The organism is Janthinobacterium paucivorans, from assembly GCF_051380805.1.
Classification (GTDB): domain Bacteria; phylum Pseudomonadota; class Gammaproteobacteria; order Burkholderiales; family Burkholderiaceae_D; genus Janthinobacterium; species Janthinobacterium lividum_D.
Map to the genome: position 1 here is coordinate 56,373 of NZ_JBNYXR010000005.1, position 111,798 is coordinate 168,170.

Sequence of the window (111,798 nt, forward strand, 5' to 3'; positions counted from 1 at the left end):
TATAATCGAACGCAGAATCAGCACTTGATCCGTCATTTTTATATTTTCCCAAAGGCATAGCTATGAAAGTCTTGGTACCCGTCAAACGCGTGGTCGACTATAACGTCAAAGTCCGCGTCAAGAGCGACGGCACTGGCGTCGATACCGCCAACGTCAAAATGTCGATGAACCCTTTCGATGAGATCGCGCTGGAAGAAGCGATGCGCTTGAAAGAAGCCGGCAAGGTCACTGAAGTGGTCGCCATCTCCTGCGGCGTGACGCAGTGCCAGGAAACCTTGCGTACCGCCATGGCCATCGGCGCCGACCGCGGCATCCTGGTAGAAACGACGACCGAACTGGAACCGCTGGCAGTGGCCAAGCTGGTCAAGGCTCTGGCCGACAAAGAACAGCCGCAACTGATCATCCTGGGCAAGCAAGCCATCGACGACGACAGCAACCAGACTGGCCAGATGCTGGCAGCCTTGCTGGGTTGGCCGCAAGCCACGTTCGCCTCGAAAGTCGTGCTGGAAGATGGCAAAGTGACCGTCACGCGCGAAGTCGACGGCGGCCTGGAAACGCTGGCATTGACCTTGCCAGCGATCATCACCACCGATTTGCGCCTGAACGAGCCACGCTATGTGACTTTGCCGAACATCATGAAGGCGAAGAAAAAGCCGCTCGAGACCGTCAAGCCGGAAGACCTGGGCGTCGACGTTGCGCCGCGCCTGAAAACCCTGAAAGTCGTCGAGCCAGCCAAGCGCTCGGCCGGCATCAAGGTAGCGGACGTGGCCACCTTGGTCGCCAAGCTGCGTACCGAAGCCAAAGTCATCTGAGCGGTTTGCCGCCAAAACATAAAATCCGGGGTCAGACCCGCCGGGGGTACCAGTTCCAATGGAACTGATACCGATCTCGAAGAGACTGACCCCGGCACTTGCTAACTATTAGGAATAATCATGGTCGCATTAGTTATTGCTGAACACGACAACGCTACCTTAAAGGGTAGCACCCACCACACCGTGACAGCCGCTGCCCAGTGCGGCGGCGACGTGCACGTGCTCGTTGCTGGCTCGAATGCATCGGCCGCTGCCGCTGCCGCCGCGCAGATCGCCGGCGTGACGAAAGTCATCGTGGCCGACGCGCCTTACTTTGCCGACGGCCTGGCCGAAAACGTGGCCGAGCAAGTGCTGGCCATCGCCGGCAACTACAGCCACATCCTGGCGCCAGCCACCGCCTACGGCAAGAATATCTTGCCGCGCGTGGCCGCCAAGCTGGACGTGGCGCAAATCTCGGAAATCACCAAGGTCGATACGCCTGACACCTTCGAGCGGCCGATCTACGCCGGTAATGCCATTGCCACCGTGCAATCTGGCGACAAGGTCAAGGTCATCACCGTGCGCACCACCGGCTTCGACGCCGCTGCCGCCACCGGCGGTTCGGCTGCCACCGAAACCATCGCCGCCGTGGCCGACGCGGGCAAATCGGCCTTCGTGGGCCGCGAACTGGCCAAGTCCGACCGCCCTGAACTGACCGCCGCGAAAGTCATCGTGTCGGGTGGACGTGGCATGGGTTCGGCCGAGAACTTTCATATCCTGGAACCGCTGGCCGACAAGCTGGGCGCCGCCATGGGTGCGTCGCGCGCTGCCGTCGACGCCGGCTTCGTGCCGAACGACTGGCAAGTGGGCCAGACGGGCAAGATCGTTGCGCCATCGCTGTACATCGCCGTCGGTATCTCGGGCGCGATCCAGCATCTGGCCGGCATGAAAGACTCGAAAACCATCGTTGCCATCAACAAAGATCCGGAAGCGCCAATCTTTTCCGTGGCCGACTACGGCATCGTGGGCGATCTGTTCGAGATCGTGCCGCAACTGGTCAACGAACTGGGTTAATTCAGCCCGATCCGGTTTTGTGTAGAGCGTATCGCGGCAGATGTAGTCATTTGCCGCGATACGCTCCGACTACAAAGCCACGCCGGCCCGCCCCACACGGCGGGCCGCGCGTGGCTTTTTTCTTGGAGAAAAGAAGATGAGCTATCAAGCCCCGCTGAAAGACATGTTGTTCGTCATGAACGAATTGGCCGGCCTGGCCGAAATCCACACCTTGCCGGGCTGCGAAGACGCCACGCCCGACACGGCCGAGGCCGTGCTGGAAGAGAATGCCAAATTCTGCGGCGGCGTGGTGGCCCCCCTGAACTGGCCCAGTGACAAGGAACCGAGTTTTTGGCACGACGGTCAAGTCACTACCTCGAAAGGCTTCAAGGAAGCCTTCAAGGCCTATGGCGAAGCAGGCTGGCAGGGTGTGCAGCACCCGACGCAATTTGGTGGCCAGGGCTTGCCCAAGCTGCTGGCGACGCCCTGCATCGAAATGCTCAACTCGGCCAGCATCTCGTTTGCCCTGGTCGCCCTGCTGTCCGATGGTGCCATCGAAGCACTGTTGACGGCCGGCAGCGACGAGCAGAAGGCTGTCTACCTGGAAAAGCTGGTGTCGGGCAAGTGGACCGGCACCATGAACCTGACGGAGCCGCAAGCGGGGTCCGACCTGGCCGCCGTGCGCACGCGTGCCGTGCCGCAGGGCGATGGCAGCTATAAAGTCTTCGGTACCAAGATTTACATCACCTATGGTGAGCACGACATGGCGGAAAACATCGTTCACCTGGTGCTGGCCCGCACGCCGGACGCGCCCGCTGGCGTGAAAGGCATTTCGCTGTTCATCGTGCCGAAGTTCCTCGTCAATGCCGACGGCAGCCTGGGCGCGCGCAACGACGCCCATTGCGTGTCCATCGAACACAAGCTGGGCATCAAGGCCAGCCCGACAGCGGTGTTGCAGTTCGGCGACCATGGCGGTGCCATCGGCACTCTGGTAGGTGAGGAAAACCGCGGCCTCGAATACATGTTCATCATGATGAACGCCGCCCGTTTCGGCGTCGGCGTGCAGGGCATCGGCCTGGCCGAGCGTGCCTACCAGCAGGCCGTGGCATTTGCCAAGGACCGCGTGCAGTCGCGTGACCTGACGGGCTCGCCTGGCCCCGTTTCCATCATCCACCACCCGGACGTGCGCCGCATGCTGATGTCCATGCGCTCGCAAACCGAGGCGGCGCGCGCGCTGGCCTACGTGGGCGCGGCCATTAGCGACGTGGCGCACCATCATCCGCAGGCGGACGTGCGCGCGGAAAGCCTGGCGACCTATGAATATATGGTGCCCATCATCAAGGGCTGGGCCACGGAAATGGCGCAGGATGTGACGCGCGACGGCGTGCAAGTGCATGGCGGCATGGGCTTCATTGAGGAAACAGGCGCCGCCCAGCATTACCGCGACGCCAAGATTCTCACCATTTACGAAGGCACGACGGCGATCCAGGCAAATGACCTCGTGGGCCGCAAGACGGTGCGCGATGGCGGCGCTGTTGCCAAGGCGATCATCGCCCAGGTGCGCGCCACGCAAGCCCAGCTGGGCGAGCTCTCCGGCGCCGACTTCCAGGCCATGCAGCGCCACCTGGCTGAAGGCAGCGCCGCGCTCGAAGCGGTGGTGGAATACGTGGTGGCGAACATGAAGACGGACATCAAGGCCGTGTTTGCGGGCAGCGTGCCCTATTTGAAACTGGCCGGCATCGTGCTCGGTGGCTGGCAAATGGCGCGCGCGGCCATCGTGGCGCAACAAAGGCTGGAAGAGGGCAGTGGCGACGTCTCGTTTTACAAGGCAAAAATCGCCACGGCGCGCTTCTTTGCCGACCACATCCTGTCACAAGCGCCGGGCTTGCGCGCCAGCATCATCGACGGCAGCGCGGGCGTGCTGGCCATGTCGGAAGAGCAGTTTTAATCTTAGCCAACCCAACTGCAAATGCCGGGGTCGGACCCTGAGGGTCCGACCCCAGTCCTTGCTTTTGGGTTCGGCTTATCTTCTGACAATGCCATTGCCCGAGTTGCGTACCAGGTCGCCAGCAGCCAGGCCAGGGTCTTGGTCAAACGCGAAATCGGCCTTGGCCCCTGTTTCATACTGTACCGTGACGGTCCAGGTCTTGGCATTCTTCATATGGCCTTCGACTTGCTTGCCGGCGTAAGCACCGCCAGCGGCGCCTGCCAGGGTGGCCAGGTCCTTGCCTAGCCCGCCACCGACCTGGCGGCCCAGCAGGGCGCCCGCCACGCCGCCGCCTATCATGCCCAGCGCCCCGCCTTCGCCCGCTTTGTCAGCGACGTTGACCGCCAGCACCTTGGCGCAATCGGCGCAGATTTGCTGCGGCTTCTTGGAGGGCTGGCTGGCGTAGGAATTGCCTGCTTTCTGCGCAGCCTTGGCGTCGCTGATAGCCTGCTCGTGTTCGCTCTTCGCGTCGCGCAGGCATTGCATGCGCGCTTTCGAGCTGCTTTCTTCTGCGCACAATTTCTTGTCATCAGCATAGCGCGTGCTCGCTTGCTGCGTGTCGTAGGCGTATTGCGCCTTCGGCGAGAGATTTTGCGCGAAGGCGGAAGTGCTGAACAGGGCCGTGATGGCCACTGCGATGATGTATGGGCGACGCAGCATGATTTTCTCCTGAAGGGGTGTGGCAGTAATGTTGGTATTCTGAGTGCAGTATAGAAGTAAATCATGATTGCTTACCAATACTTACATGTGCGTGCCGGGCGCCGAAAATGTCGCTATTCCTATGTAAAAATTAGCCGTAGGCGCCGCCTGTGTACAGCAAGTCGAACAGCCGCGCCATGGTGGCGATCAGCACGCCTGCGCCTAGCATCAAGGTAGCGACCAGCACCACGGCCAGGGGCCAGCCCGTGTCCGACAGGCGGCCAGAGGCGGCGTTGTAGCGCGCATCCCACTTGTCATCCGGCATCAATCCCAGTACCAGTGCTTCGAGGAAGCCGATCAGGGCGGACAGGACAAGGGGCAATATCTGGTAAAACCAGTCGGCTTGGGGAAGCAGCTGGTGCAGCAGCAGGCTGGCGGGCAGGGCGGTCATGTGTAGCCATCCCCAGCGGTCCTTGGCGCCATGCAGATAGAAGCGGTGCGCACCCAGCATGCCCAGCAGGAAGGCGAGCAAGGTGGTGCCTGCCTTGTTCTTGTGCGACTGTTGCAAAATGCTTGCGGTGGTCATAAGATTTTAGAGTTGCTCATCGGTAAAGATTGCCAGTATCGGTCATTGCCTGTCGCAACGATAGCACTTTCATGTGCCGTCCAGGCGGTGCTGTCGCGCAATGGCACCGGCTTGGCGCACCGGCGTGGCGTTGTCGGCACGATACACGCACGCGGCTATTGCGTCTTCGGTCATGACTGGTCATAATGTTTGATTAGCCCAAATTACACGCCCGTCATCATAACGCTTGCTGCCTGGCGGTAAAGCGCGCTATAATTTGCGGCTTTTTCCGCCTCAGCACACTTTTTGGAAATATTATGGTCGTTATTCGTTTAGCTCGTGGAGGCGCCAAGAAGCGCCCGTTCTTCAACATCGTCGCTACTGACTCGCGCAATCGCCGCGATGGTCGCTTCATTGAGCGTATCGGTTTTTACAACCCGATGGCGCAAGGTGGCGAAGTTCCACTGCGTATCACCGCAGACCGTCTGGCCTACTGGCAAGGCGTTGGCGCACAATTGTCGCCAACCGTTGCTCGCTTGGTAGCCAGCAACAACAAAGCAGCAGCTTAATTAGATCACTGGTTTGACGGTCAAGACTGCATCCGGGGTGAAAGTCCCCGATGACCTGGTACAGGTAGGCTATGTCTCCGGTGCCTATGGCATTGCTGGCGGCGTAAGGATCACTCCTTTCTCCGACGACGCGGATGCATTATTAAGCGTCAAAACCTGGTGGTTTGATAAACCGACCTTGCATGATGTTCAAGTCAGGCAAGCGAAGTTACACGGCGGCGACGTCGTGGCCCAGCTGGTGGGTGTGGTCGGGCGGGATGCCGCAGAAGCGCTGAAAGGTGTTTCTGTGCAAATTCCGCGTAGCCATTTCCCGACGCTGACGGCCGATGAATTCTATTGGTCCGATCTGATCGGGCTGACAGTCGAGAATTTGCAAGGCGAGTGCCTTGGCACAGTGCACGACATGATGAGCAATGGTCCGCAGTCGATCTTGCGCGTTACGCCCGTTGCAGATGCTGATGCCGATGAGACCGTTGAAAAGGCGCCTGAGCGCCTGATCCCGTTTGTTGGTCAGTTTGTCATTAACGTTGACAAGGCTGCCAGCAAGATCACGGTCGACTGGGGCCTCGATTATTAAACCGCCTGCGCATCATTTTGCGCCGGGCAAACTTTGCCGGATGGTGAGCGATGCAATTTGATGTCGTGACCCTGTTCCCGGAAATGTTTGCCGCGCTGACGCAGTCGGGTGTGACCCGGCGTGCCTTCGAGCAGGGTAAATGCGGCTTGTCGCTGTGGAATCCCCGTGATTTCACGACCGACAATCACCGTACCGTGGATGACCGCCCTTACGGCGGCGGCCCCGGCATGGTGATGATGGCGCGCCCCCTCGAAGCGACAATCAATGCCGCGAAGCAACGTCAGGCCGATCTCGGACTGGCGTTACCCCGCGTGGTGTTTATGTCGCCGCAGGGTCGCGCGCTGACGCACGAGCGCGTCACGCAGTTGAAAGCCGAACCTGGCTTGGTGATCCTGTGTGGCCGTTATGAAGCCGTAGACCAGCGTTTGCTTGAGCGCTGTGTCGACGAGGAAATCAGTGTTGGCGACTTTGTCCTGTCGGGCGGTGAATTGCCCGCCATGGCGCTGATGGATGCGGTGATACGCCTGTTACCCGGTGTGTTGAACACCGAGGCATCGGCCGTCGAGGATAGCTTCGTCAATGGCTTGCTCGATTCGCCGCACTACACGCGGCCGGAAACCTATGAAGGCATGGCCGTGCCGCCCGTCTTGATGGGGGGTAATCATGCCGAGATCGTCAAGTGGCGCCGCCAGCGCATGCTGGAAGCGACCGCGACAAAGCGGCCTGACCTGCTGGTCAGTGCGCGTGCCGCCGGCTTGCTCAGCAAGACCGACGAAAAATTCTTGGCCAGCCTGTAAGTTGTCTCCGGACGGCCTGCAGGGTGGCCAGTAGTGCCGGGCATGTTGCCCATATTGTGTTACCCATCCTCTACCGGGCGGATACTTGCTATCCACAGTGCGCCGGCATGATGGTTTTCGGAGTTATAAAATGGACTTGATTCAACAATTAGAGCAGGAAGAAATTGCTCGTCTGGGTAAAACCATTCCTGAATTCGCACCAGGCGATACCGTTATCGTCAGCGTCAACGTAGTCGAAGGTACGCGCAAGCGCGCCCAGGCTTACGAAGGCGTCGTTATCTCCCGTCGTAACCGTGGCCTGAACTCGAACTTCATCGTTCGTAAGATCTCGTCCGGCGAAGGCGTTGAGCGTACGTTCCAACTGTACTCGCCGCTGATCGCTTCGATCGAAGTGAAACGCCGTGGTGATGTTCGCCGCGCCAAGCTGTACTATCTGCGTGAGCGTTCGGGTAAATCGGCGCGTATCAAAGAAAAATTGCCAAATCGCCGCGTTGTGGCGAAAGCAAGCGCGTAATATCAGCGTCTGCGTTGGGAAAAGGGGTGCCTCGCGGCGCCCCTTTTTTTATTGATGGCGTTGTGATGAGAGAGATAGCAATGGCGATAGCATTTGATCCGCAGCAATTAGCCATCGATTCGATCGCCGGCGAGGCGGCGCTGGACGCCATGCGCCTGACGCCGGACTGGTTGCGCCAGCGTCTGGCCTATCCGCCTCACTGGCAGCCCGAGATGACTCAGGATTTCCTCTCCGTGCGCGCCATCCCGGTGCGCGCCGCTGTGCTCATTGCCATGGTGCAACGGCCGCAGGGTTTGACCATCTTGCTGACCTTGCGCACGCAGCACCTGAGCAGCCATGCGGGCCAGGTCAGCTTTCCCGGTGGGCGCCGCGAGGCGTTCGATGGCTCGTCCGTGGCCACGGCGCTGCGCGAAACGCAGGAAGAGGTGGGGCTGGCGAGTGAGCATATCGAAGTGCTGGGCTGCCTGCCCGACTATCTGACGGGCACCGGCTACCAGGTCACGCCCGTGGTAGGCTTGGTCATGCCGCCGTTCGAACTGCGCGCCGACCCATCCGAAGTGGCGGAAATCTTTGAAGTGCCGCTGGCCTTCCTGATGGATGGTCTCAACCATCAGCGCCTGTCGGTGGAATTGCCCGGCGGACGGCGTTCGTTCTACGCCATGCCGTACGAGCGTTTCTATATTTGGGGTGCTACGGCGGGCATGCTGCGTAATCTGTTTCACCTCTTGCGCGCGTAAAATGGTGTCCCGCACGTAATAAGTTTGATTCCAGCACTGCACTGCGCTATCGTAGCGGGCATTGCGGCATTGCTGAAAAAGACAAAAAGGACGTTTGATGACATTTCTCTCCATACTTTGTGCATTGCTGATCGAGCAGCTCAAACCTTTGCGCGCGGACAATCCGATCTACGCCGAAATCAAGAGCCTGGCAATGCGCATGGAGACCTGGTTCAATGCCGGCCATGCCAGCCATGGCCGCATGGGCTGGTTCCTCATGATCGGCGCGCTGATGCTGCCGACGGCTGGCGTGTATTGGCTCTTGCAGCATTATCAGTTGTCCCTGCTGGCCTTTACCTGGAACGTGCTCATCGTCTACCTGACGCTGGGTTTCCGTCATTACAGCCACTACTTCACCTCCATCCAACTGGCCCTGAGCGCCGGTGACGAAGCGACTGCGCGCACCTTGCTGGCAGACTGGACCAAGCTCGACACGGTGGGCATGGAAGCGAGTGAGATCGCCCGCATCGCCGTGGAAAAAGCCCTGATCACGACGCATCGCAACGTGTTTGGCGTATTCTTCTGGTTCCTCATGCCGCTCGGCCCTGCTTGCGCGGTCATGTACCGCGTGGCCGAATACCTGGCGCGTGCCTGGAATGAACCTGAGCACATGCGCAATGAAGCATTCGGCCAGTTCGCCGCGCGCGCCTTTTACTGGATCGACTGGATCCCCGTGCGTCTGACGGCCGTGGCGTTTGCCGTGGTCGGCAATTTCGAGGATGCCATCTATGCCTGGCGCAATTTCGCCCAGCGCTGGCAGGACGAAGCTATCGGCATCATCCTGACGGCCGGCGGCGGTGCCATGGGTGTACGCCTGGGCACGCCAGCGGAAACGGCAGCGCGCGTGCTGGTGACGCCGGACTTGGCCGTCGATGACAGTGACAGCGAAAGCGATATCCTGCCCGGCGAAGAGCCGGGCGCGCGCGCCTTGCAGAGCACGGTGGGCCTGGTATGGCGCGCCTTGCTGCTGTGGATGCTGCTGCTGCTGTTGATGTCGGGTGCTGTTTTCCTCGGCTGACAAGGGCGCTAAACGCGTGCATACGCGCTATCCATGCGCCTTGCGCGTGGAACGGGGTTACAATAGGGGCTGGCGCACGACGCCTGCCGGCCCCTGTTGGCAAGGGCAGGGTAGATCGAGGTAGAACCCAAGTCTTCTATAAGATATAATACTGGCTTACCGCAGCAAATGTAGTTGAATTACCAGCCCGGCATACCCACCGGGGCCATTCACGCAATCCAGTCCCGACAAGCCACATGGCCGAGTTATCTCAAAAAACAGGGGAACTCTCAGACGAGTTCTTCATCCTTGGTCTCACCAGCAATGGCAAGCAATTCCGACCCAGCGATTGGGCCGAGCGCCTTTGTGGAGTGATGTCCTGTTTTAATCCCGAAGGTGGCGGGCGCAATGCGCACCTCCAGTATTCGCCCTACGTGCGCCCGACTGTCGTCAATGGCGTCAAGTCGGTGGTGGTCAACACCAAGCTGCGCGAGATCGAGCCGATGGCGTTTCACTTCGTGCGCGAGTTCGCCAAGGATAACGACCTGCAGATCGTCGAAGCCTGCTTCCTGCCGCCCCCCGAAGAAAAGTAAGACCCGTTTATTTGATCTCGTGTGTGGCCTGCCATGGCGACGTCTGCATCCTGCATCCTGCATCCTGCAAAGTGCCCATCGCCAGCGTGACATGAGCATGCCACTAGCGGCACTGCTGCTGCGCCAGCATCATCTGGGCCACCTGAGCGTGGCTATCCCTCAAATAACGAGCGCGTGCCCGTCGGCATCCTCACCGACCGCGATACGGTCATTTCAGCGTCATTTAATCATCATTGCCGTGATGGCCCTGGCCCTTGATCCCGCCAGCGTGCTGCTGTCTGTGCGTGGCGCTCGCCGACTCTTGCTGTAGGTGGACGACCGCACCGCGCCCGCTGCCGAATGAATAATATTGGATTTTGCTGCGATGCGCAAAACTGCATTGCGCCGCCCTCTATATATTTTTTCGGGGCCCGCCATATAATCGCCGCCGACGAGCTCCCCATTGCCGTGCTAATAACAGTCGTGTTGCGGGCATATATATTGCACTGCAATAAGTGCTGCTATCTGGTATTGGGAAATGCGCGCCGCTGGTATTAATTGGTACTTAATTCGGCCACGAAGTCATACATATCGCCGCGGAAGTAGGAGCGGCAAAATTCCACGGCGCGGCCATCGCGCAAAAAACCCAGCCTTTCCACCGACAAGCCCGCGTCGCCTTCTTGCGCCTGCAGCAGGCTGGCTTGCTCTCCCGTCAGTAACAGCGCGCTGAGGCGCTGCAAGGCGCGCACCGGCCGGTTGCCCGCCTGTTCCAGCGCGTCATACATGGAGATGTCGACGGCGTCGAGTGACGGCAGGCAACTGGCGACGATGGTGGCGTATTCCAGGCACATCGGCACCTCGTCGGCATAGCGGATGCGGTGGAAGCGGTACACGGGCGCGCCCGGCGACAGCCGCAGGCGCAAGGCCTCTTCAGGCGTGACCGTGCCTTCTGCGCGCTTGAGCCAGACACTGCGCGGCGTGCGTCCGCGCGCGCGCATATCCTCGGAAAACGAGGTCAGCTTGGCGAAATTTTTCTCGATGCGCGTATTGATGAAATTGCCCGAGCCGGGGCGGCGCACCAGCAAGCCCTCGCTGACCAAGCCATCGATGGCCTTGCGCACGGTGATGCGCGAGACGGCCAGGTCGCTGGCCAACTGGCGTTCTGCCGGCAGGGCTTCTTCTGGGCCGAGGATGCGCTTGTCGATCGCTTCACGCAAAGCGCGCTGCAGTTGCTGGTACAGGGGCAGGCTACTCGTCTGCCCCAGGCCTTGCATGATGTGAGCCAGGGTTGTCATACGCTGAGGGTCTCCGTTACGGCGCGTTGCAGACGCGCTCTGTATCTGTTTTGTGTCGCTGGATAATACCAAAAAAGACCGTTATAAAACCAATTTGAATTGTCCTTCCGGCAATTTGAGCGCGCCTCACTGGTATTTATTCGCGCTTGCAAGGGCTACACAGCGATTGAGCTGAAGTGGTGTGTGTGATTCAAACAACGTTATAAAAAATAAGTTGTAACTGGTAGTGTTCTGGTATTGGATAGTAGTATATTGGCGTTGAATTGGTTTTGTAAGTGGTTGTACAGAAGGGTCTGCAGCGTACCGGCGAAAGTGGGCGGGCTGGAAAGAAGACCTACGTTAAAAATGAAAAGGATCCAATCCTGGAGCCTAAATCAAGGGGGAGTACATGAAACGCAATTTGACAGCTAGCTCTGCAGCACGCAATTTGACGCCTATCGCCGCTGCTGTGGCTATGTTGATGGCAGGCGCGAGTTTTTCGGCGCATGCGCAGGACGCCGTTGCAAAAGAGACCAAGCCTGCAGCAACGGCTGATGCTGATGCCGGCCAGACCGTCGTCGTGACGGGTATCCGTGCATCGCTGGAACAATCCTTGAACCAAAAACGTAATTCCGACAGCCTGGTTGAAGTGATTACGGCGGAAGACGTGGGCAAGATGCCAGATAAGAACGTTGCTGATTCCCTGCAACGCTTGCCAGGCGTCAGCGTGGCCGCTGCCGGCGGCGGCGAAGGCAGTTTTGGCGAGAACGACCGTGTCGCCCTGCGCGGCACACCGTTCGGCCTGACCCTGACCACCTTCAATGGCCATTCGGTTGGCAGCGGTGACTGGTTTGCCGACAACATCATCGGTGGCGGCCGCAGCGTCAGCTTCTCGCTATTTCCTTCGGAGCTGATCGGCCGCGTGACTGTGCATAAAGGTTCGCAAGCCAATCTGCTGGAAGGCGGCGCCGAAGGCGTGGTTGATATCGAGAGCCGCAAGCCGCTCGACTTCAAAAAATCCCTGACGGGCCAGGTCAGCCTGGGCACCGTGTACTCCTCCAACTCGGGCAAGAAAGATCCTCAGTTCAGCGGCATGATCAACTGGAAGAATGAAGCCAGCACGCTCGGTGTATTGGTGCAGGGTTTCCATCAGAAACGTACGCTGAGCCGCGTCGGCCAGGAAAATCAGATTTGGTACGACAAAGTCGAGCCGGGTTCCGCGATGGCCCAGGGCATCCCTGGTGCAGCTGGCGCCATGACCAACTATCTGGGTGGCACCGCCTGGTTTGAACAGCAGCGTACCCGCGATGGGGGCCTCATCGATATCCAGCTTAAGCCATCGAAGGACCTGATGCTGGACCTGACCCTGTTCCATTCGCAGCTCGACGCGCCCAACATCAACCACAACTTCATGCAATCGCTGGGCCGTGCAATTGGCAATACCTGGGCTTCGCCTGGCTATCCTGGCGCGAATGTCACCGGTACCGTCAGCAATGGCGTCGTGACAAGCGTCAATGCCACGATTCCGGCCAATTGCACGACTTGCAGCACAATGTCCGGTTCAGTGCAGGAAATTTTTAGCCGTCCTGTCGCTAAGAGCAAGTCCAACTTCATCAATCTGGACGGTAAATACCGCGTCAACGATCGCCTGATGCTGACCAGTAAGCTCGGCACCACCAAAGGCGTCGGCGAAACCGTGAGCGGCGCGCTCGGTGTTTGGATGCCTTGGACTGGCGGCGGCTACACCATGAACGGTGCAAACAATCCGATCAAATACAACATTCCTGGCGCTGACAAGTTTTCGATCGGCGGCAACAGCGGTGATCCGTACACCTACGGCTCGCATGTGAAGGCTGTGGACAAGGAAACGTATGGCCAAGTCGACGCCACGCTGAAACTCGATTTGCCTGCCATTTCGTCCCTGCAGTTTGGCGCGCGCGTAGCGCAGCACGAGCGTAAACTGGATGCGATCGGCATCAATTCGAATGTCGCAGGCAATACGGCTGCTGACGCCCTGGGCAACCGAGCCAACCTGCCGTTAGGCGGCCTGACCTCGTTCCCCAATGGTTTTAACGATCTGGGCACGAATGGTGCGGGCTATTGGACGTTCTCGCAAGCTGCCGTCAATGGCTGGCTGAGCAAGTATGCCAACTACTCCGGCCACCTGCGCCAGAATGAATTCAACATCAAGGAGCCGACCCAATCGGCCTATGCAATGTTGAATTTCGGTGCCGACAGCTTCTCCGGTAACATCGGCGTACGTTTTGTGCACACCAAGGAAGATGTCGACCGCTACGAATTGAATCCATCGGCGCAGTATGTCATCAAGAACTATACGAATACGTATAACGACTTCTTGCCTAGCGCCAACTTCCGTCTGGATGTGACGAAAGATATCGTTGGCCGTTTCGGTATCAGCCGCACCATGGCGCGTCCTGAACTGGGCATGATGGCTGGCTTGGACTTGCGCGATCAGCAATTGTTTGGCATCGTCGGCAATCCGAACTTGCGTCCGATCCGTGCCAACAATGCTGAAATCGGCGTGGAATGGTATTTTGCTCCGAAGTCGATGTTGTCGGCTGGCGCTTTCTACTCGGCACTCGATGGCTACGTGACGTATGGCAGCGGCAAGGCAACGTTCTTCAATCAGTTGCAAGGTAAAAACACCGAGTATGTGGTCGGCACCCCGATCAACACGACGGCTGAAGTCAAAGGTATTGAACTGGCCTACGTACAAGCTCTGCCAGCTGGTTTTGGGATCAACGCCAACTACACCTTTACGGATGGCAAGGAAACCGGTAAAGCAGCAGGTTCGGCTTGCGGCGCCTTGGTTAGCCCGGATTGCACGCTGATCGGCACGTCGAAGAATGCGTACAACATTGGCGGCTTCTTTGAAAACGAGAAGCTCAGCGCGCGTTTGACGTACAACTTCCGTTCTGGTTACCTGAACGGTACCAGCCGAAATAGTGCGGCCTTCCAGTCGTCGATCGGCAGCCTGTCGGCATCTATTGCCTATCAGTTGACCGAAAACCTGGCGATCACGCTAGATGGCAAGGACTTGAACAATCCGACTGTGCGTTCCGTCATCCATACTCCTGGTGTCGCCGATATGCCAGGCGCGTTGTACAAGAACGGCCGTCAGATCTATTTGTCACTGCAAGGCAAGATGTAAAATTTTTTATGTAGTTGATGCTTGCCGGCGGATACCCGGGATGGCATGACAATGGCGGAGCGCGACTGGCTCCGCCATTTTTTATTGCAAGATGGTTTCTTTACATGGTGGGATACCTCCGATGACATTACACGCAATGCTGGCTTGCTGCGCCTGCGCGCTGCCTCTGGCGGCTACGGCCGTCCCCGCCGCACCGATCTTCGCGCCGGAAGTGGTGGCTTATTATCCGGGCTGGAAATCGGCCGATTTTCCTGTGAACGAGCACAATATTGGCGCTGGCAATGTCAGCCTGATCCAGTATGCGTTCGCCGACATCTGCTGGGATGGCGAACATGGCAATCGCGCGCCCGAGGGCGGTGGCGTGGGCGCCTGCCTGGATGCGGACGGCCAGCCGTCACGGCCGGCAAATGGCAGCATCGTACTGGCGGCACCGCAAGTCGATGCCGACAACTTGCGCAAGCTCAACGCGCTCAAGCAAAGTAATCCGCGCCTGCGCGTACTGCTGTCGGTAGGTGGCTGGATCTGGTCGAACCGTTTTTCGGACGTCGCCGCTACGCCAGCTGCGCGCCAGGCGTTTATCGCGTCCGCGCTGGAACTGGTGCGCCGGCACGGCCTCGATGGTATCGATATCGACTGGGAGCATCCGGCCACGGGAGGGATTGCCTGCATCGAAGGCAGGGTCTGCCACCGCAGCGACGACAAGGAAAACTATGTGCGTCTGGCTAGCGAGTTGCGCAGCGCATTCGAGCAAGCCGGCAAGCACGATGGGGGCCGTCATTACCTGATCACCATTGCCGCTGGCGCGCATGCCAGCCTGAGCGACGACGGCGATGCCGCATCCGGCTGGATGGCTCGCCTTGCGGCGCAGCTCGATTGGATCAACCTGATGACGTATGACTACCGTGGCGTGTGGGATGCCGAGAATGGCCAGCTGGCGCCCCTGTATGCCGACCCGGCCGACCCGCAGCGCGCAAAGCATCCGTATGCAGACGCCACCGTGACGCGCTTCCTACGCGCGGGCGTGCCTGCCGCCAAGCTGGTGCTGGGCGTGCCCTTCTATGGCTATGGCTGGAAGCAGTGCGCCGCAGGTCCCCGCGGTGACGGCCTGTATCAGCCTTGCCAGGGCGCGGCTAGCGGCAATGACGGTACACCGACCTTTACTTACCGGCATCTGATCGAGCAGGGCTATCTGGTCGATGGTCAGGGCGCGCGGGGCTTTCGGCGCTACTGGAATGCTGCGTCGCAAGTGCCGTATCTGTACAACCGCGATAGCGGCGTCTTCATCAGCTATGAGGATGCGCAATCGGTAGCCGGAAAAGTGCGCTATATCCGCCATAAGGGTTTGCGTGGTGGCATGTTCTGGGAGTTGAGCGGCGATGCGCAGCAGGTGCTGGGCACGGCCCTGGCGCCCATCCTGAAGGTAGCGCAGCCATGAACCAGCGCTACCTCGCCCTCGACGTCCTGCGCGGCCTGACCGTGGCGCTGATGATCGTCGTCAATACGCCCGGCGACTGGGGCAGCGTGTATGCGCCGTTCCTGCATGCCGAATGGCATGGTTTTACCCTGACGGATCTGGTCTTTCCCAGTTTTTTGTTTGTCGTCGGCAATGCGCTGGCCTTTGCGCTGGGGAAATATGAAAATTTGGGCCATGGCGCCGTGTTGGCCAAGCTGTGCAAGCGCAGCGCGCTGATCTTTTTACTCGGCTTCTTGCTGTACTGGTTCCCCTTCTTCAAGATTGACGATGCGGGCCAGTTCGCCTGGTCGTCCCTGTCGCAGACGCGTATCCCCGGCGTACTACAGCGCATCGCCGTGTGCTACCTGGCCGCCGCCCTGATTTTGCATTACTGGAAGACACGCGGCGCGCTGCTCTTCAGCGCCGCTGCCTTGCTCGGCTACTGGGCCATTCTGGCGACCTGGGGCGATTACAGCTTGCACGGCAATGCGCCGGCCAAGCTCGATTTGATCCTGCTGGGGGATAGCCACTTGTACCACGGCGAAGGCATCGCCTTCGACCCGGAAGGTATACTCGGCACCTTGCCGGCGATCGTCAATGTGATTGCCGGTTACCTGGTGGGCAGTTTTTTACGCCAGACGGCGCCGGCGCAGCTGCGCTTCAGCTTGCTTCAACTGGCGGTGGCTGGCGTCATCTGCGTGGTGGTGGCACTGTGCTGGAATGAAGTGTTGCCGATCAACAAAAAATTGTGGACTAGCTCTTATGTGATGCTGGGCATAGGCCTCGATTTGCTGCTGCTCGCTTCGCTGATGTTGATCATCGACGTGCGTCAAATGACGGGCTGGACCTATTTCTTTGAAGTCTACGGCAAGAACACCCTGTTCATTTACCTGGTCTCGGAAGTGCTGGTGATCATCGCGTTTACCGTGCGTGTCGGTGGCGTCAATCTGTACCAGTGGCTGTACCAGCAGTGGTTCACGGGCTGGGCTCCGGCGCGCGTGGGTTCGCTGCTGTTTGCCGTCAGCTTCATGCTGCTGTGCTGGCTGATCGCCTACGCGATGGACAAGCGCAAGATCTACATCAAGGTCTAGCGCTAAAACTTCAGCTTCAAGCCGTAGCGCGTGGCCAGGGCGGTGAAGAGCAGCATCAGGGCGGTAACGGCGGCGGCATTCCACAGGCCGGCTGCACCGCCCGTTTCCAGGTAGGGCCACCAGAAACGCGGCAAGTGCAGCACGGTCGCCAGTTGTTGCCACAGGTCGGGCACGATGTAGGCGAACAGGGCATTGGTGCCGGCGGGCAATAGCAGCACCGCCCAGGCACGCCAGCGCCACACGTCGATGACGATATAAAACACCAGGAACAGGGCCAGGATGATGGCGCTGCACACCAGGGTATACGATTCCGTCGCCGCGATCTTGTTGATGTGGTGATACGGCCGCAGCAGCAGGCCGGCCGCCAGCAGGCCCAGCGCGAACCAGGCCATGAAACGTATCCTCTGGGTATGCTTCAGGGCCGCGTCGCGCAGGAACAGCTGACCCACCAGGGTGCCGGCCAGCACATTGGCCGCCGTCGACCCTAGTACTTGCGGCACGTTGACGATGGCGTTTACGCCAGCGGGCAAGAAATCCAGGCTGCCAGCCGTACCGCCCATGTAGAGCGCGATTAGCAGGGCAAATACGCCCATCAGCGCCGTGCTGCTACCCTGGCACGCCAGATATAGCAAGCTGCACAGCAAGTAGGACCAGCCTATCATGCCGAGGATGCCCCACCACGACGGTTGTAGCCAGGTGCTGGAAAACTCGCTGTTCAGTTCACCACGGAACGTTGCCAGCAGGAACAGCATCAGCACGCCCCCAGCGGCCAGCTCAAGCTTACCTGCGCCCTGGCGCCACAGCAGAATCATGGCCGCATAAAACAGCAGGAAATAGACGCAGTGCGAGACGGCGTGCGGCAGCAGCACCGCCTGGGCATCGTAGCGGTAGGCATTCGCCAGCATCACGCCGGCCAGCATCAGGCTGGCGGAGCGCCACAGCAGACGCCCCAGCAACGCTGGCGTGACGTGGCCGCAATGGCGCTGCATGGCCAGCGGAATGGCCATGCCGAGCATGAACAGAAAACCGGGAAAGACCAGGTCGGGCAGGCTGATGCCGTCGGCGCTTGGACCCGTATGTTCGAGCCAGTAGGCGATGCCGGGCATGCCGGCCAGGTAGTTGACCCAGATCATGGTCACGATCACGCAGCCGCGAAAGGCGTCCAGGCTGATTAAGCGTTCGGTGGCGGTGGCGGTGGCTGGCGGCATGGCAAGATGAAAAAAAGTCGAAAAAAAAGCAGCCCCGGCCTGAGCCGGGGACTGCCTTGCGCTTACGCTAGGGAGCAGGAATTACTGTGCCGCTGCCGGTGTCGCCGCTGCCGTGGCAGGACGGTTCAGCCACAGGATCCAGTAGCGCGCCAGGTCACCCACGCCGTCGCCGCCCTTGACTGTTTCCAGGACTTTGATGGCGTCGTCTGTCTTGCCGGCCATGGCGTAGGAGTAGCCGAGGCGCAGCTTGGCGTCTTCCGGGCGCTTCAGGCCGCCCTTGGCGATGCCTTTCTGGATCAGGTCGATACCTTTGTCGAACTGGTCCATCGTCACGAAGGCGTAGCCCAGGTTGATCAAGCCCGTGCCATCTTTGCTCTTCATGGCCGAGGCTTCGCCGCTGGCGATACTTTTCGCATCATCGGCGGCCGCCTTGTTGGCCTGGTCGCGCAGTTTCTTGTGCTTGGCAGCATTCGCACCCGTGCCCAGCACGCTTTTTGCAAAGCCCGCGTCGAGGACTTTTTTCGCTTCCGTCGGGAAGGCGTTCAGCAGTGCAATTTCAGCCATGTCGCTGTAATCTTGCGGCGGCATGGTGGCCACGGCCTTGAATTGCAGGCGCAGCACGTCCAGCGCGAAGCGGTCCGAATAGCCAGCCTTGCCCTGCAGCCGGCCCAGCAGGTCGCTCCAGTAATCGTCCGACGGGAAGTAGCGCACCAGGTTTTCCATGGCGATCAGGTAGGTGGCCGGATCCTTGCTCTTCGAGCCCGTATTGGCCAGTAATTGCAATTCTTCGATGGCCGGCGTCTTGCCTGCTTGCTGCTTGGCGCTCAGGTCGGCCATCAGTTCCTGTTTCGCGCGCGCGAAATCATTGCTGAAGTAATAGGCGCGGATAATGTAGGGGCGCACGGTGGTCAAGTCACCTGTTTCCGTCTGGTAACGGGTGAACCATTTGATAGCGTTCGGGTAATCCTTGGCGTTGTAGTGGTAGTTCGCCAGCGCCTGGATGAAGTCGCCCTGGGCTTTCTTCTCCAGCTTGCCCGATTCGATCACCGCTTCGAGTGCCGTCATAGCCATCGTCTTATTGTTGGTGGTGGAGGCCAGCGCTACGCGCAGGCGGTTCAGCACGAACAATTCATAGGGCGTCAGGGCGGGAATGGCTGCTGTCTGGTCGATGCGGCTTTGCACATCGTCGTAGTTTTTTGCATCCATCGAGGCCTTCACGGCGGTCGGATCGAGCAGTTTGAATACTTCAGGGCGCACCGTGTCTGCGGGCACGGCAGCGGGCGCACCGGCTGCAGCGGCTGGCTTGGTGTCCTGTGCGTGCGACAGGGCTGGCAGGATGTTCATGCCGATGGCAGCGAGGATCAGGCTGAGACGGGCAAGACGGAATTGGGACATGGCTTATCCTTCAATCAATAACAAAAATACGCACCGGCACTGTCTGCCGCAGCATCGCGCAGCAGCATCGTAAAGGGGCAGGGAATCTTAAAAAATATATTTCCGCCATTGCGCCCGCTGAAGTCCAAGGGCGATGGCATCGTAAACAGCGGCTATTGTCACATAAACTGCTGGGCTGGTGCGGCAAACGTGTGCGCCAGTGCTTGCCCTTTGGCATCAAACAGCAGGCAGCGTTGCGGCGGCAGATACAGGCGCAGCGTCTCGCCCGTGCGGCGCAAGCCATCCTCGGCCGGCAGCTTGACGGCCAGCATCTCGGCCAGCATCCCGGCCACACTTGGCATGCTGGCGTAGACGATGGCCACGTCGCCCAGGTATTCGACATGGCTGACGGCGGCGTCGAGCACGTTGTTTTCTGCATGACTGCCCACATCAGCATGCTCGCGCAGGCTGATATGTTCGGCGCGCACGCCCAGCGTCAGCCGCTCGCCTGGCACCACGGCGTCACCTTGCGCCTCGACCTCGATGACGCCGCCGCCGGGCACGCGCACGGCCACCGTGCGGCGGCTACAGGCAACGACCTCGCAAGCGATGAAGTTCATTTTCGGCGCGCCCAGGAAGCCGGCCACGAAGAGGTTGCCGGGATGGTTGTACAGTGCGTGCGGACTACCCACCTGCTCGATGCGCCCGCCATTGAACACCACAATGCGCTCGCCCAGTGTCATCGCTTCGACCTGGTCGTGCGTGACGTAGATCATGGTGGTTTTTAATTCCTGGTGCAGGCGCGAAATCTCCACGCGCATCTGCACGCGCAGCGAGGCATCGAGGTTCGACAGCGGTTCGTCGAACAGGAACACCTTGGGCTTGCGCACGATGGCGCGGCCGATGGCCACGCGCTGGCGCTGGCCGCCCGACAGGTCCTTGGGTTTGCGCTTGAGCAAAGGCGTGATCTGCAGGATCTCGGCCGCGCGCTCGACGGCGGCGCGCACCTCCGCCTTCTTGTGTCCGGCCAGGTTCAGGGCAAAAGCCATGTTCTCGAACACCGTCATGTGCGGATACAGGGCGTAGCTCTGGAAGACCATCGCCAAGCCCCGCTCGGCCGGCGCGATATCGTTGGCCAGCCGGCCGTCGATATGCAGCTCGCCGTCGCTGATGTCTTCCAGCCCGGCGATCATGCGCAGCAGGGTTGATTTGCCGCAGCCTGACGGCCCCACGAAGACGACGAATTCGCCGTCACCGATAGCGAGGTCGATACCGTGGATGACGGCCTGCTTATCGTCGTAGCGCTTGACGATATTGTTTAAAACGATGTGTGCCATGTAATGGTTCTATCCTAGCTGGCGCTGGCGGGCGTCTGGGGGGTATCGGCCTTGCAGGGGGCAGTTTCGCCGGCATCTGCCTTGGCGCCGATACGCATGAAGCGCGACAGGATCAAGACGGGCAGGGCCGACACCAGCACCCACAGGAAAAAGGTCTTGTAGCCGAGCGCCGTCTGGATGTCGCCGCTGATCATCTTGAACAGCACGAAACCGAGCTGCATCACGCCAGTGGCAAACGCATAGTGGGCCGTCTGGTACTTGCCGACCGAGACCACTTGCATCATGAACAGGATCAGGCCCACGAAGCCAAAGCCATAACCGAACATTTCCACGCTGAGCGCGGCCGTGATCAGGGTCAGATCGGTCGGCATGCTGTGGCTCAGGTAATAGAACACCAGGTTCGGCAAATTCATGGCCAGGATCAGGAAGAACATGGCGCGTTTCAAGCCTAGCCAGGAAGTGAAATAGCCGCCGCCTATGCTGCCCAGCAAAAAGGCCACGGTGCCGGCCGTGCCGTACACGGCGCCCACTTCCGTCGTCGACAAGCCCAGGCCGCCCAGCTCGCGCGCTTCGCGCAGGAACAGCGGGCCGATGGTCTGCACTTGCGCCTCGCCGGCGCGGAACAGGATGATGAAGGCGATCATGCCCCAGATGCCGGGCTTGTTCAAGAAGTCCACCAGCACGTCCCACAAGGTGCGGCTGATGCCTGCCACGCTCTTGTCGGCCACGGCCGCGTTGCGCACTTGCGGCAGCGCCCACAGGTGGTACGCGGCCAGCGACAGCATCATCGCGCCGATGATCAGGAAGATCACCGACCATGCAGGCTTGATGCCGATTTCTTTCTCCAGGTAGCCGGCCAGGATCACCAGGCCGCCCAGCGAGATGAATTTGCCGGCATTGAAGAAGGCGCCCTGCCAGCCCGCGTAGGCCGCCTGCTGCTTGTCCGACAGGCTGGCGATGTACAGGCCGTCGCAGACGATGTCGTGCGTCGACGAGGCCAGCGCGGCGACGAACAGCACGGCGATGCAGGCGGCAAACCACAGCGGCGTTTGCAGCGCCAGCGCGATCAGGCCCAGGCTCAGGCCACCGGCGAACTGGAACAGCACCACCATGCTCTTCTTGCTCGACGCCAGCTCCAGGAAGGGGCTCCACAGCGACTTGAAGACCCAGGCAAAGCCGATCAGGCCGGTCCAGCGGGCGATCTGGTCGTTTGGCACGCCCATGCTCTTGAACATCAGGCCGGCCACCAGGGCGACCGCGTAAAACGGCAGGCCCTGGGCGAAGTATAAGGTGGGCACCCAGGAAATCGGGCTGCGTATGCCGCCCTTGCTACTGCTATTGCTATTGGTCTTGTGGTTCATGGATGCTTCCTCGGGTCGTCTTGAAAGTCGGGTATTGCGGTCGGTAAAAAAGCGCGCTTACTGGCAGCGCCGCCTGGCCTCGGCCATGATGATGCAGTCAGCCGCCTCCTGCGCGTATACGTCGCTGCCAGCCGGATAGCGTGCGGCCAGTGCCGCCAGGCGCTGCAGCCGCGCACCCACGCCTTGCAGCGGCAAGGTGCCAGACGCCAGTGCGGCGCTGACGGCGGCCAGCGCTGCCGGTAGCTGCGCCGCATCTGCCAGCAGGACCATGTCGGCGCCGGCGGCCAGGGCGCGCGCGCCGACATGCTCGCCGTGCGCGGCTATGCCGGGCGTCAGCAGCACGCCGTCATAGCCCCACTGCTGGCGCAGCAAGCCATGCATTACCGCAGGCGACAGGCTGGCGGGTTGGCGTGCATCGAGTGCCGTATAAGTTACGTGCGCGCTCATCATCGAGGCCGTCTGCGCGGCGGCCTGGCGAAACGGTACGAAATCGTGTTCTTCCAGCTGCGAGCGGATCTTGGCGACGCTGGGCACGATGGCGCTGGCGCCAGGTTGCGGCAGGTACAGCCGGGCGCAGCACGCCACGCCTTCGGCCTGGCAGCCCGCCGTCCAGGCTTGCGTCATGGCGGTCGCTTGTGCAGGATCGCCGCCAAACGCCTGCGCAGCGTCAGGTGCCTGTGCTGCGCCGGTGTCGAGATTGATCAGGGGGGCCAGCAGCCAGTTGATGCCCAATGAGCGCAAGCCGCGTGCCGTCGCCGCGCCCATGCCGTTGGCCAGTTCTGCGTCACCCAAGGCACACAGTTGCATGGCGCTCGGTGGCTGTGGCAGCCAGGCCGGATAGGCTGAGGGCATGCCGGCCGTATCGATGGCGATCAGCGCCTGCGGGCCCAGGGCGAGCCGCAAGTGCGCGCTCAGGCGCGTCAGTTGCGCCGCATCGCGCAGATTGCCCGCGCGCAGGCACACGGCGCGCACGCCGTTCGCCTGCAGCCATTGGAGCGTGGCTGCATCGAGCTCGGTGCCGACGACGCCCGTCATCAGCAACTGCCCGGCAAGCCGGCGCAGGTCGGTGGCGATGGTGGCGCTCATTTGACGGCGCCGTCCATGCCGCGCATGAAGAAGCGCTGGGTGAACAGGAACGCCAGCAGGGTAGGCACAATGGTGATCAGGGTGCCGGCGGCGATCACGCGCGTGCTGCTGCCGAAGGTGCCGCGCAAATACAGCACGCCCACCGAGAGGGGAAATTCATCGGGTTTGCTCATGACGATGGAGGGCCAGATGTATTCATTCCACGATTCCACAGCCGTCAGAATACCGACGGTGGCCAGCCAGGGTGTGATCAGGGGCAGCATGATGCGGCTGAAGATCACCCATTCGGAGGCGCCGTCGACTCTGGCCGCATCGATCAGGTCTTGCGGCACTTCCTCGAACGCCTGCTTGAGCAGCAAAATGGCCACGGCCGTCACCACGTTGGGCAGGATGACGCCCGTGTAGGTGTCGACCAGGCTCATTTGCGTGATGGTGATGAAGTTGACGAGGAAATTGACTTCCGATGGCAGCACCAGGGTGGCCAGGATCAGGCCGAACACCAGCTTGCGGCCACGGAATTTCAGGCGCGCCAGCGGGTACGCGGCGAGTGAACATAGCAGCAGTTTCCAGAACACGGTGAACACGGCGATCAGCACCGAGTTCTTGAAAAATGACCAGATGGGAATCGCCTTGAACACTTCGACGAAGTTTTCCAGCGACGGCGCCTTCGGCCAGAAGGTAGGTGGAAAGGCGAAGATATTGCCCTGCGTGGAAATGGCTGTCACCAGCGTCCACCAGAACGGGAAGACGCAGACGACGGCGATCGCGCACAGCACGGCATAGTGGCCCGTGTATTGGACTAGGTGCTGCAAACGTGTTTGCATGGGGCGGGAACGGGTTTTCATGGTCATTCCGCTGTCAGCGATGCTTGGGTTTGAGATAGCGCAGGCATAGCAGGGCGATGCCGATGCAAAAGAGGGACACGACGAAGCTGGCGGCCAGCGCGCGCGGCAGTTTCAAATGTTTGAGGCCCTGATCGTAGGCATAGTACAGCGCCGTGAAGGTGGAATTCATCGGGCCGCCCTGGGTCAGCACGTCGACTTCCTGGTAAGCCTTCAATGCCGCCAGCACGGACAGGATGGTGCACAGCATGATGGTCGGGCGCAGCATCGGCACGGTGATCTTCCAGAAGCGCTGCCAGCGGTTGGCGCCATCGAGCATGGCCGCTTCCTGCATGTCCGACGGGATCGACTGCAGCGCCGCCAGGTACATCACCATGTACCAGCCCAGGCCGCGCCACAGGGTGACGAACATGACGGCAAACAGGGCCAGGCTGTCGTTCGTCAGCCAGCCCACGGGCGCGTTGACGAGTTTCAGGGTCAGCATCACGTAATTGAGCGCACCCTGTTCATGGAACATGAAGCCCCACATGATGCCGACCACGGAAACGGTGGTCACGACGGGCACGTAGAAGGCGGCACGGAACAAACGGATGCCGGGCAGGCGGTTGTTGACCAGCACGGCCAGCACGATGGCGCCCACCTGCACGAAAGGCACCATCAGCAAAAACACCAGCGAATTCTTTAAACCCGAGACGAACATCTCGTTGTTGAAGATGTAGCGAAAGTTATCGAGGCCGACGAAGCGCGTCTCGCGTATCAGGCTGTAGTCGGTGAAGGCCAGCACGGAGCCGTAGCCGACGGGCCAGAAGGAAAAGGCGGCCAGCAGCAGCAGGGCCGGGGCGAGGAACAGCCAGGCTTGCACGCTGTGGCGGTGAGCGAGTTTCATGGTGTCCTTAGTGGCGTGGCAGGGTGGCCAGCTTCTTGTTCCAGATGGCGACGGCCTGGTCCAGCGCCTGCTTGACATCTTGCTTGCCCGTGACGCCCGCCTCGACGGCTTTGACCAGCGAGCGGCGCAATTCGTCGTAGTCATCGATGCCGGCCACGTACAGCGTGCGCGAGTGGCCCATCGACAGGGCGCCAGCGGCAACGGCCTTTTCGGCCGCGCCTGCGTCCTTGGGCGTGGCGAGGAAAAACGGGTCGGCCGCCGCCTTGATGGTGGTCGGGAAGACGCTGGCCTGGCGCGCGAAGTTCAACTGGTTTTCGTCGTTCGTGAGGAAGCGCGCGAACTTGCCGACCGATGGCAATAGGCGCGCCGGCACGCCTTTCGGAATGGCGAAGTGCACCAGCCAGCCGCCATCGGCAATGCCGGTGGGGCCCAGCGGCGCGGGCGCCACGTCGGTGATGGCGTAGATGTCTTGCGCATCGCCGCCGATGCGCTGCATGGCCGTCGGCGGTGCCAGCAGCATGCCCAGGCGGCCGCCCTTGTAAGCATCGATCACGGCGGGGAAGTTATCTTCGGCGAACAGGCTTTCTCTCAGCAGGCCGCCGACCTTGTAGGTGTCGGCCAGTTTTTGTACCAATGCCACGTGCTGCGGCGAATTGAAGACGGCGCGCTTGTCGACGATGACGGCCAGGCCCTGCTGCATGAACAGACCGTCGATCTTGGAGAGCGCTGGGGCGATGCCGGCCTTGCCCGTGCGTTGCGCGATCTGGCGCGCGAATGCCAGTTGTTCATCCAGGCTGGCAGGGCCGCGCGTGAGCCCGGCCTGCTTGAAAATGGCGGTGTTGAAGGCGATCACCGCGACATTGCTGTACATGGGGAAGCCGTAGGTGTGGCCCTTGAAGCGCAGGTCTTCCAGCGCGCTCGGAATGTAGCTGGCGCGTGCCTGCGCGATCAGGCCATCGACTGGCGTGAGCAAGCCGTCGCGCGCGTATTCATCGGCCCAGGGCACGTTCAGGCTCACTAGCGCCGGTGGCGTACCGGCCACGATGCGCGTGACCAGCTTGGTCTGGATGACGTCCCACGGGAAGTCGATCCATTCAATCTTGAGGCCGGGATTTTGCGCCTCATAGCGCGCCACCAACGCGCTGAAATAGGGCGTGAATTTGGGCTTCATGCTGAAGGTCCAGAATTCGATTTTCTCGGCAGCCCATGCCTGTGGCGCGAGCAGGCCCGCGCAGGCAAACACTGCCAACAGTCTCTTGATCATTATTATTATCCCGGCCAGTGGCCCCGTAAGTGCCGGGGTCGGCCCCTTAGGGGCCGACCCCAGTCTTCGCTTTCGGGTTGGGTATTGCTTAGTTTGTTTTTGTTACTTTGCTCAGGTGACGCGGTGCGTCCGGGTCCATGCCGCGTGCGGCCGACAGTTTTGCCGCCATCACGTAGAAGGCCTGAATGGCGACAATCGGGTCGAGATCCGGCGTGGCCGCCACGGGCAGGGTCAGGTCGCGTTCGGCCACGTCGGCGGGGGCCGCCAGCAGGACCTTGGCGCCGCGGCCGCGCATTTCCGTCGCCAGTTGCAGCAAGCCGGCCTGGGTTGGGCCGCGCGTTGCAAAAATGAGCAGTGGGTAGCCGTCTTCGATCAGGGCCATCGGGCCATGCTTGATTTCGGCGCCGCTGAAGGCTTCTGCCTGCAGGGCCGAGGTTTCCTTGAATTTCAAGGCCGATTCCAACGCCACCGGGAAGCTGATGCCGCGTCCCACGACCATGATGTTGCGCGCCGGCGCCAGCACGTCAATCGCTGGCGACCAGTCTACTTGGGTCGCTCCGAGCAGCGCTTCGGGCAGCGCTTCGAGGCCTGCTTGCAGCTCGGGGTCGTTCTGCCACTGGGCCACCATGCGCGCGCCGGCAACCAGGCTGGTGATGAAGCTTTTGGTGGCGGCGACGCTTTGTTCCTTGCCGGCGCGCAGGGGCATGGCCCACTCGGCGGCGTGCGCCAGCGGCGAATCGATGTCGTTGACCAGGGCCACGGTGGTAGCGCCGCCGTCGCGGAAGTAGCGGATCGGCTCGACCACGTCCGGGCTCTGGCCCGATTGCGAGATCGAGATGGCCAGGGTGTCGCGCGTTACCAGCGGCGATTTGTTCAAGGTCACCAGCGACATCGGCAGGGACGCCACGACACGGCCCAGGCGCGCCATGATCAGGTAGGCGACGTAGTTGCAGGCGTGGTCCGAGCTGCCGCGCGCGATGGTCAGCGCGGTCGAGAACGAGGTGCTCCTCAATTTGCGGCCCAGTTCCGCGTAGCGATCCGTGTCGCTGGCCAGTTGCAGGGCGACGCATTCGGCGGCGGAAATGGCTTCTTTAAGCATCATTGAGGTCACAGATTTCTCCTTCTATATACACAGCTTTGAGTTTGAGATCGCGATCGAGTACCACCAGATCGGCGTAAGTGCCGGGGGCCAGCCGGCCGCGTTCTTCCAGGCCCAGATAATCGGCGGCGTTGGTCGACACGCGCTTGGACGCGTCGGCCAGGTCCAGTCCCAGTGCCACCAGGTTGCGCAGCGCCTGGTCCAGGGTCAGGGTGCTGCCCGCCAGGGTGCCGTCGGGCAGGCGTACGCCGCCCATGCATTTCTGCACGGCGTGGCGGCCCAGCATGTATTCGCCGTCCGGCATGCCGGTGGCGGCAGTCGAATCGGTGACGCAGTACAGGCGCGGGATGGCGCGCAGGGCGACCTTGATGGCACCCGGATGCACGTGCAGCAGGTCGGGGATCAGTTCGGCGTATTCGGCGTGCGCCAGGGCGGCGCCGACCATGCCCGGCTCGCGGTGATGCAGGCCGCTCATGGCGTTGAACAGGTGCGTGAAGCCCATGGCGCCATGCTCCAGCGCGGCGACGCCATCTTCATAGGAGCCGAGCGTGTGGCCGATCTGCACGCGCACGCCGGCGTCGGCCAGGGCGCGCACCAGGTCCAGGTGGCCGGCGATTTCCGGTGCCACGGTAATGACGCGCAGTTTGGCCAGCGTTTGCAGGCGTTCGATTTCGGCCAGGGTGGCAGCGCGCGCGTAGTTCGGTTGCGCGCCGAGCTTGCCCGAATTGATGTATGGGCCTTCCAGGTGGGCGCCCAGCACGCGCGCCGTGTTCGGGCGGCGGTTGTTGGCCGCGATGCCGATGGCCGTCAGGGCCATGTCGATATCTTCGGGCGGCGCCGTCATGGTGGTAGCGAGCAGGCTGGTGGTGCCGTGGCGCGCATGGATGGCCGCGATGGTGTAGACAGCTTCGCCGCCTTCCATGATGTCCTTGCCGGCACCGCCATGCACGTGCAGGTCGATAAAGCCGGGCAAAATATAATCGTCGCTGTTGTTCGACGGGTGGCGCGAATCGCCGGTGATGCTGTCGACGCGTTCGCCGAAGGCGATGGCGCCGTGGATCCAGCCGCCGGGGGTAAGGATATTGCCTTTGATAGTGCTGCTCATCTGCGCGACTCCGCTACGAATTCATAATAATCACTGCGGCAATACGAGTGGGTCAGTTCCACCGCTGCGCCGTTGTCGAGATAACTGACACGGGTGATGTGTAACATCGCTTCACCCGTCTTGATATTGGCCAGCTTGGCCTGTTCCGCCGTGGCGTTGACGGCGCGGATATGCTGCAGCGCGCGCATCGGAATGGTGCCGCGCGACTCCAGGTAGCCGTACAGCGAATCGGTCACTTGCTGCGGGTCCGGCATGTATAGCGCGGGGATGGTGGTCGTCTCGATCGCCATCACCACTTCGTCGGCCGTGCGCAGGCGGCGCAGACGCGCCACCGGCATGTGCGGCGACAGGCCCAGTGACAGCAGTTCCAGTGGCGCGGCCACGCCGATATCGCGCTGCAGCCAGCGCGAGCCCGCGGTAAAACCGCGCTGGCGCAATTCTTCCGAAAAGCTGGTCAGGCGCGACAGCGGCTGTTCCAGCTTGGGCGTGATGTAGGTGCCCGAGCCGCGCTTGCGCGTCAGCATGCCCCGGTCGCACAGCATGTCGATGGCTTTGCGCGCCGTGACGCGCGAAATGTCGAGGATTTCCGACAGCACGCGCTCCGAGGGCAAGGCCTGGTTGGCGCGCCAGTCGCCGCTGGCGATGCCGTCCGACAGCATGTTCGCCAACTGCATATAGAGCGGCGTGTCGCTGGCCGGATTGGGTTTGAAGGCAGACAGTTTGGCCAGCATGCTCATTGCTCCTGCAAATGCTTGCGTATCAGGCGCAGGGCGCCTGCCGCCGAGTCGCCCTGTGCCGGCACGACCCGTTGCAACAGCGCCGCCGGCAGGTAGCTTGACAAGGGCGCCGCCAGGCCGCCGCACAGGGCCACGGGCAAGGTGCCGGTCGGGTCGAGGGCTCTGGCGATGAGGGCGATCTGCTGGCCCGCTTCGCTCAGGATGTCATGCGCCACCGCATTGCTGGCCGCGTGTTCCAGCACCAGCGGCGCCAGTTGCGCGAACGTGGTCTGGCTGGCGGTAGCCAGCCAGACCTGCATGGCGTCGCGTTGGCCGCCGCAGGCGTCGATGACGGCCGTGGCGAAAGCACTGCCGGGCAAGCGTCCGTCGACCACTTGCTGCACGTGGTTGACGGCGCGCATGCCGATCCAGGCACCGCCCGCCTCATCGCCTGAGGGGAAACCCCAGCCGCCCACTTCGTGATGGCTGCCGTCCGCATGCAGTACTTCGCCCACGCTGCCGGTGCCGATAGCCACGATCGCACCCGGCAGGCCCGCGTGCGCGCCCAGCAGGGTGGTCAGGGCATCCGATTCCAGTGCCACAAAGGCATAGCCGGGATTGTCTGCGATGAAGCTGGCGGCCCATTGCTTGTTGTGCACGCCAGCGAGGCCCAGGCCGATGGCCATGCGCTGCAGCGATGGCTGTTCCAGGCCGGCGCTGCGCAAGGCCAGGGTGACGGCATGCGCGACGGAAGCCCAGGCCCGCTCGATACCCAGTCCGAGGCCGGAAGGACCGCTTTGTCCCTGAGCCAGCTCCTGGCCGTCGAGGCGCGCCAGGCGTACGCGGGTGCCGCTGCCCCCGCCGTCGACGCCGATTATGTATTCGATCATGTTGTGCAGTCCCGCATATGGTTGATTGCGCCTGTCTCGGTTCTTTTATTTGTCGGGCGGCGAAAAAGCTGAAGGCACTATATTGTCGCCTCGATGGCTTGTCAACAGGTATTTAAGTGGTATTAATCAATGCCTGGTCCCATGTCGTGCAACGACTGAGAGAATTATTGCAAGTCATTGTTAATAAAGGTTTTTTTGTATATCGTGAATGGTATTGAAATTGGCCTTGTTTAATGCCAATTTTTCTTCAGTGGTCTATGTCTGATGTTGCAACATTACTTGTATGCCTGCTTGGCAAGGTGCGCCATGAAGAGTAAAGTCGGCCTTTTACACCTGAGTTGGAAGAGCATGATGAACGACAAGGCAGCAAAGAGCGATTATTGGGACGACTGGCAGCAAGAGGCGCTGGCCGCTGGCGTGTCGGCGCCGCTGGCCGCGCTGGGCATGGAAATGATGCGCACGCACCGCAAGAACCGCTGGCCGAAAGATTTCCTGGGTCGCGAAAGCGATGGACCGGTGATGATCGAAATGTGTCTGGAAGATGAGGCGGAAACGGAATTGTTCTTTATCGAGAACCTGTATCCCTATGATGCAGCGCTGATCGAAAAGACGCGTCGTCGCCTGTGCCTGCACTAGACTGATACGCGCGTATGATGGGAACGGCCGCCGTGTGCGGCCGTTTTGCTTTTCGGCTGGTATTTTCATGCGGGAGTGTCATAATGGGTCAGGCATTTCCGCCCAAGTATGGAGTAGATGATGAGCAAGGCACAGGACAGTAAGAAGGAAGCCAAGAAGGAACCGGCCAAGACCATGAAGGAAAAGAAAGAAGCCAAGAAGGTCAAGAAAGACGAGCGCAAGCACTGATCATGCGCATGCGCCGTGCATGGACGCGCTCGTGGCCTGCGCCGGCCGTAGCGGCGGCGTTTGCCCTGCTGGCCTTCGGTGTCCCCGTGTCCGGCGTACTGGCACAGCAAAAGGCAGCGCCGACGACGTTCGGGCAAGTGGTGGGCAATGCCGTGCTATGCATAGATCAGATCGACAACAAGGCCTTCTATGCTTATTTGCTGACGTCCTTCGGTCCTGCCTACAAGCATGAAGGCGGTGCCTACTGGTTCCGCACGGAAGCGACCTTGTGGGGCGCGCCCGTGACCGACGTGATCGTCAGCGACGACACCAGCGCCCTTGTCTTCATGGGCGTGGTGGCCGATTCGACGCCGGAAAAGCTGGAGCCGGCCATCCGCAGCGCCTCGGGCCTGCGTTTTAATAAGCTCGACAATTCCGCTTTTCCCGTCCGCGGCTCCATGCCTGGCAGTAAAATCGTCTACTTCCGTAGCAAGGCGAAAGTGTATTGCGCCAAATACAAGCCGTTGCCGCCGGCCCGCACCCGATGAAGGTATCGGCTTGCTGTCGCGCATTTTGATCGTTCCATCCGCAGGGTCTTCATGTACACGCATTATTTCCAGCTCAAGCAATCGCCGTTCTCGATCGCCCCCGATCCGCGCTACCTGTTCATGAGCGAACGTCACCGCGAAGCGCTGGCGCACTTGCTGTATGGCGTGGGCAGTGGCGGCGGCTTCGTGCTGCTGACGGGAGAAATCGGCGCCGGCAAGACCACTGTCTGCCGCTGCTTCATGGAACAGATGCCGGAAAACTGCCAGCTCGCTTACATTTTTAATCCGAAACTCTCCGTCGAGGAATTACTGCACTCGATTTGCGAGGAGCTGCATATCGCCCTGGCACCTGGCGTTGCCAGCGTGAAAGGCTATGTCGACGCCATCAATGCGCACCTGCTGGCCAGCCATGCGCAGGGCAAGAATAATCTGCTGATCATTGATGAAGCGCAAAACCTTTCCGCCGCCGTGCTGGAGCAGCTGCGTTTGCTGACGAACCTGGAGACGAGCGAGCGCAAGCTGTTGCAGATCATCCTCATCGGCCAGCCGGAATTGCGCGCCATGCTGGCCCGGCCCGAGCTGGAACAGCTGGCGCAGCGCGTGATCGCTCGCTATCACCTGGGCTCGCTGACGGCCGAGGAAACGGCCAGCTACATCCGCCACCGCCTGGGCGTGGCGGGTAGCACCGCGCAGACGCCGTTCGCGCCGCACCTGATGGCGCAGATCCATGCCTTGAGCCACGGCGTGCCGCGCCGCATCAACCTGCTGTGCGACCGCGCGCTGCTGGGCGCCTATGTTGAAAACCAGCCGCAGGTGACGCGCCAGATACTGCGCCGTGCCGCCGAGGAAGTGTTTGCACAAGAGGGGCAGCGAGCTAGCGGGCGTGGCCTGCGCTGGCCGCACGTGGCAGGCGGCGTGCTGGCCGGTGCGCTGCTGACGGCCGCGCTGGCCTGGCACTTCATGCCGCGCGCTGGCATGCCCGCATCGACCGCCGTCGCCGCCGCCGTGCCGGCCGTGTCCGCCGTAGTGGTCGCAGCGGTGGCCGCGTCCGCACCTGCTGGCGTGCCGGACCGCAATGCCGTGCTGCGCCAACTGGCCGCGCTGTGGGGCGAGCAGTTGCCGCCCGGCGACGCTTGCCAGGTGGGCGCCCGCGCCGGCCTGCGCTGTCTGCATAGCCGCGGCGGCATCGCCGAGCTGCGCGTGCTGGACCGTCCGGCCATGCTGGCCTTGCGCGATGCGCAAGGAGTGCAACAGCTGGCGCTACTGACGCGGCTGCAGGGCGAGACGGCCACGCTGATGCTGGACGGTAAGCCTCAAAGCTTGCCCCTGGCTCAGTTGGTGCAGCGTAGCGATGACAGTTTTACGACCTTCTGGCGCGCTCCGCGCAGTTGGCGCGACGAGGTGCCGCTGGGAGCGCGCGGCGCCGACGTGGACTGGCTGGCGCAGCGCTTGGCGCAGCAGAGGGGCTTACCGGCGCCGGCCGCCAAACTGGCGCTCGACGCCGAGATGCAAGCGCAGCTGCGTGCTTTCCAGCAGAGCCAGAACTTGCGCGCCGATGGCTTGGCAGGCCCGAAAACATATATACGCCTGATGCAACTGGGTGACAACGCGGAGCCACGCCTGAGTAGCGCCGCGCCGGCCGTGGCAGCACCCGCTGCGACGGCGATGCTGGCGGGGAAATAAGATGTCCTACATACTTGAAGCATTGAAAAAATCGCAGGCCGAGCGCCAACTGGGCGAGTTGCCTTCGATCCACGCACCGCACGTGCCGCTGCACGCTGCAGCCGCGACCTCTGCGGCGCGGCGCCCCTCCGTCTGGCTGGCGCTGGGCGGCGTCAGCGTGGCCGTGGCCGTGGCTGCCGCGCTGCTGCTGTGGCAGCCTTGGCAGGCGGGCGCTGCCGCTGCCGCTGCCGCTGCCGCTGCCGCTCCTACCGCTGCCGCTGCTATCACTGCTGCCGCCCCTAGCGCTGCTGCCGCAGCTTCCGTTGTCCCCGTCGTGCAGGCCCAGGCTGTGTCAACGGCCTTGCCGGTGGCTGTCTCGCCAGCGACTCCTGCGCCGGTGCCCGTGCCCGTGCTTTCTCCGAGCGTGCCGCCAGCTGCCAGCGCTGCGCCCGTGCATCATGCGAGGCCCGTGGCGGAACCCCGGCAAGAGACGCCCGGCCAGCCCGCGCCGCCGCCCCTTGCCAGCCCAATGCCTGCAGCGGCACCCGTGCCTGTTCTCGCGCCTGGCGCAGAGGAAAGCGTGCCCGGCGTACGTGACTTGCCCGAGCCGATACAGCGGCAAATCCCGCCGCTCGCCATCGGCGGTTATATCTACTCGAAGAATCCGGCTGACCGATTGTTGCTGATCGACAAGGTCCTGCGCCACGAAGGCGAGGAGCTGGCGCCTGGCCTGGTGCTGGAAAAATTGCAGCCCAAGGCGGCCATCTTCAGTTTCAAGGGCTATCGTTACCGCGTGCCGTATTGAAGCATTGCGCGTCAAGGCCGCGCCGACATCGATGGCTTGCAGCTTAGCCATGCCAATTGGCGCGCGGGCGTGGCCTACCCTATGCACGACTGCGGTGCACGGCCAGCCATGCGCCGGCCGCGCATGGCACGCCAGCGTTCGGGGCGGCGCGCTGGCGCCAGCGCGGCTGCGTATAATCACTGCTTCTCAATCAAGGAGTGACCATGCACGATGCGATGCCCGCCCACCCGGTACTGGGTGTGATCGGCCGTTCCGGTAGCGGCAAGACGACCCTGCTGGAATTTGTGGTGAAGGAACTGGCGGCGCGCGGCTTGCGCGTCAACCTGGTCAAGCACAGTCACCACGACCTGGCGCTGGAGCCGCCGCAGAAGGATAGCGCCCGCCTGCGCCTGGCCGGGGCGGCAGAAGTGCTGGTAGCCTCGCCGTACCGTTTTGCCATCGTGCATGAGCTGCGCGGTGCGCCGGAACCGAGCCTGGCGCAGCAATTGGCCCGCATGGGGCCGGCAGACCTGACGCTGGTAGAGGGTTTCAAGACGGACCCCATCCCCAAGCTGGAAGTGTTCCGTCCGGAAGTGGGGCAGGCGCCTCTGTATCCGCATGACCTGCAGGTGATCGCCGTCGCCTCGGACAGCCCGGCGCCGGCCGACTTGCGCGACGGTGTGCAATGGCTGGACCTGAATGCGCGCGAACAAGTGCTAGCCTGGCTGCTGAACAGACTTTAAAAAATAGGCTAAAGGTTTGCCGCCGCCATCCGTTAACCTTGGTAGATCCTTATAGGAGAAACGTATGAACGTCGGAAGCATTGCTCAACTGTCAACTACGATGGCGCAGACAGGCACGCAGCAAGCCGTCGGTTTGACTGTCCTGAAAAAAGCCCAGGATATCCAAAGCTCGACTGCCACTGCCTTGCTGGCAGCGCTGCCACCAGTACAGCCGGCCTCGAATCTGCCGCCTAACCTCGGCAACCGCATCAATACCACAGCCTGAGTTCAGGCTTGCGGCGCCAGTCTGGCGCTAGCCAGATCAACACCCATGCCCGCGCCAGCGTCGCCGACGATGGCGCGCTGGCGCGTGGGCAATGCTGTGCTATCCACATGCTCATGCCTGCCCTTGCGCTTGCATCGAAATGACTGGCTGGCGATAGTTCCCCACGGCGCGGCCGATTCAGTAAAATGATAGTCATTACAGCGCATTGCCCATGGCGCACCCTGGGGCGTGCCTTTACTTTGACCCGTGCAAGAGGATTATCCATGAACAAACGTCAAGCTCTCATCGCCGCCGCCCTTGCGGGCATCTGTGCCGCTACTGCCGTCAACGCGGCCGAGCACGATGCTCCTGCCTCTGGCAGCAAGGAAAAATGCTATGGCATCGCCAAGGCAGGGCAAAACGATTGCGCCTCGTCCGATGGCGCGCATTCTTGTGCTGGTCAGGCGCAGGCCGACAACTTGCCCACGGAATGGACCTATGTTGCCAAGGGAACGTGCCAACAGGCGGGCGGCTCCGTGAAGCCGATCAAAGCCGGCAAGGCGACAAAACCGGCCACGCAGTCGTAAGCGTCCATCATCAGCTCATGCCGCAGCTAGCGCTTGCCGGCGCCGGCGCCGGCGTCGGCTTGCGCGCCGCGCACTACCGCGATTTCCTGGAGCGCCGTCCCGCCGTGGGCTGGCTGGAAGTGCACACCGAAAATTATTTGCAGCCATCGGGCTGGGATAGTCATGTGCTGCACACGCTGCGCCAGGATTATCCGCTCAGCCTGCACGGCGTGGGGCTGGGCCTAGGTTCGGCGCGCGGTTTTTCCGATGCCCATTTGCAGCGCGTGTGCGCCGTGGTGGAGCGGATCGAGCCGGTTCTCGTGTCGGAGCACCTGTGTTGGGGTGCCGTGGCGCAACGGCAACTCAATGATCTGTTGCCGCTGGCCTTGAATGGCGCCGCCCTCGACGTCATGTGTGCAAGCGTCGGACGCGTGCAAGATGCGCTGAAAAGGCCGATCTTGGTGGAGAATGTCTCCACTTACCTGCGCTTTGCCGACGATGCCATGAGCGAGGCGCAATTCCTCGCGGAACTGGTGCGCCGCAGCGGCTGTGGACTGCTGCTCGATATCAATAATCTATATGTGAACCAGTGCAACCACGGCGAAGATGCCTTGCTTGCCATGCAGGCGATCGTGCCGGGCAGCGTGGGCGAGTTGCACCTGGGCGGCCATCTGCTGACGCCTCGCGCCGTGATCGATCACCATGGCGCGGCCGTGGCTGATCCCGTCTGGGACTTGTACGCAGCCGCGTTGCAGCGCTTTGGCGCGGTGCCCACCCTGGTCGAATGGGATACGGATTTACCGCCGCTCGATATCCTGCTGGGCGAAGCGGACAAGGCGCAAGCCATGTTGACGCGCCACCAGCAACATCGGCCGTGGCATGGGATGTCGTCCTCACCAGCGCCAGCGCCATCGCTGTCCGTGTCGTTAGATGCGCTGGCGGCCGGGCAGCAAGCGTTTGCCACGGCCTTGCTCGATCCCGCGCAAGGCGCGCAAGCCCTGCCAGGCTTCGCGGGAGCGGCGCCGCTAGAGCGTTTCTCTTTGTATCGCGGCAACTTGAGCGCCACCTGGCGCCGCACCCTGGGCCAGGTCTATCGCGTTGTGCTGGCGCTGGTGGGCGAGGATTTCTTTGCTGGCCTGGCACGCGCCTATGGCCGGCAGATGCCATCCGATAATGCGGATTTGAACCAGTTTGGCGCCCGTTTCGCCGATTTTCTGGCTGCGTTCCCGCCGGCGGCCAACTTGCCCTACCTGCCGGACATGGCGCGCCTGGAATGGGCCTTGCATTTGGCCCATTACGCGGCAGATGCGCCAGCGCTGGCGCCCGAGTCGCTGGCTGCCTTGCATCCTGAGCAACTTGAAGCACGCCGTTTTGCCTTGCATCCCGCTTGCACCTTGTTGGCATCGCACTGGCAAGTGGCAGCCTTGTGGCAGGCGCATCAGGAGCATGCGGGGCGGGGCGAAGGGCAGGGGGCGTTTCCGCAAGAGATGCACGTGGAGAGCTGGGCGCTGGTATCTCGTGCGCGCTGGAAGGCGCAAGTGCTGGTACTGGATGCGGGGGCGCATGCGGCCTTGCTGGCCTTGCAGCAGGGACAGACCTTTGGCGCCGCGCTCGATGCGGCGTTCGAGCGGGACAGCGCATTTGACTTGGCGGCATGTTTGCGCCAGTGGCTGGCGCATGCAGTGTTGTCGGCGTGATCGCTTACTCGAAGGCGCGCAGTACGCGCGCTTCGCCCGTCTGATCGCGGTACGCGGCATTCGCGGCCAGGGTGGCGTCCATCATGCGCGTTACTTGTTCTTCTTCAAAGCGGGCCAGTTCGGCAGTAGCTGCGACGAGGGCCTGTTCCAGCCTGGCGCGCGCGCTTTGATATAGGCTGCTCGTGTATTTTTCTGTGTTGCGCAGCAATTCCTCCGCGCTTTCTATCACTTGGCGCAAGTCGCCGATCAGGCGTACCTGGTTGCGCGTACCTTGTTCGGGTTGGTCCATGGCGCTTCCCTTCTGCAATCGATATTTATCTGACAATAGCGACGTGTTGCAGCTCGATCCAGGCAGCCGGGCCGGCAGGCGCTGGCAGGATGCATGGGGTGCCTTCGCGCCCCATGCCGGGGTCAGGCTGGAGCGACGACCGTGATGCGGATGTCGCTCACGCTGACGACCTGGCCGGCGCGGATCTTGGCAGTCTTGCGCAATTCTTTCTTGCCATCGACCTTCACCACGCCGCTATCGACCATGACCTTGCCTGCGCCACCACTGTCGCACAAGCCCACCAGCTTCAATAGCTGGTTCAGCTCGACGAACTCGGATGTTAAATCAAAGCTTACTTTTTGCATTATATCCCTTATTGCAATGATGTTTTTTAAGTACCAAATGATGGCATCAACTCAGGGTATAGTTTACATGAAGCTAGCGATAATGCGGGCTGAGCCTTAACTTTTGTTGGGCCGCGTCATCTCCAGGGGCACGATCCACGCACGCAATTGCGCTTCCGTCACGAAGCCCAGCCCCAGCGCCGCTTCCTTCAAGGTCGTGCCTTCGTGCTGTGCCCGCTTGGCGATTTGCGCCGCCTTGTCGTAGCCGATATGCGGTGCCAGGGCCGTGACCAGCATCAGGGAGCGTTCCATCAGTTCGGCGATGCGTACACGGTTCGGTGCGATGCCGTGCGCGCAATGCGTGTCGAAGCTGCGCATGCCGTCGCCCAGCAGGCGCGCGCTTTGCAGGAAGTTGTGCGCAATCAATGGCTTGAAGACGTTCAGCTCGAAATTGCCCGAGGCGCCGCCGACGGTGATGGCGACGTCGTTGCCAAACACCTGACAGCACAGCATGGTCAGCGCTTCGCACTGGGTCGGGTTGACCTTGCCCGGCATGATGGAGCTGCCCGGCTCGTTTTCAGGGATGCTGATTTCACCGAGGCCGGAACGTGGGCCGGATGCCATCCAGCGCACGTCATTAGCGATCTTCATCAGCGCCGTCGCCAGGGTTTTCAGCGCGCCATGCGCGGCCACCAAGGCATCGTGGGCGGCCAGGGCGGCAAACTTGTTGCTGGCCGTGGTGAATGGCTGGCCCGTCAGGCGCGCCAGTTCGGCGGCGATGCGGTCGGCAAATTCGACGTGCGCATTCAAGCCGGTGCCCACGGCTGTGCCGCCGGCGGCCAGTTGCCGCAGCGCTGGCAGCGCTGCCGTGAGGATCTGTTCGGCAAAGTCCAGCTGTGCCACGTAGCCGGAAAACTCCTGGCCCAGCGTCAACGGGGTCGCGTCCTGCAAATGGGTGCGGCCGATTTTGACGATGTCGGCAAATGCCGTGGCCTTGGCGTCGAGGGTGGCGCGCAGCTGGCGTAGCGGCGGCAAGACCGTGTCGGCGACGGCGAGGACGGCTGCCACGTGGATGGCGGTGGGGAAGATGTCGTTCGAGGACTGGCCCAGGTTGACGTCGTCGTTCGGGTGCAGCAGGCGCTGCTCTCCCCGCAAGCCGCCGATCAGCTCGGAACCGCGGTTGGCCAGCACTTCGTTCATGTTCATATTGCTTTGCGTCCCCGAGCCCGTCTGCCAGACGGCCAGCGGAAATTGCGCTGCATGCTTGCCGGCGAGTACTTCGTCGGCCGCCTGCGTGATGGCGACGGCTTTGCGGCCATCGAGCAATCCCAGCTCCAGGTTGACGTGGGCGGCTGCGCGCTTGACGGTGGCCAGGGCGGCGATCAGTTCGGGCGGCATCGTTTCTGTGGAGATATGAAAGTGCTCAAGCGAGCGCTGCGTTTGCGCTCCCCAAAGCCGCTCGGCGGGTACGTCGATCGGGCCAAAACTGTCGCGTTCGATTCTGCTGCTCATGGCATCGCTTTCATCGGTGGAGGTGGATCGAGTGTACTCCAGACGCCAAAAAGGCACAGGATAATGCTGTAAGGCATCATTTTTGCCATGACCCATCTATATTTTTGCGATTCCCTGCCGTTAAAGAAAGACGAGTTCCGATTATTTATCTTGTTATCAAAGCGATCAGTCCATGCAAAGCAGCATTGTTCCCCGTTGGTCCCTGCTCGCGTGCGCCGCCGCCAGCCTGGCCTTGTCGCCTGTCATGGCGGCCGAACTGGGCGAGATGGCGCTGCTGTCGCATGTGGGCCAGCCCTTGCTGGTCGAGATCGAATTGACGGCCCTGGCGCCCGAGGAAGCGGGCGGCGTGTCCGTGCGCTTGGCCTCGCCCGATGTCTACCGGGGCGGCGGCATCAGCATGGACCCGGCCCTGAAAGCGTTGACGATCAGCCCGCTGGAGCGGGGCGGGCGGCGCTATGTGCGCGTCAGTACGGCGCAAGCGATCCAGGCAGGCTACGTGCATTTGTATTTATTACTGGGCAATGGTAATGGTGCCATCGTGCGCCTCGCTACGTTGTGGCTGACGCCGGCACCGCCGGCCACCGCCATCGTCGCCTCCGCCAGTGCGCCAGTCGGGCCCGCCATTGCGGCACCCGTGCCACTGTCTGTGCCGCTATCGCCGCCACTGCCACTGCCGCGCGCTGCGCCCGGCGCGCCGCCACCCGATCTCGCCGCACTGGCGGCCCGCGCGCGCGCCGAGGGTCTGGTACGTCCGGCGCGCGTGTTTGTGTCGCCGCCCGCTGCACCCACGCTGGCTGGCCCGCCGCCATTGCGCCGCGCCAAGGCGCCAGCGGGCGCTTGCGTGCCGCAGGCCAAGCTGGAGCAGGCACAAGAGTGCGTGGCGCTGGATCAGAAAAATGCCGCACTTAATGAAAAGCTGGGTGAGTTGGAAGGCAAGATCGGCGCCTTGCAAAAGGCACTGGCGCTGCCCGTCGTCGCCGCCGTACCGGTTGCCGTGGCGGAGGCGCCGCATGCCAAGCCCAAGCCCCTGAAGGCGGTAGCGCCAGCTGACAAGGAAGCGAAGGCAGGCGGAAATGGCTTGCTATGGCTCGGTATTGGCACCCTGGCCTTCGTGTTGTTGACGGCGCTTATTGTATATGTCGTGCGCAAGCGCAAGCACAAGCGCAAGCAAGCGCCTGGCACGAACGCGCCGTCAAAATACTGGGTCTTGCTGCGCAAACCGTTTGGCCGCAAGAAAGAGGTGCCAGTGTTGACGGAGGCGGTGGAGGCAGAGGTGGCCGAGCCCGAAGTGGAGCCGTTCTCGCGTTAATGCTGCTGCCAGGTTAGCTAAATTTGATATTAAAAAAGATATTCAAAAAAGATAGAAAAATACCTGGCTACGGTGTTGCCTATATTTTAAAGATGGTGATATGATCAACGCAGTGGACTTGCTCTACGACAAAACAGTCCCAGCCTGTCGCAGTCACCAACGATAGTGTGGCGCGGCAAACAGGTGTAGCGTTGCATAAACGCCTGGGTCTGGAAGCGGTTTGCGATGCCGACGATGTGCTCGCGAACGCCGGATGCAACCGGCAGCGAGGCGACGCCAGGAGATACCTGGGGTTCGCCTTCCACATTCCGCCTCCTTGCCGCTTGAGTGCCACAAATGCTGCGCTCGCGGCACGGCGGCAGATGTAAAAAAAGCACCCTCAGGTGCTTTTGTCGTTACTGATGCGACGAACTTATTTACATGTGGGTGCGCGATTCCGGCATGTTGTTCGACAGTTGCGTCATCCACGGTTCCGTGATGGTGCGGATTTCGCGGTCGTTTGCCAGGATTTGCTTGAGTAAATCGATCTTGCGCTGGCGCGAGGCGCCGGTCTGGGCGGGCACCTTGCTTGTCATGGTAGGGCTGGCGGCGGCGGCGCACTGGTTTTCCAGGGTATCGAAGCCATCCCAGTCGCTCGAACGCGCTGCGACCACCATTTTATTGGTCATTCCTGCAATATTTTCATACATCGAGAGAACGTCGTTGGAGGTCATGAGCACACCCGTAACTAGTGAATGGATTACCGCTTGTCTAGATTAACGGCGTGCTCATCTGGAACTTTAGGGTATGTTTTAAAAAAAGTGAAAATAATTTGCAGCTAGCCTGGCGGGCAGCACAATTGCCCGCCAGGCTGCATGGATGCTGTCTCGACACTGTCGCCACCGATGCCTTTATTTGACGAGTTCTTCCAGTCCCGCGCTCAGTTCGGCTGGCGGCGGCATCTTGTCCACCAGCGCCAAGGGCGGCAAGTTCAGCGCTTCAGCCACCTCGCTGGGGTAGCAAGCGATAATTTCTTCATGGCTCAACTGGTTTTCATCAATGCGCGCGCGCCAGGCGGCCAGGTGCACGATGGCGGCCAGGCGATTTAACGGTGCCTTGGCCAGCGGATCGGGAAAGGCGGCGAGGGTCTCGGCAAAGGTGGCGGGAAACTTCCAGCGGCGCGCCAGTTCTGCGCCCACTTGCGCATAGTCATAGCCCAGCGACGCGCGCTCGGCGTTGAGCCGGCGCGCGTCAAACGGCGGCGCGATCTTGTCGAGCTGCATGGCTTGCTCGGGCATGACGGCATGGATCACCAGTTGGCCGATTGCATGCATCATGCCGATGGTGAACGCCAGATCCTGGTTGTCGCCCGTCTGCTTGGCGATCCAGCGGGCCGACACGGCACTATGCAGGCAGTAGCGCCAGAACTGCGGCAGGTTCAGGCCGGGTACGGCCTTGTAGCCGCTGACCAGGCCCGAGCTGATGACGAGCGTGCGTACAGTCACAAAACCAAGCATCAGCACGGCGTCTTCGACCGTGCCGATGCTGCGCGAGACGTGGTAGTAGGCGGAGTTGGCCAAGCGCAGCAGCTTGGCGCTCAAGGCAGGGTCGGCTCCCAGCTGGCGCGCGATCTCCTCGGTGGCAATGGCGGGGTTGTTGAAACTGCGCACCAGTTCATCGACGATCTTCGGGGCGGCAGGCAGGGCGTGGGGATGCTGGAACAGAGCTTCTAGTTGCATGGCAATAATCTCCTTGGCATTCGCGCGTCATGGGATGAAGCAACTATATGCCGGTTTTTTGTCCGTATGCAAAAAAATTTCAGGGGCATTTTTTCGGCCCGAAAACATGATGATTTTGGCTGTGCAGCACGGACATTCCCGCTGACCGCAGCCGCCGGGACTCGTTCGCCATCCTCGCTAATGCGGCCAAGGAGCGCATCATCGGTCTCGTCGAACGCATGGGCGCAGCGCCATGGACGGACGCGGCAGTGCGCCAGCTCAGCGATTTTTACTGTTCCTGGATGGATCAATCGACTATCAAAATGCAAGGCTGGTGGCCGACGTCGAGCCGCTTAATGCCAGCAATTTTTATACGCAAAACCTGTTCGACCCGTGGGGCGCGTAAAACTTGAATGACGCGACGCGCCATGCGGCTGATGTTTTGCAAGGTGGGCTGGGCTTGCCCGAGCGCGCCTTCTGCCCATCGGCGATGCCGCTGCTGTGTTAGGAACCGTACAGAACCTTTGATAGTCGCTGCGTACTATGAACACATCGACACGCAGCAACAGTTTGCCGCAGCGTGTGAGCCGCAGCGCCGGCCCTGTTGGGCCGGACAGCAGATGAAGCAACTACAGTGAGGAATTATCATGAACAAAGATCAAGTCGAAGGTAAGTTGAAGGAAGTCGGCGGTAAAGTCCAGGAAGCCGCTGGCAAAGTCGTCGGTAGCGAAGAACAGCAAGCCAAGGGCCTGGCAAACCAGGTCGAAGGCAAGGTACAAAAGAAAGTTGGCGATGTGAAAGACGCAGTGGAAACCATCACGCGCAAACCGTAACTCGCCGTACACATGAAAAAACCGCCGCCTGTCGCAAGACAGGCGGCGGTTTTTTTGTGGGTGCAGCGCGAAACTTATGGCGCCGGATTGGCCAGCTTTTGCTTGAAGAACATTTCAATTTTCTTGTACACGTGGCGCTGGCCCGCGCGCGACGAGATGCCGTGCTTGGCGCCCGGATAGGTCATCAGGTCGAATTGCACGCCGCGGTTGACCAGCGCGTCGATCAAACGCGTGCTGTTGCTGAACAAGACGTTATCGTCAGCCATGCCATGCACCAGCAGCAGCGGCGATTGCAAGCCGTCCAGGTGGGCGAACACGGTGCTGTCTTTGTAGCCGTCCACGTTTTCCTTAGGCATGCCGAGGAATTGCTCCGTGTAGTGGGTGTCGTACAGCGACCAGTCGGTCACGGGCGCCACCGAGACACCCATGGCGATCTTGCTTGATGCAGCTGACAGCAAACGCAGCGTCATGAAGCCGCCATAGCTCCAGCCAAACACGCCGATGCGCTTGGGATCGACGAAGCTTTGCTTGCCCAGCCAGGCTATGCCGACCAGCTGGTCCGCCACTTCGGCTGCGCCCAGCTTGTGATAGATGGCGTCCGTGAAGGCGCGCTCGCGGCGCGACGAGCCCCGGTTATCGAGGCGGAAGACAACAAAGCCTTGCTGTGCCATGTACTGGTCGAAGTTGTTGCCCCAGCGGCGGGCCACGTGCTGCGAGTGCGGGCCGCCATACGTCGACAGGTAGACGGGATAGCGTTTGCTCGCGTCGAAGTTCGACGGTTTGACGATGGAATAATGGAGCGTTTGGCCATCGTCGGCTTGCAGGGTGCCGTACTGCGTCGGCAGGTGGTCCGCCTTGTACTTGAAATACGGATGGCTGGTGTTGAGCGCATTTTCTTCCAGCCAGCCCACCATGCTGCCGTCCGGGCGGTGAATGCTCACTTGCGGTGGCGTGGCCGGATCGGAATACGTGTCGACGAAGACTTCGCCATTGCGCGAGAACGTCGTGTCGTGCCAGCCGTCGGCTTTCGTCAGACGCTGCGGCTGGTCGGCCGTGCTGCCATCGAGGGCCAGGGCGTAGGTCTGCTTGTCGATCACGGCGTCGCGGTTCGACGAGACGAACACTTTGCCGGTTTTCTGGTTCACCGCCAGCACGCTGTCGATGCCCCACGCGCCTGAAGTGACCGGGTGCAGCAGCTTGCCGTGCATGTCGTACAGGTACAAATGGTTGCGGCCCGTGCGCTCGGACGACCAGAGGAAGGTACCGTTCGACAGGAAGCGCAGGTCGTCATGGATGCTGACCCAGGTTGTCGACTTTTCCGTCAGCAGCGTGCGCTGCGCCAGGGTGCTCGCATCGACTGCGACCAGATCGAGTGTCTTCTGGTCGCGCGATTGGCGCTGGTAGACCAGCGACTTGCCATCGAAGCTCCAGTCGGCGCGTACCAGGTAGATGTCCTGATTCGAGCCCAGGTCCACCTGGCGCTGCGCACCCGTTTCCGGCGAGACGATCAGCAACTGCACCAGCACGTTCGGATCGCCGGCTGCAGGGTAGCGCTGCTCGACGACGTCGGTGCGGTCGGCGAAGATTTCAAAGCGGCGCACGACGGGTACGGGCGCTTCGTCATAGCGTTTATACGCGATGGCGGAATCGTCGGGGGCCCAGTAATAGCCGGTGCGCTGGCCCATTTCTTCCTGTGCCACGAATTCGGCTTCGCCGTTGCGGATCGTGCCCTTGCCATCGCTGGTGAGCTGGCGTTCCTGGTTCGTCTTGAGGTCGATCACATAGATATTTTGATCGCGCACGAACGACACGTAGCGGCCTTTTGGCGAGATCTTCGGGTCCAGCACATTGCCCTTGGCGACCAGGCGTGCCTGCTCCGGGTGGGCTGCATCGACCAGGTACAGATTGCCGGCCAGCGGCACCAAGAGCTGCTTGCCATCGGGCGACCAGCTATAGCTGAGAATGCCGTTCAGGCTGGCCGTGCGCTCGCGTTCGCGGCGCGCTTGCTCTTCCGGCGAGATGATTTCATTCGGCACCAGCGCCTTCGAGTCGACCAGGCGGTGCGTGCTCTTGTCCTTGAGCTTGAATTCCCACAGATCGAGCTGGAACTGGTTGTCGGCGCGGCCGCGCAGGAACGTGACGCGCGCGCCGTCGGGCGAGACCTTCAGGTTGCGCATGCCGGGGCCGGCCAGCGCCGGATCGGCGTGGATGCGTTCCAGGGTCAGCTTTTCAGCCGATGCGGGAACGCTGGCCATCGCGGCCAGAAAACAAAGAATAAAACGCATGGATGTCTCGGTAGTTGGAAGAATGAATAACGCTGCATGCCGAACAGGGCATCCAGGGTCGAGCGTTGCCTAAGCCTAAGACGATACCAGAGCGTGCCTGTTTATGCGATAGTCCCTGCCACGGAATAAGACCTTCCTGACCGTATTTCCTTTGCCGAAAATATCCGACAGCCGCCCATTCCATGGCGCTTTCCCTAGTTCAGGCCAATATCGTACCTGCTATCACGGTCAGGCAGGCGCCACCTATCCAGGCGTGGTCATCGCGGAAATTGACGGACACGCGGCCGTCGCGCTGCAGGCAGGTGCCCTGGCGTACGCGGTAGTCGGCGCCTGCCAGCAGGTGCGCGATGCAGGCGTTGGCGCTGCCCGTGACAGGGTCCTCGACCAGCGCACCGTGCTCGCTGAGCAGCGCGCGCACTTCGTAATCGGCCGGTCCGTCGGCGCCGTGCGCGCCGTAGAGGGCAAGTCCGTCAGCCATTGACGCGGCCAGTAATGTCGTCAGTGCCGCGATGTCGGCATGGACAGCCAGGCAGGTCGCGGCGCTTTGCAGCGGCACGCACAGCCAGCGGATGCCCATGTCGACGATGGTGCCGCCAGCGGCCGCCGCGCCGCCCAGCGCTGTTTGCAGCAGCGGCAGCAGCGCGGGGGCGAGCGCGCGCGCGGTGCAGGGCGGCGCCTGGAACGCCAGCATGCCACCGGCGCCGCGTTCTATCTGCACCAGGCCGACGCCGCATTCCTGTACGATGCGCGCACCCTTGGGCCGCATGCCCGCATCGAGCAGGGCATGCGCCGTGCCCAGGGTCGGGTGGCCGGCGAACGGGAATTCCATCTCCGGCGAAAAAATCCGCACGCGGTAATCGGCGGCGGGATTAAGCGGCGCCAGCACGAAGGTGGTTTCCGACAGGCCGGTCCAGCGTGCGATCGCCTGCATCTGCGCGTCATCGAGGCCATTCGCATCGAGCACTACGGCCAGCGGATTGCCCGAGAAAGGCACCGTGCTGAAGACATCGACTTGCTTGAAGGGGCGTTGTTGCGGCATGGTGGTTTCCTCGTTGGATTATCGGGCCGCGCGCAGGCGCTGCAGCGACAAACGGTTTAAATACCAGCTTAGCAGGATGGCAGCCACTGTCAGGCCCGTGACCAGGCCTATCCAGAAACCGGCGGCGGCCATCGGTTCGCCTGGCGACCAGGGGAAGCCTTGCGGTGCCAGTCCCAGTACGTAGCCGATGGGTAGCGAGAAGCCCCAGAAGGCCAGCAGCTGGATCAGCATTGGCTGGCGCGTCACCCTGTAGCCGCGGATGGCACAGGAAGTGGCCACCTGCGTGGCGTCGGACAGCTGGAACAGGGCCGCAAACAGCAGCAGTTGCGCGCACAGCGCTTGCACCTGCGGATCGGACGTGTAGGCTTGCGCGATCTGGTGGCGGAAGATGGTGATGAGGGTGGCCGAGACGATGGCCGCCGTCAGCGACATGGCCACGCCCACCCACGAAATGAAGCGGGCGCGGCGCAAATTGGCTTCGCCCACGGCGTGGCCCACGCGCGTGACTAGCGCGATGCCAAACGTGAGCGGCACCATGAAGACGACGGACGAGAAATTGAGGGCGATCTGGTGCGCCGACACCTGGATCACGCCGAAGCGCGCCACCAGCAGGCTGATGACGCCAAAGGCGCTCGCTTCGGCAAAGTAGGTCACGCCGATGGGCAGGCCCAGGCGCAGCATGGGGCCGATGGACGACAGTTGCGGCCACTCCCAGTGCGTGAACGGATACGTGGCGTGGTAGGCGGGGGCGATCCTGATCCAGGCCAGCATGGCCAACAGCATCATCCACACGCAGCAGGTGGTGGCCACGGCGCAGCCCACGCCGCCCATCTTCGGCATGCCCCAGTGGCCATAAATCAGCAGGTAGTTGATGAGGATGTTCAGACCCAGCGCGGCCAGCGCGATGAGCATCACGGGCTTGGTCTGGTTGATGCTGGTGCTGTAGCCGTACAGCGCGCGATAGGCGGCGAACGGCGGCAGCGCGCAGCTGATGATGTGCACGAACAGCTTGGCCTTGGCCGCCACGTTTGCTTCGAGCATCAGGTGGTCGAACACCAGTGCCGCCATGTTCGTCAGCAGGCAAGCCACCAGGCCCACGAGCAGCCCCTTCCACAGCGACTGGCGCACGATGTGCGGCACTTGGTCGTGGCGTGCGGCGCCGATTTCGTGCGCCACCAAGGTATTGATTGCCATCATGACGCCGCTCACGGTGACCAGCACGATGGACCAGATGGCCGCGCCCAGCGACACGGCCGCCAATTCCTCGGGATTCGTATGGCCCGTCATCGCCACGTCGGCCGCGCCCATGCCGACGGTGGCTAGCTGGCCGATCAGGATGGGCCAGGCCAGCTTCCACAGTAAAGAAACTTCAGTACGGACGGCGGACAGGGTGAGCGAGGTAGTGTGTGGCATCGGCTGCAAACGTGGCTAAACGCGGGATTCTACCGGCATTCGCCGTGCTTGTCCGCCGCAGTGCCCTTGGTACCCAGGAGCGCGCTGACGCATGTGTGTTGATTCTGTGCGTTGATCAAGGCGCATGGCAATCACATGCTTGGTGCCGTCAGTGATTGCTTTTGGTAACAATATATTGTGCTTTTCAGATACTTTGTTACACCGTTTTTTCTACGCACGACTACACTGACAGTCGTTGTTATGGAGATCACTTGTCGCTGGATGAAGTTTGACGCCGTGCAGACGACAAGGCCTGCGCCGGCGCGGTGTTCTTGCGCTTTTCCATGGCCTCGTATTTGTTACACTAGCAGCCTGGCGCAACGGCCAGGATCATCATCATCCAAGAATGCACAATGGAGTTAATCATGACGGGCCCTTTGAAACACGCGTTGGCATGCGCTACGACCTTGCTGCTCTCGCTGGGGGCGCATGCGGCCGCCCATGCGGGCGATATCACCTTGTTCGAACATTCTGAGTTTCGCGGCCGCGCCGTGAGCCTGCGCGAGACGACGGACGATCTGTCGCGTTTTGGTTTCAATGACAAGGTGTCGAGCATTCTTGTGCGTTCGGGCACCTGGGATGTGTGTACCGATTCCGGCTTCCGCGGCAGATGCAAGACCCTGGGACCAGGCGAATACAGCGCGATGCCGGGCATGAACGATGCCATCAGTTCGGTGCGCGAGTCGGCTCGTGGCGATGGCTACAATCCGGGCCGGCCGGGGCGCGATCCTGATCATGGCAATGGCGGTTATGGCCGCGGCGGCAGCCTGGAAGTGTATTCGGGCGCCGGCCAGAATGGTGGCTCGGCGCGGCTGAATCGCGATACGGACGATTTTGTCAGCATTGGTTTCAACGACCGCACCACCAGCATCGTCATCCACAACGGCTACTGGCAGCTGTGCAGCGACGCGAACTATAACGGTGTGTGCCGCATCTTCGGGCCCGGCCGCCACGACGACCTGGGACGCGGCCTTGATGGGCGCGTCTCGTCGGCGCGCATGCTCGACGAGCGCGAAGTGCGGCGCCAGCAGCAGTATGATCAGCCTTACCAGCAGCCACAATATCCGCAGTACCAGCAGCCACAATATCCGCAGTATCAGCAGCCGCAATACCAGCAGCGTGGTGCCGTCCTGCTGTTCCCCGGAGCGGGCATGCGCGGCGAACCGCTGGCGCTGGACCGCGATGCGGAAGATCTGGTGCGCTACAACTTCAACGACTGGGCCTCGTCCATCGTCGTCAACGAAGGCCAATGGGAAGTGTGCAGCGATTCGAACTTCCGTGGTCGCTGTGAAGTGATTGGGCCAGGCCAATACGGCCACTTGAACAGCATGGAAAACCAGATTTCCTCGCTGCGCCGCGTGCGCTAGGGAGCCGCTGGTCAATTCGCTTTCTTAGTCGGTAATCGGTAACTGTGCAGTCGGACGCCAACGCCAGCAACGTTGATCGATTTTTGGCGCGCTACGACAGCAATTTGAACCGATTTGACGCCCCATCGGGCGCCTTTCGCCGATCAAGACGCTCTTCGGGTTTCGGTGACGGTAAAGCGCCTGCCGGCGAGCACCAGAAAGGACTTTTGCAGGGGCGGTGTCGGGCGATGAACGTAGCGTAATCGTCACAGGACGCGGCACCGACGTGAACGGGGGGCGAATAAATCAGTGCTTCCTTAGCTATCGCCGAGTATCATGGAGTTGTAAGCGGACTGTCTATCCGTGAGGTGCGATGGCTTGCAGCGGGAATGGTTATGTTGTACCGTCAACTCTGGACTTGTCTGGTAGGGAACGTCAATACTCTACCTTGCCTGGCGAGCCGTTGCCCCAATACGAAAGGACTATCGCATGCTTGATCCGGCGTCCACGATTCCCGAATACGTGCTGGATAAATGGCAGCATACCGTCGATGTCATGGCCGAAGTATTTGAGGTGCCAGCTGGCCTGATCATGCGGGTGCGGCCGGGGCAGATTGAAGTGCTGGTGGCCGCCCAAAGGGTAGGCAATCCATACCACGCCAACGAGATGGCCGTGCTTAATACGGGCCTCTATTGTGAGACGGTGATGGAAACTCGCGCCTTGTTGTACGTGCCTAATGCGTTAGACGATATTGACTGGAAGGACAATCCCGACGTCGCGTTGGACATGATTTCGTATCTAGGCGTACCTTTGCTTGCGCCGAACCAGAACGTGTTCGGCACTATTTGCGTCCTCGATAACAAAACTCGTAGCTACCATGAAAAGTACGTCGAGCTGATGTGGGAAATAAAAAAGAGTATCGAGCGCGATTTAGAGTTAATGGAGCAGCAGCAAAGGCTCATAGAGCAGCAAGAGCAGCTTAAGCGAAGTAATATCGAGCTGACCGCCGCCATTGCCCGCCAACACAGCGATGCCGAGCAACTGCAGCGGTCAAATGAAAAACTCAATCTGGCACTTGCCACGCTGACAGCGATGCAATCCGAGCTGTTGAAATCGGCCAAGAATGCGGCCCTGGGTGCGCTGGTGGCCGGCGTGGCGCACGAGCTTGGCACGCCTATCGGTAACAGCATGCTGGTGGCCAGCACAATCCAAGATCAGGCATCGGCTTTTCGCGACAAGATGGCGACGGGCCTGACGCGTACTGACCTAAGCAGCTTTTGTGAAGCGATGCATGACGGCACCTTCCTGCTGACGCGTAACCTGGAGCGGGCGTCGCAGCTGGTAGCGAGCTTCAAACGGATTTCCGTGGATCCGACGGATATGACGCCGAGCCACTTCAAGCTGCGTCATACTGTCGAGACTGTGGCCGCCGCCGTGCCAGGTTTGCGTCTCGTCAACACCGTCAACGAAGACCTTTCGATGACCGGCTATCTCGGCGCTTTTGCCGATGTGCTTGCCGAATTGTTGGAAAATGCTGCACGTCACGCATTCGTTGGTCGCGCCCCGGGCAATGTCACGGTCGCTGCCCGCATGACGGATGCACGCTGCATCGAATTGACAGTGAGCGACGATGGCGTTGGCATATCGGCAGCTGACCAAAGCCGTGTATTCGATCCGTTCTTCACGACGCAACTAGGTCAGGGCGGCAGCGGCCTTGGCTTGTATACTACATACAACCTGGTCAGTACCGCCATGCGAGGGACGATAGTGCTGGTCAGCACCCCGGGAGTTGGTAGCTGCTTCTCCGTGACGATACCGGACAGCGCATACTAGTGGCGGTAGCATTTTTCTTCATGGCCACATGCAAGGTCACGGATTTGCCTGGAATATAGGGGCGCTTTCGACGACTCGCGGCCCGCGTCGATGCCGACGACGGCGCCAATGGCCTGGCTGTCGTAAATCGCATCCGCAATGCCTTCGTCGGATAAACCGAAGCATAGCAGGCTCACAAACACGCGCTGCAGGCGTGCCAAGCCGATCGGCGGCCGACTCGCATCCTCGACTTTGGGATAGAACGGTTCGACCGCTTGTGAAACTCAAGCAACGCGTCACGCTATCGATCTCAGCCAGGAATCGGTCTTGCCGCGTGCGCTTTTCTTGGCGGCGTATTCGAGACCAGAGAGGGACTTTGGCATGCGCCATGTCGGCGCTGAACGTGGCGCAATCGTGCCCGCTCGCGGCCCTGACGGGAAGGGGGAGACGAATAAATCAGCGTTTCCCTAGGTGTTTTGCTTATTCCTTGCAGCGCCCGCTTGAGCGATGTTTTGCGGGTGCTGTTGTATAGCCTGTTGTATAGCCTGTTGTATTGCGCGCGCGCTGTGGCCTGGCCAATTCGTGTACCCTTCCCACAGGCACTTCAACCATGGGGAGCAAGCACGGTGGAATACAAGGACTATTACAAGGAGCTCGGCGTCGAGAAGAACGCTACCGAGGCCGAGATCAAGAAGGCGTACCGCAAGTTGGTACGCAAATACCACCCCGACGTGAGCAAGGAAGTGGACGCCGACAAGCGCACCAAGGCCCTGAATGAGGCTTACGGTGTGCTGGGGGATGCGGAAAAGCGCGTCGCCTATGATGAACTCGGGCGTCACCAGGGCGCCCAAGGGCAGCCGTTCCGGCCGCCGCCGGGCTGGGGCTCGGGCTACGAATCTGCGGGCGCCGACGACAGCGACTTCTTTGCCGACCTGTTTGCCCACGTGGGCGGGCGTCGCCGCGCCGGTGGCAGTTTCCAGATGCCGGGCGAGGACAGCCACGCCGCCATCAGCATCGATTTGCACGACAGTTATCACGGCGCCAAGCGCCACATCGTCATGCGCGTGCCTGAAGCTGACGCGCAAGGCCAGGTGGTTACGCGCGAGCGCACCCTGGAAGTGACGCTGCCGAAAGGCGTCACGGAGGGCCAGCAGTTGCGCATGAAGGGGCAGGGGAGTCCGGGCAGCGGCGGTGCACCCGCCGGCGACCTGTATCTGGAAATCCGCTTCCAGCCCGATGCGCGCTACAAGGTGGAAGGGCGCGATGTGTTCGAGACGGTGCCTGTCACGCCTTGGGAGGCGGCGCTGGGCGGCGAAATCGCCGTGCCCACGCCATCGGGCACGGTGGCCGTCAGCGTGCCGCCCAATTCACAGACGGGGCGCAAGTTGCGCCTGAAGGGGCGCGGCATTCCCGCCGCCCAGCCGGGCGACCTGTATTTGCTGCTCGAAGTGGTGCTGCCGCCGGCGAACGATGACAAGGCGCGCGCACTGTATGCAACCATGGCACGCGAGATGGCTTTCAATCCACGCCAGAAGCTGGGAGGGTAAATCATGGCAAACAAGATAATTGGCGAACTGCTCGAAGATCGTGCCCTGAGCCTGGAAGAACTGGCGCGCGCCTGCGCCGTGGAACCGGACTGGGTGGTGCAGCATGTGCAGACCGGCGTGCTGCTGCAAAATGGCCAGCCAGCAGAGCATCTGACGGCCTGGCGGTTCACCAGCCTGGATCTGGTGCGCGCACGGCGCCTGCACGAAATCGAATCCGTGTTCGACGCAAACGCCGAAATGGCCGCGCTGGTGGTCGATTTGTCGGAAGAAGTGGCGCGCCTGCGCCGCCGCCTGTACGTGCTCGGCGTCGAGTAGCCCTTATGCGGGCTCGCCGTGGCGTGTCACGGTGAGCCTGGCAATATAAAATTGTCCATCAACGACGACACGGTGCGGGATGCCGGCCACGTCGAAGCCGGGGCCGCCGTCTTCCATCCAGTCCTGCGCCACGCTGTCGAACTGCTGCGGCGTCATGCGCAGCATCTGCGCCGTGATGACGAAGCGCGCGCCAGGTTTTTGTTTGTTGACGAAGTCGTCGATGCCGGCCATGGTGGTTCTCTTCAAGGTTGTGTCTGAAATAGGGGGCAGACCCGTCGGGGCAACCCGTCCCAATGGGACGGGTTGCGATCCCGCAGGGACTGACCCCAGCAGTTGTTTGGGGCTTGCTGAGGCATGATACCTGTCCGCGCGCGCTTCTAAAACCCCTGCACCAGCAACGGCAGTTGCTCCGCAAAGCGCTCTGTCAACCACTTGCCTGCCTGGCCGGACGGCGTATCGGCGCGCTGGATCAGGTAGATCGGATAATTTTCGCCCTTGTCGACGGCCAGCGTCAAATGCACCAGGCGCCCGGCCTGCAGGTCGTCGCGTACCATCGCTTCGGGCATATTGCCCCAGCCCAGTCCTGCGCGCAGCAAGGCGTGCTTGGAACCGAGGTCGCCCAGGCGCCAGTTGCGCAATCCCAGCACGCCGAAATCCTGGCCCTGCGTCAGGTCGCTGCGGTCGCTGAGCACCAGTTGCACGTGTTCGCGCACCACGTTGGAGGCGATCGGCTGCGCCAGTTGCGCCAGCGCGTGGCTGGGTGCGGCCACGGGAATGAGGCGCACATGGCCGACGGCCAGGCGCTCGAAGACGCCGGCCGTGGTCGTCATCGAGCCACCGAGGCCGATGTGGCAGCTGCCATCCATCACCAGTTGCGCTACGGCGCCCATGGCTTCGATGCGCAGGCGCAGGGCAACGGTGGGGAACTGCGCCTGGAAGGCTTCCAGGACGCGCACCAGCACGCAGGTGGGGAACATCACGTCGACCACTACCGACACTTCCGCCTCCAGTCCGCCGGCCAGCGCCTTGGCGCGCGCGCGCATGCCATCGACCTTCAGGGCCACGGCGCGCGCATCGGCCAGCAGCGCCTTGCCCGCGTCCGTCAGGGTGGGCTTGCGCTTGGCGCGGTCGAGCAGCACCACATTCAGTTGTTCTTCCAGGTTGGCGATGGTGTAGCTGATCACCGACTGCGTGCGGTGCAATTGGCGCGCCGCGTGCGCGAAGCCGCCCGCGTCGATGACGGCGACGAACACGCGCAACTGGTCGAGCGAAGGTTGGCCCGGTTCTCTCATGCTGGCTCCATATCTAAAAATTCGATGCTAAACATTGGCATTTACACGGTTTCATCGATGGTAGACCCGAACTATGCTGTTTGCAAGGGCTGCAAGGGCTGCAACATGGCCCAAGCCCACCCCATTTCCACAGGAGCAATTCACGAGCAGGGTCTGACACATCATTAGCCGCGTGCGCAACAGCGCCTACCTGTTGCGCCAATTGTGTGGCGAATTCGCGGCGAAACTGGCAGCGCAGCGCAGGCGGCTGCGGCCGTGCAGTTGTCCGATGCCTTGGTCGATGAATTGCTGGCCGCCTGCACTCGATCTTCAAGTGGATTGCTAATTTGCTATGCTTGACATAAGCTTGTCGACGGCACGCCCCCGTGCCAGCCCGGCGAACGGTTCGCCATGAAAGTTTTCCATGCACAAGTTGGCAAGCGCAGTACTGTTCGGATGTTCCCTGTTGGCGGCCGGCGCGGCGCAGGCGCAGACTGCGCCGGTGGCGCCGCCCTATGTGGGGCGTCATGCTTCCACGCCCGAAGATATCCGTGCCATCGAAAAAGTCGTCGCCGACTTCCAGGCGGCGCTGCTCGCCAAGGATATCAAATTGCTATCGTCGCTGATGCTGCATACGAACATTTTGTTCGCCGCGCCGGCCGATGACGGTTTTATCAAGAAAATGCGCGACACGACGGATGTGCATTTCGATGGCGTCCAGGCGGCCGGCTATGTCGGTTTCGCCAACTTTATCAAGCGCGAACCGCAGCGCACGGAAGAAAAATTCTATAACGTCAAGATCACCCAGGACCGCCATGTGGCGTGGGTCAACTTCGACTATGCATTTCTGGTCGGCGACAAATTGTCGAACTATGGCGTGGAAGCGTGGCAGATGGTCAAGCGCGACGGCGAATGGAAAATCCTCAGTGCCGTCTGGTCCATGCATCCCGCAGCCGAGGCAGAAAAATAGGTGCCTGCCATGGCGTGTCAGTCGCACGGCAGCGTGCAGATGTTAGCCTGCCACCTGCGTTCAGTACGCGGTTTGCGACTAATAATTCTTTTGCATCGTCTATACTTTCAGTCTGCACACGTAGATAGTCTGATAAGTGTGGCATGCGTAGTCCGGCTCGGCCCGACTCGTGTCGTCATGCATGAAGATGCCTTAGTCATGCATCCTTTTTTCTGTGCCGCGCGATCAAAAAGAGAGCTGAGTTGAATAGCCTGAGCGATCGCGCGTGCATGGTTTTACCCTCACCGCGCCAGTCCGTGGAGACAAGCTGTCCGGCCATGTCATTTTTGGAGCGTACATCGTGCCGATAAAGTATGTTGATTTTTATGAGGTGAATTACACGGCAGAGCGCTTGCAGGGCTGCAAGCTATGGGGCGCGTACGTCGCCATCTATGCCCCCTCGTCCAACCCCATGCATCGCTTGAATCTGCTGCGCAAGCGCCGCGTGTCGGCCGATCACCCGTTTGCCACGGCGGCGGACGCCGTGGCGCAAGCGCGCGAGGCGGCTGTCAAGCTGGTCGAGCAGCGCCAGCGCCGTTATGTCTTCCACCCCTGATGCCATAGCGTCGCATCTTGCAGCGCGCGCCATGGCAGCATTTGCACGCGGCCGGAATGTACCGCTTCCAATTCCACATGCGTGACCGGTTCATCCGGTGTGGCCGTTGCGCATAGCTTGACGACGAGGAAGTGTTTTTCCTTGTTCGCTGGCGTGACTGCCGTCCATTTGCTGTTGAGTAATTTATTCGGACGCACGTTATTGTGATTGAGAATGTTCATGGCGGCTCCTGGTTTGGCACGATGGCGATGTTGCCATTATGATGCAAACTCCGCCACGCACGAGGACCGCCATGAAACGCCAGCTGCACCTGCTTGTCATCGACCCGCAAAACGATTTTTGCGACTTGCCCGCCACCTGGCTGCCGCCGGATGGCGCACCTGCGCTGGCCGTGCCAGGGGCCCACGCCGACATGTTGCGCGTGGCGCAGCTGATTCGTGAAGGCGGCGGCGGCTTGACGCAGATTAGCGTGACGCTCGACGCCCACCACCGCTACGATATCGCCCACCCCGCCTTCTGGCGCACGGGCGAGGGCGCTGCCGTCGCGCCGTTTACGCAGATCAGCGCGCAGCAGGTGCGCGACGGCCTGTTCTTGCCGGCCGCCAGCGGCGCCTTGCCGCGCGCGCTGGCCTACCTTGATGCCTTGCAGCAAGCGGGGCGCTATCAATTGATGGTGTGGCCCGTGCATTGCGAGATTGGCAGCTGGGGGCAGAATGTCCATGCGGCCGTGCGCGCCGCCTACAATGCCTGGGAAGTGCAGCAGTTGCAGGTCGTTGCCAAGTTGAGCAAGGGGGCCAATCCCTGGACCGAGCATTATTCGGCCGTCATGGCAGAAGTGCCCGATGCGCAGGATGCGGCGACCCAGCGCAACCTCGATTTCCTCGCCACGCTGCTGCCGGCGCAGCAGATTTATATCACCGGCGAAGCGGGCAGCCACTGCGTGAAAGCGAGCACGGAAGACATCGCCGACTATCTGCAGGCGCAGCAGGGCCCGCAGGCGTTGGCGCGGCTGGTGCTGCTGACCGATTGCATGAGCCCCGTGACGGGCTTCGCTGCGCAGCAGTGCGATTTCCTGGCCGCCATGCAGGCGCGCGGTGCGCGCCTTGCCACGTCCGCCGAGGTCTTGCCCGAATTGTTGGCCAACGCGCTGGAGCAACCGGCTGCCTGAGCCAGTGTCCAATTTGCGCTGCTGAAATGCTTGCGGTGGCGTACTATTCTGGCTTCAGGAAGTTGGAGAACACACACATGACCCCGATAGTGCGCAGTTTGCTGGAAACCGATCTGTATAAATTTACAATGTGGCAAGCATTGCTGCACGGTCATCCGAACACCCATACCGAATACGAATTTGTTTGCCGCAGCGCGACCGCCTTCCCCTTGGCTGAACTGAAGGTCGAGCTGGAAGAGCAGCTCGACCACCTGTGCTCGATGTCGTTTGCCGACGACGAACTGGCCTATTTGCGCACCTTGCGCTTCATGAAGAGTGACTTCGTCGATTTTTTGACGGTGTTTCGCTTCCAGAGAAAATTCATCGAAGTCAGCACCGATGGCGACACCTTGCTGGTGCACGCGGCCGGACCGCAAGTTCATGTGATGGGCTTCGAAATTTTCGTGCTGTACATCGTCAACGAACTGTATTTCCGCCGCTTCGACCTCGATGCGGCCATGCGCGAAGGGCGTCACCGCCTGGGCTTGAAAGTGGCGGCCGTGAAGGAATTCGGCAAGTTGCCGCGGCGCAAGCATCCGTTTGAATTTTCCGATTTCGGCGTGCGCCGGCGTTTTTCCGGTGCCTGGCACGACGAAGTGGTGCAGTGCCTGGCGCAGGAAGTGCCCGAATATTTTAAAGGCACGTCGAATGTGTACCTGGCGAAAAAGCTGGGCGTCGTGCCGATAGGCACCATGGCGCATGAATATATGCAGTCATTCCAGTCCTTCGGCGTGCGCCTGCGCGATTTTCAAAAGGCGGCACTGGAAGACTGGGTGCAGGAATACCGCGGCGACCTGGGTATTGCCCTGACGGACGTGGTGGGCATGGACGCCTTCCTGGCCGACTTTGACCTGTATTTCGCCAAGCTGTTCGACGGCTTGCGCCATGATTCGGGCGATCCTGTCGTTTGGGGCGAGAAAGCCTTGGCCCACTACGCGGCCCTGCGCATCGACGCCAATACCAAGCGCCTCGTGTTTTCCGACGGCCTGGACCTGGACAAGGCCTTCGCCCTGTACCGGCACTTTGCCGACCGCATCATGACGGGCTTTGGCATCGGCACCAATCTGACCAACGACGTCGGTTTGACGCCGCTCAACATCGTCATGAAACTGGTGCGCTGCAATGGCCAGTCGGTGGCGAAATTGTCGGATTCTCCGGGCAAGACCCTGTGCAAGGATGAAACTTTCCTCGCTTACTTGCGCCAGGTGTTTCACCATCCTGCCGTCGAAGTGCCGCGCTAGAAGCCTGCGAGCACCGTGTCCATGTGCTCGACCTGGGGCGGGGCGGCGAAGAATTCGCCGACGAGACCGCGCCAGGCTTGGAAGTCGTCGCTGCCACGGAAATGCACGGTATGGTCTTCCAGCGTGGCCCAGCCAACGACCAGGCGATACGCATCGCCATTTTCGATCGAGCGCTCCAGGCGCATCGATTCGCAGCCGCGCGCGCGCTGGAACAGGGGCACGGCTTTGGCGACGGCCGCCTCGAAAGCGCCATGCGTGGCCGGTTTGATCTGGATGTGGGCAATTTCAAAAATCATGGCAAGTTCCACTGTGGAATGAAAGAAACTTGATCTTGCCATAATTTTGCGCATGCGTGGGAGGGCGTCAGCGCTTGCAGCGCCTGCGACGACGAGGCGTAACAGGCGGTACATCGGCCAGGTTTCACCTGCGAGCCTGTAAAAAATTCCGCTTCAAGCGATAAAATCCGCGATCAAGGCGCAAAGCTTGCTTGAAATATCCGGTATGGCTGCCAAGTCGCGCTAAGATACGCCTTGCGGTGCATGCTGCAGGCATACGGGGTCTATCTTGCGGGGTCTATCTTTTATAGGAGAACTACATGGCGGCGAAGAAAATTCTGTTTTTGACCGGCGATTTTGCAGAAGATTATGAAACGATGGTGCCGTTCCAGGCCCTGCTGATGCTGGGCCATACCGTGCATGCCGTGTGTCCCGGCAAGCAAAGCGGCCAGACGATCAAGACGGCGATTCACGATTTCGAGGGCGACCAGACTTACACGGAAAAGCCCGGTCATTTGTTCACCTTGAACGCCAGCTTCGACGAGATCGACCCGGCCGACTATGACGCCGTGATGATCGCCGGTGGCCGCGCCCCCGAATACCTGCGCCTGAACGAGAAAGTCATCGCCGCCGTGCGCCATTTCGCCGACGCGGGCAAGCCCGTCGCGGCTGTCTGCCACGGCGCGCAATTGCTGGCCGCCGCCGATGTCATCCGCGGCAAGCGTATTTCCGCCTATCCCGCCTGCGCGCCCGAAGTCAAGCTGGCGGGCGGCACGTATGCCGACATCGCCGTTACGGACGCCATCACCGATGGCCAGTTCGTCACGGCGCCCGCCTGGCCAGCGCATCCGGCCTGGCTGGCGCAGTTCGTCAAGCTGCTCGGTACCGAGATCCGTTTGTAACGTCATACCTGCCCGGCCTGCCAACATGCCGGGTATTTTTCTTCTCTAAAATCGATTTGAGTCTTTCATGCATGCGCCGCGCAGTCAATTTTCCCGTAAACAACTTCCAGCGTCGCGCTGGCGCCAGCGCCGCCTGGCGCAAGCCGAATCGGGGCTGAGCACGGCGCAGGAACGCCAGCTGGCCACCCTGCATGACATTTCCACCCTGCTGGCAGGCCAGCACGCCATCGATGCCTTGTGCCGCGGTTTCCTGCACCATGTGATGCAGTTCGCGCAAGCCCAAGGCGGCACCGTGCGCATCCTCGATGCGCAGCACGATACCGTGCACATCATCGTGCATGAGGGTATTTCGGATGGCATGGTGGAAGAAGAACATTGCATCCGCAATAACGATTGCCTGTGCGGTGCAGCCGTGGCGCAGGGCGTGATCCAGATCCGCGATTTCCGCCAGGTCGATGCGCTGCAGCGCTTTCGCTGCCAGGATGAAGGTTTTATCGCCATCGCCGTCTTTCCCATCCTTGCGCGCGAGCAGGTGGTGGGCAGTTTTTCGCTGCACTTTGCGCGTCCGAAAGCCGTGCACGCGCAGCAGCAGGGCTGGCTGGAAACCCTGGGCCAGAGCCTGGGCATCGCCATCGAGAACCAGCGCCTGATCGCGCGCGAGAAGGAATTTGCCGTAGCGCGCGAACGCAGCCTGCTGGCCGAAGGCTTGCATGACAGCATAGCGCAAAGCTTGAACTTCATCAGCCTGCAAGTGCAGATGCTCGACGACTCCGTGCGCCGGGGCCAGCTCGACGAAGCGGCCGAAGTGCTGCCGCTGATGCGCATGGGTGTCGAGCAAAGCTATCAGGATGTGCGTGAATTGCTGGTCAATTTCCGCACGCGCTGGCATGGCAGCGACCTGGAAAGCAAGCTCAACGAAGTGCTGGCCAAGTTCAAGTTGCAGACAGGCGTCGCCGGCACGCTCGATATGCGCGGCAATGGGGCGCCGCTGGCGCCCGAACAACAGTTGCAGATCCTGTTCATCGTGCAAGAAGCGCTGTCGAATATCCGCAAGCACGCGCAAGCGAGCAACGTGGCCCTGTGTGTGGAAAACGGGCGCGATTTTTCGCTGCGAGTACGCGACGATGGCGAAGGTTTTGCCGCCAATGTGCGCGACAGGAAAACGGAAGTGCAGATCGGCTTGCGTATCATGCAGGAAAGAGCCGAGCGGCTCGGTGCACAATTTACCATCGATAGCACGCCCGGCGGAGGCACGACGATCTCGCTGGCCTTGCCGGCCGCCCGGCGCCAGGCCGCGTAACAGAAGATTCATTCCTACCAGGTAAAAGATACAAATACGTGAACGCTCCAATCAAAATCCTGCTGGTCGACGACCATACCTTGCTGCGCAGCGGCGTCAAGCTGCTGCTGCAGCGCAACCCTCTATTCCAGGTGGTGGGTGAGGCATCGAACGGGCTCGACGGCGTACGCCTGACGGCCGAGTTGCTGCCCGATGTGGTGCTGATGGACTTGAATATGCCCGGCATGAGCGGCGTCGACGCGCTGCAACTGATCTTGCAGGACTTGCCGCAGATGGTGGTGCTGATGTTGACCGTGTCCGAAAACGCGGCCGACCTGGGCGCGGCCTTGCGCGCAGGCGCACGCGGCTATTTGTTGAAAAATATTGAAGCCGAACAACTGGGGCAGGCCATTTGCCGCGCCGCAGCCGGCGAATCCGTGATTGCCGATGCCATGACGGCCAAGTTGGTGTCGCAGTTTCGCGCGGGGCAAAACGCGCCCGAGGCCGACTATGACAAATTGACGCCGCGCGAACGCGAAGCCATGGCTTGCCTGGCGCGCGGCCAGAGTAACAAGGAAATCGCGCGCCAGCTGGACGTGGCCGAAAGCACGGTGAAAATCCACGTGCAAAACATCCTCAAGAAGCTTAAGCTCAGCAGCCGGGTGCAGATCGCCGTGTATGCGGTCGAGCGTGAGTTAGGTAAATAGAGATCAAGCAAAGCGCAAATAAACCCAGGCAATGCGCGATTATTTGATCTGTATGCCGCTCCGGCCTAGACAACCCTAGTTCCTTTGACGTATGGCCTTGACGCTACCTGCCCATTACACTATTAGCCATTCGCTAATCTAATAAGAGAGTGTCATGCATAAGGTCAACGTCGATGGCTTGCTATCGAGCCAGGCTCTGTTCCGCCATATTTCCCCTTCGCAATTAGAACAATTGCGCCAGGATGTCGTGCGCGTCGAAGTGGAAAAAGGCAAAGTGCTGTTCCGTAAGGGCGAAGTGGCGGAAGGTGCTTATGTCGTGGTTTTCGGCCTCGTCAAGCTGAGCGTGTTTTCCATGGAAGGTACCGACAAGGTACTCGAACTGATCCGTCCGGGCCAGAGTTTCGGCGAAGCCATGATTTTCCTCGATGAACCGTACCCGTTCTGCGCCGAAGCGCTTGAGCACTGCCTGCTGCTGCGCATCCCGCCGCACGCGCTGCTGCGCCTGCTGGACCAGTCGCCGCGCATCGCGCGCCAGATGATGAATAGCCTGTCGCACCACCTGATGGGTTTTATTCGCAACGTGGAACGCTGCTCCGTGCAGAACGCCACCCAGCGCGTGGTCGAGTATCTGTTGCAGGCGTCGGACCAGCAGCGTTCGAACGAGGTCAAGCTGGACTTGAAGAAAAGTTTGCTGGCGTCGTTTTTGAACCTGGCACCCGCCACTCTGTCGCGCGTGCTGCACCAGTTGACGGACTTGCATTTGATTAAAGTCAGCGGTTCGCTGATCCAGATCCAGCCCGATGCCTTGAAGACCTACCGTCACGGTGCGATCACGCCGGTGTTGAACTAATTCTTTCAGTAGGCAAGGTCCGCCGCCAGAACAACAGGGCGAGCAAGCTGACCGCCGCACCGAGCGCGCATACCCCATGCCAGCCCGCCAGCGCATACACGCTGGTGGCGGCAATCGCACCCGCACCGCTACCCACCGCATAAAACAGCATATAGCAAGCCACCAGGCGGCTGTGCGCGTCGCTATCGTGCTTGAAGATCAGGCTTTGGTTCGTCACGTGGATGGCTTGTCCTGCCAGATCTAAGGCGATGATGCCGATGATCAAGGGCCACAGGGCCGTACTGGCAAAGCCGAGCGGCAGCCATGCGGCCAGCATCAATAGCAGGGCTGCGCCCGTCGTCCACTGGGCGCGGCCCTTGTCGGCCAACGCCCCGGCACGCGCCGCGCCCAGCGCGCCGATCACGCCCACCAGGCCAAATGCGCCGATGGCCGCATGGCGATAGCCTTGGGCCGTCAAGGGCAGCACCAGGGCACTCCAGAAGATATTGAACACGGCAAACATCAGCAGGGCCAGCATGCCGCGCACGCGCAGCACCTTGTTATGCATCAACATGGCCAGCATGGAGGCGAGCAGGGCACCGTAGGCCAGCTTCTGATGGGATGGCTGCGCTGGCGGCAGCTTGCGCCACAGCAGCAACAGCAGGGCGCCAGCGATGGCCGCCGAGACAAAATACACGGCGCGCCAGTCTGCCATATCGGCCACCACGCCGGACAGGGTGCGTGCCAGCAGCAAGCCTATCACTACGCCGCCCTGCGCCACACCGACCACGCGGCCCCGCTCGTGGCTGGCCGCCGCACTGGCCGCGTAGGCGATCAAGCCCTGCGTCATGGCCGTGCCCAGCAAGCCGACCATCAGCATGCCGCCCAGCAAGGCGGCCGTGGAACGGGCGCAGCCCAGCGCTGTCAGGCAGATGGCAAGCAAGCCCAACTGGAACAGCGTCAAACGGCGTCGGTTGAGCATGTCGCCCAAGGGCACCAGCAGCAGCAGGGCCAGCGCGCAGCCCAGTTGCGTGGCCGTGATGACCATGCCGCTGGCGGCGTCCGTCATACCGAATTGCTGCGCCAGGGTGGCCAGCAATGGCTGGGCGTAATACACATTGGCCACGCTGAGGCCGGCTGCCGTGGCAAACAGCCAGACGAGGGAGGGGGGAAGTGCTGTCGTCAGGGGAGGGTTTGTATCGCGCATGGAATGGTAGGTAAGTGGTTTTAAATTAAAACCACTTGGAGTCTACGCCGGGAAGTTTTAAAATGCAACCACTCAATCGTGGAGACTGCCTGTGGCCAAGCGCAAAAGCCTGAAAACCGACCCCTGTCCCGTGGCGCGCGCGCTCGACGTCATCGGCGAGCGCTGGTCGCTGCTGATCGTGCGCGACGCCTTCGACGGCATGCGCAGGTTTGGCGAATTCCAGAAAAGCCTGGGCGTGGCGAAGAACATCCTGGCCGACCGCTTGCATACGCTGGTGGAAGAGGGCATTTTTACGGTCGCGCCCGCCTCGGACGGCACGGCCTACCAGCAATATGTGCTGACGCAAAAAGGGCTGGCGCTGTTTCCCGTCGTCGTCGGCCTGCGCCAGTGGAGCGAGGAGCAATTGTTCGAGCCGGGGGAGGCCCATTCCAGCCTGCTGCAGCGCGGTTCAGGCTTGCCCGTGCGTCGCATCGACGTGCTGGCCGAGGATGGACGCGTCTTGCAGGCGGGCGATACCGTCGTGCACAAGGTGGTGCCCGAATGACGCGCGTGGCCGTCATCGGCGCTGGCATCACGGGCGTCACCACCGCTTACGCGCTGGCGAAACGGGGCGTGGACGTGACCTTGATCGAGCGTCACCGCTATGCCGGCATGGAAACGTCGTATGCGAATGGCGGGCAATTATCGGCCTCGCACGCGGAAGTGTGGAACCACAGGGCGACGCTATGGAAGGCCTTGACATGGATGGCGCGGCGCGATGCACCGCTGCTGCTCAATCCGACTCCCAGCTGGCACAAGCTGAGCTGGTTTGCGCAATTTCTCGCCGCCATGCCGCACTACGAACGCAACACCATCGCCACGGTCCGCATGGCGATCGCCGCGCGCGAACATCTGTTTGCGTGGGCGCAAGCTGAAAACATCGCTTTCGATCACCGCTGCGCCGGCATCTTGCATATCTACCGGGACCGGCGTGGCTTCGAGCGGGCGGCCGGCGTGTCGCGCTTGCTGGCGCAGGGCGGCTTGCAGCGGCGCGCCGTCACGCTTGCTGAAATGCGCGTCATTGAACCGGCCCTGGCCGGCGACTTTTACGGCGGCTATTACACGGACAGCGATTCCACGGGCGACATCCACAAATTCACCAGCGGCCTGGCCGACGCCTGCGTCCGCCTGGGCGTGGCCTGCCGCTACGGCGCGCAGGTGAAGACGCTGGCGCGCGAGCATGGCAAGGTGCGCGTCAGCCTGGGCGAGGATAGCACCCTGTTCGATGCCGTCGTCATTTGTGCGGGCACGGCCAGTCGTGCCCTGGCAGCAATGCTGGGCGACCATGTGAATGTGTATCCAGTGAAAGGTTATTCGATTACCGTGCAGCTTGATGACGCAGCGAGCCGTGCTGCGGCTCCTTGCGTCAGCTTGCTCGACGACGCTACCAAGCTGGTCAGCAGCCGCCTCGGCGAGGACCGGTTGCGGGTGGCGGGCACGGCGGAATTCAATGGCGATAACCACGACATTCGCGCCGACCGCATCCGTCCGCTATTGCAATGGGTGGAGCAGTGCTTTCCTGGCGTCAATACGCGCAAGGTGGTCCCGTGGGCGGGCTTGCGTCCCATGCTGCCCGCCATGCTGCCGAAAGTGGGGCCAGGCAAGGCGCCCGGCGTGTACTACAACACCGGCCATGGCCACCTGGGCTGGACCCTGGCCGCCGCCACGGCCGAGATGGTGGCGACGCTGCTGACGAGGGCGGTGGCGGCTAGTTCTTCGGCAACAAGTCGCTGAGCGCGACGCGGCCCTTGGCGGTGAGTAAGGAGCTTACCTTGCTGTCGTCTTCCACTGCGCACGATGCGCTGCACCTCAGCTATGCGCCGGGGCGTTCCTGCGCCACCACGGCCATCGCCGCACCCAGGTATTGCAGCATGGCCGCGTCGACGAAGCTGCCTTCCATCAAACGCGGTTCCTGCTGGTGCGCCTGGCGCAATTTGTGCTGCGTGGCCGGGTCCGTGCCCGCATATGAACGGAACAGCTCCAGCCACTGTCGCGCCAGTTGCAGCACGGCCGCATCGGTGGGTGGCGTGCGCGCATCCATGGCCGCGCGTACGGCGGCGATCAGGGCCGGCCACTCGCCCGAGCGCTTGCCGTAGTTGGCGGCCAGATATGCGTATTCCTGCTCGTTGAGGAAGGGCTGGTACAGCGCAATGCGCGAGGCATTGAAGGCGGCAATGATGAATTGCATCAAGTGCGCATCGACGCTGGTCGTCGCTTGCATGGTCGGCTCCTGCGCGTGCATGTCGTTCAGGCGCGCGAACAGGCCGGGATGGGCGCCCGTGTCGCGCACCAGCTTGACCATCCATTGCGTGGCCAGGGCCTGTGCCTGGGCATCGCCGGGGGCGGCGCCCGTCGCCTGCAGTGCGCGCACGCTTGCCACCAGCGCTTTCCATTCCTGTTCCACGGCTGCGTCCGATAGCAGCGGTAGTTGTTGCAGTTCTTCAGGGCTAAAGTATTTATCGTACATGGTCATCAACTCCATCGTGGTGAGCCAATCGGCCAGTTCCGGGGCTTGCCCTTGCGCCAGTTGCGTCTGCAAGCTGCACAGGCGCGCGCGCAGGGTGGACGCCTGTGCGATCTGGCGCTCCAGCATGGCGATCTGCTGCGCCACGATGGTGCTTAAAGGCAGCTCCGGCCCGGCGAGTGCGTTGGCGATCTCGGCCAGCGACAGCCCGAACTTGCGCAGCGCCATGATCCGGTGCAATCGGTCCATGTCGCCGTGCTGGTACAGGCGGTAACCAGCGGGCGTGCGCGTCGAAGGCGAGAGCAGGCCGATGCTGTCGTAGTGGTGCAGGGTGCGGATAGTCAGGCCCGTGAGCCTGGCCAGTTCACCGATTTTCAATAGCATGGCTTGCTCCTTGTTTGGCGCGTACAGACAGCATCGACCCTGACGCAGCGTCAGGGTCAAGCGAAATGTTCAATGGAGTCAATCGATCGTCAGCCGCTGGCGCAGTTCCTGCAGCAGGGTGCCGGTCTTGGGCCTTAGCTGGCGCGCCAGCGGCCAGGCCAGATACAGCGGCAAGCCTGGCGTGGCCAGTGCCGGCAGCACTTCCACGATGGCGCCCGTGGCCAGGTATTCTTGCACCAGCCAGGTGGCCAGCTGCGCCACGCCCAAGCCCGCCAGCACGGCGGCGGTGCGCGCTTGCGCGTCGCCCAGCGTCATGCGGGGCGACGCCAGCCGGTATTCGACCTGCGCGCCCTTGTCATGGCCTGGGAACAGCCATGGCATGGGCGAAGCGTCGCCGCGCCCGTAGGCGATGCAGTCGTGGCCATCGAGATCGGCGATGCAGGTGGGTGTGCCGCGCCGCGCCAGGTAGGCGGGCGCCGCGCACAGGATCAGCTGTTCGTCGCCTAAGTGCATTTGCCCCAGCGCAGCTGGCCAGTGCGAGGGTGCGCCGATGCGCACGGCGATATCGATGCGCTCCTCGAACAGGTCGACGAAGCGGTCGCTGAAGGCGATCGACGGCTGCAAGCGCGGATATTGCGCGCACAGGTCGAGCAGCGCGGGCATCACGCGCAGACGGCCATACGAGGCCGGCACGCCGATGCGCACCTTGCCCGCCAGTTCTGTCGCGTGTTCGGCCAGGACGTCTTGCGCATCGGCCAGTTCTTGCAGCACGCGCTTGCAGGTGGCGTAGTAGGCGCGCCCAGCATCGCTCAGTTTCAGCCGGCGCGTGCTGCGCTCGAACAGCAGCACGCCCAGCCGTTCTTCCAGGCGCGCCACACTCTTGCTGACGGCCGAACTGCTCAGGTGCAGGCGCTCGGCCGCCTTGGTAAAACTGCCCGCGTCGGCCGTGGCGAGGAAGGGCGTGAGGCCCTTTAAATGTTCCGATGAAAACATGATTCGAGAATTTTATTCATGAATAAGATGAAATAGTATCGCGGATCAGAATTGATGTCGCGTATATGATGATTTTTTCTTTTGGAGCTACTCTCTCATGCAAAAACACGCCCTCATCATCGGCGCCAGCGGCGTCATCGGCAGCAACTTGGCCACGCATTTGCTGGCGCAAGGCTGGCAGGTGACGGGCGTCTCGCGCGGCCGCACGCCCGTGCCTGCCGGTTGCGTATCGTTGCAACTCGATGCGACCGATGGCGCCGCCGTGGTCACTGCGCTGGCGGGCCTGGACGTCAGCCACGTCTTCTTCACGGCCTGGGCGCGCCAGGACAACGAGCAGGAAAATATCCGCGTCAATGGCGCCATGGTGGCCAACGTGCTGGCAGCGCTGGGTCCGAAGGGCCACTTGCGCCATGCGGCGCTGGTGACTGGCCTCAAGCATTACCTGGGGCCGTTCGACGCGTATGCAAAGGGCAGCGTACCCGTCACGCCGCTGCGCGAAGAGCAGGGCCGCCAGGAGGTCGAGAATTTTTACTATGCACAGGAAGACCGTTTGTTCGAAGCGGCCACACGCTATGGCTTTACGTGGAGCGTGCACCGCCCGCACACCATCATCGGCTATGCGCTGGGCAATGCCATGAACATGGGCTTGACTCTGGCCGTGTATGCCAGCCTGTGCAAGGCCAGCGGCCAGCCTTTTGTGTTTCCCGGTTCATCCGCACAGTGGCATGGCCTGTCCGACATGACGGACGCTGGCCAGATCGCGCGCCACCTGGCGTGGGCGGCGCACAGCCCGGCCGCGCGCAACGAGGACTTCAATATCGTCAATGGCGACGTGTTTCGCTGGAAGTGGCTGTGGCCCCGTCTGGCAGCGTACTTTGGCGTGGCAGCGGCGGACTTGCCGGAGGCCATGGCGCCACTGGCCGGGCGCATGCACGATGCGCCTGCACAATGGCGTGCCATCGCGCAGCAGCATGATCTGGTGGAAACGGATATCAGCCGTCTCGCTTCCTGGTGGCATACGGATGCCGACCTGGGACGGCCGATGGAAGTGATGACGGACATGGGCAAGAGCCGCAAGGCGGGCTTTCTTGACTACCAGGATACACCCGATGCCTTCTGCAATCTGTTCGAGAAGTTGAAGGCGCAGCGCATCATTCCCCGCTGACCTTGTTCGTCGCGGCAGGCGGTGGCGCCGCTGCTGCTGCTGCTGCTGCCGCCGCCGCATTCGCCGCATTTTCCGCATTTGTTTTATGCTGCTGCGCCCGCTGCCATTCCAGGCCCGGGCGGTCGACACGAAATTGCAGCAGGCGTCCCTGCACCACTTCCGTCACATACGCCGTGCGGCCATCGGGGCCGCCGAAGCTGATGTTGCTGGGCTTGGCGCCGGGCACGCTGATCTCGCGCAGGATGCGCCCCTGCGGCGACAGTTTGACCACGCTGCCCTTGCCGTAGCGCGTCACGTACAGGTTGCCGTCGACGTCCACGCGCATGCCATCCATGCCGAAATCGTCAAACTTGATCAGCAATCGCTTGCCACTCAGGCTGCCGTCTGCGGCGATGTCATACATCCAGATATTGCGCTGCACGCTTTCATTGACATACAACATCTTGCCGTCCGGGCTCACTTCGATGCCGTTGGCCGTCCCCATGGTATCGAGCGCCAGTGTCACCGTGCCATCGGCCGCGATGCGCCACACGCGGCCCGTGTTTTCTTTCCAGTTCGGGTCGCTCGCATACAGCACGTCATCGGCAGTGATGGCGATATCGTTCGGCTGCGTCATGCGCGGCTCGCGCGCGTGGATGGACAGCGCGCGCGTGGCCGGGTCCACCCGGTAGATCGTGTGCTCGACATAGTCGGCCAGATACATCTGGCCCCGGCTGCCGAAGCGGATGCCGTTGGCGATGCTGGTGCCGGGCAGGCTCAGCCACACTTCGCCGCTGCCATCGGGGCGCACCTTGCCGATGGTTTGCTGGCGCGCAAAGTTGACGGCATAGATATTGCCATCCGCATCCACGGCCGGGCCTTCGATGCCCTTGGTAAAGGAATGTGCGGGCGTGAAGGTGGTGGTGAGGAACAGCGCTTCGTGCGCGGGCGCGCTGGCGCAGGCGGACAGATTGAGCAGCGCGGTGGCTATCACGGCGCTGCGCAGCCAGCGCAGGGTGGTTCGGGAATCGGGCATGATGGATCTCTGTATAGCAACGGTGGCCCATGTTACCCGACGCGTACTGGCTGCGGCGATCCCTGGTCTATGTGAACCATGGAGTAATGCAGGCAAGGGTATCGAGGGGCCATATTTTGCACGCGATGCCGACCGCTGCCCATGCGCGCGCTACCCTTGCGGCGGCCTGAGGCGCATGTAGTTGATTTAAATGAAAATTCACGCCGCATTGCGGTTACACTGGGGCCGCCTATACTGCAGTAGCAGCCTTGGGGCTTGTTCACGGTGGCGCTGGCAATGCCGCGCAGACCCGCTGTCGTAGGCGAATCCCACCATCTATGATGGGTTCCCGGGCTCGGCCCATGCCTGCGAATCTCCCGAGGGTTGCTGGCAGGGACAGTTGGTGCTGAGTAAGTGTGGCTTTGACGATGTCCGGCAAGCCAGTCTGGAAAAATGCAGCACGCGGCACGCAGTACGCGGCCTAGCAATCGGCCTTGGCCATGGGGGGCAGTTCGCCAATGACGTGCTGCCCATGCGCACCGTTGACGATAAGTAGTCGCATACTTGTATTTTAGAGTATTGTGCTAAATGAGAATGTAATACACCGTAGGCAGCAATAGAGCTGGCGTGCGCGGCGATGTCTGAGTGAACGCTGCGGAACGAAGAGTTGTCCTTGAGGCCGGCCCTCACAAGCCGTACATCGTTACCATGCACCACACAGCACTCTCGCCCGATCCTGATGATGCGCCCCAGCAGTTGACCTCCGAGCAAACTCTGCATGCCTCGCATAGCCGCGAAGTCAAGCTGCTGCGCGACACAATCAATCAATTGTTGATCATGGCCAAGATGCAGGTGCAGGAAAAGGATCAATCCGACACCTTTGGCCCATTGATCAAGCAGTTGCGCGAAGCCAATCAAAATCTGGTACTGGCGACGTTTGGCGCGCAGGATATGCAAGCTTCGGCCGAAGCGACGACCTTGCGCCAGACGGAATTCCTGGCCATGCTTGCGCATGAATTGCGCAACCCCTTGCAGCCGCTGGCGATGGCCAATGACTTGCTGGCTAAAAAGGTCGACCTCGACCCCCAACTGGCGCATGTGCATGGCGTGATCGGCCGCCAGGTGGCGCACATGGCGCGCCTGATCGGCGACTTGCTCGATGCCTCGCGCGTCAGCAGCGGGAAGATCACCTTGCAGCTGGCACCCATCGCGCTAAGCGAAATTATCGCCAGTGCCGTGGAAGTGGGCCAGGCCAGCATCAGCCAGCGTCAGCAAGTGCTGAGCGTGAGCATGCCGAAAGAAGCGCTGGTCATCGAAGGCGATCTGGTGCGCCTGACGCAAGTGTTTGCCAACTTGCTCATCAATGCCAGCAAATTTACGCACGAGTTTGGCCACATTGACATCGTCGTCAGGCGCCGCGATGATGTGGTGGAAATTACCGTCAGCGACGACGGCGCCGGCATCGCTCTCGATATCCAGCCCTTCATCTTCGACCTGTTTACCCAGGGCTACCGTTCGCTGGAGCGGGCGCAGGGAGGCTTGGGCATCGGCCTGTCGCTGGTGCGCATCATCACCCAGTTGCATGGCGGTACCGTGGATGTGTTCAGTGCTGGGGTTGGCTTCGGCAGCCAGTTTGTCTTGCAGCTGCCCTTGTCCTCGCTGGCGCTGCCGTCGCAAGACATGCACACGCAAGCTGCGGCGTGCGCACTGCCACGCCGCGTATTGCTGATCGAGGATAACGCCGATGCGGCCGAAATGCTGGCGCTGCTGCTGACGCAGGACGGCCACCATGTCGACGTGCGCAATGATGGCCCCAGCGGCTTGCGCGCCGCGCTCGATGCGCCCTACGATGTCATCGTATGCGATATCGGCTTGCCTGGCATGGATGGTTTTCAGCTCATCAGTGCGGCACGCGCGGCGTTGTTGCCGCCACTGCCATGCTTTGTCGCTGCATCGGGCTACAGCCAGCTTGGCGAGTACGACCGCGCTGGCGAGGCAGGGTTTGACCATTATCTGGTTAAGCCTATCAATATCGACGCTTTGTCGAAAATAATCACGGCAACGGTTCCCCGCTGATGGGCGAGGAAATCCTGATGCTTTTGTTTAACATGGTCCAAGTACCGAAAACCGCAGAGAAAAGATCCGATTATGGCCACAGCCCATGCACAGCGGCAGCGCAGGATAGAGCGCGCGCTGTTACGCGACCCAGGTGTGGTGGTAGACGTCAGTATTCGCCTGTGGGAGCAACTGGCCGCTGAATTGAATCAAATCATTGGTGAGCGCGGCGTGGAGTCGATGTATGCCCGCAGTCTGCACCAGAGTCAGAAACAGTTCAGCTGGTTGACGCCCCATTCGCCGCAAGCACTGGATGCCGCCATGACCGCCTTGCGCGCCAGCTTGCAAGGACAGGCGGACAGCGTCGCTTGCGCGGCAAGCACGGCGATGTTGATGCACTTTATCAACACCCTTATTTTATTAATTGGCGAACTCTTAACGAATAGCATCCTCCTCAAAGCCTGGGGTGATGACGTTGTGAATAATGCTGGAACGGAGCCGAACGAATGAACAAAGTTACCATCCAACGCCTGGCCACTGGCGTGCCGGGCTTGGACGAACTGCTGGGCGGCGGAATACCGGAATTCTCTTTTAACCTGCTGGCGGGCACGCCCGGCAGCGGCAAGACGACGCTGGCGCACCAGATCATGTTTTCCCTCGCCACGCCGGAGCGCAAGGCGTTGTTTTTTACGGTCCTGGGCGAGCCACCGCTGAAGATGCTGCGCTATCAGCAGCAGTTTCCCTTCTTCGATGTGGACAAGATCAACCAGTCGATCAAGTTCGTCAATCTGTCGGCGGACTTGCTGGATGGCGATTTCGACCGCGTGCTGGTGCGCATCGCCGAAGAGGTCGAGGCATTCTCGCCTAGCTTGGTGTTCGTCGATTCCTTCCGCTCCGTGGTGCAATCGGCGAAGGCCATGGATGCGGGCGCTGCCGGCTTGCAGCATTTCGTGCAGCAGTTGGGCACGCAAATGACCAGTTGGCTGGCCACGACCTTCCTGATCGGTGAATACCTGGCGCCCGAGGCCGAGTCCAGCCCTGTGTTTACGGTCGCCGACGGCATCCTGTGGCTGTCACAGCTGGTGCATCGCGATGCCATGGTGCGCAAGATCCAGGTGGTCAAGATGCGCGGTCAGGCGCAAAGCCTGGGCGTGCACACCTTCCGCATCAATGACGATGGGGTGGAAATCTTTCCCCGCGCCGTGCTCAAGAACAGCGGCATGGAAGGGGGCGCGATTTCCGGTAATGAGCGCCTGTCGCTGGGCGTGCCGGAACTCGACGTCATGCTGGGCGGTGGCTTGCCGGCCGGCTATTCGCTGCTGCTGGTGGGACCATCCGGTTCTGGCAAGACCGTGCTGGCCACGCAATTTCTCACCGAGGGCGTGCGCTGCGGCGAGCCTGGCGTGATTGCCGCTTTCGAGAAGAGCCCGAACCAGCTGCGCAGCTACCATATGAATACGCTCGTCAGCTCCGGCCAGGTCGGCGTGATCAACACGCGCACGCTCGATCTGTCGCTCGATGAAGTCTTGCATGACTTGGTGAGCATGATTACCCGCATGAAGGCCAAGCGCGTGGTCATCGATTCGCTGTCCGGCTTTGAAATGGCGCTCGCCTCCATGTTCCGCGAGGATTTCCGCGAATCGCTGTACCGCCTGGTCGCGACCTTGACGGACATGGGCGTGTCGGTGCTGATGACGGCCGAACTGGAAGACCAGTACACCATGCTGCGCTTTAGTTCCTACGGCAATGCCTTCCTCGCCGACGCCATCGTCATGCAGCGTTATATCGAGCTCGAAGGCCAGTTCAAGCGCGTGGTATCGGTAGTGAAGGTGCGCGGTAGCGGTCACAGCAAGGATATCCGTTTCTACGATATCGATGCCGGGGGACTGAAGATTGGCAGCACGCTTAGCCAGTACCAGGGCATCCTGTCGGGCGAGCCGTACCGGGCTTAGAGGCGATGCCACCAGTGGGTGCATTTATTTACTGGCGTAGGCTCTTGGGCGCGGGCGGTTGGTGACAGCTGAGTAAAAGCGTATGATGAAACTGCAGCCATGCCGCTGGCGCTGGCTGTCACCAGAGGGGACGGAGGATGCGTCTTCCGTGTTTCCGAGCCGATCAAGAGGAGATATGATGGAAAAACCCGAATTTATCCTGGCCGCGAAGGCCATGGAAACGCTGGAAATGTATCAGACCTTCTATGGCCATTCGCAGCAATACCAGGAGCATCAGCAGGAAGTGTTGACTCTGCTGCGCCACAAGGGCGCCTCCTTGCTGGTGTCGGAACATGGCCAGGCGAAGTTCTTGCTGGCCTTTGCCGATGCGCTGGAAGCGGCCAGCTTGCCGGGCGAGTATGTACCGTTGAGCCGGCGATAGGGCGACAGGGCGATAAGACGCTAACGCGCCTAGCCTGGCGCCGTCTGACGGCGCCAGGCAAAGCCGTGCTAACAAACCGCTCACGCGATGCGATTGCCGCTGCGCGCATTGACGCCGGAGTAGCCTACGTAGCCGTCGCGCTCAGGCGTGCACGAGCTTGCCTGCATGGCCTGTGCGTTCCCTTTTCGCTGTCGTTCGCCAATCAAAGCCGGTTCAAATTGCACCAAAGCCGCATGACCAAGAGCAGCAGATTTGCCTTTGGCGAGTCTGCGCCTGCAGGGCATAAGCTAAGTTGACAGGATCAGTATTGAAGATCTGTCCCTGGGCCAGAGTGCCGCCTGGAAAAATTTCAATATGTGTTTATCCCACAAAATGCAGCTACCGCTGACGAGGCTAGAATTGTTCCCAGTCATCGGATAACGACGCGCGTGGCTTTGCCGCCGCCGGCGGCACTGGCGGGCGCTGCGCCGCAATGCGCACCGGAACGGGTTTCTTCGTTTGGAGGGCAGCGCTGGCCGGGCTTGGCTTTGCACGTTGCCGCACGGCTGGCGATGCTGCAGCCGCAGCGGGCACGCGATCGAGCCTGAATACCTGCACCACCTGCTCAAGATTTCCGGCCTGGTCTTGCAGTGACTCGGCGGCAGCAGCGGCTTGCTCGACTAGGGCGGCGTTTTGCTGCGTCACTGTGTCCATCTCGGTGATTGCCTGGTTGATTTGCAAGATGCTGGCTTCCTGTTCCTGGCCCGCCGTGCTGATCTCGTCCATGATGTCGGTGACCAGTTTGACGCTGGCCACGATCTCTTCCATGGTGGTGCCTGCTTGGCTGACCAGCTTGCTTCCAGCCTCGACTTTTTCAACCGAGTCCCCAATCAGCAGTTTGATTTCTTTCGATGCAATAGCGGAGCGCTGTGCCAGGTTGCGCACTTCGGACGCAACGACCGCAAAGCCGCGCCCCTGTTCGCCGGCTCTTGCCGCTTCGACCGCCGCGTTGAGCGCAAGGATGTTGGTCTGGAACGCAATACCGTCGATCACGCCGATGATGTCGACAATCTTTCTGGCCGAAGCATTGATCGAGGCCATCGTCTCGATCATCTCCGTCATCACGGTACCGCCCTGGACAGCGACGCCGGAGGCGGAGATGGCCAAACGATTGGCCTGGCGTGCGTTGTCGCTGTTCTGCTTGACATTGGAGGTGAGTTCTTCCATCGACGCGGCGGTTTCCTCCAGCGAGCTCGCTTGCTGTTCGGTGCGCGCGGAGAGGTCCAGGTTGCCGTTGGCGATCTCGCGGCTCGCAACGACGATGATCTCGACACCTTGCTGCACACCAGCCATCGCCCCGTGCATACGCTGCACCGCCCCTTGCAGCAGTTTGGCGCTGGCGCTTTGCGCCGGCTGGGCCGCCATGCGCAGATCGACAGTGCCGTCGTCGCCACCGGTCAAGGTGGCAACACTAATCGTCAGTTCGGCAGCCTGGATGGCATCGCGGTGCAGCATGACGGCGATGTAGCACAAGACGCTCGATTCAGCCACGACATAGAAGGCATGGATGAGGATGAGGCCGGTTGCCGGCTGTGTCAGGCAACGCACGCCGTAACCGAGTTCCTGCAAATAATTGAAGCTCAAATGATGCGCTGCAATGACCGCTGCCGCGACCACGATCACGGACCAGTCGCGATAGCACAGGAGAAAAGCGAGCAGCACAAAAATGCCGAAATGGGCCTCGGTCATGCCTGCTGCCTGGTGGATATGTAATGCAGCCATGATCATCAGCGCGGCGCCGATAAACTGCCGAGTGAGCCTTGTCCCGCCAGCGTACAGTACCAAGGCCGACGCGATCAGGACGGTAGGCAGCCCGGCGAACAGCGCCCATTTCAGGGTGTCGTGCAAGCTAGCCAGTCCCAGGGCTGCGATGAACAGGCCCCACAGTACGCACAACATCAGCCTGTCGGCGCGGCGATAATTGATTTCAAGGAATGAATTGAGGGCGAGCACTGGCTTATCCTATTGTAGAAATTGATCAGGGCGCGCAGGAACGATGGGCCTTCACTGCGCTGGTAAAGTGTCGATTATGTGCCTGTTGATGTTGAAAAATGTTTCCCTAGAAAATGTTCTTAACATGCGCGCATTGGAAGGCCCACGACTGGAACGAAAGCCCGTTTGCACAGAATTCATTACCTCCCAATTTAACCGGTGTTCCACGGCACATCACACCGCAATAACAGAACAATAGCAGCAGGGGACGCCTTGGCGAAGCGAACACCTGCTTAGGGCGGAAGCGCACAGAGCCGATTAGCGCGCTCAATCGCCACCACTAACTTCAGACCGCGATTTTCAGCGCGGCAATTTATACCTGACCAACAGCGTCGGTCCTTTGCCGCCGGGTGGCGTCAGCAGTATCTCGTCACCGGGCAGCATCTCTTCATACATCACCGTGCAACAGGTCGGCATCGAGTGGCCGCGCGCGGGATAAACGCCAACGTCGGTATGCAGGGTCGCAGCGCGTACGTCCACGCTGGTTTCGCCGGTCTTTCCTGCTTCTTGCAGCTGTTTGCGCAGTGCGGTGACGAAGTCCCCTTTGCTGAGCCTGGCAGGTGTTTGGCTTGCCTGCGGGCGAGCGCTTGCGTCGTTTTTCATGGTAGTTCCCTTCAGTGTATACATTTCCGCCACTATATCATTGGCCTCGAATGTTGCATGATGGTCAGCCGGTAGATTTTAGCGGGTAGGGCCAGGTCCGTCATCCTGACACGACCTGAGCGGCTGATGTCGTTGCTAGGAAAAACCGCCTGCGGCGCAGCTCCAGCGGCTTGCATCGACCGCAGCCGGCTAAAAGCGGTCGTGGCGAATGGCACATAAGGCCGCGTGCCGGGAAGGGCGATACGCGACTGGTCTAGCTGACCTTTCTACTGTAAGTGAGTGCAGCAGAGACAATTCGATTCATGTCCGGCCCGGCATTTTGGCAATTAGCTAAATGTATTATTGATGTACGGTTCTGGGGTAGGCTACGGTCTTTCCCGTTTGCCGAGCGCCTCCAAGAGCGCGAGGCGCCTGGCTGTTGTTCGCGCTGGCAGCGGTCGCCGATACCATCTACGCGCAGTATGGCGTGATGATGGTCGCTACCATTGCCTCGCCGCGAACAAGGGCGCGATCCCGACCGAGTGATGCATCAGCCATCCGGCAGCACGGCGCTTTGGACATCGTCAGCGTTACGCTGAACGAAAAAGGGCTCGGTTCTGCATCCGCAAAACCCAGCCCGTAGCAATCTGCGAGACTTTAAGACTTACTTAGGCATGACGACAGTGTCGATGACGTGGATCACGCCGTTGTCGGCTACGATGTCGGTCTTGGTGACGTGGGCCTTGTCGACCATCACTTTGCCCTCTTTGACGGTGACGGTCAGCGATTCGCCTTGCACGGTCTTGACCTTGCCCGACTTGACGTCGGCGGCCATCACTTTACCCGGCACCACGTGGTAGGTTAGCACTTTGGCCAGCGCGGCTTTGTCCTTGAGTAGCGCGTCGAGCTTGGCCTTTGGAATCTTAGCGAAGGCTTCGTCGGTCGGCGCGAACACGGTGAACGGGCCCGGACCTTTAAGCGTGTCGACCAAACCTGCCGCTTGCACTGCGGTCACCAGCGTGTTGAACGAGCCAGCCGATTTGGCGGTGTCGACGATGTCCGCTGCGCTTGCCGCGCCAAAAGCCATGGTAAAAGCTGCTGCCATCAAGATCTTCTTCATGTGAATCTCCTTTGAGTGAACGGTGTATCGAACCCGCATGTGCATAATCTATAGGTAAATATGAATCTTGTCCGTTAGTTGGCGTACTGTGCGCTGGTCTATACCGTTCATTTTACGGCGGCAAGGAACGAGGTCCGTCATTTGCAAGGAACGAGAAGGAACGAGGGTCAGGTCCGGCATTTGCACACAGCCTGAGCGGCTGATGTTGTTGTTAGGAAAAACCGCCTGCGGCGCAAGAGCCAGTCAGAAGAATCGGGGAGCCGTTGCGCTGCAGCGCAACGTCGCTGCGCGGGCGCCTCGCATGCGAGGCAAATTCCCCGCTGCGCCCCGCGTCCGTACCGGACGCGGATTCGGTTCCGGCCGTTTCGTCGTTGGATAAAAAAGTAAGGGCCCCGTCGCTTGCGCTCGGGGGCCCTTACTTTTTTATCCAGTGGTGGAGACGGCGGGAATCGAACCCGCGTCCGCAAGCACTCTACAGACAGTTCTACATACTTAGCACTATCATTTAATTTAACTCAGCCAGCACGGATGTGCACGTTATGGGCAAGCGAGTTACCTATTATTTAGTCGGACGCTAAGTAACCCAGCATACGACGAGTCCCTGTAAATGACTCTAGAGCTTTTAACGGCCCACCCCAGGGACGAGGTGTTCTAGAGCTAACAGCAATTAAGCTGCCAGTGCGTACGAGTTATCGTTTGCAGTTAAGTTTTTTCAGGTTGTATTTACGAGGTAGCCCGCCCTCGGTATGCCCTGCGCTGCTTTGCAACCCACGTCGAAACCAGGTCGTCCCCACAGAACCTTCATTGTAGCGCAATCTGCCCACTCTTGCATGATGCTTTCGCGCTATCGAAGCAAGGGGGCTGGTCTAATGGGGCAGTCCGGCGTGCACTACGGGCAGGGGCCTGGTTCAAGCCGCCAGTTGCCGCTCCTGCGCCGCCTTCACTACGCCAGTCACCAGCTCGAGCAAGGCTTGCGGCGTGTCCAGCAAATGGTCGGCGTTCCAGTGCAGCGGTTCGACGGGGCCGCAGTAGCCCCAGGCGCAGGCCACCGTGCGCATGCCGGCGGCGCGGCCGGCCTGGATGTCGCGCAGGTCGTCGCCCACGTACCAGCAGTCTTCCGGCGCCAGTTGCAGGCGGCGCGCCGCTTCCAGCAGGGGGGCAGGGTGCGGCTTCGGGTGCGCCATGGTGTCGCCCGAGATTACGCAGCCGGCCGCGCCCAGTCCGATCTGTCCCACCAGTGGGTCGGTGAAGCGGGCCGCTTTGTTGGTGACCACGCCCCAGGCCAGGCCCAGCGCTTGCAAACCGTCGAGCAGGGCGGGGATGCCGTCAAATAAACGGCTTTCCACGGCCAGGGCTGCTGCGTAATTACTCAGGAAGCCTTCTTTCAGGGCTTCATAGTCGCTTTCGCCAGGTTGCACGCCATACGACGCGCCTATCATGCCGCGCGCGCCGGACGAGGCAGTGGGGCGCAGGATGGCATACGGGGTCGGCGCCAGGCCGGCGCGCGCGCGCAGCAGATTGATGGCCGCTGCCAGGTCGGGCGCGGTATCGGCCAGGGTGCCGTCGAGGTCGAACAGGATGGCGCGCGGGGCTGGCAGATGGTCTGTGGTCATGGCGGGAAAAGTGTGTCAAATAGGAATGAAAAATGGCGGCCGCAGCCGCCCTGTATTGTGCGTGATGGTTACAGCGGCCGGGTGCAAGCCACCAAATAATTGACGCTGGTATTGTTATTAAGTGAGTAAATCTTGGTCAGCGGATTGTAGCCCATGCCGCGCATGCTGTTGACGTCCAGGCCGGCGCTGCGCAGGTAGTGCGACAATTCGGCCGGGGTGATGAATTTGTCATAGTCGTGCGTGCCTTTCGGCAGCAGGCGCAGAATGTACTCGGCGCCCAGGATGGCGAACAGATACGCTTTCGGATTGCGGTTCAGGGTCGACAGGAACAGGTGTCCGCCCGGCTTGACCAGCGTGGCGCAGGCCTTGACGATGGCGGCGGGGTCTGGCACGTGCTCAAGCATTTCCATGCAGGTCACGACGTCGTACTGGCCCGGCTCTTCTTCGGCCATGGCCTCGGCGGCAATGAGCTTGTAGCGTACCTTGACACCCGATTCCAGGCTGTGCAGGTCGGCCACTTTCAAGGCCTTCTCGGACAGGTCGATGCCCGTCACGTCTGCACCCTTGCGTGCCATTGCTTCGGCCAGGATGCCGCCGCCGCAGCCGATGTCGATCACGCGCTTGCCGGCCAGCGGTACTTTCGCGTTGAGCCATTCGAGGCGCAGGGGGTTAATTTCGTGCAAGGGACGAAACTCGGAAGTGGGGTCCCACCAGCGGTGGGCTAGCTCACTGAATTTTTGGATTTCAAGAGGGTCGGCGTTCATACATTGAATAATAGCGGCATTTTGACAATCGGGTATCTGCGGGCGAAAAAAAACCCCGCCTTGGCGGGGTTTTCCTTGCTGTCCTTGACTTGCGCGACGACTTGCGGCAAGTCCGGGAGGCTCAGCTATTACTTGTTGCGGGTACCAACAACTTCGATTTCCACGCGACGGTTTTTCGCACGGCCTTCGGCAGTTTTGTTATCAGCAACAGCTTGCTTCTCGCCTTTGCCTTCGGTGTACACGCGGTTGCTTTCAACGCCTTTGGTGACCAGGTAGGCTTTGACAGCATCAGCACGACGTACCGACAGTTTTTGGTTGTAAGCATCGGTGCCGACGGAGTCGGTGTGACCCACAGCGATGATGACCTCCAGGTTGATGCCACCCAGTTGCGCGCTCAGCTCGTCGAGCTTGGCTTTGCCTTCTGGCTTCAGCGTGGCTTTGTCGAAATCGAAGAATGCATCAGCAGCGAAGCTGACTTTTTCCGAGGTAGGAGCAACAACGACTGGTACTGGTACGACAACGGCTGGTGCCGGTGCTGCTGCTGGTGCGATTGGCGCTGCTGGGGCCACGCATTTGCCATCTTGCAGGGTTTCTGGTGCTACGCACAGTGGCACGTCGCAACCTGGCACCGCGTCAGCAGGTGTCCAGTAGCCGGTGCGCCAGCAAAGACCGAATGGATCGCGCACGATCACGCCGCGGGCATCTTGCACGTAAGCGCTTTTTGGGCTTGGTGCCTTGATGTCAGTGGTTACTGGCGCGAATGGTGCCGAGGTTGGGGTTTGGGCCGAAGCCGAGCCAGCAATCACTGCGGATGCAGCGAAAAACAGCGTTACAAATTTATTCATTCTTTTTTCCTTTCGGGGGGTGATATCCGCAGAACAACACTGCGCTACTGGTACTACGTGCCAAGATTTTATCATGTAGACCATATGCGCTCGTTTCAGATTGCGAAACTAGCAATTAACTTCTCAGCCATTTTGCCACACGCATCAAGGGCGCACGACCGTGGTTAAATCAAAGCTGGCTCGATTTTAGATTGCGCGTTGTTTTCGCGCAACGAAATAGCCTGTTTGTAACAGATCTGTAACATTTGATCACTTTTTTTGCCACTTTAAAGGGCTGGTGTCTTGAACTGGTGTTGCCATTGTGCACTATCGCTAGGCCATGCGTGCATGGTCCCGGTGCAATCTGACAAGATTGTCGGCCTGGCCAATTTGTACAGGTAGCTGGGCGCGCATGCTAAAATCGTGTGCTTGACTGTTAAGAGTGTCGAGCAAATGCCCACGGCGGCACTGCATGGCCCGGACGTACCCCTGCGGTACGCTTACTCGCCGTGCTGCGTGTCAGCCGATTTGCTCGGGCACTCTGCGACATGGAAGCCGGGCCGGGCCAGCAGCGCGCGGCGCGGCGTCCACGACGACAGCCGCCTAGGATATGCAGTATTGCGTCATACATTGCGTAACAGATTAAGTTAACCACAGCCTGAGATCAGTCGAACCGCCAATGGATCAATTCGCAAAAGAAACAATTCCTATTTCCCTCGAAGAAGAGATGCGCAAGAGTTACCTCGATTACGCCATGAGCGTGATCGTCGGTCGTGCCTTGCCCGATGCGCGTGATGGCTTGAAGCCAGTGCACCGCCGCGTCTTGTTCGCGATGCATGAAATGAATAACGTGTGGAATCGCCCTTACGTTAAGTGCGCCCGCGTGGTCGGCGAAACCATGGGTAAATACCATCCCCACGGCGATGCCTCGATCTACGACACACTGGTGCGCATGGCGCAAGATTTTTCGCTGCGCTACATGCTTGTCGATGGCCAGGGTAACTTCGGTTCCGTCGATGGCGATGGCGCCGCAGCAATGCGTTACACCGAGTGCCGCCTGGACAAGATCGCCAGCGAACTGCTGGCCGATATCGACAAAGATACCGTCGATTTCCAGCCCAACTACGATGGCAAGGAAAAGGAACCGACGGTCTTGCCGACGCGTATTCCGAATCTGCTGATCAATGGCTCGTCCGGTATCGCCGTCGGTATGGCGACGAACATTCCGCCACACAACATCACCGAAGTCATCGATGGCGCGCTGCATGTGCTGCGCAATCCCGAGTGCACGATCGATGAATTGATCGAAATCATTCCCGCTCCCGATTTCCCTACCGCCGGCATCATCTATGGCGTGTCGGGCGTACGCGACGGCTACCGCACCGGCCGTGGCCGCGTCGTCATGCGCGCCAAGACCCACTTCGAAGAATACGGCAAGGATGGCGGGCGCATCGCCATCATCGTCGACGAGCTGCCATTCCAGGTCAACAAGAAATCCTTGCTGGAACGCATCGCCGAGAACGTGCGTGACAAGAAGCTCGATGGCATTTCCGACATCCGCGACGAATCCGACAAGTCGGGCATGCGCGTGGTGATCGAGCTGAAGCGGGGCGAAGTGCCGGAAGTGGTACTCAACAACCTGTACAAGCAGACCCAGTTGCAAGACACCTTCGGCATGAATATGGTGGCCCTGGTCGATGGTCAGCCGAAGTTGCTGAACCTCAAGCAGATGCTGCAATGCTTCCTGTCGCACCGCCGCGAAGTGGTGACGCGCCGCACCGTGTTCGAACTGCGCAAGGCGCGCGAACGCGGCCATGTGCTCGAAGGCCTGGCTGTCGCGCTGGCCAACATCGATGACTTCATCGCCATCATCAAGGCCGCGCCGACGCCGCCGATCGCCAAGGTCGAGCTGATGGCCAAGGCCTGGGATTCGTCCGTGGTGCGCGAAATGCTGGCCCGCACGGGCGACGGCACGACGCCGGGCGGCATCGATGCCTACCGTCCGGAAAACCTGCCGAAGCACTATGGCATGCAAGCAGATGGCCTGTACAAGCTGTCGGACGACCAGGCGCAGGAAATTTTGCAGATGCGCCTGCAGCGCCTGACCGGCCTGGAGCAGGATAAGATCGTCAACGAGTACAAAGACGTGATGGAACATATCGCCGACTTGCTCGACATCCTGGCCAAGCCGGAACGCGTTACCGTCATCATCACCGATGAAATGACAGCGGCGAAGAATGAATACGGCGCCGGCAACAAGGACGTGCGCCGCTCGCAGATCGAGCTCAATGCGACCGACCTGGAAACGGAAGACTTGATCACGCCGCAAGACATGGTCGTGACCCTGTCGCACACCGGCTACATGAAAGCGCAGCCGATTTCCGAATACCGTGCGCAGAAGCGCGGCGGACGCGGCAAGCAAGCCATGGCGACCAAAGAGGAAGACTGGATCGACCAGCTGTTCATCGCCAACACGCACGATTACATCCTGTGCTTCTCGGATCGCGGCCGCATGTACTGGCTGAAGGTATGGGAAGTGCCGCAAGGCTCGCGCAATTCGCGCGGCAAGCCGATCGTCAACATGTTCCCGCTGCAGGACAACGAAAAGATCACCGTGATCCTGCCGCTGTCGGGCGAGAACCGCACGTTCCCGGAAGACCATTACGTGTTCATGTCGACCAGCCTGGGCACCGTCAAGAAGACGCCGCTGAAGGACTTCAGCAATCCACGCAAGGCCGGCATCATCGCGGTCGACCTGGACGACGGCGACTTCCTGATCGGCGCGGCGCTGACCGACGGCCAGCACGACGTGATGCTGTTCTCCGATTCGGGCAAGGCAGTGCGCTTCGATGAAAACGATGTGCGTCCGATGGGCCGCACGGCACGCGGCGTGCGCGGCATGAACCTGGAAGAAGGTCAGCACGTGATCGCCCTGCTGGTGGCCGAGAACGAGCAGCAGTCGGTGCTGACGGCAACCGAAAACGGCTACGGCAAGCGTACGCCGATCACCGAGTACACGCGCCACGGACGTGGCACGAAAGGCATGATCGCCATCCAGACCAGCGAGCGCAACGGTAGAGTGGTTGCCGCGACCCTGGTCAATACCAGCGATGAAATCATGCTGATCACCACCGGTGGCGTGTTGATCCGTACTCGCGTGTCGGAAATCCGCGAGATGGGCCGCGCGACGCAGGGCGTAACCCTGATCGCAGTGGAAGACGGCACCAAGCTGTCCGGCCTTCAGCGCGTGGTGGAAACCGATATCGACGAAGTCGAGCTGACGACGGAGGCGGGCCTGGAAGCCGCCGCTGCGCCGGTAGCGGCTGAACCAGCCGATCCGGCTGCGGTCGATCCGGTCGACCCGGCCCAGCCGGAGTAAGATGATTGGGGCTCTTTCGGGAGCCCCAATTGCTATTGGCGCGCCAGGTGCGACGCGGACGGTCGTTAGGTCCGTAGGTCGGCTTAGCCCAAAGGGCGTAAGCCGACAAGCCTCCCGGGCGCAGCCCATTTACCCGTCATTCAACATCGCGCATGCCATGAGAAAAATTCTCGCCACTTTCTTTGCCGCGTTTTCGCTGGCTTTTCTTGCGACCTTGCCGGCCCTGGCCCAGGGTGCGCAAGCCATGCCTGCGCACCAGGCGGCGCCCAGCGCTGCCATGAAAGTGGCCGTGCGGCGCATGCTCGATGCGATGCAGTTCGCGCAGCTCACGCGCAGCATCTTCGAGCAGATGCTGCAATCGATGCCCGCCATGATCCGCCAGTCGGCGCAGCAGCAAATCAGCAGCAACCCGAATCTGGATGAGCAGCGCAGGGCCCGCGCGCTGGCCAGCGCCGAGGAAGAAATACCCTTCGCCATGGCCACCCTGACACAGGTACTGGCCGATCCGACCCTGATCGATGAACTGAGCGCCGAAATAGTGCCCCTGTACGCGCGTTTTTACACAGTGCCGGAAGTCGAGCAGCTGACAGCCTTCTACAAGACGCCGCTGGGGCGCAAGATGCTGGCCACGATGCCGCAACTGTCGGCCGAATCGATGGCCATCAGCCAGCGCGTGCTGATTCCGCGCGTGAATGCCGTACTTGAGCAGGTCATGCGGGCGGCCACGCAGTCGCCTCAATAATTCCATTTTTCCAAGGACCGTATCGTGACCCCTCAAGCCTCAAGCCCTATCTACAACTTCTCCGCCGGCCCCGCCGTCCTGCCCAAGGAAGTGCTGGCGCAAGCTGCCGCGGAAATGCAAGACTGGCATGGCAGTGGCATGTCGGTGATGGAAATGAGTCACCGTGGTCCTGAATTCATTTCCATCTACAAGCAGGCGGTGGCCGACCTGCGCGAACTGCTGGCCGTGCCCGAGAACTACAAGATCCTGTTCCTGCAGGGCGGTGGCCTGGGCGAGAACGCCATCATTCCCATGAATCTGGTGGCTCTGGCGGCGCAGCAGCCGGCCACCATCGACTTCGTGCATACGGGATCGTGGTCGGGCAAGTCGATCCAGGAAGCGGCCAAGTACGCCAACGTCAACGTCGCCGCGTCGTCCAAGGCCACCCATTTCACGGGCGTGCCGCCAGTGTCCGAGTGGAAGCTGACGCCGGGCGCCGCCTACCTGCATATCTGCACGAATGAAACCATCGATGGCGTGGAATTCCAGCAGGCGCCAGGCGTGCCGGCCGGTACCACCATCGTGGCCGATATGTCCTCGCACATTTTGTCGCGCGTCATCGACGTATCGCAATACGGCGTCATTTTTGGCGGTGCGCAGAAAAATATCGGCCCGGCCGGCCTGACGCTGGTCATCGTGCGCGAAGACTTGCTGGGCAAGGCGCTGCCGATCTGCCCATCCGCTTTCGACTGGAGCAACGTCGCTGCACATGAATCGATGTACAACACGCCGCCCACCTACGGCATCTATATTGCCGGCCTGGTTTTCCAGTGGCTCAAACGCCAAGGTGGCGTGGCCGCCATAGAACAGCGTAATATGGACAAAGCGGCGCTGCTGTACGCGGCGCTCGATGCGGACGACTTTTACCAGAACAGGGTCGCCCCGCAATACCGCTCGCGCATGACCATCCCGTTCTATCTGCGCGACGAAAGCTTGAACGACGCATTCCTGGCCGGCGCCAAGCAGCGCGGCCTGCTGCAACTGAAGGGCCACAAGTCCGTCGGCGGCATGCGTGCATCGATCTATAACGCGATGCCGATCGAGGGCGTGCAAGCCTTAGTGAATTATCTGAACGAGTTTGCCGGACGCTAGCATGCCTGCCAAAAAGTCCAGGGTGTTGTTGCATTGCCTTGCCGTACATTTGTACTGCCAGCGGCAACGTGCCTAGCCCTGATCATTTTGTCCGGCATTCTCATGCATAAGCGCGCCGGCCCGCCGCCGGCGCAGGCCGCGCGGCCATGATTGAAGTACAGCTGACGAAATACACCGACATGACTGATAAATTGAAACCGCTGCGCGAACAGATCGATGCGATCGACGCGCAAATTCTCGAACTGCTGAACCGGCGCGCGCAAATCGCCCAGCAAGTGGGCCACGTGAAAGCCGAAACGCAGGCGCCCGTGTTCCGTCCCGAGCGCGAAGCGCAGGTTTTGCGCGGCGTGGCCGAACGTAATCCCGGCCCCATGGGTGACCGCGAAGTGCAGACCATCTTCCGCGAAATCATGTCTTCCTGCCGCTCGCTGGAAAAGCGGGTCACCGTGGCATATCTTGGCCCGGCCGGCACCTTCAGCGAACAAGCCGTGTACCAGCAGTTCGGCAGCGCCGTCGAAGGCTTGCCGTGCGCCTCCATCGACGAAGTGTTCCGCTCCGCCGAGGCGGGGACGGCCGACTTTGGCGTGGTGCCGATCGAGAATTCCTCGGAAGGCGCCGTCAACCGCACGCTCGATATGATGCTGCAGACTAGCCTCATCATCAGCGGCGAGGTCGCCATTGCCGTCCACCATAGCCTGATGACGAAGAGCGGCAGCATGGATGGCGTCACCGCCATCTGCGCCCATTCGCAGGCGCTGGCGCAGTGCCAGGTGTGGTTGAACCATCACTACCCGCACATCGCGCGCCACGCCGTGGCCTCGAACGCCGAGGCGGCCCGCATGGCCGGCGAAGATGGTACGCTGGCGGCGATTGCCAGCGAACTGGCGGGCGCGCAGTATAAACTCGGTGTGGTCAAGGGCCATATCCAGGACGATCCGCACAACCGCACGCGCTTTGCCGTCGTGGGGATCTTGCAGACGGCGCCATCGGGCCAGGACCAGACTTCGCTGGTGCTGGCCGTGCCGAACAAGGCGGGCGCCGTGTACCAGTTGCTCGCGCCCCTGGCCAAGCACGGCGTATCGATGACGCGTTTCGAGTCGCGCCCGGCGCGCATGGGCAGCTGGGAGTATTATTTCTATGTCGACGTGGAAGGCCATGTGCACGACGCGGCCGTCGCCCAGGCGCTGGCCGAGCTGCAAAGCAATGCGGCGTTTTTCAAGGTGCTGGGGTCGTATCCGGTCAGCTTGTAACCCGGCAAAGGCGGGGTCGGACCCTCAGGGTCCGACCCCGGTCACTGCTTTTTGGGTTCACCAATCATTCACCAACTTTTAAAGAACACCATGTCTAAAAATATCGGTCCAGAATACGTTCGCGCCATCGCCCCTTACCAGAGCGGCAAACCGATCGCGGAAGTCGCGCGCGAATTCGGCCTCGACGAGGCAGCCATCGTCAAGCTGGCGTCGAATGAAAACCCGTACGGCATGCCGGAATCGGCCAAGCAGGCGATGCTTGCCGCCATCGATGATCTGGGGCGCTACCCTGACGCCAACGGCTTTGACTTGAAAGCCGTGCTGTCGAAGCGTTATGACGTGCCAGCCGACTGGATCACCCTCGGCAACGGCAGCAACGACATCCTGGAAATTGCCGCGCACGCCTTCGTGCAGCACGGCCAATCGGTGGTGTACTCGCAGTATTCGTTTGCCGTCTACGCGCTGGCCACGCAAGGCATGGGCGCGCGCCACATCGTCGCGCCGGCGCAAGCCTATGGACATGATCTCGACGCCATGGCGGCGGCGATTGCCGACGATACGCGCCTGATCTTCATCGCCAACCCGAACAACCCGACCGGCACCTTCCTGTCGGCCGCGCAGCTCGAAGCGTTCCTGCAAAAAGTGCCACCGCACGTGGTGGTGGTGCTCGATGAAGCCTACAACGAATTCCTCTCGGCCGACGAGCAGTACGAATCGACGGCGTGGGTGCGCCAATATCCTAACCTGGTAGTGTCGCGCACGCTGTCGAAGGCGTATGGCTTAGCTGGCCTGCGCATCGGTTTCGCCATCGCCCAGCCGGTGCTGACTGACTTGATGAACCGCATCCGCCAGCCGTTCAATGTCAATTCGCTGGCGCAGGCGGCCGCGATTGCCGCCCTGAACGACCAGGCATTTCTTGCGCAAAGCGCGCGCAACAATGCCGCCGGCTACCAGCAGTTTACGCAGGCGTTCACGCAACTGGGCCTGCAATTCGTGCCTTCGCACGGCAATTTCGTGCTGGTCAAAGTGGGCGATGATGACGGCGCTGGCGCGCGCGTCAACTTGGCACTGCTGCAACAGGGCGTGATCGTGCGCCCCGTGGGCAGCTACGGTTTGCCGCAATGGCTGCGCATTTCCATCGGCCTGCCGCAGGAAAACGCCGTCTTCATCGCCGCGCTGACGAAAGCGCTGGCCTGACGCTATGACGACGCCTGCACTGAACAAGGTAGTCATCTTTGGCGTGGGCCTGATCGGCGGCTCTTTCGCGCGCGCCTTGAAACATGCGGGCGCGGTAGCCAAGGTGGTCGGCATGGGCCGCTCGCGGGCATCGATGGCGCGCGCGCTCGACCTGGGCATCATCGACGAGATCGGCGGCGATATGTCTGAGGCCTTGCTTGGCGCCGACCTGGTGTTGCTGGCTGCGCCCGTGGCGCAGACCGGCGCCATCCTCGCCTCCATCGCGCCCCACTTGCAGCCTGGCACCATCGTCACGGATGCGGGCAGCACGAAAAGCGACGTGGTGGCGGCCGCGCACGCGGCGCTCGGTGGCAAGGTGGGGCAGTTCGTGCCCGGTCACCCGATCGCGGGGCGCGAGACGAACGGGCCTGACGCGGCCATCATCGATCTGTATCAAGGCAAGAAAGTGGTGCTCACGCCGCTGGCCGAAAATGCAGCTGCCGATGTCGAGAGGGTGGCGGCCGCCTGGCGCGCCAGTGGCGCCATCGTGCACACATTGACGCCCGAAGAACATGACAAGGTGTTTGCCGCCGTCAGTCATCTGCCGCATTTGCTCGCTTTTGCGCTGGTCGACGACATCGCCAGGAAGCCGCATGCGGGCCTGCTGTTTCAATATGCGGCCAGCGGCTTTCGCGACTTTACGCGCATCGCCGGCTCATCGCCGGAAATGTGGCGCGATATCAGCCTGGCCAACCAGCCGGCGCTGCTGCACGAACTGGACGCCTACCTGGCGCAGTTGAGCACCTTGCGCGCGCACTTGGCGGCCAACGACGGCGTCGCCATCGAGGCCGTGTATGCGAACGCCCAGCACGCGCGCCAGCAATGGAGCGAGGCGATCGAAACGGCGGAAATTCCAGCCGCGCCCGCAGAATAAATACTCAAGGATTCCAGCATGACCCAGACTAAGCACTACCCCCACCATATCGACTTGAAGCCGGTGATGCACGCCGAAGGCACGGTGCGTCTGCCTGGCTCGAAAAGCATTTCCAACCGCGTGCTGCTGCTGGCCGCGCTGGCCAAGGGCACGACAAAGATCATCGACCTGCTCGCCTCCGACGACACCTTCGTCATGCTCACGGCATTAACGTCGCTGGGCGTCAAATGGAAGCAGGATGACATGACGGGCGACCCCGCCACGGCGCACCAGGTACACCACGTGGAAGGCTGCGCTGGCGTGTTCCCGCACCACGCGGCCGACCTGTTCATGGGCAACGCCGGCACGGCCATCCGCCCGCTGACGGCGGCGCTGGCTGTCATCGGCGGCGACTACACCCTGCATGGCGTGTCGCGCATGCATGAGCGCCCCATCGGTGACTTGGTCGACGCGCTGAACGCCGTCGGCACGCAGATCGAATACACGGGCGAGCAGGGCTTCCCGCCGCTGCGCATCCGCCGCGGCCACATTCACGCGCAGCGCATCGCCGTGCGCGGCAATGTATCGAGCCAGTTCCTGACGGCCCTGCTGATGGTGGCGCCGCTGATGGCGCGCCAGCATGCGGTGACCATAGACGTGACGGGCGAGCTGATCTCGAAGCCGTACATCGAGATCACGCTGAACCTGATGCGCCGCTTCGGCGTGACGGTCGAGCATGACGGCTGGCAGTCGTTTACTGTGCAGCCGGGCCAGCAATATCAAAGCCCCGGCACCATCCACGTCGAGGGCGATGCTTCTTCAGCGTCGTATTTCCTGGCAGCCGGCGCCATCGGCGGCGGTCCCGTGCGCGTCGAAGGCGTGGGACGCGACAGCATCCAGGGCGACGTGCGCTTCGTCGAAGCCTTGCAACAGATGGGGGCCACCATCACCATGGGCGAGAACTGGATCGAAGCCCGTTCGAGCGGCGTGCTGAAAGCCGTCGATATGGATTTCAACCACATTCCCGATGCGGCCATGACGATCGCCGTGGCTGCCCTGTACGCGGACGGCACCTCGACCTTGCGCAATATCGCCAGTTGGCGGGTGAAGGAAACGGATCGCCTGGCTGCCATGGCGACGGAATTGCGCAAGCTGGGCGCCGAAGTGGAAGAGGGCGCGGACTATCTGCGCGTGACGCCGCCGGCGCAGATTCTTGCCGCCAGCATCGACACCTATGACGACCACCGCATGGCCATGTGCTTCTCGCTCGCGGCGCTCGATGGCGCCGCGCGTCGCGGCAATACAATGCGCATCAACGACCCGAAATGCGTGGCCAAGACCTTCCCCGAGTATTTCGCCGCGTTTGCGGGGATTGCTAAGGATACATTGATATAACCTAAGACAAGTGCCGGGGTCGGACCCTCAGGGGGAATGCCTTCCAATGGAAGGCATTCCGATCCGCCAGGACCGACCCCAGTCTTCGTTTTGGGTCTCGTTTTTAAAGTGACAAAATAATGCCAACCTCTCATATTCCCGTCATCGCCATTGATGGCCCCACCGCTTCCGGCAAGGGCACGGTGGCGCACCGCGTGGCCGATAAGCTGGGCTTTCATTACCTGGACTCGGGCGCGCTGTACCGTCTGACTGCCTTGACGGCGCTGCGCCGTGGCACGGATTTGCGCGACGAGCACGCGCTGGCCAAACTGGCCGAACATTTGCCCTGCCATTTTGCGGGCGGCGAGATCCTGCTGGCGCAAGAAAACGTCAGCGAGTTGATCCGTGCCGAAGAAGTCGGCAATACGGCGTCAAAAATTGCTGTGTTGCCAACCGTGCGCCATGCATTGGTAGGCTTGCAGCTGGGTTTTCGCAAGACGCCTGGCCTGGTGGCAGACGGACGCGACATGGGCACGGTGATCTTCCCGCACGCGCCTTTAAAGGTGTTCCTTACCGCGAGCGTTGAGGCGCGCGCGCAACGCCGCTACAAGCAATTGATAGACAAGGGTTTTTCTGCTAATATGGAAGACCTTCTGATGGATTTGCAAGCGCGGGACGAACGTGATACTCACCGTGCGATTGCGCCGCTGGTCCCTGCGGAAGGCGCGCATGTCCTCGATACCTCGGCGATGACGGCAGATGATGCCGTCGAAACCGTGTTGAAATGGTATGCGTCATTAGTGAAATAGTGTGATTTCCATGCTATGTGGTGCCCGTTGACGGCTCCTGGCCTGTCCGGGTGTGTCAAAAACCTAACCCAGTTTAAGTCGCATGGTGCGATCTCTGCTGGATAACCTGTGTGAACCCTATGTCTACTGTTACAACTAACGAATCTACCGGTATGGAAAGTTTTGCTGCGCTCTTCGAGGAATCGTTGTCGCGTCAAGATATGCGCTCCGGCGAAGTTATTTCCGCTGAAGTCGTGCGCCTCGACCACAATTTCGTGATCGTGAACGCTGGCCTCAAATCCGAAGCATTCATCCCTGTCGAAGAATTCAAGAACGACCACGGCGAACTGGAAGTCAAAGTTGGTGACTTCGTTTCCGTGGCGATCGAATCGCTGGAAAATGGTTTCGGCGATACCATCCTGTCGCGCGATAAAGCCAAGCGTCTGGCTTCGTGGCTGGCTCTGGAAAAAGCGATGGAATCGGGCGAAATCGTCGTCGGTACCGTCAATGGTAAAGTCAAAGGCGGTCTGACCGTGTTGACCAACGGCATCCGCGCATTCCTGCCGGGTTCGCTGGTTGATACCCGTCCTGTTAAAGACACCACCCCATTCGAAGGCAAAACCCTCGAATTCAAAGTGATCAAGCTCGATCGCAAGCGTAACAACGTGGTTCTGTCCCGCCGCGCCGTCATCGAAGCTTCGATGGGCGAAGAGCGTCAGAAGCTGATGGAAACGCTGAAAGAAGGCACGGTCGTGACCGGCGTCGTCAAAAATATCACCGACTACGGCGCGTTCGTGGATCTGGGCGGTATCGATGGCTTGCTGCACATCACCGACTTGGCATGGCGCCGTGTACGTCACCCGTCGGAAGTACTGACGGTTGGCCAGGAAATCACCGCCAAAGTCCTGAAATACGATCAAGAGAAGAACCGTGTTTCGCTGGGCGTGAAACAACTGGGCGACGATCCTTGGACCGGTCTGTCCCGTCGTTACCCACAAAGCACCCGTCTGTTCGGTAAAGTAACGAACCTGACCGACTACGGCGCGTTCGTTGAAGTGGAACAGGGTATCGAAGGTCTGGTACACGTTTCCGAAATGGACTGGACGAACAAAAACGTTGCTCCTAACAAAGTTGTCCAACTGGGCGACGAAGTAGAAGTGATGGTTCTGGAAATCGACGAAGAGCGTCGTCGTATCTCGCTGGGTATGAAGCAGTGCAAAGCCAACCCTTGGGATGACTTTGGCGTGACCCACAAGAAGGGCGATAAAGTCCGCGGCGCGATCAAATCGATCACCGACTTCGGCGTGTTCATCGGCCTGGCCGGTAACATCGACGGTCTGGTGCACCTGTCCGACCTGTCCTGGACCGAAACCGGCGAAGAAGCCGTGCGTCGCTTCAAGAAAGGTGACGAACTGGAAGCCATCGTTCTGGCCATCGACGTTGAGCGCGAGCGCGTTTCCCTGGGCGTCAAGCAACTGGAAGGTGACCCATTCAACAACTTCGCAGCCATGAACGACAAAGGCTCGCTGGTAACCGGTACCGTGAAATCGGTTGAGCCTAAAGGCGCCGTGATCCAACTGTCCGAAGAAGTTGAAGGCTACCTGCGCGCTTCCGAAATCTCGCGCGACCGCGTTGAAGATGCTGGTACGCACCTGAAAGTCGGCGATAGCGTCGAAGCAATGGTGTTGAACATCGACCGTAAAGCCCGTGGTATCCAACTGTCGATCAAAGCGAAAGACAACGTTGAAACCCAGGAAGCCATGCAGAAAATGGCCGCTACCGACAACAACGCAGCTTCGGGCACCACCAGCCTGGGCGCTTTGTTGAAAGCTAAGTTCGATAACAAGAACTAAGACTGCGGATACGGCAGATGACAAAGTCCGAGCTGATCAACCGCCTCGCTGAGCGTTATTCTCAGCTGGTGGCGAAAGATGCGGAGTATGCCGTCAAGACCATTCTCGATGCGATGACCAACGCCTTGGCGACCGGCCAGCGTATCGAGATCCGCGGTTTTGGCAGTTTTGCCCTGAACAGCAGACCACCGCGCATCGGTCGCAACCCGAAATCCGGCGACAAGGTGATGGTGCCCGAAAAACGGGTGCCCCACTTCAAACCGGGCAAACAGTTGCGCGAGCGGGTGGACGCGATGGTCGGGCAACCGATAATCGAGGATTAATCGTCTGCTGGAAGGCGACATAGAAAGCGGCGTCCTTGGATGCCGCTTTTTTTTGTTAATATGCTGAGAATACCTGACATACGCTACTGCGCGTCGCGCTTTGCGGCCTGCGATGCTCACCGTACTTCAGTACGGTTGCGCTTCTCGGCCACAAATCACTGACGCTCGCTACGCTTCTGCCAGGCATTCCGAGGTTGTGCCATACGGCATTTTTTGTACTTTCTGGGCGTATCGATGAAAATCATCTCCACCATCGTTGGCTGTGTTCTTTTCGTCCTGTTCTTCAGTTTTGCGCTGAAGAATGCGCAGGTTGTTGACCTGCATGTTTTCCTCAATTATGAAATTCGTGGCCCTCTGGTCTTGATGCTGCTGGGCTTTTTTGTCGCCGGCGCCAGCCTCGGCGTACTGGCCCTGACGCCGACCGTGTTCCGTCACCGCCGCGAAGCGAACAAGCAAAAAACCACCATTGCCGCGCTGCAGACTGTTGGTGTGGCCAGCAATGTCCAGCCGCAACCGGACAGCGTGAGCGCGCAGTAATCGGCGCCGTCGCTCCTATTTCTCTTACTCGAATAAAAACAATCGCATGGATTTTGAACTCTGGTGGCTATTGGGTATCCCGGTGTTTTTCGCGCTGGGCTGGATTGCCGCGCGTGTGGACATTCATCAACTGGTGTCTGAATCGCGCAGCCTGCCGCGCAACTACTTCAAGGGCTTGAATTTCTTGCTCAATGAACAGCATGACAAGGCTATCGATGCCTTCATCGAAGTCGTCAAGCTGGACCCGGAATCGGCCGATATGCACTTTGCGCTGGGTAACCTGTTCCGCCGTCGCGGCGAAACGGAGCGCGCCATCCGCGTACACCAAAATTTGCTGGCGCGCCCGGACTTGCCGCTGGAGCAGCAGAGCCATGCCGCCTACGAATTGGGCATGGATTACCTGAAGGCGGGCTTGCTGGACCGTGCCGAAGAAACCTTTAACAGCCTTGTCGATACGCAATATGCGGCCCAGGCGCGCCGCGCCCTGCTGGAAATCTACCAGCGCGAAAAGGAATGGTCGCGCGCCATCGAAGCGGCCGTGGGGCTGCAGGAATCGGGTGCTGGAGCGCGCCAGAAGGAAATCGCCCAGTTTTATTGCGAGCTGGCACATGACGCGCTGGTGCATATGAAGCCCGACGAGGCCATGCCGCTGTTGGAAAAAGCCCTGCAAACGGACCGCAAGAGCGTGCGCGCCACCATCCTGACCGGTGACGTGCTGCTGGCGCGTGACGACGTGGAAGGTGCGCTGACCACCTGGCGTCGCGTGGAGCAGCAAAGCGTGCCGCACGTGGCCTTGGTGGCACAGCGTCTGATGGATGGCTACAGCAAGGTGGGCCGCGCACAGGAAGGCGTCAATCTGCTGCGCTCCTATCTGGAAGAGGCGTCGTCGATCGACTTGATCGAAGTGGTCTTCAAGGCTGTCATCGAACTCGACGGCGTGGAAGCGGCGAAGCTGCTGGTCAGCGCCGAGCTGCGCCGCACGCCGACCTTGCTGGGCCTGGACAAGCTGCTCGAGGCTCGCATGATGGATGCGCCGGCCGCCATCTGGTCCGAGCTGTCGATGGTAAAAAACCTCGTGCACGGCTACACGCAGAAGCTCGCGCGCTACCAGTGCAGCCACTGCGGCTTCAAGGCACGCCAGTTTTACTGGCATTGCCCGGGCTGCAACAAGTGGGAAACCTACCCACCACGCCGCACGGAAGAGTTAAATGTCATGAACTGATTAATCGTACACGCCACCTTGCCTTGCGCAACGTGGCGTGTACTCGTATGTAACACCTATATTTCAGAAATACGGCACAACCATGAAAATTACCATTATCGGCACGGGCTATGTGGGCCTCGTGACGGGCGCCTGCCTGGCGGAGCTGGGCAACGACGTTTTTTGTCTCGATCTGGACGTACAGAAGGTAGCCTTGCTCAACAGCGGCGGCATCCCTATCCATGAACCGGGCCTGGAAGAAGTCGTGGCGCGCAACCGCGCCGCCGGTCGCATGACCTTTTCCACCGATGTCGAGGCTGCCGCTGCGCACGGTGTGATGCAATTCATTGCCGTCGGCACGCCACCCGATGAAGATGGCTCGGCCGACCTGCAATACGTGCTCGCTGCCGCACGCGGCATCGGCAAGTACATGACGGGCTTCAAGGTCATCGTCGACAAGTCGACCGTGCCCGTAGGCACGGCCGAAAGAGTGCGCGCCGCCATCCAGGGCGAACTGGACGCGCGCGGCGTGACCGCCACGTTCTCGGTGGCGTCGAACCCGGAATTTCTCAAGGAAGGCGCGGCCGTCGAAGACTTCATGCGCCCGGACCGCATCGTTATCGGCGTCGATGCCACGGCGGACGGCGAGCGCGCGCGCGAATTGCTGAAAAGCCTGTACGCGCCATTCAACCGCAATCACGAGCGCACCTACTGGATGGATGTGCGCTCGGCCGAATTTACGAAGTATGCTGCGAATGCCATGCTGGCCACGCGTATTTCCTTCATGAATGAACTGGCGAACCTGGCCGACAAGGTGGGCGTCGATATCGAAGCCGTACGCCACGGCATCGGTTCCGATCCGCGCATCGGCCATAGCTTCCTGTACGCGGGCTGCGGCTATGGCGGCTCGTGCTTCCCGAAAGACGTGCAGGCGCTCGAACGCACGGCGCGCGGCCACGGCCAGGAATTACTCATCCTGCGCGCCGTCGAAGCCGTCAACGACCGGCAGAAGCAGGTGTTGGGCGGGAAAGTGGTCGCGCGCTTCGGTGCGGACCTGACGGGCCGGCATTTTGCCGTATGGGGACTGGCCTTCAAGCCGAACACGGACGATATGCGCGAAGCGTCTGCGCGCGTGCTGCTGGCGGACTTGCTGGCGCGGGGCGCCACGGTAGCCGTCTACGATCCTGTTGCAATGACCGAGGCAAAGCGGGTGCTGCAACTGGACTTGACGCCGGAGCAATTGGCGCAGGTGCGCTTTGCCGACAGCCCGCTCGATGCCCTGACGGATGCCGATGCCTTGGCCATCGTGACTGAATGGAAAGCCTTCCGTAGCCCGGATTTCGAGCAGATCAAGGCGCGCCTGAAGCAGCCCGTGATCTTTGACGGGCGCAACCTGTTCGAGCCGGCCATCATGGTCGAGGCGGGCATCGAATATCACGGGATTGGTCGCTCGATCCTGACACGCGCATGAGTGCCCACGCGGTGGCAGCCTTGACGGCGCCGGCCGCGCTGGCCCAGGTGCGCCTGCTGGTGGTGGGCGATGTGATGCTCGACCGTTACTGGTTCGGCGAGGTCAGCCGTATTTCGCCGGAGGCACCGGTGCCTATCGTACGCATCGAAAAGCGCGAAGAGCGCCTCGGTGGCGCTGCCAACGTGGCGCGCAACGCGGCCGCGCTGGGAGCGAAGACGAGCTTGCTGGGCGTAGTCGGCGACGACGAGGCTGGCAGCGAAGTCGAGCGCCTGCTTGAAGGTGGCGGCATCCACAGCTATCTGCAGCGCGATGCGGCCATTTCCACCATCATCAAGTTGCGCGTGATCGGTCGCCAGCAACAAATGCTGCGCATCGACTTCGAGGATGCGCCCAGCGATACGGTGCTGCGCGACAAGCTCAAGCAGTTCAATGCGCTGCTGCCGCACTACGACGTGGTGATACTGTCGGACTACGCCAAGGGCAGCCTGGTGAATGTGTCCGAGATGATCAAGGCGGCCAGGGCCGCTGGAAAGATCGTCATGGTTGACCCAAAAGGTGATGATTTTAATCGCTATGCGGGAGCGTCAGTGCTCACTCCGAACAAGTCCGAACTACGCCGCGTGGTTGGAAACTGGAATACGGAAGAGCAATTGACGCAACGCGCGCAGCAGATGCGCGCGCAACTCGGCCTGGACGCTTTACTGCTGACCCGCTCGGAAGAGGGCATGAGCTTGTACACGGCCGATGAGGTGCTGCACATGCCGACCGATGCGCGCGAAGTGTTCGACGTTTCGGGCGCTGGCGACACAGTGATCGCCACCATGGCGGCCATGCTGGGCGCCGGCATGGGCCTGGGCGATGCCGTGCGCACGGCCAACCGGGCCGGCGGCATCGTCGTCGGCAAGCTGGGCACGGCCACCGTGACCCGCGAAGAGTTGTTCCCGCAGTAATCCGCCTTTGTATTGCCTCTCCGGCCTGCGCCCGCTGTTTGATCTGGCGCAGGCTTTCTGTGCCTTGCGCGGTGCCGTCTTGTCAACCGTATCACGTCCCAGCCGTTAAAACGCTCAAGGCGCTGTTCCTCCTTTGCGTTCGAGTTATCTTGCAACCACACCACGGAGAGATACCCATGTTCAAAAAAATATTGTTGGCCATCGTCACCCTGATCGCGACAATGGGATTTGCTTTTGCCCAGGTCGATGTCAACAAGGCGGACCAGGCAGCACTCGACAGCGTCAAGGGCATCGGCCCCAGCACCTCGAAAGCCATCGTTGATGAACGCAGCAAGGGCGGCGCCTTCAAGGATTGGGCCGATTTCGAAAGCCGCGTGAAGGGCATTGGACCGAAAAGCGCCATGAAACTGTCCGAGGCGGGCTTGCAGGTAAATGGCCAGGCCAAGTCCGGCGCGCCAGCGGCGCCGATGGCGAAAGCTGCTCCGGCAAAAGCTGCTGTGAAGGACGTTGCAGCGAAAGAAGCCGCAGCGAAGCCAGCTGCTGCGATCGACACCGCTGCGGCGCCAGCCAAGACAGCCGCTGAAACGAAGAAGGAAGCCAAGGCTGCCGCGGCGGCTGCGAAGAAAGAAGCGAAACTCACTGCAGCCGATGCGAAGAAGGCTGAAGCCGAGAAGAAGTAACTGTGTAGCTGTCAACCGTATAGCTGTCAAGCGTGTTGTGTGGTGGTGCCGCGCAACACGTGCAGAAAACCCCGTGTGGTACCGGCCGCGCGGGGTTTTTTATTGTGTCCGCCTTGCGGCTGATCGGTGGTGTCGGCCGCATACTGGCAGACCTTGCCGTCGCGCTACGCTGACGACAGGGAAATCTGCTGCATACGGGCCTGGAGCCCGAGGCGACTGGCCTGGGCTGGCTCGTCTGGGTGGCTTCGGGCATGAGTTGGGCCGTGCTGCCGGGTATCACTGATGCATGGACTGAATAAGCAAATTACTAAAATAACTAATCGCCACGCGTCCAGCGCAGGCGCGTGCAGCCAGCTGGAACAGCGTGCGCGGCAAGCTTTGCATGGCGCAAAGCCAGGCGCCATGCGACCTGGCACGCGGCTGGGTGGAGCCGGCGTTGCCTGGCAGCACGGCAGTTTTTAGCCATGCGCCGTCCAGCATCTCATATTAGAATGGGTCTTTGTTGACATGACTCAAATAGACACGATGGCTTACAAGACACTTGAAGATACGATAGGCAATACCCCGCTGGTGCAACTGACGCGCTTGCCGGGCGCTGATGCGATAGCGCGCAACAATGTCATCCTCGGCAAGCTGGAAGGCAATAACCCTGCCGGCTCCGTGAAGGATCGCGCCGCCATGTCCATGCTCAAGCGCGCTGAAGAGCGCGGTGCCATCAAGCCAGGCGATACCTTGATCGAGGCTACCAGCGGCAACACGGGCATCGCGCTGGCCATGGCCGCCGCCTTGCGTGGCTACAAGATGCTGTTGTTGATGCCGGACAATCTCAGTGTGGAGCGCCGCCAGAGCATGGCCGCCTATGGCGCCGATATCTTGCTAACGCCGAGGACCGGCGGCATGGAATATGCGCGCGACCTGGCCGAGCAGATGCAGAAAGATGGCCGCGGCATTATTCTCGACCAGTTCGCCAATGAAGATAATTCGCGTGCGCACTATGAAAGCACGGGCCCTGAAATCTGGCGCGATACGCATGGTCAGGTGACGCATTTTGTGAGCGCCATGGGCACGACGGGCACCATCATGGGCGTGTCGCGCTATTTGAAGGAACAGAATCGCGCCATCCAGATCATCGGCGCACAGCCCGAAGATGGCTCGCAGATTCCTGGCATCCGTAAATGGCCGGAAGCGTACTTGCCGAAAATTTTCGAAAAGTCGCGCGTGGACCAGGTGGAATACGTGAGCCAGGGCGCGGCCGAGCGCATGGCGCGCAGTCTGGCGGCGCAAGAGGGCTTGTTCTGTGGTGTTTCGGCAGCCGGCGCCTGCGAAATCGCGTTGCGCATCTCGCAAACGGTGGAAAACGCAACGATCGTGTTTATCGTCTGCGATCGCGGCGACCGCTATCTCTCGACCGGTGTCTTTCCGGCCTGAGTACGCACGCCCAGGCAAACCCACTGCGCGGCGCACCGCCTTGGTGCATCGGCTTGGCTGCCGCGTGCGGCTGCCCGCTGGCGTTTCTTGGTCATATATCGCCGCCGCTCGCTACGCTTCGATTGCGCGTCGGTACAGCGTGGGGGGGGGGGGGAGCGGATATTGGCCAGATCGGCCTGAGAATGACGAGAAATACCCCCTCCCCACGGCAGGGAGGGAAAACCTGCGCAAGCGGCAGGATCAGCCTTGTGACGTTTCGCCTTCTTTTGGCTTGAATTGCTTGTCGCTGATGCGGAATTTATTACGACGGTCACCCATCAGGTAACGCAGGTCGCGGATGCTCAGGTCGCTCACTTCGTGCATGCGGATCAGCAGCGATGCGCCGACAGGCAGGCGGTGGTGACGGATTTTGCTGATCACCGGTGGCGCCACTTCCAGCGCGCGGGACAGCGCTGCGTCGTTTTTCAGGCGCAAGTTTTCGATCAGGGTATCGAGCAATCTGTTTGGGTTGTATTGGAGCAGATCGTCGGAGTCCGAATCGCTGTTCATATCAATGCCGACTTGGTTTGTCATGATGTTAATGTTCCTTCTGTAGTTGCACTGCAAAGTAAAAAACACTCGGAGCTCGCTCTTGCTGCGTTCATGTTCATTCTTTACTAAAAGGAACGAATTCACACACGGGACGATCCGGGATACAGTTTTTCATGATATATACACAATTGTACAGCAGGATTCAATTTCAGACTGGAAAGTCTCAAAATCTTGCTTTGTATAAAATAAGTGTTGTCTTGCTGCAACAGATATTTATTCTTTATTATGCTCTATGGTAGAGCAAAAATTGTATTTTTAAATAAGTTAATTATAAGGTAATTTCTGTATCCGGCGTCGCACAAAGGCTGGCGAGCGAGGCTGGCTCATGGTATCGGCCCCACCATAGACTTATTTGCTGCTTGCTTCAACATCGCTTACGCTTTCTTACAAGTAATATTATAACCTTAGACTGACTTTCGGTTAGCGTGCGCGTACTTGGCTGATGGCCTTGCCCAAGTCGATCACGGACATGGCATAAAAGTAACTTCTATTGTACTGAGTTATAGCAAAGAAGTTATTGCTTGCCAAGTGGTACTCAGTTGCTTCTGAACCATTTTGCAGGTCAATCAAGCCGAACAGCATGTTGCGAGGCGTGGATGTCATGCTGCTCACGCCGGCCTCTTGCAGTTCTTCCAGCCGGTACTTCGCTTGCAAGCCTTGGCCGATGAACTTTTCCCACGCGTGGCTGGACGAGACGCTGACGCGGTACGTGCTGATGGCCGGGTCATCGCGCCGCCAGCCGTGTTCGACCAGGAAATGTGCCACGCTGCCGATGGCGTCGGCGGTAGAATTGCGCAGGTCGATATGGCTATCGCCATCGAAGTCCAGCGCGTATTTCATGATGCTGCTGGGCATGAACTGGGGCAGGCCGATAGCGCCCGCATACGAACCGAGCAGTGTCAATGGATCGATGCCATCCTTGCGCGCATACAGTAGCGCGTTTTCCAGCTCTCCCTTGAAAAACTCCATGCGCGCAGCGCGCGTGGGGCTTTCCGGGTAGGAAAACGCCAGCGTCGTCAGCGCATCGAGCACGCGGAAACGACCGGTGTTGCGTCCGTACACGGTTTCCACGCCGATGATGCCGACGATGATTTCGGCTGGCACGCCATACTCGCGCTCGGCGCGCGCCAGCGCTTCCGCGTTCTCTTCCCAGAATTTCACGCCCGCATCGATGCGCACGGGCTCGATGAAGCGCGCGCTGTAGGCTTGCCAGTTCTTCGGCTTGCCCGGCGGCGCTGGCTTCATCAATTGCGCGGTCGACTCGACGTAGCGCACTTTGCCAATCAGGGTATCGAGTTCGGCGCGGTCAAAGCCATGCTTGGCGGACATCTCGTCGAGGAAGGCGCGTACTTCTTTCCAGTTGGCATAGTCGACAAACTCGCCTTCGAAGTCGAATTTAGCCGGTGTTTGCTTGGCCGTCGCCTTGCTGGGCGGCGCCTTGGCCGCGCGCATGGCACGGGCGCGGTCGGCGGCAGAGATATTGTTGTTTTCGCTAGCGTGCGCCGTTGCCAGGCACAGCGGGAGGGCGAGGAGCAGGCACAGGGCAGAGGTTTTGATCGGTAACAAGGAGCGTCTCATCGGCATTGGGTTGGCAGGCGGCGCAAGCTGCGCCGCACGCGGCATTATTTATCTGGGTTGGCATCACCATACTGCATCGTGGCATAGATTGCCAGAACCTGAGTGATGGTGGCGTGCGCCCCGGTTTTGCTGTCATCGAGGCCGGCCAGGGCGCAGCAGGGCGGGCGCTGCCGCAGCGCTGCTCGCACCCGGTTGGTGTGCACGGCGTGAACAGTTCGCTGGTGTATTTTTAAAAGCGTAGTATTTTTATCACAGGAGCATGGATTATTTAATTTACAATCGCTTTGACCAGGTCAAACGGCGCCGACCGCGCGCCACGCGCTCGTGGTAGATTAGCATGACAGCAAAAGTGGCAAGGAAGGCATAGACCAGCCGGTGATTGTATGCGAGAACGCGCCAGGCAGGAATGCCTTGCAGCGATTCCGGCGCGCTTCCCGGCATGGATAGAGAGCAGAGACAGAGGTAACCAGTACAGCGCATGAGCACAGCCATTTATACCCATCCCGATTGTCAGCGCCACGAAATGGGCGACTGGCACCCTGAATCGCCGGCCCGCTTGCAGGCCATCAACGATCAATTGATACTCGCGCACATCAGCGACCTGGTCGAGCACCGCGACGGCGCGCGCGCGCAATTGTCCGATATCGAGCGCAATCATAGCGCCATGGCCATCGGTCTGGTGCGCGACAACGTGCCGTCCGAGGGCGATTACTATCCGCTCGACGGCGATACCTTGCTCAACGCACACAGCTACGACGCGGCGCTCGCTGCCGCTGGTTCGGCCGTGACTGCCACGGATGCCGTCATCGATGGCGAGATCAGCAACGCCTTTTGCGCGATCCGCCCGCCCGGCCACCATGCACGGCCCAGTGAACCCATGGGTTTCTGCCTGTTCAACAATGTCGCTATCGCTGCCAAGCATGCGCTCGACGTGCGCGGCCTGGAACGCGTCGCCATCGTCGACTTTGACGTGCACCACGGCAATGGCACGGCCGAATCCGTGGCGCACGATCCACGCATCCTGATGGTGAGTTTTTTCCAGCACCCTTTTTATCCCTACAGTGATGTCGAGTCTTACACGGATACGCGCGTCAACGTGCCGGTGCCGGCCCGCTCGAAGGGCGATGCGGTGCGTCAGTTGGTGCTCGACCACTGGCTGCCGGCGCTGCACCGGCAGCAGCCGCAGATGATTTTCATTTCCGCTGGTTTTGATGCCCACCGCGAAGACGACGTGGGCGGCATGGGCTTGGTGGAGGCCGACTATACTTGGCTGACGCAGCAGATGATGAGCGTGGCCGATCAGTATGGTAAAGGCCGCATCGTCAGCTGCCTCGAAGGAGGCTATAACCTGTCGTCGCTGGGCCGTAGCGTGGCCGCGCATGTGAAGGCGCTGGCGGAGCTATAGGGATTGGGCTATAAGGCTCGGGCTGTAATGCTTGCGCTGTCCTGCGTATGCTGTCACTACAGCAAGCTGGGCAGGCTGCGCGAATGCGTGTGGCGGTGGGTCTGGTAGTCGAGTGCGTCGCCGGCCATGAAGCGGTGCCACGCTTGGGTGTAGACGAGCGATGATTTCTCCGCGTCGAAGCTGTCGAGCTGCAACATGTCGCGCTGGTGCTTGATTTCATTGACCAGCTGGTCATACAGCATTTGCAAGCCATAGCTGTCGGCGCTCTGGCGTTTCAGGCGCTCTTCGAGTTGCATCACTCGCTGCTGCCACTGCCGGCATTGTTTCTCCCACTGCTGCATGCTGCCATGGCGCGGCACGGCCTTGGCGGGGCGCGCGCTGGCGCCGTCGCATTTCGTGTGCGTCGCTGGCGCCACGCCAGTGTGTTCCATTATCATCATATCGAGCTTTACCCAGCGCGTATTTCCCTGCACCTGGTGTCGCTAGCCTGGAAATAATTGCTTTTAATTTAAGAGGCGATATTAGAGCACACTTTTTTGTTGCTTGCAGTAAATATAAAGATCCTTGCGGAACTAATCGACTTGACTTCCCTGCTGCGTATCACTGGCGCAGCGGTGCTTTGATGGGCGCTGCGCGGGCCGCTCCAGTCATGTTGCCGTCGTCGGCGTACGTCATGGTCAGCAAGGTATTGTCGTCCCAGTTCAGGTCATGCAAGGGCGGCACATAGCGCTGGCGGTCTTGCGTGACGTGGATATCGAGCGTGCGCTCGCCCGAACGCGCCTGTACCGCAAGCAGCTTGCGCAGTACGGGAAACGGCACCTGGATCAGCGACGAGTGGCACGGCCCGCCTGCCATGCGGAACAGGTTGCGCTGAACAAAAGACAGGCCATCTTGCTCGACGGCCCAGCGGATTTCGCACTCCAGGCGCAAGTCGCCCAGGCGGCGCACGTTCTGCGCCAGGCCCGGCGTGTGGATGTCGGGGCGCCAGCGCAGCGTGTCGCGTTTCTTGTTGCTGAGCAGGTCAGCATTCGCGTCGTAGGCAGTCTTGTCACGCGTCAAGGTGAAGCTGCCGTCCGCCGCCAGGGGCACGGGGATAGACAGCTTGTCGGCCGACAGGTGCAAGGTCACGCCATCGAGCCTGGCGTTCGGCGTGGCCGGGAACAGCATGAAGCGCAGCGGCGCGCCCGGCGCCAGACGCTGGTGGTCGGCATACGCGTCGAGTCCCTTGAGCATGGTGCGGTAGGGGCGCAGGTCGGGATCGCGCGTACCTTGCACCTCGACAAGTTGCTGCACTTCCTCGCCGGCCGTGTCGGCGGGCGCCGCCGCTTGTTCCTGGGCCATGGCCGGCAGCAGGCAGGCACAAAGGGCGGCGAGGACGGGGAAATGGGAGAGATGCATGGAATGCGTGCCAGGTTGAGCGTGCAATGGGGGAAACCGGCCAGGCTGGACGGACTGTGGATATTATCATTCAAGTAACTGCTAAATTATCACCAATTGTCTCGTCCGCGTCGCATGGCCGGCGCTGGCGGCGGAAAATGGGACGTCGTGGCGGCAACCACGTAAAATAGCGGATTGATTGAACGAACTGAAGGCAAGAGCATGGCGATACAATGGTACCCAGGACACATGAACGCGGCCCGCAAGAAAGCGGCCGAGACCATGGAAAACACCGACCTGGTGATTGAAGTGGTGGATGCGCGCCTGCCGGCAGCCAGTTGCAATCCCATGGTGGACGAGTTGCGCCTGTTCCGCCAGCGCCCTTGCCTGAAGATCCTCAACAAGATCGACCTGGCCGATCCCGCCGCTACTGCCGCGTGGGTGGCCTATTTCAATGCCCAGGATGGCGTGACCGCGTATGCGATGACGACCAAGAAGCCGGGCGACGTGGCGCGCATTCCGGACCTGGCCAAATCGCTGGCGCCGCACCGCGGCGTGCCCACGAAGCCACTGCGCATCATGATCATGGGCATCCCCAACGTGGGCAAGTCGACGCTGATGAATGCGCTGCTGAAAAAGCGCGTGGCCAAGGTGGGCGACGAGCCGGCCGTGACCAAAATGCAGCAAAAGCTGTATCTGGACAAGAACACCATCCTCGTCGACACGCCCGGCATGCTGTGGCCGAAGATCGCCATCCCTAGCGACGGCCTGATGCTGGCGGCCAGCCACGCCATCGGCTCTAATGCGCTGATCGAAGAGGAAGTGGCCGTGTTCCTGGCCGAGGAATTGCTCAAGCGCTATCCGGACATGCTGGCAACCCGCTATGGCACCAAGGTTGGCGAAGTCGACGCCATCGGCGTGGTTGAAGGCATTGCCGCCAAGCGCGGTTTCCGCATCAAGGGCGGCGACTACGATTTCGAGAAAGCCTCGCATACCTTGCTGCTCGACTATCGCAGCGGCATCCTTGGGCGTATCTCGCTGGAAACGCCGGACACGCGTGCTGCCCTGCTGGCCCAGCACGCCGCCGAAATGGCGGAAAAAGCGGCGAAAGCGGCAGAGATAGCGGCCGAAAAGGCCAAGAATGCGGCGCGCGGCAAGCGCGGTACCTAAGTTGCCGCCCAAGTTACCGCTTCACTAAGGAAAACGCCGCGACATGGCTGTCGCGGCTTTTTTTTTAAGCGGCGGCGCCTTCTCCGAACCTGAAACTGCTCACCGCCAGCGCTCCAAAAAAATCCTCCTCGTGGTACACCACGTGCGCCGCTTCTTGCTCGGCCGCACCGAGCGCCACCATCAGGGGCAGCAGATGGTCTTCCTGTGGATGGGCCTGGCGCGCACCGGGCGCGCTTTCCCAGGCCAGCAGTTGTTCCAGCCTCTGTGCCGGCGGCAGGGCCATCGCCTGGCGCAGCCAGGCGTCGAACTGTTGCGAGGCGACGGCGCCGGCCTGGCCGAACTGGCGCAGATTATGGTAGGACAGGCCGCTGCCAATGATCAGCACGCCCTGGCTGCGTAAGCTCGCCAGCGCGCGGCCCACCTCGACGTGCGCCAGCGGATCGTAGTCGTGCTGCAGCGATAGCTGCACCAGCGGCATGTCCGCCAGTGGATAAATGGGGAACAGGGCGCTGAAGGTGCCGTGGTCGAAACCGCGCTCGTGGTCCAGGCGCGCCGGATGGCCGGCCTTGTCGAGCAACTGTTTTACCTGCGCCGCCAGTGCCGGCGCGCCGGGCGCCGGGTACTCGATTTGATAGGTGTGCGGCGGGAAGCCCGAATAATCGTAGATCATGCCCGGCTGCGGACTGGCTGAGACGAGGAACTGCGGCCCTTCCCAGTGCGCCGTGACGACCAGGACCGCTTTCGGACGCCTACCGATCTGGCGCGCGATGTCTTGCAGTGATGCTTCGAGCACGGCGTAGCGGTCGCCGAACTGGTCTTTCATGAATGGCCACGGGCCGCCGCCGTGCGACACGAAGTAGGTGGGGAATGTGTGTTCTTGCATGGCGGCTCCTGAGGGTAATGGCTGATGCTGTCGATGATAGTCATGCAAATTCAGTTGATCAAGATCGAAATTATTCAGATATCATTTCCATTTTGTTGATGATGGGGTGCTCATGGATACCTTGCGCAGCATGCGCGTATTTCGCGCCGTGGTGGAGCTGGACAGTTTCGTGCGCGCCAGCGAGCGCCTCGATCTGTCGCCGGCAATGGTCAGCAAGCATGTGATGCACCTGGAGCGCCATCTGGATGCGCGGCTGCTGAACCGCAGCAGCCGCCACCTGAGCCTGACGGAAATCGGCAAGGTGTATTTTGAACAGTGCCGCGACATGCTCGACACTCTCGACGAGGTGGAAGCGACCGTGGGCCGCACGACGGTGGTGCCGCGCGGCATGCTGCGTCTGAGCGCCCCCGTCTGGTTTGCCAACGCCATCTTTACACGCACCCTGGTAGCTTACCGCGAGCGCTACCCGGCAGTAACGTTTGACATCGACTTGAGCGGGCGCGTGGTCAACCTGGTGGAAGAGGGCTTCGATCTGGCCCTGCGCGTGAGCCAGGCACCATCGCCGACGCTGATCGCGCGGCCCATCGGCAGCATCGCCTTTCACCTGGTGGCGGCGCCCGCCTATCTGGCGCGCGCCGGGCATCCACAGTCGCCGCAAGACCTGGCGCAGCATGCCATGATCAGCTATTCCTTGTTATCAAACGGCAACGAATTAAGGTTTGACGGCCCACACGCAAGCGTGACGGTGAAGTTTGAGCCCGTGCTGCAATGTAATAACGAAAGCTTGCTGCACGCCGCTGCGCGCGATGGCATGGGCATCGCCCTGTTGCCATCGTGGCAAACGGAGGCGGACCTGGCGGCGGGGCGGCTGGTGCGCCTATTCGATGATTTCAAGTTGGCCGGCGGCAAGGTCTACGCCGTCTACACGAGCCGCCGCTATCTATCGTCGAAAGTGCGTACCTTCATCGACTTCTTGGCCGATGAAGCTCGCCTGGGGACGTAACGCTAACGCCAACGCTAACTACGTGAGCGAGCGCTTGAGGCCGATCAGCGCGCACAAGCGTGCGCTGCGCGTCCGCGCCAGCACCAGCGCCGCCAGTTGCGTCGCCAGCAGCGGGACGCCGATCTTAATATAATAATAAAAATTCTAAATAATCAATAAGATAACGGTACTTGAAAAGTACCGTTGGGCTGGTGCTTGCGGTACCGCGCGCCGTGCGTATAATGTTTTTCCTTTGCCATCCCTTCATCTCTCCATTGCGCTACCGTGCTGCGGCAGCGCAGCGAGCTTTCTATCATGATGCCAGCCCCGTCCGCCCTGACCATCGCCACGCGCATCTTGCTGCTGTGCGCTCTGGCCATGCCGGCGCGCGCGCAGGAGCGTGTGGCGCCAGCGGCGTCGCCGGGGGACGGCGCGGCTGGCGTCACGCATGGCGACTTCTACAGCGAACTGGGGCAGGGCGGCCAGCATAGCGTGCGCGGCGCTCTGTCGCGCGACCAGGACGGCATGTCGCTTGATGCGGCCATCGAAGGGCTGCGCAATGGCAATTACCGCGATGGCAGCGTGTTCCACCAGCGCAGCGTCAACCTTGGCGCGGAATGGAAGCTGCGCCAGGGCCGTTTCGGTTTCAGCGCCGATCAGCTGAACCAGGATACCCACTACCGCGCGCCCGAGGCGCCGTTCCTGGCCCTGCTGGCGGCCCGCCCGGAAGACCTGTATCGCTATGAAGTGCGGCGCGCCAGCGCCTTCGTGCAGCGTTATGTGGGTAATTTTGAGCTCGGCGTGGAACTGTCGCAGCGGGAAAAGTACGCCACGGCCTACTATGCGGGCGCGAACGGCAGCAGCGAATCGCGATACAGCAGCCGGCGTCGTCAACTCGCGCCCCGCATGCGCCATTACGGCAAGGTGGGCGGCGTGGGCACGGATACCGAAGTGGGCCTGGACCTGATGCAGTGGGAGCGGCGCTCGGGCCGCGATGGCGATGCGCAGCGCCGGCAGTATTCGCGCGCGCTGTTGCTGCGCGAAGAGCTCGCTTTCGGCGGCGCGTATGCGCCGCGCCTGCTGCTGGGCTTGCGCCATGAACAGTTCCAGCTCGATCCGGCCGACCTGCCCGCCGCTGGCAGCGATTGGGAAAACCAGAACGCCTGGGACTTGCAGGGCAGCTTGCAGCTGCACCCGCAATTGAGCGTGTACGCCAAGGCCGCATGCAGCTATCGCATCGATGATGATGGCTATACCAGCGCCGGCTACCGCCCGCTGGCGGGACAGCAGCGGCGTGAAACGGAAGTGGGCGCTACCTTCGGCGACGCGGCGCGCAGCGCTTCCGTGCGCGTTTTCAGCGAGCGTCTGAGCAACCAGATCGTCTTCGACCACAGCCTGGGCCAGCTCGGTTTTGCTGGCAATCTCGACCCTTCGCGCCGTGACGGCATCGCCATCGAGACCAGCATGGCGCTGGCGCCCGACTGGCGCCTCGACGTGGAGGTGCGGCAAGTGCATGCGCGCTATGACGACTACGCCTACGACGGTCCCGATATCGCTCTGGTGCCCAAGACCCTGGCCAGCCTGCGTCTGTACTGGACGGGGCACGCTGGCGCCAGCTTTGATGCGGGCGTGCAGTGGCTGCGCGCCCTGCGCTATGGCCGCGATTTCGACAATAGCTGCCTGGCGCAAGTGCCCGCGTTTGCCAGCGTGGACGGGCGTTACGTGCGCAAGCTTGGTGCGTGGGAGCTGGAACTGGCCGGCAGCAACCTGACCAACCGCCACCATTACGGTGCTGCGCCGGGCTGCCGCTCCAGCATTTATCTCAGGGATGCGCGCCAGCTGCGCGTCTCGGCGCGCTACCATTTCTGAGGCAGACGCGTAACGGCGCTTAAGAGTGGCTTAATCAGGCGCAAACGGAGCGCGTAAAGTGTTATTTTTCCACCGCAGCTTTATCGCCCAGTGCAAAAAGTGGTAATCTGCCACCGTTCACGACCACTTTATGATGAAGGATTAATATGCGTTTTCTGCGTTTCTTGCGTCCCCTGTTCGCCGCCGTCACCCTGGTAGCGGCCACCGGCGGCGCCATGGCGGCCGATACCGGCTTTACCACCCTGTCGACGCCAGTGCGCACCGACACGGGCAAGAAGGTGGAAGTGGTCGAGTACTTCATGTATTCCTGCCCGCATTGCTATGCGCTCGATCCGCTGATGCACGACTGGGTCAAGAAACAGGGGGACAAGATCGCCTTCCGCCGCATCCACCTGGCCTTCTCCGGCCTGAAAGACGCGCAGGCGAAGGCCTATGCCACCTTGGAGGCGATGGGCCAGCTGGAGCAGTTCCACGACAAGATCTTCCGCGCCATCCACGTCGAGCGCAATCGCCTGAACCGCGATGACGCCATCCTCGATCTGCTGGTGAAAAACGGCATCGACAAGGCCAAATACCTGGACATGTTCAACTCCTTCGGCGTGCAGACCAAACTGAAACGCAACGAGCAACTGATCGCCGCCAGCAAGATCGACAGCGCGCCGACCATCGTCATCGATGGCCGCTTCGTCACGTCGCCGGCGCAGCTGTCGCGTCCGGGCCAGTCCGAGCCGCAAACCCAGGCCGCGACCTTGAGCGTGATGGATGAACTGGTGGCGCGCACGCTGAAAGAGCGCGCTCCCGCGCCGGCGAAGAAGTAAGCGCGTAGCGCACCATGAAACAGCTGCCCTGGACTTTGTGCGCACTGGCCTTCGCCCTCCTGGCGTGCCTGGCGATCGCCATCGTCAACGTGGAAAACCAGCGCAATGCACTGGCCGGCAAGGCTTGCGTGGACCCCACGTTCAAGAACGAGATCGATGCGAAATGCCTGGCGTCGGTGCAGTCGCGCGAGCACTGGTGGCAGCATCTGGGCTACGCCATGACGCATTTCAGGAATTGAATGCGTTGCACGAAGAACCCGCCGCGCGCGGGTTTTTTTTTGGTCCGCGCAGGATGAAACCAGACTAGCATGCCGGGGCGTTGATGCCCGATAGCAGCCATGGCCATGCCGTCTGCGTCAACTATGCGTGCGAGTTGCTGGCTTGGACTCGCGTGCAGAATGGGGCGTGATGACGACGGTGCAAGTCGTGCCGGCCACCAGGGCCTGGTTCTTGTCTTGCTCGTCGATGTGGATGCGCACGGGCACGCGCTGCGCCAGGCGCACCCAGTTGAAGGTAGGATTGACGTCGGCCAGTAATTCGCGGCCCGTGGCAGCATCGCGGTCGGTGATGCCGCGCGCGATGCTTTCGATGTGGCCATGCAGGGTGGCGCCGCTCATCAGATTCATTTCCGCCTTGTCGTCCTGCGCCAGCATGCCTAGCTTGGTCTCTTCGAAGTAGCCGACGACATAATACGAGGCGCTGTCGATGACGGCCAGTTTGGCCGCGCCGACGGCGGCGAAATCGCCCTTGTGCACGTTCAGGTTGGTCACGTAGCCGCTGACGGGGGCGCGCACGGTGGTGCGATCCAGGTTCAATTGGGCCAATGCGCGCGCGGCCAGCGCCGCCTGCACTTGCGACGAGGCCGAACTGGCGGCAAAGGCCGCACTTTCGCGGCTTTCCGTCGAGATGATGCTGGCGTCGAGATTGGCGCGGCGCTGCGCCTCCTTGCCACGGCGGCCCTGTTCTGTCTTTTGCATGGCCAGCACGGCGTTGGCCTGCGCCAGCGCGCTGGCATAGCGTTCCTGGTCGACGACGAACAGGATGTCGCCCTTTTGCACTACCTGGTTGTCGCGCACCAGCACGTCGATGACGGTGCCGGCCACGTCGGCGCTGATGTTGACGATATCGGCCTTGATGCGCCCGTCGCGCGTCCATGGCGATTCCATGTAGCGGTTCCAGACGGTCTTGCCGGTCCAGAGGGCCG

General features: G+C 61.1%; 108 protein-coding genes, 1 other RNA gene and 1 pseudogene (1 of these 110 cut by a window edge). 65 read left to right on the forward strand and 45 right to left on the reverse strand.

Annotated features, from left to right (window positions below; all coding sequences use genetic code 11):
• The first annotated feature begins 62 nt into the window (after window positions 1-62).
• The 3 genes from ACQ4V8_RS07770 (at window position 63) to ACQ4V8_RS07780 (ending at window position 3,792) form a co-directional block, all read left to right on the forward strand.
• On the forward strand, window positions 63-812 hold the full coding sequence (locus tag ACQ4V8_RS07770; protein WP_010395512.1) for an electron transfer flavoprotein subunit beta/FixA family protein: 750 nt from the start codon (window positions 63-65) through the stop codon (window positions 810-812).
• A gap of 120 nt (window positions 813-932) precedes the next feature.
• Window positions 933-1,865 carry an electron transfer flavoprotein subunit alpha/FixB family protein gene (locus ACQ4V8_RS07775; protein WP_436571192.1) on the forward strand — a complete coding sequence of 311 codons (933 nt, stop codon included), beginning with the start codon at window positions 933-935 and terminating at the stop codon, window positions 1,863-1,865.
• A 136-nt stretch (window positions 1,866-2,001) separates the two neighbouring features.
• Window positions 2,002-3,792 (forward strand): acyl-CoA dehydrogenase, encoded by a 1,791-nt coding sequence (locus ACQ4V8_RS07780; protein WP_010395516.1) that lies wholly within the window; start codon window positions 2,002-2,004, stop codon window positions 3,790-3,792.
• Between the two features lie 75 nt (window positions 3,793-3,867).
• On the opposite strand, the gene ACQ4V8_RS07785 is transcribed toward ACQ4V8_RS07780, so the two are convergent.
• Both ACQ4V8_RS07785 and ACQ4V8_RS07790 read right to left on the reverse strand, forming a co-directional pair.
• The gene (locus ACQ4V8_RS07785; RefSeq protein ID WP_010395521.1) at window positions 3,868-4,491 is read right to left on the reverse strand and encodes a glycine zipper 2TM domain-containing protein; all 624 of its coding nucleotides are present in this window, start codon (window positions 4,489-4,491) and stop codon (window positions 3,868-3,870) included.
• 130 nt (window positions 4,492-4,621) lie between these two features.
• Window positions 4,622-5,056, reverse strand: a complete 435-nt coding sequence (locus ACQ4V8_RS07790; protein WP_196855332.1) for an NINE protein — start codon at window positions 5,054-5,056, stop codon at window positions 4,622-4,624.
• Window positions 5,057-5,352: 296 nt separating this feature from the next.
• On the opposite strand from ACQ4V8_RS07790, the gene rpsP reads away from it, so the two are divergent.
• The 7 genes from rpsP (at window position 5,353) to ACQ4V8_RS07825 (ending at window position 9,858) form a co-directional block, all read left to right on the forward strand.
• Entirely contained in the window at window positions 5,353-5,604 is a 252-nt protein-coding gene (gene rpsP / locus ACQ4V8_RS07795; protein WP_010395524.1) for a 30S ribosomal protein S16, read from the forward strand.
• A gap of 13 nt (window positions 5,605-5,617) precedes the next feature.
• Window positions 5,618-6,181: a ribosome maturation factor RimM gene (rimM, locus tag ACQ4V8_RS07800; protein WP_010395525.1), complete on the forward strand. Its 564-nt coding sequence runs from the start codon at window positions 5,618-5,620 to the stop codon at window positions 6,179-6,181.
• A gap of 50 nt (window positions 6,182-6,231) precedes the next feature.
• Window positions 6,232-6,978, forward strand: a complete 747-nt coding sequence (gene trmD, locus ACQ4V8_RS07805) for a tRNA (guanosine(37)-N1)-methyltransferase TrmD (RefSeq protein ID WP_010395527.1) — start codon at window positions 6,232-6,234, stop codon at window positions 6,976-6,978.
• 130 nt (window positions 6,979-7,108) lie between these two features.
• Complete coding sequence (gene rplS / locus ACQ4V8_RS07810; protein ID WP_010395528.1) at window positions 7,109-7,492, forward strand: 50S ribosomal protein L19; 384 nt, start codon at window positions 7,109-7,111, stop codon at window positions 7,490-7,492.
• An 80-nt stretch (window positions 7,493-7,572) separates the two neighbouring features.
• Window positions 7,573-8,229 carry a CoA pyrophosphatase gene (locus ACQ4V8_RS07815; protein ID WP_436571193.1) on the forward strand — a complete coding sequence of 219 codons (657 nt, stop codon included), beginning with the start codon at window positions 7,573-7,575 and terminating at the stop codon, window positions 8,227-8,229.
• A 97-nt stretch (window positions 8,230-8,326) separates the two neighbouring features.
• A complete protein-coding gene (locus ACQ4V8_RS07820) occupies window positions 8,327-9,286 on the forward strand; it encodes a CobD/CbiB family protein (RefSeq protein WP_436571194.1) in 960 nt (319 codons plus the stop codon).
• Between the two features lie 236 nt (window positions 9,287-9,522).
• Window positions 9,523-9,858 (forward strand): DUF3579 domain-containing protein, encoded by a 336-nt coding sequence (locus tag ACQ4V8_RS07825; protein WP_029496213.1) that lies wholly within the window; start codon window positions 9,523-9,525, stop codon window positions 9,856-9,858.
• Between the two features lie 533 nt (window positions 9,859-10,391).
• On the opposite strand, the gene ACQ4V8_RS07830 is transcribed toward ACQ4V8_RS07825, so the two are convergent.
• The gene (locus ACQ4V8_RS07830; RefSeq protein WP_010395533.1) at window positions 10,392-11,132 is read right to left on the reverse strand and encodes a GntR family transcriptional regulator; all 741 of its coding nucleotides are present in this window, start codon (window positions 11,130-11,132) and stop codon (window positions 10,392-10,394) included.
• A gap of 388 nt (window positions 11,133-11,520) precedes the next feature.
• On the opposite strand from ACQ4V8_RS07830, the gene ACQ4V8_RS07835 reads away from it, so the two are divergent.
• The 3 genes from ACQ4V8_RS07835 (at window position 11,521) to ACQ4V8_RS07845 (ending at window position 16,827) form a co-directional block, all read left to right on the forward strand.
• Window positions 11,521-14,283, forward strand: coding sequence for a TonB-dependent receptor (locus ACQ4V8_RS07835; protein ID WP_436571195.1), 2,763 nt, complete (start codon window positions 11,521-11,523; stop codon window positions 14,281-14,283).
• 121 nt (window positions 14,284-14,404) lie between these two features.
• The gene (locus ACQ4V8_RS07840) at window positions 14,405-15,718 is read left to right on the forward strand and encodes a glycoside hydrolase family 18 protein (RefSeq protein ID WP_436571196.1); all 1,314 of its coding nucleotides are present in this window, start codon (window positions 14,405-14,407) and stop codon (window positions 15,716-15,718) included.
• On the forward strand, window positions 15,715-16,827 hold the full coding sequence (locus ACQ4V8_RS07845; RefSeq protein ID WP_436571197.1) for an acyltransferase family protein: 1,113 nt from the start codon (window positions 15,715-15,717) through the stop codon (window positions 16,825-16,827). The genes ACQ4V8_RS07840 and ACQ4V8_RS07845 overlap by 4 nt, the downstream gene beginning before the upstream one ends.
• Before the next feature lie 2 nt (window positions 16,828-16,829).
• On the opposite strand, the gene ACQ4V8_RS07850 is transcribed toward ACQ4V8_RS07845, so the two are convergent.
• From ACQ4V8_RS07850 to ACQ4V8_RS07905, 12 genes are all read right to left on the reverse strand, one after another.
• On the reverse strand, window positions 16,830-18,035 hold the full coding sequence (locus tag ACQ4V8_RS07850) for a DUF5009 domain-containing protein (protein WP_436571198.1): 1,206 nt from the start codon (window positions 18,033-18,035) through the stop codon (window positions 16,830-16,832).
• Window positions 18,036-18,116: 81 nt separating this feature from the next.
• Complete coding sequence (locus tag ACQ4V8_RS07855; protein ID WP_010395538.1) at window positions 18,117-19,430, reverse strand: tetratricopeptide repeat protein; 1,314 nt, start codon at window positions 19,428-19,430, stop codon at window positions 18,117-18,119.
• Between the two features lie 158 nt (window positions 19,431-19,588).
• Window positions 19,589-20,746, reverse strand: a complete 1,158-nt coding sequence (locus ACQ4V8_RS07860; protein WP_436571199.1) for an ABC transporter ATP-binding protein — start codon at window positions 20,744-20,746, stop codon at window positions 19,589-19,591.
• Between the two features lie 14 nt (window positions 20,747-20,760).
• Entirely contained in the window at window positions 20,761-22,107 is a 1,347-nt protein-coding gene (locus ACQ4V8_RS07865) for an MFS transporter (protein WP_070345668.1), read from the reverse strand.
• A gap of 57 nt (window positions 22,108-22,164) precedes the next feature.
• Entirely contained in the window at window positions 22,165-23,193 is a 1,029-nt protein-coding gene (locus ACQ4V8_RS07870; RefSeq protein ID WP_010395546.1) for a glycoside hydrolase family 3 N-terminal domain-containing protein, read from the reverse strand.
• Window positions 23,190-24,038 carry a carbohydrate ABC transporter permease gene (locus tag ACQ4V8_RS07875; RefSeq protein ID WP_280720721.1) on the reverse strand — a complete coding sequence of 283 codons (849 nt, stop codon included), beginning with the start codon at window positions 24,036-24,038 and terminating at the stop codon, window positions 23,190-23,192. Before ACQ4V8_RS07875 ends, ACQ4V8_RS07870 begins: the two co-directional genes overlap by 4 nt.
• A gap of 13 nt (window positions 24,039-24,051) precedes the next feature.
• Window positions 24,052-24,921, reverse strand: coding sequence for a carbohydrate ABC transporter permease (locus ACQ4V8_RS07880; RefSeq protein WP_010395551.1), 870 nt, complete (start codon window positions 24,919-24,921; stop codon window positions 24,052-24,054).
• A 7-nt stretch (window positions 24,922-24,928) separates the two neighbouring features.
• Window positions 24,929-26,185, reverse strand: coding sequence for an ABC transporter substrate-binding protein (locus ACQ4V8_RS07885; protein WP_436571200.1), 1,257 nt, complete (start codon window positions 26,183-26,185; stop codon window positions 24,929-24,931).
• 88 nt (window positions 26,186-26,273) lie between these two features.
• Window positions 26,274-27,287: an SIS domain-containing protein gene (locus ACQ4V8_RS07890; RefSeq protein ID WP_010395556.1), complete on the reverse strand. Its 1,014-nt coding sequence runs from the start codon at window positions 27,285-27,287 to the stop codon at window positions 26,274-26,276.
• A complete protein-coding gene (gene nagA / locus ACQ4V8_RS07895; protein WP_010395558.1) occupies window positions 27,277-28,389 on the reverse strand; it encodes an N-acetylglucosamine-6-phosphate deacetylase in 1,113 nt (370 codons plus the stop codon). Before nagA ends, ACQ4V8_RS07890 begins: the two co-directional genes overlap by 11 nt.
• Complete coding sequence (locus ACQ4V8_RS07900; protein WP_070346539.1) at window positions 28,386-29,120, reverse strand: GntR family transcriptional regulator; 735 nt, start codon at window positions 29,118-29,120, stop codon at window positions 28,386-28,388. The genes nagA and ACQ4V8_RS07900 overlap by 4 nt, the downstream gene beginning before the upstream one ends.
• Before the next feature lie 2 nt (window positions 29,121-29,122).
• Window positions 29,123-29,995, reverse strand: coding sequence for a glucosamine kinase nucleotide-binding domain-containing protein (locus tag ACQ4V8_RS07905; protein ID WP_070345666.1), 873 nt, complete (start codon window positions 29,993-29,995; stop codon window positions 29,123-29,125).
• A 348-nt stretch (window positions 29,996-30,343) separates the two neighbouring features.
• On the opposite strand from ACQ4V8_RS07905, the gene ACQ4V8_RS07910 reads away from it, so the two are divergent.
• The 8 genes from ACQ4V8_RS07910 to bufB all read left to right on the forward strand — a co-directional run bounded on the left by ACQ4V8_RS07910 (window position 30,344) and on the right by bufB (window position 37,082).
• Window positions 30,344-30,631: a hypothetical protein gene (locus ACQ4V8_RS07910; protein ID WP_029496217.1), complete on the forward strand. Its 288-nt coding sequence runs from the start codon at window positions 30,344-30,346 to the stop codon at window positions 30,629-30,631.
• Between the two features lie 230 nt (window positions 30,632-30,861).
• A complete protein-coding gene (locus ACQ4V8_RS07915) occupies window positions 30,862-31,386 on the forward strand; it encodes a hypothetical protein (RefSeq protein ID WP_010395565.1) in 525 nt (174 codons plus the stop codon).
• A gap of 51 nt (window positions 31,387-31,437) precedes the next feature.
• A complete protein-coding gene (locus ACQ4V8_RS07920; protein ID WP_436571201.1) occupies window positions 31,438-33,069 on the forward strand; it encodes an ExeA family protein in 1,632 nt (543 codons plus the stop codon).
• A gap of 1 nt (window position 33,070) precedes the next feature.
• On the forward strand, window positions 33,071-33,853 hold the full coding sequence (locus ACQ4V8_RS07925; RefSeq protein ID WP_436571202.1) for a general secretion pathway protein GspB: 783 nt from the start codon (window positions 33,071-33,073) through the stop codon (window positions 33,851-33,853).
• Window positions 33,854-34,056: 203 nt separating this feature from the next.
• Window positions 34,057-34,575, forward strand: coding sequence for a molybdopterin-guanine dinucleotide biosynthesis protein B (gene mobB / locus ACQ4V8_RS07930; RefSeq protein ID WP_010395586.1), 519 nt, complete (start codon window positions 34,057-34,059; stop codon window positions 34,573-34,575).
• Window positions 34,576-34,639: 64 nt separating this feature from the next.
• The gene (locus ACQ4V8_RS07935) at window positions 34,640-34,840 is read left to right on the forward strand and encodes a YjfB family protein (RefSeq protein WP_029496221.1); all 201 of its coding nucleotides are present in this window, start codon (window positions 34,640-34,642) and stop codon (window positions 34,838-34,840) included.
• 263 nt (window positions 34,841-35,103) lie between these two features.
• A complete protein-coding gene (locus tag ACQ4V8_RS07940) occupies window positions 35,104-35,406 on the forward strand; it encodes a BufA1 family periplasmic bufferin-type metallophore (protein ID WP_010395592.1) in 303 nt (100 codons plus the stop codon).
• 17 nt (window positions 35,407-35,423) lie between these two features.
• Window positions 35,424-37,082, forward strand: a complete 1,659-nt coding sequence (bufB, locus tag ACQ4V8_RS07945) for an MNIO family bufferin maturase (protein WP_436571203.1) — start codon at window positions 35,424-35,426, stop codon at window positions 37,080-37,082.
• A gap of 4 nt (window positions 37,083-37,086) precedes the next feature.
• Here bufB and ACQ4V8_RS07950 read toward each other — a convergent pair whose 3' ends face one another.
• The 3 genes from ACQ4V8_RS07950 to fumC form a co-directional block, all read right to left on the reverse strand.
• On the reverse strand, window positions 37,087-37,371 hold the full coding sequence (locus tag ACQ4V8_RS07950; RefSeq protein ID WP_436571204.1) for a DUF883 family protein: 285 nt from the start codon (window positions 37,369-37,371) through the stop codon (window positions 37,087-37,089).
• 122 nt (window positions 37,372-37,493) lie between these two features.
• Window positions 37,494-37,715: an RNA-binding S4 domain-containing protein gene (locus ACQ4V8_RS07955; RefSeq protein WP_010395599.1), complete on the reverse strand. Its 222-nt coding sequence runs from the start codon at window positions 37,713-37,715 to the stop codon at window positions 37,494-37,496.
• A gap of 96 nt (window positions 37,716-37,811) precedes the next feature.
• Entirely contained in the window at window positions 37,812-39,206 is a 1,395-nt protein-coding gene (gene fumC, locus ACQ4V8_RS07960; protein ID WP_196855319.1) for a class II fumarate hydratase, read from the reverse strand.
• 172 nt (window positions 39,207-39,378) lie between these two features.
• On the opposite strand from fumC, the gene ACQ4V8_RS07965 reads away from it, so the two are divergent.
• Entirely contained in the window at window positions 39,379-40,515 is a 1,137-nt protein-coding gene (locus ACQ4V8_RS07965) for a type IV pilus assembly protein FimV (protein WP_436571205.1), read from the forward strand.
• Between the two features lie 416 nt (window positions 40,516-40,931).
• Here ACQ4V8_RS07965 and ACQ4V8_RS07970 read toward each other — a convergent pair whose 3' ends face one another.
• Together ACQ4V8_RS07970 and ACQ4V8_RS07975 are read right to left on the reverse strand one after the other, a co-directional pair.
• Window positions 40,932-41,228: a flagellar protein FliT gene (locus ACQ4V8_RS07970; protein ID WP_029496222.1), complete on the reverse strand. Its 297-nt coding sequence runs from the start codon at window positions 41,226-41,228 to the stop codon at window positions 40,932-40,934.
• A 177-nt stretch (window positions 41,229-41,405) separates the two neighbouring features.
• Entirely contained in the window at window positions 41,406-42,233 is an 828-nt protein-coding gene (locus tag ACQ4V8_RS07975; RefSeq protein WP_010395607.1) for an HDOD domain-containing protein, read from the reverse strand.
• A gap of 232 nt (window positions 42,234-42,465) precedes the next feature.
• Between ACQ4V8_RS07975 and ACQ4V8_RS07980 the strand changes: the two genes are divergently transcribed.
• Together ACQ4V8_RS07980 and ACQ4V8_RS07985 are read left to right on the forward strand one after the other, a co-directional pair.
• The gene (locus tag ACQ4V8_RS07980; RefSeq protein WP_157998702.1) at window positions 42,466-42,618 is read left to right on the forward strand and encodes a hypothetical protein; all 153 of its coding nucleotides are present in this window, start codon (window positions 42,466-42,468) and stop codon (window positions 42,616-42,618) included.
• A gap of 241 nt (window positions 42,619-42,859) precedes the next feature.
• A complete protein-coding gene (locus ACQ4V8_RS07985) occupies window positions 42,860-43,045 on the forward strand; it encodes a CsbD family protein (RefSeq protein ID WP_196855315.1) in 186 nt (61 codons plus the stop codon).
• A gap of 74 nt (window positions 43,046-43,119) precedes the next feature.
• Here ACQ4V8_RS07985 and ACQ4V8_RS07990 read toward each other — a convergent pair whose 3' ends face one another.
• From ACQ4V8_RS07990 to ACQ4V8_RS08000, 3 genes are all read right to left on the reverse strand, one after another.
• Window positions 43,120-45,330, reverse strand: a complete 2,211-nt coding sequence (locus ACQ4V8_RS07990) for a S9 family peptidase (protein WP_436571206.1) — start codon at window positions 45,328-45,330, stop codon at window positions 43,120-43,122.
• Window positions 45,331-45,529: 199 nt separating this feature from the next.
• Complete coding sequence (locus ACQ4V8_RS07995) at window positions 45,530-46,369, reverse strand: PhzF family phenazine biosynthesis protein (RefSeq protein ID WP_010395616.1); 840 nt, start codon at window positions 46,367-46,369, stop codon at window positions 45,530-45,532.
• Window positions 46,370-46,387: 18 nt separating this feature from the next.
• Window positions 46,388-47,782, reverse strand: a complete 1,395-nt coding sequence (locus ACQ4V8_RS08000) for an MATE family efflux transporter (RefSeq protein ID WP_196855314.1) — start codon at window positions 47,780-47,782, stop codon at window positions 46,388-46,390.
• A gap of 404 nt (window positions 47,783-48,186) precedes the next feature.
• On the opposite strand from ACQ4V8_RS08000, the gene ACQ4V8_RS08005 reads away from it, so the two are divergent.
• Together ACQ4V8_RS08005 and ACQ4V8_RS08010 are read left to right on the forward strand one after the other, a co-directional pair.
• On the forward strand, window positions 48,187-49,188 hold the full coding sequence (locus ACQ4V8_RS08005) for a beta/gamma crystallin family protein (RefSeq protein ID WP_010395621.1): 1,002 nt from the start codon (window positions 48,187-48,189) through the stop codon (window positions 49,186-49,188).
• Window positions 49,189-49,656: 468 nt separating this feature from the next.
• Window positions 49,657-51,000 carry a GAF domain-containing sensor histidine kinase gene (locus ACQ4V8_RS08010; RefSeq protein WP_010395623.1) on the forward strand — a complete coding sequence of 448 codons (1,344 nt, stop codon included), beginning with the start codon at window positions 49,657-49,659 and terminating at the stop codon, window positions 50,998-51,000.
• A gap of 68 nt (window positions 51,001-51,068) precedes the next feature.
• On the opposite strand, the pseudogene ACQ4V8_RS08015 reads toward ACQ4V8_RS08010, so the two are convergent.
• Window positions 51,069-51,362: pseudogene (locus ACQ4V8_RS08015) on the reverse strand (transposase); the annotation flags it as partial.
• 243 nt (window positions 51,363-51,605) lie between these two features.
• On the opposite strand from ACQ4V8_RS08015, the gene ACQ4V8_RS08020 reads away from it, so the two are divergent.
• Window positions 51,606-52,526 carry a DnaJ C-terminal domain-containing protein gene (locus ACQ4V8_RS08020; protein WP_010395627.1) on the forward strand — a complete coding sequence of 307 codons (921 nt, stop codon included), beginning with the start codon at window positions 51,606-51,608 and terminating at the stop codon, window positions 52,524-52,526.
• A gap of 3 nt (window positions 52,527-52,529) precedes the next feature.
• Complete coding sequence (locus ACQ4V8_RS08025; protein ID WP_070345623.1) at window positions 52,530-52,841, forward strand: MerR family transcriptional regulator; 312 nt, start codon at window positions 52,530-52,532, stop codon at window positions 52,839-52,841.
• 3 nt (window positions 52,842-52,844) lie between these two features.
• Here ACQ4V8_RS08025 and ACQ4V8_RS08030 read toward each other — a convergent pair whose 3' ends face one another.
• Complete coding sequence (locus ACQ4V8_RS08030) at window positions 52,845-53,072, reverse strand: hypothetical protein (RefSeq protein ID WP_436571254.1); 228 nt, start codon at window positions 53,070-53,072, stop codon at window positions 52,845-52,847.
• 146 nt (window positions 53,073-53,218) lie between these two features.
• Window positions 53,219-54,133: a LysR family transcriptional regulator gene (locus tag ACQ4V8_RS08035; RefSeq protein ID WP_010395633.1), complete on the reverse strand. Its 915-nt coding sequence runs from the start codon at window positions 54,131-54,133 to the stop codon at window positions 53,219-53,221.
• 403 nt (window positions 54,134-54,536) lie between these two features.
• Between ACQ4V8_RS08035 and ACQ4V8_RS08040 the strand changes: the two genes are divergently transcribed.
• Entirely contained in the window at window positions 54,537-55,082 is a 546-nt protein-coding gene (locus tag ACQ4V8_RS08040) for a Cif family virulence factor (protein WP_010395635.1), read from the forward strand.
• A 340-nt stretch (window positions 55,083-55,422) separates the two neighbouring features.
• Window positions 55,423-55,677 (forward strand): hypothetical protein, encoded by a 255-nt coding sequence (locus ACQ4V8_RS08045; RefSeq protein WP_029496223.1) that lies wholly within the window; start codon window positions 55,423-55,425, stop codon window positions 55,675-55,677.
• Here ACQ4V8_RS08045 and ACQ4V8_RS08050 read toward each other — a convergent pair.
• Complete coding sequence (locus tag ACQ4V8_RS08050) at window positions 55,659-55,898, reverse strand: TIGR02450 family Trp-rich protein (protein WP_010395638.1); 240 nt, start codon at window positions 55,896-55,898, stop codon at window positions 55,659-55,661. The genes ACQ4V8_RS08045 and ACQ4V8_RS08050 overlap by 19 nt on opposite strands.
• A 71-nt stretch (window positions 55,899-55,969) precedes the next feature.
• On the opposite strand from ACQ4V8_RS08050, the gene ACQ4V8_RS08055 reads away from it, so the two are divergent.
• Together ACQ4V8_RS08055 and pncB are read left to right on the forward strand one after the other, a co-directional pair.
• Entirely contained in the window at window positions 55,970-56,845 is an 876-nt protein-coding gene (locus ACQ4V8_RS08055; protein WP_010395640.1) for a cysteine hydrolase family protein, read from the forward strand.
• Window positions 56,846-56,922: 77 nt separating this feature from the next.
• Entirely contained in the window at window positions 56,923-58,125 is a 1,203-nt protein-coding gene (pncB, locus tag ACQ4V8_RS08060; protein WP_010395642.1) for a nicotinate phosphoribosyltransferase, read from the forward strand.
• Here the strand turns inward: pncB and ACQ4V8_RS08065 are convergent.
• Entirely contained in the window at window positions 58,122-58,421 is a 300-nt protein-coding gene (locus ACQ4V8_RS08065) for an antibiotic biosynthesis monooxygenase family protein (protein WP_010395645.1), read from the reverse strand. The two genes, pncB and ACQ4V8_RS08065, sit on opposite strands and share 4 nt — an antisense overlap.
• Window positions 58,422-58,720: 299 nt before the next feature.
• Here ACQ4V8_RS08065 and ACQ4V8_RS08070 point away from each other — a divergent pair, with 299 nt between their 5' ends.
• The 4 genes from ACQ4V8_RS08070 (at window position 58,721) to ACQ4V8_RS08085 (ending at window position 62,138) form a co-directional block, all read left to right on the forward strand.
• Window positions 58,721-59,302: a DJ-1/PfpI family protein gene (locus ACQ4V8_RS08070; protein WP_010395648.1), complete on the forward strand. Its 582-nt coding sequence runs from the start codon at window positions 58,721-58,723 to the stop codon at window positions 59,300-59,302.
• Window positions 59,303-59,369: 67 nt separating this feature from the next.
• The gene (locus ACQ4V8_RS08075) at window positions 59,370-60,602 is read left to right on the forward strand and encodes a GAF domain-containing sensor histidine kinase (protein WP_436571207.1); all 1,233 of its coding nucleotides are present in this window, start codon (window positions 59,370-59,372) and stop codon (window positions 60,600-60,602) included.
• Between the two features lie 38 nt (window positions 60,603-60,640).
• Window positions 60,641-61,288 carry a response regulator gene (locus tag ACQ4V8_RS08080; RefSeq protein ID WP_010395651.1) on the forward strand — a complete coding sequence of 216 codons (648 nt, stop codon included), beginning with the start codon at window positions 60,641-60,643 and terminating at the stop codon, window positions 61,286-61,288.
• 154 nt (window positions 61,289-61,442) lie between these two features.
• Entirely contained in the window at window positions 61,443-62,138 is a 696-nt protein-coding gene (locus ACQ4V8_RS08085; protein WP_010395654.1) for a Crp/Fnr family transcriptional regulator, read from the forward strand.
• Here the strand turns inward: ACQ4V8_RS08085 and ACQ4V8_RS08090 are convergent.
• On the reverse strand, window positions 62,119-63,324 hold the full coding sequence (locus ACQ4V8_RS08090; RefSeq protein WP_436571208.1) for an MFS transporter: 1,206 nt from the start codon (window positions 63,322-63,324) through the stop codon (window positions 62,119-62,121). The genes ACQ4V8_RS08085 and ACQ4V8_RS08090 overlap by 20 nt on opposite strands.
• Window positions 63,325-63,415: 91 nt before the next feature.
• Between ACQ4V8_RS08090 and ACQ4V8_RS08095 the strand changes: the two genes are divergently transcribed.
• Together ACQ4V8_RS08095 and ACQ4V8_RS08100 are read left to right on the forward strand one after the other, a co-directional pair.
• Window positions 63,416-63,868 (forward strand): winged helix-turn-helix transcriptional regulator, encoded by a 453-nt coding sequence (locus ACQ4V8_RS08095; protein WP_010395659.1) that lies wholly within the window; start codon window positions 63,416-63,418, stop codon window positions 63,866-63,868.
• Window positions 63,865-65,097, forward strand: coding sequence for a D-amino acid dehydrogenase (locus ACQ4V8_RS08100; protein ID WP_436571209.1), 1,233 nt, complete (start codon window positions 63,865-63,867; stop codon window positions 65,095-65,097). Before ACQ4V8_RS08095 ends, ACQ4V8_RS08100 begins: the two co-directional genes overlap by 4 nt.
• Window positions 65,098-65,176: 79 nt before the next feature.
• Here ACQ4V8_RS08100 and ACQ4V8_RS08105 read toward each other — a convergent pair whose 3' ends face one another.
• Both ACQ4V8_RS08105 and ACQ4V8_RS08110 read right to left on the reverse strand, forming a co-directional pair.
• The gene (locus ACQ4V8_RS08105; RefSeq protein ID WP_070345618.1) at window positions 65,177-66,211 is read right to left on the reverse strand and encodes a MerR family transcriptional regulator; all 1,035 of its coding nucleotides are present in this window, start codon (window positions 66,209-66,211) and stop codon (window positions 65,177-65,179) included.
• A 78-nt stretch (window positions 66,212-66,289) separates the two neighbouring features.
• Window positions 66,290-67,204: a LysR family transcriptional regulator gene (locus ACQ4V8_RS08110; RefSeq protein WP_010395666.1), complete on the reverse strand. Its 915-nt coding sequence runs from the start codon at window positions 67,202-67,204 to the stop codon at window positions 66,290-66,292.
• Between the two features lie 97 nt (window positions 67,205-67,301).
• Here ACQ4V8_RS08110 and ACQ4V8_RS08115 point away from each other — a divergent pair, with 97 nt between their 5' ends.
• On the forward strand, window positions 67,302-68,369 hold the full coding sequence (locus ACQ4V8_RS08115) for an SDR family oxidoreductase (RefSeq protein WP_436571210.1): 1,068 nt from the start codon (window positions 67,302-67,304) through the stop codon (window positions 68,367-68,369).
• Here ACQ4V8_RS08115 and ACQ4V8_RS08120 read toward each other — a convergent pair.
• Window positions 68,356-69,384: an SMP-30/gluconolactonase/LRE family protein gene (locus ACQ4V8_RS08120; protein WP_436571211.1), complete on the reverse strand. Its 1,029-nt coding sequence runs from the start codon at window positions 69,382-69,384 to the stop codon at window positions 68,356-68,358. The two genes, ACQ4V8_RS08115 and ACQ4V8_RS08120, sit on opposite strands and share 14 nt — an antisense overlap.
• A 687-nt stretch (window positions 69,385-70,071) precedes the next feature.
• Here ACQ4V8_RS08120 and ACQ4V8_RS08125 point away from each other — a divergent pair.
• The 4 genes from ACQ4V8_RS08125 (at window position 70,072) to ACQ4V8_RS08140 (ending at window position 73,791) form a co-directional block, all read left to right on the forward strand.
• Entirely contained in the window at window positions 70,072-71,439 is a 1,368-nt protein-coding gene (locus ACQ4V8_RS08125; protein ID WP_436571212.1) for a hybrid sensor histidine kinase/response regulator, read from the forward strand.
• A gap of 72 nt (window positions 71,440-71,511) precedes the next feature.
• Window positions 71,512-71,928, forward strand: coding sequence for a hypothetical protein (locus ACQ4V8_RS08130; RefSeq protein WP_010395675.1), 417 nt, complete (start codon window positions 71,512-71,514; stop codon window positions 71,926-71,928).
• A complete protein-coding gene (locus ACQ4V8_RS08135) occupies window positions 71,925-73,370 on the forward strand; it encodes an ATPase domain-containing protein (RefSeq protein ID WP_436571213.1) in 1,446 nt (481 codons plus the stop codon). Before ACQ4V8_RS08130 ends, ACQ4V8_RS08135 begins: the two co-directional genes overlap by 4 nt.
• A gap of 175 nt (window positions 73,371-73,545) precedes the next feature.
• Entirely contained in the window at window positions 73,546-73,791 is a 246-nt protein-coding gene (locus ACQ4V8_RS08140; protein WP_010395679.1) for a hypothetical protein, read from the forward strand.
• Between the two features lie 393 nt (window positions 73,792-74,184).
• Here ACQ4V8_RS08140 and ACQ4V8_RS08145 read toward each other — a convergent pair whose 3' ends face one another.
• The 7 genes from ACQ4V8_RS08145 to ompA all read right to left on the reverse strand — a co-directional run bounded on the left by ACQ4V8_RS08145 (window position 74,185) and on the right by ompA (window position 80,746).
• Window positions 74,185-75,783 (reverse strand): methyl-accepting chemotaxis protein, encoded by a 1,599-nt coding sequence (locus ACQ4V8_RS08145; protein WP_436571214.1) that lies wholly within the window; start codon window positions 75,781-75,783, stop codon window positions 74,185-74,187.
• Between the two features lie 339 nt (window positions 75,784-76,122).
• On the reverse strand, window positions 76,123-76,425 hold the full coding sequence (locus ACQ4V8_RS08150; protein WP_010395683.1) for a hypothetical protein: 303 nt from the start codon (window positions 76,423-76,425) through the stop codon (window positions 76,123-76,125).
• A 643-nt stretch (window positions 76,426-77,068) separates the two neighbouring features.
• On the reverse strand, window positions 77,069-77,524 hold the full coding sequence (locus ACQ4V8_RS08155; protein ID WP_010395685.1) for a fasciclin domain-containing protein: 456 nt from the start codon (window positions 77,522-77,524) through the stop codon (window positions 77,069-77,071).
• Between the two features lie 431 nt (window positions 77,525-77,955).
• Window positions 77,956-78,316: a transfer-messenger RNA gene (ssrA, locus tag ACQ4V8_RS08160) on the reverse strand.
• 116 nt (window positions 78,317-78,432) lie between these two features.
• On the reverse strand, window positions 78,433-79,137 hold the full coding sequence (locus ACQ4V8_RS08165; protein WP_010395687.1) for an HAD family hydrolase: 705 nt from the start codon (window positions 79,135-79,137) through the stop codon (window positions 78,433-78,435).
• A gap of 68 nt (window positions 79,138-79,205) precedes the next feature.
• Entirely contained in the window at window positions 79,206-79,901 is a 696-nt protein-coding gene (gene ubiG / locus ACQ4V8_RS08170) for a bifunctional 2-polyprenyl-6-hydroxyphenol methylase/3-demethylubiquinol 3-O-methyltransferase UbiG (RefSeq protein WP_029496225.1), read from the reverse strand.
• Between the two features lie 128 nt (window positions 79,902-80,029).
• Window positions 80,030-80,746 carry an outer membrane protein OmpA gene (gene ompA, locus ACQ4V8_RS08175; protein WP_010395691.1) on the reverse strand — a complete coding sequence of 239 codons (717 nt, stop codon included), beginning with the start codon at window positions 80,744-80,746 and terminating at the stop codon, window positions 80,030-80,032.
• A gap of 658 nt (window positions 80,747-81,404) precedes the next feature.
• On the opposite strand from ompA, the gene gyrA reads away from it, so the two are divergent.
• From gyrA to cysM, 16 genes are all read left to right on the forward strand, one after another.
• Complete coding sequence (gyrA, locus tag ACQ4V8_RS08180; RefSeq protein ID WP_070345614.1) at window positions 81,405-84,104, forward strand: DNA gyrase subunit A; 2,700 nt, start codon at window positions 81,405-81,407, stop codon at window positions 84,102-84,104.
• A gap of 157 nt (window positions 84,105-84,261) precedes the next feature.
• A complete protein-coding gene (locus ACQ4V8_RS08185) occupies window positions 84,262-84,846 on the forward strand; it encodes a DUF2059 domain-containing protein (protein WP_070345613.1) in 585 nt (194 codons plus the stop codon).
• 24 nt (window positions 84,847-84,870) lie between these two features.
• On the forward strand, window positions 84,871-85,977 hold the full coding sequence (gene serC / locus ACQ4V8_RS08190) for a 3-phosphoserine/phosphohydroxythreonine transaminase (protein ID WP_043461015.1): 1,107 nt from the start codon (window positions 84,871-84,873) through the stop codon (window positions 85,975-85,977).
• Window positions 85,978-86,156: 179 nt separating this feature from the next.
• Complete coding sequence (gene pheA, locus ACQ4V8_RS08195; protein ID WP_436571255.1) at window positions 86,157-87,227, forward strand: prephenate dehydratase; 1,071 nt, start codon at window positions 86,157-86,159, stop codon at window positions 87,225-87,227.
• 90 nt (window positions 87,228-87,317) lie between these two features.
• A complete protein-coding gene (gene hisC, locus ACQ4V8_RS08200) occupies window positions 87,318-88,424 on the forward strand; it encodes a histidinol-phosphate transaminase (RefSeq protein ID WP_010395701.1) in 1,107 nt (368 codons plus the stop codon).
• A gap of 4 nt (window positions 88,425-88,428) precedes the next feature.
• Window positions 88,429-89,337: a prephenate dehydrogenase gene (locus tag ACQ4V8_RS08205; protein ID WP_196855291.1), complete on the forward strand. Its 909-nt coding sequence runs from the start codon at window positions 88,429-88,431 to the stop codon at window positions 89,335-89,337.
• Between the two features lie 18 nt (window positions 89,338-89,355).
• Window positions 89,356-90,711: a 3-phosphoshikimate 1-carboxyvinyltransferase gene (aroA, locus tag ACQ4V8_RS08210; RefSeq protein ID WP_070345612.1), complete on the forward strand. Its 1,356-nt coding sequence runs from the start codon at window positions 89,356-89,358 to the stop codon at window positions 90,709-90,711.
• A gap of 119 nt (window positions 90,712-90,830) precedes the next feature.
• The gene (gene cmk, locus ACQ4V8_RS08215; protein ID WP_070345611.1) at window positions 90,831-91,499 is read left to right on the forward strand and encodes a (d)CMP kinase; all 669 of its coding nucleotides are present in this window, start codon (window positions 90,831-90,833) and stop codon (window positions 91,497-91,499) included.
• 119 nt (window positions 91,500-91,618) lie between these two features.
• Window positions 91,619-93,331, forward strand: a complete 1,713-nt coding sequence (rpsA, locus tag ACQ4V8_RS08220; RefSeq protein WP_080570587.1) for a 30S ribosomal protein S1 — start codon at window positions 91,619-91,621, stop codon at window positions 93,329-93,331.
• A 17-nt stretch (window positions 93,332-93,348) separates the two neighbouring features.
• A complete protein-coding gene (locus ACQ4V8_RS08225) occupies window positions 93,349-93,654 on the forward strand; it encodes an integration host factor subunit beta (protein WP_008446215.1) in 306 nt (101 codons plus the stop codon).
• A 234-nt stretch (window positions 93,655-93,888) separates the two neighbouring features.
• Window positions 93,889-94,191 carry a LapA family protein gene (locus ACQ4V8_RS08230; protein WP_029496228.1) on the forward strand — a complete coding sequence of 101 codons (303 nt, stop codon included), beginning with the start codon at window positions 93,889-93,891 and terminating at the stop codon, window positions 94,189-94,191.
• Window positions 94,192-94,237: 46 nt separating this feature from the next.
• Window positions 94,238-95,413: a lipopolysaccharide assembly protein LapB gene (gene lapB / locus ACQ4V8_RS08235; RefSeq protein WP_010395714.1), complete on the forward strand. Its 1,176-nt coding sequence runs from the start codon at window positions 94,238-94,240 to the stop codon at window positions 95,411-95,413.
• Between the two features lie 82 nt (window positions 95,414-95,495).
• Window positions 95,496-96,863, forward strand: coding sequence for a UDP-glucose dehydrogenase family protein (locus tag ACQ4V8_RS08240; RefSeq protein WP_010395715.1), 1,368 nt, complete (start codon window positions 95,496-95,498; stop codon window positions 96,861-96,863).
• A complete protein-coding gene (gene rfaE1, locus ACQ4V8_RS08245) occupies window positions 96,860-97,813 on the forward strand; it encodes a D-glycero-beta-D-manno-heptose-7-phosphate kinase (protein WP_010395718.1) in 954 nt (317 codons plus the stop codon). The genes ACQ4V8_RS08240 and rfaE1 overlap by 4 nt, the downstream gene beginning before the upstream one ends.
• A gap of 176 nt (window positions 97,814-97,989) precedes the next feature.
• Complete coding sequence (locus tag ACQ4V8_RS08250; RefSeq protein ID WP_010395720.1) at window positions 97,990-98,493, forward strand: ComEA family DNA-binding protein; 504 nt, start codon at window positions 97,990-97,992, stop codon at window positions 98,491-98,493.
• A gap of 525 nt (window positions 98,494-99,018) precedes the next feature.
• On the forward strand, window positions 99,019-99,921 hold the full coding sequence (cysM, locus tag ACQ4V8_RS08255) for a cysteine synthase CysM (protein WP_010395725.1): 903 nt from the start codon (window positions 99,019-99,021) through the stop codon (window positions 99,919-99,921).
• A 240-nt stretch (window positions 99,922-100,161) separates the two neighbouring features.
• Here the strand turns inward: cysM and ACQ4V8_RS08260 are convergent, their stop codons facing one another.
• Both ACQ4V8_RS08260 and mltB read right to left on the reverse strand, forming a co-directional pair.
• Window positions 100,162-100,494, reverse strand: coding sequence for a hypothetical protein (locus ACQ4V8_RS08260; RefSeq protein WP_010395728.1), 333 nt, complete (start codon window positions 100,492-100,494; stop codon window positions 100,162-100,164).
• A gap of 438 nt (window positions 100,495-100,932) precedes the next feature.
• Complete coding sequence (gene mltB / locus ACQ4V8_RS08265; protein WP_010395730.1) at window positions 100,933-102,078, reverse strand: lytic murein transglycosylase B; 1,146 nt, start codon at window positions 102,076-102,078, stop codon at window positions 100,933-100,935.
• A 490-nt stretch (window positions 102,079-102,568) separates the two neighbouring features.
• On the opposite strand from mltB, the gene ACQ4V8_RS08270 reads away from it, so the two are divergent.
• Window positions 102,569-103,495, forward strand: a complete 927-nt coding sequence (locus ACQ4V8_RS08270) for a histone deacetylase family protein (protein WP_010395733.1) — start codon at window positions 102,569-102,571, stop codon at window positions 103,493-103,495.
• A 56-nt stretch (window positions 103,496-103,551) separates the two neighbouring features.
• Here the strand turns inward: ACQ4V8_RS08270 and ACQ4V8_RS08275 are convergent, their stop codons facing one another.
• A complete protein-coding gene (locus ACQ4V8_RS08275; RefSeq protein ID WP_010395735.1) occupies window positions 103,552-103,926 on the reverse strand; it encodes a hypothetical protein in 375 nt (124 codons plus the stop codon).
• A gap of 169 nt (window positions 103,927-104,095) precedes the next feature.
• On the reverse strand, window positions 104,096-104,893 hold the full coding sequence (locus ACQ4V8_RS08280) for a hypothetical protein (protein ID WP_196855286.1): 798 nt from the start codon (window positions 104,891-104,893) through the stop codon (window positions 104,096-104,098).
• A gap of 228 nt (window positions 104,894-105,121) precedes the next feature.
• Between ACQ4V8_RS08280 and ylqF the strand changes: the two genes are divergently transcribed.
• Window positions 105,122-106,042 (forward strand): ribosome biogenesis GTPase YlqF, encoded by a 921-nt coding sequence (gene ylqF, locus ACQ4V8_RS08285; RefSeq protein WP_010395740.1) that lies wholly within the window; start codon window positions 105,122-105,124, stop codon window positions 106,040-106,042.
• Between the two features lie 64 nt (window positions 106,043-106,106).
• Here ylqF and ACQ4V8_RS08290 read toward each other — a convergent pair whose 3' ends face one another.
• Window positions 106,107-106,925: a DODA-type extradiol aromatic ring-opening family dioxygenase gene (locus ACQ4V8_RS08290; protein ID WP_436571215.1), complete on the reverse strand. Its 819-nt coding sequence runs from the start codon at window positions 106,923-106,925 to the stop codon at window positions 106,107-106,109.
• Between the two features lie 112 nt (window positions 106,926-107,037).
• Here ACQ4V8_RS08290 and ACQ4V8_RS08295 point away from each other — a divergent pair, with 112 nt between their 5' ends.
• The 4 genes from ACQ4V8_RS08295 to ACQ4V8_RS08310 all read left to right on the forward strand — a co-directional run bounded on the left by ACQ4V8_RS08295 (window position 107,038) and on the right by ACQ4V8_RS08310 (window position 110,833).
• Window positions 107,038-107,928: a LysR family transcriptional regulator gene (locus ACQ4V8_RS08295; protein ID WP_436571216.1), complete on the forward strand. Its 891-nt coding sequence runs from the start codon at window positions 107,038-107,040 to the stop codon at window positions 107,926-107,928.
• Window positions 107,929-108,222: 294 nt separating this feature from the next.
• The gene (locus ACQ4V8_RS08300; RefSeq protein WP_436571217.1) at window positions 108,223-109,776 is read left to right on the forward strand and encodes a TonB-dependent receptor domain-containing protein; all 1,554 of its coding nucleotides are present in this window, start codon (window positions 108,223-108,225) and stop codon (window positions 109,774-109,776) included.
• Between the two features lie 146 nt (window positions 109,777-109,922).
• Window positions 109,923-110,594 carry a thiol:disulfide interchange protein DsbA/DsbL gene (locus ACQ4V8_RS08305; RefSeq protein WP_010395750.1) on the forward strand — a complete coding sequence of 224 codons (672 nt, stop codon included), beginning with the start codon at window positions 109,923-109,925 and terminating at the stop codon, window positions 110,592-110,594.
• A gap of 14 nt (window positions 110,595-110,608) precedes the next feature.
• Window positions 110,609-110,833, forward strand: coding sequence for a hypothetical protein (locus ACQ4V8_RS08310; protein ID WP_436571218.1), 225 nt, complete (start codon window positions 110,609-110,611; stop codon window positions 110,831-110,833).
• A gap of 117 nt (window positions 110,834-110,950) precedes the next feature.
• Here the strand turns inward: ACQ4V8_RS08310 and ACQ4V8_RS08315 are convergent, their stop codons facing one another.
• On the reverse strand, window positions 110,951-111,798 hold the 3' portion of the coding sequence (locus ACQ4V8_RS08315) for an efflux RND transporter periplasmic adaptor subunit (RefSeq protein ID WP_196855282.1). The gene runs 49 nt beyond the window's last position; only the last 848 of its 897 coding nucleotides appear in the window; the start codon falls outside the window, past its right edge — the gene reads right to left on this strand; its stop codon occupies window positions 110,951-110,953.

Bases quoted from the DNA above. Each gene is read 5' to 3' on its own strand.
- ACQ4V8_RS07925 (WP_436571202.1), top strand. From the start codon at position 33,071: ATGTCCTACATACTTGAAGCATTGAAAAAATCGCAGGCCGAGCGCCAA.
- ACQ4V8_RS08010 (WP_010395623.1), top strand. From the start codon at position 49,657: ATGCTTGATCCGGCGTCCACGATTCCCGAATACGTGCTGGATAAATGG.
- ACQ4V8_RS08035 (WP_010395633.1), bottom strand. From the start codon at position 54,133: ATGAGAGAACCGGGCCAACCTTCGCTCGACCAGTTGCGCGTGTTCGTC.
- ACQ4V8_RS07775 (WP_436571192.1), top strand. From the start codon at position 933: ATGGTCGCATTAGTTATTGCTGAACACGACAACGCTACCTTAAAGGGT.
- bufB (WP_436571203.1), top strand. From the start codon at position 35,424: ATGCCGCAGCTAGCGCTTGCCGGCGCCGGCGCCGGCGTCGGCTTGCGC.
- ACQ4V8_RS07825 (WP_029496213.1), top strand. From the start codon at position 9,523: ATGGCCGAGTTATCTCAAAAAACAGGGGAACTCTCAGACGAGTTCTTC.
- ACQ4V8_RS08055 (WP_010395640.1), top strand. From the start codon at position 55,970: ATGAAACGCCAGCTGCACCTGCTTGTCATCGACCCGCAAAACGATTTT.
- ACQ4V8_RS08040 (WP_010395635.1), top strand. From the start codon at position 54,537: ATGCACAAGTTGGCAAGCGCAGTACTGTTCGGATGTTCCCTGTTGGCG.
- ACQ4V8_RS07990 (WP_436571206.1), bottom strand. From the start codon at position 45,330: ATGCGTTTTATTCTTTGTTTTCTGGCCGCGATGGCCAGCGTTCCCGCA.
- mobB (WP_010395586.1), top strand. From the start codon at position 34,057: ATGCACGATGCGATGCCCGCCCACCCGGTACTGGGTGTGATCGGCCGT.
- pncB (WP_010395642.1), top strand. From the start codon at position 56,923: ATGACCCCGATAGTGCGCAGTTTGCTGGAAACCGATCTGTATAAATTT.
- ompA (WP_010395691.1), bottom strand. From the start codon at position 80,746: ATGAATAAATTTGTAACGCTGTTTTTCGCTGCATCCGCAGTGATTGCT.
- ACQ4V8_RS07850 (WP_436571198.1), bottom strand. From the start codon at position 18,035: ATGCCGCCAGCCACCGCCACCGCCACCGAACGCTTAATCAGCCTGGAC.
- ACQ4V8_RS07830 (WP_010395533.1), bottom strand. From the start codon at position 11,132: ATGACAACCCTGGCTCACATCATGCAAGGCCTGGGGCAGACGAGTAGC.
- ACQ4V8_RS08140 (WP_010395679.1), top strand. From the start codon at position 73,546: ATGATGGAAAAACCCGAATTTATCCTGGCCGCGAAGGCCATGGAAACG.
- ACQ4V8_RS07785 (WP_010395521.1), bottom strand. From the start codon at position 4,491: ATGCTGCGTCGCCCATACATCATCGCAGTGGCCATCACGGCCCTGTTC.
- cysM (WP_010395725.1), top strand. From the start codon at position 99,019: ATGGCTTACAAGACACTTGAAGATACGATAGGCAATACCCCGCTGGTG.
- ACQ4V8_RS08155 (WP_010395685.1), bottom strand. From the start codon at position 77,524: ATGAAGAAGATCTTGATGGCAGCAGCTTTTACCATGGCTTTTGGCGCG.
- ACQ4V8_RS07870 (WP_010395546.1), bottom strand. From the start codon at position 23,193: ATGAGCGCCACCATCGCCACCGACCTGCGCCGGCTTGCCGGGCAGTTG.
- ACQ4V8_RS08185 (WP_070345613.1), top strand. From the start codon at position 84,262: ATGAGAAAAATTCTCGCCACTTTCTTTGCCGCGTTTTCGCTGGCTTTT.
- ACQ4V8_RS08030 (WP_436571254.1), bottom strand. From the start codon at position 53,072: ATGGCCGGCATCGACGACTTCGTCAACAAACAAAAACCTGGCGCGCGC.
- nagA (WP_010395558.1), bottom strand. From the start codon at position 28,389: ATGAGCAGCACTATCAAAGGCAATATCCTTACCCCCGGCGGCTGGATC.
- ACQ4V8_RS07845 (WP_436571197.1), top strand. From the start codon at position 15,715: ATGAACCAGCGCTACCTCGCCCTCGACGTCCTGCGCGGCCTGACCGTG.
- hisC (WP_010395701.1), top strand. From the start codon at position 87,318: ATGTCTAAAAATATCGGTCCAGAATACGTTCGCGCCATCGCCCCTTAC.
- ACQ4V8_RS07890 (WP_010395556.1), bottom strand. From the start codon at position 27,287: ATGATGCTTAAAGAAGCCATTTCCGCCGCCGAATGCGTCGCCCTGCAA.
- ACQ4V8_RS07915 (WP_010395565.1), top strand. From the start codon at position 30,862: ATGCGCATGCGCCGTGCATGGACGCGCTCGTGGCCTGCGCCGGCCGTA.
- ACQ4V8_RS08110 (WP_010395666.1), bottom strand. From the start codon at position 67,204: ATGTTTTCATCGGAACATTTAAAGGGCCTCACGCCCTTCCTCGCCACG.
- ACQ4V8_RS08150 (WP_010395683.1), bottom strand. From the start codon at position 76,425: ATGAAAAACGACGCAAGCGCTCGCCCGCAGGCAAGCCAAACACCTGCC.
- ACQ4V8_RS07860 (WP_436571199.1), bottom strand. From the start codon at position 20,746: ATGGCACACATCGTTTTAAACAATATCGTCAAGCGCTACGACGATAAG.
- ACQ4V8_RS08120 (WP_436571211.1), bottom strand. From the start codon at position 69,384: ATGCCCGATTCCCGAACCACCCTGCGCTGGCTGCGCAGCGCCGTGATA.
- ACQ4V8_RS08240 (WP_010395715.1), top strand. From the start codon at position 95,496: ATGAAAATTACCATTATCGGCACGGGCTATGTGGGCCTCGTGACGGGC.
- ACQ4V8_RS08165 (WP_010395687.1), bottom strand. From the start codon at position 79,137: ATGACCACAGACCATCTGCCAGCCCCGCGCGCCATCCTGTTCGACCTC.
- fumC (WP_196855319.1), bottom strand. From the start codon at position 39,206: ATGAGCAGCAGAATCGAACGCGACAGTTTTGGCCCGATCGACGTACCC.
- ACQ4V8_RS07840 (WP_436571196.1), top strand. From the start codon at position 14,405: ATGACATTACACGCAATGCTGGCTTGCTGCGCCTGCGCGCTGCCTCTG.
- ACQ4V8_RS08225 (WP_008446215.1), top strand. From the start codon at position 93,349: ATGACAAAGTCCGAGCTGATCAACCGCCTCGCTGAGCGTTATTCTCAG.
- pheA (WP_436571255.1), top strand. From the start codon at position 86,157: ATGACTGATAAATTGAAACCGCTGCGCGAACAGATCGATGCGATCGAC.
- ACQ4V8_RS08100 (WP_436571209.1), top strand. From the start codon at position 63,865: ATGACGCGCGTGGCCGTCATCGGCGCTGGCATCACGGGCGTCACCACC.
- ylqF (WP_010395740.1), top strand. From the start codon at position 105,122: ATGAACGCGGCCCGCAAGAAAGCGGCCGAGACCATGGAAAACACCGAC.
- ACQ4V8_RS07900 (WP_070346539.1), bottom strand. From the start codon at position 29,120: ATGCTGGCCAAACTGTCTGCCTTCAAACCCAATCCGGCCAGCGACACG.
- rfaE1 (WP_010395718.1), top strand. From the start codon at position 96,860: ATGAGTGCCCACGCGGTGGCAGCCTTGACGGCGCCGGCCGCGCTGGCC.
- ACQ4V8_RS08075 (WP_436571207.1), top strand. From the start codon at position 59,370: ATGCATGCGCCGCGCAGTCAATTTTCCCGTAAACAACTTCCAGCGTCG.
- ACQ4V8_RS08065 (WP_010395645.1), bottom strand. From the start codon at position 58,421: ATGATTTTTGAAATTGCCCACATCCAGATCAAACCGGCCACGCATGGC.
- ACQ4V8_RS08250 (WP_010395720.1), top strand. From the start codon at position 97,990: ATGTTCAAAAAAATATTGTTGGCCATCGTCACCCTGATCGCGACAATG.
- ACQ4V8_RS08105 (WP_070345618.1), bottom strand. From the start codon at position 66,211: ATGCTATTGAAAATCGGTGAACTGGCCAGGCTCACGGGCCTGACTATC.
- ACQ4V8_RS08135 (WP_436571213.1), top strand. From the start codon at position 71,925: ATGAACAAAGTTACCATCCAACGCCTGGCCACTGGCGTGCCGGGCTTG.
- cmk (WP_070345611.1), top strand. From the start codon at position 90,831: ATGCCAACCTCTCATATTCCCGTCATCGCCATTGATGGCCCCACCGCT.
- ACQ4V8_RS08085 (WP_010395654.1), top strand. From the start codon at position 61,443: ATGCATAAGGTCAACGTCGATGGCTTGCTATCGAGCCAGGCTCTGTTC.
- ACQ4V8_RS08280 (WP_196855286.1), bottom strand. From the start codon at position 104,893: ATGCATCTCTCCCATTTCCCCGTCCTCGCCGCCCTTTGTGCCTGCCTG.
- ACQ4V8_RS07780 (WP_010395516.1), top strand. From the start codon at position 2,002: ATGAGCTATCAAGCCCCGCTGAAAGACATGTTGTTCGTCATGAACGAA.
- ACQ4V8_RS07935 (WP_029496221.1), top strand. From the start codon at position 34,640: ATGAACGTCGGAAGCATTGCTCAACTGTCAACTACGATGGCGCAGACA.
- ACQ4V8_RS08275 (WP_010395735.1), bottom strand. From the start codon at position 103,926: ATGGAACACACTGGCGTGGCGCCAGCGACGCACACGAAATGCGACGGC.
- ACQ4V8_RS08295 (WP_436571216.1), top strand. From the start codon at position 107,038: ATGGATACCTTGCGCAGCATGCGCGTATTTCGCGCCGTGGTGGAGCTG.
- ACQ4V8_RS07980 (WP_157998702.1), top strand. From the start codon at position 42,466: ATGGACGGACGCGGCAGTGCGCCAGCTCAGCGATTTTTACTGTTCCTG.
- ACQ4V8_RS08270 (WP_010395733.1), top strand. From the start codon at position 102,569: ATGAGCACAGCCATTTATACCCATCCCGATTGTCAGCGCCACGAAATG.
- ACQ4V8_RS07770 (WP_010395512.1), top strand. From the start codon at position 63: ATGAAAGTCTTGGTACCCGTCAAACGCGTGGTCGACTATAACGTCAAA.
- ACQ4V8_RS07910 (WP_029496217.1), top strand. From the start codon at position 30,344: ATGATGAACGACAAGGCAGCAAAGAGCGATTATTGGGACGACTGGCAG.
- ACQ4V8_RS07940 (WP_010395592.1), top strand. From the start codon at position 35,104: ATGAACAAACGTCAAGCTCTCATCGCCGCCGCCCTTGCGGGCATCTGT.
- ACQ4V8_RS07835 (WP_436571195.1), top strand. From the start codon at position 11,521: ATGAAACGCAATTTGACAGCTAGCTCTGCAGCACGCAATTTGACGCCT.
- gyrA (WP_070345614.1), top strand. From the start codon at position 81,405: ATGGATCAATTCGCAAAAGAAACAATTCCTATTTCCCTCGAAGAAGAG.
- ACQ4V8_RS08070 (WP_010395648.1), top strand. From the start codon at position 58,721: ATGGCGGCGAAGAAAATTCTGTTTTTGACCGGCGATTTTGCAGAAGAT.
- ACQ4V8_RS07995 (WP_010395616.1), bottom strand. From the start codon at position 46,369: ATGCCGCAACAACGCCCCTTCAAGCAAGTCGATGTCTTCAGCACGGTG.
- ACQ4V8_RS07820 (WP_436571194.1), top strand. From the start codon at position 8,327: ATGACATTTCTCTCCATACTTTGTGCATTGCTGATCGAGCAGCTCAAA.
- ACQ4V8_RS08090 (WP_436571208.1), bottom strand. From the start codon at position 63,324: ATGCGCGATACAAACCCTCCCCTGACGACAGCACTTCCCCCCTCCCTC.
- ACQ4V8_RS08230 (WP_029496228.1), top strand. From the start codon at position 93,889: ATGAAAATCATCTCCACCATCGTTGGCTGTGTTCTTTTCGTCCTGTTC.
- ACQ4V8_RS08025 (WP_070345623.1), top strand. From the start codon at position 52,530: ATGGCAAACAAGATAATTGGCGAACTGCTCGAAGATCGTGCCCTGAGC.
- ACQ4V8_RS08000 (WP_196855314.1), bottom strand. From the start codon at position 47,782: ATGCCACACACTACCTCGCTCACCCTGTCCGCCGTCCGTACTGAAGTT.
- ACQ4V8_RS08205 (WP_196855291.1), top strand. From the start codon at position 88,429: ATGACGACGCCTGCACTGAACAAGGTAGTCATCTTTGGCGTGGGCCTG.
- ACQ4V8_RS07965 (WP_436571205.1), top strand. From the start codon at position 39,379: ATGCAAAGCAGCATTGTTCCCCGTTGGTCCCTGCTCGCGTGCGCCGCC.
- ACQ4V8_RS07865 (WP_070345668.1), bottom strand. From the start codon at position 22,107: ATGAACCACAAGACCAATAGCAATAGCAGTAGCAAGGGCGGCATACGC.
- ACQ4V8_RS08290 (WP_436571215.1), bottom strand. From the start codon at position 106,925: ATGCAAGAACACACATTCCCCACCTACTTCGTGTCGCACGGCGGCGGC.
- ACQ4V8_RS08260 (WP_010395728.1), bottom strand. From the start codon at position 100,494: ATGACAAACCAAGTCGGCATTGATATGAACAGCGATTCGGACTCCGAC.
- ACQ4V8_RS07970 (WP_029496222.1), bottom strand. From the start codon at position 41,228: ATGACCTCCAACGACGTTCTCTCGATGTATGAAAATATTGCAGGAATG.
- ACQ4V8_RS07985 (WP_196855315.1), top strand. From the start codon at position 42,860: ATGAACAAAGATCAAGTCGAAGGTAAGTTGAAGGAAGTCGGCGGTAAA.
- rpsP (WP_010395524.1), top strand. From the start codon at position 5,353: ATGGTCGTTATTCGTTTAGCTCGTGGAGGCGCCAAGAAGCGCCCGTTC.
- ACQ4V8_RS07855 (WP_010395538.1), bottom strand. From the start codon at position 19,430: ATGTCCCAATTCCGTCTTGCCCGTCTCAGCCTGATCCTCGCTGCCATC.
- aroA (WP_070345612.1), top strand. From the start codon at position 89,356: ATGACCCAGACTAAGCACTACCCCCACCATATCGACTTGAAGCCGGTG.
- ACQ4V8_RS07885 (WP_436571200.1), bottom strand. From the start codon at position 26,185: ATGATCAAGAGACTGTTGGCAGTGTTTGCCTGCGCGGGCCTGCTCGCG.
- ACQ4V8_RS07920 (WP_436571201.1), top strand. From the start codon at position 31,438: ATGTACACGCATTATTTCCAGCTCAAGCAATCGCCGTTCTCGATCGCC.
- ACQ4V8_RS07815 (WP_436571193.1), top strand. From the start codon at position 7,573: ATGGCGATAGCATTTGATCCGCAGCAATTAGCCATCGATTCGATCGCC.
- trmD (WP_010395527.1), top strand. From the start codon at position 6,232: ATGCAATTTGATGTCGTGACCCTGTTCCCGGAAATGTTTGCCGCGCTG.
- ACQ4V8_RS07955 (WP_010395599.1), bottom strand. From the start codon at position 37,715: ATGCAAAAAGTAAGCTTTGATTTAACATCCGAGTTCGTCGAGCTGAAC.
- lapB (WP_010395714.1), top strand. From the start codon at position 94,238: ATGGATTTTGAACTCTGGTGGCTATTGGGTATCCCGGTGTTTTTCGCG.
- ubiG (WP_029496225.1), bottom strand. From the start codon at position 79,901: ATGAACGCCGACCCTCTTGAAATCCAAAAATTCAGTGAGCTAGCCCAC.
- ACQ4V8_RS07880 (WP_010395551.1), bottom strand. From the start codon at position 24,921: ATGAAACTCGCTCACCGCCACAGCGTGCAAGCCTGGCTGTTCCTCGCC.
- ACQ4V8_RS08310 (WP_436571218.1), top strand. From the start codon at position 110,609: ATGAAACAGCTGCCCTGGACTTTGTGCGCACTGGCCTTCGCCCTCCTG.
- ACQ4V8_RS07975 (WP_010395607.1), bottom strand. From the start codon at position 42,233: ATGCAACTAGAAGCTCTGTTCCAGCATCCCCACGCCCTGCCTGCCGCC.
- ACQ4V8_RS08005 (WP_010395621.1), top strand. From the start codon at position 48,187: ATGACGGGCCCTTTGAAACACGCGTTGGCATGCGCTACGACCTTGCTG.
- ACQ4V8_RS08125 (WP_436571212.1), top strand. From the start codon at position 70,072: ATGCACCACACAGCACTCTCGCCCGATCCTGATGATGCGCCCCAGCAG.
- rplS (WP_010395528.1), top strand. From the start codon at position 7,109: ATGGACTTGATTCAACAATTAGAGCAGGAAGAAATTGCTCGTCTGGGT.
- ACQ4V8_RS08305 (WP_010395750.1), top strand. From the start codon at position 109,923: ATGCGTTTTCTGCGTTTCTTGCGTCCCCTGTTCGCCGCCGTCACCCTG.
- ACQ4V8_RS07875 (WP_280720721.1), bottom strand. From the start codon at position 24,038: ATGAAAACCCGTTCCCGCCCCATGCAAACACGTTTGCAGCACCTAGTC.
- rpsA (WP_080570587.1), top strand. From the start codon at position 91,619: ATGTCTACTGTTACAACTAACGAATCTACCGGTATGGAAAGTTTTGCT.
- ACQ4V8_RS08300 (WP_436571217.1), top strand. From the start codon at position 108,223: ATGATGCCAGCCCCGTCCGCCCTGACCATCGCCACGCGCATCTTGCTG.
- ACQ4V8_RS08115 (WP_436571210.1), top strand. From the start codon at position 67,302: ATGCAAAAACACGCCCTCATCATCGGCGCCAGCGGCGTCATCGGCAGC.
- ACQ4V8_RS07790 (WP_196855332.1), bottom strand. From the start codon at position 5,056: ATGACCACCGCAAGCATTTTGCAACAGTCGCACAAGAACAAGGCAGGC.
- ACQ4V8_RS08130 (WP_010395675.1), top strand. From the start codon at position 71,512: ATGGCCACAGCCCATGCACAGCGGCAGCGCAGGATAGAGCGCGCGCTG.
- ACQ4V8_RS07950 (WP_436571204.1), bottom strand. From the start codon at position 37,371: ATGGACCAACCCGAACAAGGTACGCGCAACCAGGTACGCCTGATCGGC.
- ACQ4V8_RS07905 (WP_070345666.1), bottom strand. From the start codon at position 29,995: ATGATCGAATACATAATCGGCGTCGACGGCGGGGGCAGCGGCACCCGC.
- ACQ4V8_RS08050 (WP_010395638.1), bottom strand. From the start codon at position 55,898: ATGAACATTCTCAATCACAATAACGTGCGTCCGAATAAATTACTCAAC.